Origin of the sequence: Bacillus sp. AFS017336, assembly GCF_002555445.1 — a bacterium.
Classification (GTDB): domain Bacteria; phylum Bacillota; class Bacilli; order Bacillales; family Bacillaceae_G; genus Gottfriedia.
In genome coordinates, this window is record NZ_NUCO01000011.1 from 115,344 (window position 1) to 201,550 (window position 86,207).

The 86,207-nt window shown below is 32.8% G+C and carries 69 protein-coding genes, 2 pseudogenes and 1 riboswitch; of the genes and pseudogenes, 58 read left to right on the top strand and 13 right to left on the bottom strand.

Translation table 11 applies throughout. The features are described 5' to 3' along the window. Window positions 1–33: 33 nt before the first annotated feature. From ilvC to leuD, 5 genes and pseudogenes are all read left to right on the top strand, one after another. Window positions 34–1,044: a ketol-acid reductoisomerase gene (ilvC, locus tag CN601_RS05505; RefSeq protein ID WP_098170383.1), complete on the top strand. Its 1,011-nt coding sequence runs from the start codon at window positions 34–36 to the stop codon at window positions 1,042–1,044. A gap of 3 nt (window positions 1,045–1,047) precedes the next feature. Beyond that, window positions 1,048–2,169 (top strand): annotated as a pseudogene (locus tag CN601_RS05510) (2-isopropylmalate synthase); the annotation flags it as partial. 41 nt (window positions 2,170–2,210) lie between these two features. Then, window positions 2,211–3,278, top strand: a complete 1,068-nt coding sequence (gene leuB / locus CN601_RS05515) for a 3-isopropylmalate dehydrogenase (RefSeq protein ID WP_098120819.1) — start codon at window positions 2,211–2,213, stop codon at window positions 3,276–3,278. Next, complete coding sequence (leuC, locus tag CN601_RS05520; RefSeq protein ID WP_098120818.1) at window positions 3,275–4,669, top strand: 3-isopropylmalate dehydratase large subunit; 1,395 nt, start codon at window positions 3,275–3,277, stop codon at window positions 4,667–4,669. Before leuB ends, leuC begins: the two co-directional genes overlap by 4 nt. Continuing rightward, window positions 4,647–5,222 (top strand): 3-isopropylmalate dehydratase small subunit, encoded by a 576-nt coding sequence (leuD, locus tag CN601_RS05525; RefSeq protein ID WP_098170385.1) that lies wholly within the window; start codon window positions 4,647–4,649, stop codon window positions 5,220–5,222. Before leuC ends, leuD begins: the two co-directional genes overlap by 23 nt. A 105-nt stretch (window positions 5,223–5,327) precedes the next feature. Here leuD and CN601_RS05530 read toward each other — a convergent pair whose 3' ends face one another. Continuing rightward, window positions 5,328–5,831, bottom strand: a complete 504-nt coding sequence (locus CN601_RS05530; protein WP_098170386.1) for an immunoglobulin-like domain-containing protein — start codon at window positions 5,829–5,831, stop codon at window positions 5,328–5,330. A 148-nt stretch (window positions 5,832–5,979) separates the two neighbouring features. Beyond that, a complete protein-coding gene (locus CN601_RS05535; protein ID WP_373604955.1) occupies window positions 5,980–6,741 on the bottom strand; it encodes a sulfite exporter TauE/SafE family protein in 762 nt (253 codons plus the stop codon). Between the two features lie 112 nt (window positions 6,742–6,853). Here CN601_RS05535 and CN601_RS05540 point away from each other — a divergent pair, with 112 nt between their 5' ends. Together CN601_RS05540 and CN601_RS05545 are read left to right on the top strand one after the other, a co-directional pair. Further along, window positions 6,854–7,639 (top strand): TrmB family transcriptional regulator, encoded by a 786-nt coding sequence (locus CN601_RS05540; RefSeq protein WP_098170387.1) that lies wholly within the window; start codon window positions 6,854–6,856, stop codon window positions 7,637–7,639. A gap of 249 nt (window positions 7,640–7,888) precedes the next feature. Continuing rightward, window positions 7,889–8,737: a DegV family protein gene (locus CN601_RS05545; RefSeq protein ID WP_179865448.1), complete on the top strand. Its 849-nt coding sequence runs from the start codon at window positions 7,889–7,891 to the stop codon at window positions 8,735–8,737. A 416-nt stretch (window positions 8,738–9,153) separates the two neighbouring features. On the opposite strand, the gene CN601_RS05550 is transcribed toward CN601_RS05545, so the two are convergent. Continuing rightward, entirely contained in the window at window positions 9,154–9,348 is a 195-nt protein-coding gene (locus CN601_RS05550; RefSeq protein WP_098170389.1) for a DUF6199 family natural product biosynthesis protein, read from the bottom strand. A 1,182-nt stretch (window positions 9,349–10,530) separates the two neighbouring features. Here CN601_RS05550 and CN601_RS05555 point away from each other — a divergent pair. The 12 genes from CN601_RS05555 to CN601_RS05610 all read left to right on the top strand — a co-directional run bounded on the left by CN601_RS05555 (window position 10,531) and on the right by CN601_RS05610 (window position 24,616). Next, window positions 10,531–11,535 (top strand): zinc-dependent alcohol dehydrogenase family protein, encoded by a 1,005-nt coding sequence (locus CN601_RS05555; protein WP_098170390.1) that lies wholly within the window; start codon window positions 10,531–10,533, stop codon window positions 11,533–11,535. A 185-nt stretch (window positions 11,536–11,720) separates the two neighbouring features. Further along, the gene (locus CN601_RS05560) at window positions 11,721–12,869 is read left to right on the top strand and encodes an acyl-CoA dehydrogenase family protein (protein ID WP_098170391.1); all 1,149 of its coding nucleotides are present in this window, start codon (window positions 11,721–11,723) and stop codon (window positions 12,867–12,869) included. A 29-nt stretch (window positions 12,870–12,898) separates the two neighbouring features. After that, a complete protein-coding gene (locus tag CN601_RS05565; protein ID WP_098120811.1) occupies window positions 12,899–14,050 on the top strand; it encodes a thiolase family protein in 1,152 nt (383 codons plus the stop codon). 28 nt (window positions 14,051–14,078) lie between these two features. Further along, a complete protein-coding gene (locus tag CN601_RS05570; protein ID WP_098120810.1) occupies window positions 14,079–14,849 on the top strand; it encodes a 3-hydroxyacyl-CoA dehydrogenase in 771 nt (256 codons plus the stop codon). 471 nt (window positions 14,850–15,320) lie between these two features. Next, a complete protein-coding gene (locus CN601_RS05575) occupies window positions 15,321–16,142 on the top strand; it encodes an MBL fold metallo-hydrolase (protein ID WP_098170392.1) in 822 nt (273 codons plus the stop codon). Between the two features lie 1,181 nt (window positions 16,143–17,323). After that, on the top strand, window positions 17,324–18,544 hold the full coding sequence (locus tag CN601_RS05580; RefSeq protein WP_098170393.1) for a phospholipase D-like domain-containing protein: 1,221 nt from the start codon (window positions 17,324–17,326) through the stop codon (window positions 18,542–18,544). 179 nt (window positions 18,545–18,723) lie between these two features. Continuing rightward, a complete protein-coding gene (gene argC, locus CN601_RS05585) occupies window positions 18,724–19,755 on the top strand; it encodes an N-acetyl-gamma-glutamyl-phosphate reductase (RefSeq protein WP_098170394.1) in 1,032 nt (343 codons plus the stop codon). A gap of 13 nt (window positions 19,756–19,768) precedes the next feature. Beyond that, entirely contained in the window at window positions 19,769–20,992 is a 1,224-nt protein-coding gene (gene argJ, locus CN601_RS05590; RefSeq protein ID WP_098170395.1) for a bifunctional ornithine acetyltransferase/N-acetylglutamate synthase, read from the top strand. A 15-nt stretch (window positions 20,993–21,007) separates the two neighbouring features. Then, window positions 21,008–21,778 carry an acetylglutamate kinase gene (gene argB, locus CN601_RS05595; RefSeq protein WP_098170396.1) on the top strand — a complete coding sequence of 257 codons (771 nt, stop codon included), beginning with the start codon at window positions 21,008–21,010 and terminating at the stop codon, window positions 21,776–21,778. After that, window positions 21,771–22,934, top strand: a complete 1,164-nt coding sequence (locus CN601_RS05600) for an acetylornithine transaminase (RefSeq protein ID WP_098170397.1) — start codon at window positions 21,771–21,773, stop codon at window positions 22,932–22,934. Before argB ends, CN601_RS05600 begins: the two co-directional genes overlap by 8 nt. Before the next feature lie 152 nt (window positions 22,935–23,086). Then, window positions 23,087–23,554: an NUDIX domain-containing protein gene (locus CN601_RS05605; RefSeq protein WP_098170398.1), complete on the top strand. Its 468-nt coding sequence runs from the start codon at window positions 23,087–23,089 to the stop codon at window positions 23,552–23,554. A 153-nt stretch (window positions 23,555–23,707) separates the two neighbouring features. Continuing rightward, entirely contained in the window at window positions 23,708–24,616 is a 909-nt protein-coding gene (locus CN601_RS05610; RefSeq protein WP_098170399.1) for an aminoglycoside phosphotransferase family protein, read from the top strand. 143 nt (window positions 24,617–24,759) lie between these two features. Here the strand turns inward: CN601_RS05610 and CN601_RS05615 are convergent, their stop codons facing one another. Then, the gene (locus CN601_RS05615) at window positions 24,760–25,839 is read right to left on the bottom strand and encodes a site-2 protease family protein (protein ID WP_098170400.1); all 1,080 of its coding nucleotides are present in this window, start codon (window positions 25,837–25,839) and stop codon (window positions 24,760–24,762) included. A 218-nt stretch (window positions 25,840–26,057) separates the two neighbouring features. Between CN601_RS05615 and CN601_RS05620 the strand changes: the two genes are divergently transcribed. The 4 genes from CN601_RS05620 to CN601_RS05640 all read left to right on the top strand — a co-directional run bounded on the left by CN601_RS05620 (window position 26,058) and on the right by CN601_RS05640 (window position 33,565). Further along, the gene (locus tag CN601_RS05620; protein ID WP_098170401.1) at window positions 26,058–27,527 is read left to right on the top strand and encodes a long-chain-fatty-acid--CoA ligase; all 1,470 of its coding nucleotides are present in this window, start codon (window positions 26,058–26,060) and stop codon (window positions 27,525–27,527) included. 343 nt (window positions 27,528–27,870) lie between these two features. Next, complete coding sequence (locus tag CN601_RS05630) at window positions 27,871–28,278, top strand: hypothetical protein (protein WP_098170403.1); 408 nt, start codon at window positions 27,871–27,873, stop codon at window positions 28,276–28,278. A gap of 30 nt (window positions 28,279–28,308) precedes the next feature. After that, window positions 28,309–28,653, top strand: a complete 345-nt coding sequence (locus CN601_RS05635; RefSeq protein WP_098170404.1) for a hypothetical protein — start codon at window positions 28,309–28,311, stop codon at window positions 28,651–28,653. Between the two features lie 751 nt (window positions 28,654–29,404). After that, window positions 29,405–33,565: a S8 family serine peptidase gene (locus CN601_RS05640; RefSeq protein ID WP_098170405.1), complete on the top strand. Its 4,161-nt coding sequence runs from the start codon at window positions 29,405–29,407 to the stop codon at window positions 33,563–33,565. Between the two features lie 706 nt (window positions 33,566–34,271). On the opposite strand, the gene CN601_RS05645 is transcribed toward CN601_RS05640, so the two are convergent. Next, on the bottom strand, window positions 34,272–35,180 hold the full coding sequence (locus CN601_RS05645; RefSeq protein ID WP_098170406.1) for a nuclease-related domain-containing protein: 909 nt from the start codon (window positions 35,178–35,180) through the stop codon (window positions 34,272–34,274). Between the two features lie 325 nt (window positions 35,181–35,505). Between CN601_RS05645 and CN601_RS05650 the strand changes: the two genes are divergently transcribed. Next, complete coding sequence (locus tag CN601_RS05650) at window positions 35,506–36,954, top strand: sensor histidine kinase (protein ID WP_098170407.1); 1,449 nt, start codon at window positions 35,506–35,508, stop codon at window positions 36,952–36,954. After that, window positions 36,951–37,637 (top strand): response regulator transcription factor, encoded by a 687-nt coding sequence (locus CN601_RS05655; RefSeq protein ID WP_098170408.1) that lies wholly within the window; start codon window positions 36,951–36,953, stop codon window positions 37,635–37,637. The genes CN601_RS05650 and CN601_RS05655 overlap by 4 nt, the downstream gene beginning before the upstream one ends. A gap of 151 nt (window positions 37,638–37,788) precedes the next feature. On the opposite strand, the gene CN601_RS05660 is transcribed toward CN601_RS05655, so the two are convergent. Continuing rightward, window positions 37,789–38,709, bottom strand: coding sequence for a S66 peptidase family protein (locus CN601_RS05660; protein ID WP_098170409.1), 921 nt, complete (start codon window positions 38,707–38,709; stop codon window positions 37,789–37,791). 185 nt (window positions 38,710–38,894) lie between these two features. Here CN601_RS05660 and CN601_RS05665 point away from each other — a divergent pair, with 185 nt between their 5' ends. From CN601_RS05665 to CN601_RS05685, 5 genes and pseudogenes are all read left to right on the top strand, one after another. Further along, window positions 38,895–40,058: an amidohydrolase gene (locus CN601_RS05665; protein WP_373604957.1), complete on the top strand. Its 1,164-nt coding sequence runs from the start codon at window positions 38,895–38,897 to the stop codon at window positions 40,056–40,058. A gap of 133 nt (window positions 40,059–40,191) precedes the next feature. Continuing rightward, on the top strand, window positions 40,192–41,826 hold the full coding sequence (locus CN601_RS05670; RefSeq protein ID WP_257131622.1) for a peptide ABC transporter substrate-binding protein: 1,635 nt from the start codon (window positions 40,192–40,194) through the stop codon (window positions 41,824–41,826). 303 nt (window positions 41,827–42,129) lie between these two features. Beyond that, window positions 42,130–42,804, top strand: coding sequence for an ankyrin repeat domain-containing protein (locus CN601_RS05675; RefSeq protein ID WP_098170411.1), 675 nt, complete (start codon window positions 42,130–42,132; stop codon window positions 42,802–42,804). A 55-nt stretch (window positions 42,805–42,859) separates the two neighbouring features. Further along, window positions 42,860–43,828, top strand: coding sequence for a DUF4822 domain-containing protein (locus CN601_RS05680; protein WP_098170412.1), 969 nt, complete (start codon window positions 42,860–42,862; stop codon window positions 43,826–43,828). 116 nt (window positions 43,829–43,944) lie between these two features. Beyond that, window positions 43,945–44,859: pseudogene (locus tag CN601_RS05685) on the top strand (IS1595 family transposase); the annotation flags it as partial. A 118-nt stretch (window positions 44,860–44,977) separates the two neighbouring features. Here CN601_RS05685 and CN601_RS05690 read toward each other — a convergent pair. Continuing rightward, a complete protein-coding gene (locus CN601_RS05690; protein WP_098170413.1) occupies window positions 44,978–45,805 on the bottom strand; it encodes an oxidoreductase in 828 nt (275 codons plus the stop codon). 196 nt (window positions 45,806–46,001) lie between these two features. Here CN601_RS05690 and CN601_RS05695 point away from each other — a divergent pair, with 196 nt between their 5' ends. The 5 genes from CN601_RS05695 to CN601_RS05715 all read left to right on the top strand — a co-directional run bounded on the left by CN601_RS05695 (window position 46,002) and on the right by CN601_RS05715 (window position 50,013). Beyond that, entirely contained in the window at window positions 46,002–46,568 is a 567-nt protein-coding gene (locus CN601_RS05695) for a TetR/AcrR family transcriptional regulator (RefSeq protein WP_098170414.1), read from the top strand. Between the two features lie 44 nt (window positions 46,569–46,612). Further along, window positions 46,613–47,269 carry an NAD(P)H-binding protein gene (locus tag CN601_RS05700; RefSeq protein WP_098170415.1) on the top strand — a complete coding sequence of 219 codons (657 nt, stop codon included), beginning with the start codon at window positions 46,613–46,615 and terminating at the stop codon, window positions 47,267–47,269. A gap of 812 nt (window positions 47,270–48,081) precedes the next feature. Then, window positions 48,082–48,732: an SIMPL domain-containing protein gene (locus tag CN601_RS05705; RefSeq protein ID WP_098170416.1), complete on the top strand. Its 651-nt coding sequence runs from the start codon at window positions 48,082–48,084 to the stop codon at window positions 48,730–48,732. Window positions 48,733–49,213: 481 nt separating this feature from the next. Then, on the top strand, window positions 49,214–49,558 hold the full coding sequence (locus CN601_RS05710; RefSeq protein ID WP_098120787.1) for a Na-translocating system protein MpsC family protein: 345 nt from the start codon (window positions 49,214–49,216) through the stop codon (window positions 49,556–49,558). Window positions 49,559–49,611: 53 nt separating this feature from the next. Further along, on the top strand, window positions 49,612–50,013 hold the full coding sequence (locus tag CN601_RS05715; RefSeq protein ID WP_098170417.1) for a phosphate-starvation-inducible protein PsiE: 402 nt from the start codon (window positions 49,612–49,614) through the stop codon (window positions 50,011–50,013). Window positions 50,014–50,141: 128 nt separating this feature from the next. On the opposite strand, the gene CN601_RS05720 is transcribed toward CN601_RS05715, so the two are convergent. Beyond that, window positions 50,142–51,113: a glycine-rich domain-containing protein gene (locus tag CN601_RS05720; protein WP_098170418.1), complete on the bottom strand. Its 972-nt coding sequence runs from the start codon at window positions 51,111–51,113 to the stop codon at window positions 50,142–50,144. 350 nt (window positions 51,114–51,463) lie between these two features. Here CN601_RS05720 and CN601_RS05725 point away from each other — a divergent pair, with 350 nt between their 5' ends. The 9 genes from CN601_RS05725 (at window position 51,464) to CN601_RS05765 (ending at window position 61,345) form a co-directional block, all read left to right on the top strand. Then, window positions 51,464–51,898: a VOC family protein gene (locus tag CN601_RS05725; RefSeq protein WP_098170419.1), complete on the top strand. Its 435-nt coding sequence runs from the start codon at window positions 51,464–51,466 to the stop codon at window positions 51,896–51,898. 251 nt (window positions 51,899–52,149) lie between these two features. Continuing rightward, entirely contained in the window at window positions 52,150–52,581 is a 432-nt protein-coding gene (gene hutP / locus CN601_RS05730; protein WP_098120783.1) for a histidine utilization transcription antiterminator HutP, read from the top strand. 108 nt (window positions 52,582–52,689) lie between these two features. Continuing rightward, entirely contained in the window at window positions 52,690–54,198 is a 1,509-nt protein-coding gene (gene hutH, locus CN601_RS05735; protein WP_098120782.1) for a histidine ammonia-lyase, read from the top strand. 16 nt (window positions 54,199–54,214) lie between these two features. Then, window positions 54,215–55,873, top strand: a complete 1,659-nt coding sequence (gene hutU, locus CN601_RS05740; RefSeq protein ID WP_098170420.1) for a urocanate hydratase — start codon at window positions 54,215–54,217, stop codon at window positions 55,871–55,873. Between the two features lie 54 nt (window positions 55,874–55,927). Continuing rightward, the gene (gene hutI / locus CN601_RS05745; protein WP_218923233.1) at window positions 55,928–57,151 is read left to right on the top strand and encodes an imidazolonepropionase; all 1,224 of its coding nucleotides are present in this window, start codon (window positions 55,928–55,930) and stop codon (window positions 57,149–57,151) included. Further along, the gene (gene hutG / locus CN601_RS05750) at window positions 57,132–58,091 is read left to right on the top strand and encodes a formimidoylglutamase (RefSeq protein WP_098170422.1); all 960 of its coding nucleotides are present in this window, start codon (window positions 57,132–57,134) and stop codon (window positions 58,089–58,091) included. The genes hutI and hutG overlap by 20 nt, the downstream gene beginning before the upstream one ends. 530 nt (window positions 58,092–58,621) lie before the next feature. Beyond that, window positions 58,622–59,173, top strand: coding sequence for a dihydrofolate reductase family protein (locus tag CN601_RS05755; protein WP_257131625.1), 552 nt, complete (start codon window positions 58,622–58,624; stop codon window positions 59,171–59,173). A 211-nt stretch (window positions 59,174–59,384) separates the two neighbouring features. Beyond that, a complete protein-coding gene (locus CN601_RS05760) occupies window positions 59,385–59,714 on the top strand; it encodes an ArsR/SmtB family transcription factor (protein WP_098170424.1) in 330 nt (109 codons plus the stop codon). Between the two features lie 68 nt (window positions 59,715–59,782). Further along, window positions 59,783–61,345, top strand: coding sequence for an MFS transporter (locus tag CN601_RS05765; RefSeq protein ID WP_098170425.1), 1,563 nt, complete (start codon window positions 59,783–59,785; stop codon window positions 61,343–61,345). A 200-nt stretch (window positions 61,346–61,545) separates the two neighbouring features. On the opposite strand, the gene CN601_RS05770 is transcribed toward CN601_RS05765, so the two are convergent. Continuing rightward, the gene (locus CN601_RS05770; RefSeq protein ID WP_098170426.1) at window positions 61,546–61,995 is read right to left on the bottom strand and encodes a DUF1569 domain-containing protein; all 450 of its coding nucleotides are present in this window, start codon (window positions 61,993–61,995) and stop codon (window positions 61,546–61,548) included. Window positions 61,996–62,250: 255 nt separating this feature from the next. Then, window positions 62,251–63,321, bottom strand: a complete 1,071-nt coding sequence (locus CN601_RS05775) for a GerAB/ArcD/ProY family transporter (RefSeq protein ID WP_098170427.1) — start codon at window positions 63,319–63,321, stop codon at window positions 62,251–62,253. Window positions 63,322–63,634: 313 nt separating this feature from the next. On the opposite strand from CN601_RS05775, the gene CN601_RS05780 reads away from it, so the two are divergent. Continuing rightward, entirely contained in the window at window positions 63,635–63,946 is a 312-nt protein-coding gene (locus CN601_RS05780) for a DUF3892 domain-containing protein (RefSeq protein WP_098120774.1), read from the top strand. A gap of 327 nt (window positions 63,947–64,273) precedes the next feature. Here CN601_RS05780 and CN601_RS27465 read toward each other — a convergent pair whose 3' ends face one another. Continuing rightward, a complete protein-coding gene (locus tag CN601_RS27465; protein WP_257131623.1) occupies window positions 64,274–64,738 on the bottom strand; it encodes a hypothetical protein in 465 nt (154 codons plus the stop codon). A 234-nt stretch (window positions 64,739–64,972) separates the two neighbouring features. Here CN601_RS27465 and CN601_RS05795 point away from each other — a divergent pair, with 234 nt between their 5' ends. From CN601_RS05795 to thrB, 8 genes are all read left to right on the top strand, one after another. Beyond that, a complete protein-coding gene (locus CN601_RS05795) occupies window positions 64,973–65,260 on the top strand; it encodes a hypothetical protein (protein WP_098170429.1) in 288 nt (95 codons plus the stop codon). Between the two features lie 14 nt (window positions 65,261–65,274). After that, window positions 65,275–67,140: a squalene--hopene cyclase gene (gene shc / locus CN601_RS05800; protein WP_098170430.1), complete on the top strand. Its 1,866-nt coding sequence runs from the start codon at window positions 65,275–65,277 to the stop codon at window positions 67,138–67,140. A gap of 114 nt (window positions 67,141–67,254) precedes the next feature. Further along, window positions 67,255–67,358, top strand: a riboswitch (SAM riboswitch). Between the two features lie 80 nt (window positions 67,359–67,438). Continuing rightward, the gene (locus tag CN601_RS05805; RefSeq protein WP_098170431.1) at window positions 67,439–69,265 is read left to right on the top strand and encodes a bifunctional homocysteine S-methyltransferase/methylenetetrahydrofolate reductase; all 1,827 of its coding nucleotides are present in this window, start codon (window positions 67,439–67,441) and stop codon (window positions 69,263–69,265) included. After that, on the top strand, window positions 69,262–72,639 hold the full coding sequence (metH, locus tag CN601_RS05810; protein WP_098170432.1) for a methionine synthase: 3,378 nt from the start codon (window positions 69,262–69,264) through the stop codon (window positions 72,637–72,639). The genes CN601_RS05805 and metH overlap by 4 nt, the downstream gene beginning before the upstream one ends. A gap of 132 nt (window positions 72,640–72,771) precedes the next feature. Further along, on the top strand, window positions 72,772–73,677 hold the full coding sequence (metA, locus tag CN601_RS05815; RefSeq protein ID WP_098170433.1) for a homoserine O-acetyltransferase MetA: 906 nt from the start codon (window positions 72,772–72,774) through the stop codon (window positions 73,675–73,677). A 131-nt stretch (window positions 73,678–73,808) separates the two neighbouring features. After that, window positions 73,809–75,104, top strand: coding sequence for a homoserine dehydrogenase (locus CN601_RS05820; protein ID WP_098120767.1), 1,296 nt, complete (start codon window positions 73,809–73,811; stop codon window positions 75,102–75,104). 1 nt (window position 75,105) lies between these two features. Beyond that, entirely contained in the window at window positions 75,106–76,164 is a 1,059-nt protein-coding gene (thrC, locus tag CN601_RS05825) for a threonine synthase (protein ID WP_098170434.1), read from the top strand. Beyond that, window positions 76,161–77,069 (top strand): homoserine kinase, encoded by a 909-nt coding sequence (gene thrB / locus CN601_RS05830; protein ID WP_098170435.1) that lies wholly within the window; start codon window positions 76,161–76,163, stop codon window positions 77,067–77,069. The genes thrC and thrB overlap by 4 nt, the downstream gene beginning before the upstream one ends. A gap of 609 nt (window positions 77,070–77,678) precedes the next feature. Here the strand turns inward: thrB and CN601_RS26835 are convergent. Then, entirely contained in the window at window positions 77,679–77,816 is a 138-nt protein-coding gene (locus CN601_RS26835; RefSeq protein WP_098120764.1) for a hypothetical protein, read from the bottom strand. Window positions 77,817–77,951: 135 nt separating this feature from the next. On the opposite strand from CN601_RS26835, the gene CN601_RS05840 reads away from it, so the two are divergent. Further along, complete coding sequence (locus CN601_RS05840; RefSeq protein WP_098170436.1) at window positions 77,952–78,314, top strand: hypothetical protein; 363 nt, start codon at window positions 77,952–77,954, stop codon at window positions 78,312–78,314. Between the two features lie 11 nt (window positions 78,315–78,325). On the opposite strand, the gene CN601_RS05845 is transcribed toward CN601_RS05840, so the two are convergent. Continuing rightward, complete coding sequence (locus tag CN601_RS05845) at window positions 78,326–78,880, bottom strand: 3D domain-containing protein (protein WP_098120762.1); 555 nt, start codon at window positions 78,878–78,880, stop codon at window positions 78,326–78,328. 630 nt (window positions 78,881–79,510) lie between these two features. Between CN601_RS05845 and CN601_RS05850 the strand changes: the two genes are divergently transcribed. From CN601_RS05850 to CN601_RS05865, 4 genes are all read left to right on the top strand, one after another. Further along, window positions 79,511–81,289 (top strand): M3 family oligoendopeptidase, encoded by a 1,779-nt coding sequence (locus CN601_RS05850; RefSeq protein WP_098120761.1) that lies wholly within the window; start codon window positions 79,511–79,513, stop codon window positions 81,287–81,289. A gap of 145 nt (window positions 81,290–81,434) precedes the next feature. Beyond that, window positions 81,435–83,183, top strand: a complete 1,749-nt coding sequence (locus CN601_RS05855; RefSeq protein ID WP_373604956.1) for an ABC transporter ATP-binding protein — start codon at window positions 81,435–81,437, stop codon at window positions 83,181–83,183. Further along, a complete protein-coding gene (locus CN601_RS05860; protein ID WP_098120759.1) occupies window positions 83,164–84,990 on the top strand; it encodes an ABC transporter ATP-binding protein in 1,827 nt (608 codons plus the stop codon). Before CN601_RS05855 ends, CN601_RS05860 begins: the two co-directional genes overlap by 20 nt. 11 nt (window positions 84,991–85,001) lie before the next feature. Beyond that, window positions 85,002–85,649 (top strand): nitroreductase family protein, encoded by a 648-nt coding sequence (locus tag CN601_RS05865; RefSeq protein ID WP_098120758.1) that lies wholly within the window; start codon window positions 85,002–85,004, stop codon window positions 85,647–85,649. The last annotated feature ends 558 nt before the right edge of the window (window positions 85,650–86,207 follow it).

Below are 86,207 nucleotides of genomic sequence, written 5' to 3' on the forward strand. Positions count from 1 at the left end.
TAAAACAAACAAAAAAATTGGAGGAATTTAAAAATGGCTAAAGTTTATTATGGTACAGATGTGTTGGAAAACGTATTAGTAGGGAAAACGATTGCAGTAATTGGGTATGGATCACAAGGTCACGCACACGCTTTAAATCTACATGACAATGGACATAAGGTTGTAGTTGGTTGTCGACCTGGAAAATCATGGGATGCTGCTGTGAATGATGGATTACATGTAACTACTGTTGCAGAGGCTTCAAAAGCAGCGGACGTAGTAATGATTTTATTACCAGATGAGCATCAACCAAATGTATATAAAAATGAAATCGAACCTTACTTAGAAAATGGTAATGCGCTTGCGTTTGCACACGGATTTAATGTTCATTTTGATCAAATTGTTCCTCCAGCAAATGTAGATGTATTCTTAGTAGCTCCAAAAGGACCAGGACATCTTGTAAGACGTACTTTTGTCGATGGTGCAGCAGTTCCAGCATTATTTGCTGTATACCAAGATGTAACTGGTGAAGCAAAAAACGTAGCTCTTTCTTACGCTGAAGGAATTGGTTCAACAAGAGCAGGAGTACTTGAAACAACATTTAAAGAAGAAACTGAAACAGATCTATTTGGAGAGCAAGCGGTATTATGTGGTGGTGTAACATCATTAGTAAAATCAGGATTTGAAACGTTAGTAGAAGCAGGATACCAACCAGAAGTAGCATATTTTGAATGTTTGCATGAATTAAAGCTAATCGTTGATTTAATGTACGAAGGTGGAATGAGCTACATGAGATATTCGATCTCTGATACTGCTCAGTGGGGCGATTTCGTTTCTGGTCCAAGAGTCGTTGCAAATGAATCAAAATTAGCGATGAAAGATATTTTAGCAGAAATCCAAGATGGTACATTTGCAAAAGGCTGGATTAACGAAAATAAAAATGGTCGTCCAGTATTCAATGAAATTAATGAAAGTGAAAAACAACATCAATTAGAAGAAGTAGGCGAAAAACTTCGTGCAATGATGCCATTTATCCAAAGAAAAGAAAAGGTCGAGGTGAAATAAAAAATGAGTAAAATTCAGTTTCTTGATACAACATTACGTGATGGCGAACAATCTCCAGGGGTTAATTTAAATCGATTTGAAAAACTCGAAATTGCAAGACAACTAGAGTCTTTAGGTGTTGATATCATTGAAGCTGGTTTTGCCGCTTCCTCAGAAGGTGACTTTTTAGGTGTTCAAGAGATTGCGAGACAGATTCGTTCTGTCTCCGTCTCTAGCCTTTCTCGCGCAAAAGATTCAGATATTAAAACAGCATGGGATGCGTTAAAAAATGCAGCAGAACCGAGACTTCATATTTTCTTAGCGACAAGTGATATCCATATGAAATACAAGTTAAATATGACGAGATTAGAAGTTTTGGAAACTGCTAAACATTGTGTTTCATTAGCTAAATCTTTTTTTCCAAAAGTACAAATTTCAGCTGAAGATGCATGTCGCACTGATCGGGCATTTCTTGCAGAATTTGCAGAGACTGCGATTAAAGCCGGTGCAGATGTTATCAATATACCAGATACAGTAGGGTATACTAGTCCTTCTGAATACTACGATTTATTTAAATATTTACAAGAACATGTTCCTTCTTACGATAAAGCGGTTTTTTCTTGTCATTGTCATGATGATCTAGGTATGGCAGTAGCAAACTCATTAGCAGCAATTCAGGCTGGAGCAAATCAAGTAGAGTGTACAGTTAATGGAATTGGCGAAAGAGCAGGAAATGCAGCACTAGAAGAAATTGCAGTTGCACTACATATTAGAGAAGATGTATATCGTAAAAATACGAATTTACGATTACATGAAATTACGAAAACAAGTGAACTTGTTAGTCGTCTAACCGGTATGGTTGTCCAGAAGAATAAAGCGATTGTTGGTACAAATGCATTCGCTCATGAATCAGGAATTCATCAAGATGGCGTTTTAAAAGAGCCTACAACATATGAAATTATTCCGCCATCATTAATTGGGCTTTCTACTAATTCATTAGTATTAGGTAAGCACTCAGGCCGTCATGCTTTTTCCGACAAACTAAAAGAACTTGGATTTAACTTTTCAAAAGAAATTATTAACGAGGCTTTTAGTCAATTTAAGACTTTAACAGATACAAAGAAAGACATTACAGATGCAGATTTATTAAACATTATTAGTAAGTGGAGCGAAAAGGAGGTTCTAAAATGAAATTAAATATCGCATGTCTTCCAGGAGACGGAATCGGACCAGAAATTATGAGTTCAGCTGTGCAAGTTTTAGAACAAATTGCACAATCATATCAACATAACTTTACTTTTTCTACAAATTTATTTGGTGGTCATGCTATTGATGAAACAGGTACTTCTTTACCGAAAGAAACATTAGAAAATTGTTTAAATTCGGATGCCGTGTTATTAGCGGCAGTTGGTGGACCAAAATGGGATCAAGGTGTTGAACGGCCGGAGAGTGGTTTATTACGATTAAGAAAGTCACTTAATTTATATGCTAACATTCGTCCAGTCGATGTATACGATGAGTTAGTCAATCATTCGCCTTTAAAATCAGAACAAGTTAGAAATGTAAGCTTTGTTGTTGTTCGTGAATTGACAGGCGGAATTTATTTCTCAGAACCACGTTTTCATAATGAAAATGAAGCGACAGATACACTTTCCTATACTAGAGCGGAAATTGAACGAATTGTAACTTATGGGTTTGAATTAGCAAAAACAAGAAAAGGAAAACTTACATCAGTTGATAAAGCAAATGTATTAGAATCTAGTAAACTTTGGAGAAAAATTGTCAATGAATTAAGTTCAAATTACCCAGAAGTGGAAGTTGAGCATATTCTTGTAGATGCAGCTGCAATGGAATTAATTAGAAACCCAAGAAGATTTGATGTAATCGTTACTGAAAATTTATTTGGTGATATTTTAAGTGATGAAGCTTCCATGATTACAGGTTCACTAGGTATGCTACCTTCGACAAGTAAGTCAGGAAATGGACCTTCATTGTATGAACCTATTCATGGCTCTGCTCCAGATATAGCAGGACAAAATAAAGCGAATCCTATTGCGATGTTAAGGTCTGTTGCGATGATGCTACGTGATTTTAATTTAGTCGATGAAGCAAATTCTATTGAAAATGCGATTGTTAATACAATAAATAACGGCAACTTAACAGGTGACTTAGGCGGAAAAAGTTCAACGACTGAATTTACTGATCAAGTATTAAAAGAGTTACAATTTCAAACGGTTGGAGGTACAATTCGATGAAACAAACATTGTTTGATAAGCTTTGGCAAAATCATGTCGTAACTGGTGAAGTAGGTAAACCTCAGCTTTTGTATATCGATTTACATTTAGTTCATGAAGTAACTTCACCACAAGCATTTGAAGGATTAAGATTATCTAATCGGAATGTAAGAAGACCAGAATTAACTTTTGCGACAATGGATCATAATGTCCCTACCGTAAATCAATTAGTGATTACAGATTTAATCGCAAAACAACAGATGGATACGTTAAGAAATAATTGTCATGAATTCAATATTCCTTTAGCCGATATAACTGATGAAGAACAAGGTATTGTCCATGTAATTGGTCCTGAGCTAGGTTTAACACAACCCGGAAAAACAATTGTTTGTGGAGATAGTCATACATCTACACATGGTGCATTTGGAGCATTAGCATTTGGAATAGGAACAAGTGAAGTTGAACACGTATTAGCAACACAAACATTATGGCAAGTTAAACCGAAATCAATGGGTGTAAAACTTGATGGTAAGCTGCCAAAAGGTGTATATGCAAAAGATATCATTCTGCATTTATTAGCAACTTACGGTGTTTCAATGGGAACAGGTCATGTCATTGAGTTTTACGGTGAGGCAGTTAGCAATATGACAATGGAAGAACGTATGACACTTTGCAATATGGCGATTGAAGGTGGAGCTAAAGCAGGATTGATTGCACCTGACCAAAAAACATTTGATTATTTAAAAGGTCGAAAATTTACAGTAAATTCATATGATCAAAAATTGATAGAATGGAAGAAATTATATACAGAAGAAGGCGCAGTATATGACAAGTCAATCGAAGTTGACGTGACAACACTTGCACCATATGTAACTTGGGGAACAAATCCTGGTATGGGCGTAAGAATTGACGAAGTTCTTCCAAAAGCTAAAGATGAAAACTACGAACGTGCATATGAATATATGGGATTAAAACCTGAAATTACACCTAACGAAATTCCTGTCCAACATGTATTTATCGGTTCTTGTACAAATTCTAGATTATCTGATTTAGAAGAAGCAGCAAATTACCTTAAAGGGAAGAAAGTAAAATCAGACGTGCGAGCATTAGTTGTTCCAGGCTCTAAAAAAGTCCGAAATCTAGCAATGGAAAAAGGACTACATAAAATATTTATTGAAGCAGGATTTGAATGGAGAGAAGCCGGTTGTTCGATGTGCCTAGCAATGAATCCGGATCAAGTACCAGCTGGAGAACATTGTGCATCTACATCTAATCGAAACTTTGAAGGAAGACAAGGTAAAGGAGCACGAACACATCTAGTAAGTCCAGTTATGGCTGCGGCTGCTGCAGTTCATGGTCATTTTATTGACATTCGAAAGGAGCAAGCAAATGAAACCGTTACGTACGCATAAAGGTACAACAGTATCAATCATGCTAGACAATATCGACACAGACCAAATTATTCCAAAACAATATTTAAAACGAATCGAGCGAACTGGCTTTGGAGAATTCTTATTTGATGAATGGAGATATCATGACGATCGCTCACCTAATAAAACATTCGCTTTAAATTACGAAGAGAGAAAAAACGCTTCAATCTTAATAAGTGGAAATAATTTTGGTTGCGGCTCATCCAGAGAGCACGCACCTTGGGCATTAAATGATTATGGCTTTACCATTGTTATTGCGGGTAGCTTCGCAGATATCTTTTACAATAACTGTATAAAAAATGGCATGTTGCCAATCGTCTTAAATGATGAGATTCGCGCTCAATTATCCACATTAAATGGAACGCAAGAAATTGAAGTAGACTTAGAAAAACAAGTAGTAAAAACAATATTTGGGAACTATGAATTTTCAATCGATCCAGTTTGGAAAGAGAAATTACTAAATGGCTTAGATGATATTGCCATTACGATGAAATATGAAAATGATATAGCAAAATATGAAAAGTTACATGCTTAAATAAAAAGAAGTGTCTTATAAGTAAATTTATAAGACACTTCTTTTTTTATTTCCACATCTATGTTTTGAATGAATGATTAGAATATGTAAGGTTTAAAACGCCTATTAAAGTATTTGAAAAATAGAAGATAGTTTAACGTATTTGTCTGCATTTAGTGAAAACGACTTGATCACTCGATAAAAACCTGGTTCAAGTAGTTTTGAAAGACGTGCTGAACTAATTGTAATCGTTTCATCTTTTATTTCTGATTGGTTAATAACCAGACCAATTTGCTTAAACTGGAAATCTTTTCGAAAGGGTACCTCTTTCCACGTTTCTGTTTTTTCATCAAATCGCTCGATCGAATACGGTGTTCCATAAAATAGCTGTTCTCCATTATTGGCTATAGACAGTTTAATGGTTTTAGTGCCTTTCGAGTAATACTGTCCATCAAGATTCATTGATACTTGAATTGTACCATCATGAACTGTGTCATGAATCGTATTATGCGGCGAATCAACAAAAGATAGATAAATTTGCCGACTAAAGACATGTTCATTTGAATTCGTTGAACAAGCGGTCAGTAAACATAATAATACAAAAACACTGAGAAATAAGCCTTTTTTCATTTCATTTTCACCTCATAAAAGAAAATTCAACAGAATAGAAGAAGTTCCTTTTTATAAGTTAATGCAGACGAAAGAATCACCTTTCTATTATTCTGACATCGCAGTCGTATGTATAAATAAAGTATAATATCAATTGCGGGTAGTAAGCTTATTGAAAATAATCATAAACATTCTTCGCTAATAATAAACATGTCACTGAAATAAACAGCGTACGAACGTATCCACTTCCTTTTTTTATCGCAAATTTTGAACCGCAAATCGCACCAGCAATTTGTGCAATTCCCATTATTATTCCATAAGTATAGTTTACTTGACCTAAAAACATAAACATCATTAAACCAGCGATATTACTACAGAAGTTTAAAAACTTTGCATTCCCAGCAGCCTTTAAAAAATCAAAACCAATCAGTAAAAAAGAAAAAATTAAAAATGATCCTGTTCCAGGGCCAATGAATCCATCATAGAAGCCAATCGCAAAAATGGTAACTAGAAAAATAATGAACTGATAGGTGGGCAACTTTTTTGGGGATGAAAGGCTTCCCCAATTTTTCTTGAAAATAGTAAAAATAGCTACTACTGCCAGCATAATTAGCATCAACGGCTTAAGCAATTCAGGGTTTAGCAAATGAACGGTGTATGCACCTAATAATGAACCAATAAACGTGAGGGGAAAAAATTTAATCACTGATTTTAGATCGAGCTTACCTGAACGATAAAACATAAATGTACTTGTTAAGGAGCCAATAGTCGAAGCTAATTTGTTGGTAGCTACTGCCACAGCGGGATTCAACCCAGTAAATAATAATGTTGGTAGTGTAATCAGCCCACCACCTCCTACAACAGAGTCAATAAATGAAGCTAAAAATCCAAAAACAATTAAAATTATTAATAATGATGAGTCTAAATGCATTTCTATCAACCTTTCAACTTTAGTTACTACTGAAATAGTAACTAACTAATTGCTATCTGTAAATAGTTATTGTAAATTTATTACATAAGAAAATAATTGGAAGGTGATGAAAGTGGACAATATAGTGCAACAACTCAAAAAATTAGGTTTTAACGAATATGAATCTAAATCATATCTATCTCTCGTAAAACAAGGTCCGGTTACAGCTTACCAAGTTAGCAAGGACTCAGGAATACCAAGAGCACGAATTTATGATGTGTTAAGTAATCTTGTTGAAAAAGGAATTGTCTTGAGGGAAGAAATAAATGACACGGCTCGATATTCACCACTGCCTGTTGAAATCTTTTTGCAAAAGGCTCAATCTGAGTGGCAATCAACGTATTCAGAAATAAGCGATTCCTTAAAAAGTTTAGAAAACTCTAGTGAAAAAATGGACAACCGTGTTATTTCATTAAAAGACTATAAAACAATTATTAACTATTGCGTGACATTAATTAAAAAAGCAGAAAAACGTATTGTTATTTCGATGTGGGACGAAATGTATGAGGTTTTGAAAAAGGAACTAATTGAGGCGAGTGAAACAGTAACCATTCAAGGTATTACATTACACGTGGAAGATCCAATTGAAAATCTAGAAATCCATCGCATTACACCTTTTACTGAAACAAAGTCAACAGAACATTGGTTTATTTTGTCTATAGATTCTAAAGAAATGATTTATGGACCATCAACCAATGAGCGAAGTATTGCATTTTATACAGATGACCCTGTTCATATTTACTTATTAGAGGACTATGTATGGCACGATGTATTAGTGAATAGGCTTGTCAGACGTAGTCAGGACGATTTAGAGAAATGGATTACTGCTGAGCGAAAAACCTTCTTTATGGAAAAATAATCAGCTTATTCATAGAACAAAAAAATAAAGCATAAGGCACTTAATGCGCTTATGTTTTATTTTGATTGATGGAGTTTACTCAAATTACCGTGTAACAAAATGAACTATTCTTTCTCAACTAAATTCAAATTCATTTAACTTAAATTTGTCGATAAAAATAAATTTAAATGAAAAATAATTAATTGAATATTTAGAATACTATTTAATAAGATTAAAAACACATGATTAATTTAGGAAGAGGTGATTAAATTGAAACTTAAATTAATTGTAGATAGCTCTGCTGATCTTCCAACTGAAATATTGAAGAAATACGATATTTCAGTAATCCCTTTAAGAATTTATGACCAATTTGAAAAGGAATATTTGGATGGTGTAAATTTAAAAGCCCATGAGTTAATGGAAAGAATGAAAAATGGAGAGAATTTCACTTCATCTTTACCTTCTTACGATGCAATTTATCAGACTTTAGTCGCAAGTAGCACAGAGCAAAGCTGTGTATATCTAACATGCTCAGGGGATTTATCAGGAACTTATAATTTCGCGCAATTAGTTAAACTAGATATAATGGAAAACAATCCAAATGCTTCAATTCAGATAATCGATACTAGATCAGTATCACTTGGAATTGGAGTATTAGTAATGGAATTAATCGAAAGCATAAATAATGAAGAACCATTTGAAAATCTACTCAATGAATTAAACAACAATATAAATAAGATACAACATATTTTTACAATAGAAGATCTCCAATATTTAATACGGGGAGGGCGGGTCGGTAAATTTGCTGGATTCCTCGGAGGAATGTTAAATATAAATCCGATTATGGAAGTAAGTGAAGGGAAGTTTAAACCACTTGAAAAAGTACGGGGTCGAAAAAAGGCAATAAATCGCATGCTTGAATTAATGAAAATTAGAAAAGATGAACTTAAACGAACTGTTGGAGTTGTGTATGGAGTAAAAGACGATTCTACTGAACAATTTATAAAAAAGCTACAGGAGATTCTAGGCAGTGAAAACATCATTGAAAATTCAGTTGGAGCAGCAGTCGGTGTCCATACTGGCCCTAGCGCACTTGGCATCTTTTTCTTATCAAAATAAGAAAACTGATTTCGACTCTCAAAGTGGTGAGAGTTTTTTTATTTATATTAAATTAATAGATTTAGAAAGTATATCGTAATAACAATAAATAGTTTATGAGGAAATAAAGGAAATAACAAACATCTATTTCACTACTACTAAAAGACATGTTTAGTAATAATCAAACAGATTTTGACAAAATGAGATATTAAATTAGTAGGAAAATAGCAGTGATTTAATAAAGTTAGGGTACTAATTCAAATTAAGTAGATTATTCCTGTGGAAATTAATTTTAGTAGGATAGAAGTTTAAGTAACTATTCTTTCAATAGGAAAGAACTTGTGAAAAACTAGAGTGAAAAGTTTATTGAATTGGGTGAATTGACGGATTGAAAAAATGATTTGTTTTACTTATATTGTTCTATCTAATGCCCCTAATCACCATGTTGAAACATAGATTGTAAATATTGCGAATAGTGCTAACAATATTCCTCCGATACGTGTAGTAACAGTATAGAAACTAGATGGATCAGTTGAATTTTCCGTTTTCCAACTTTCTGTATTAAACCATATTAATTTAGGATTTGCTATTAGTAATCCGCCAAACAAAAGAAGAATAATCCCCATAATCATATTTGAATACCTCCTTAATAATTTTAATTAATTTGAGATGGGATTTAAGGGCTAATGTACCATTTTACAGCATTTTTACTAGGTGGGAGTTGAAATATTCAGAATCACAACATTAGGATTTCGAGTATTAGAATCACTAAACAATTTACTTACACTCATTTAACTCAGAAACACCTAAATTTGATAGTTGTGATGCTAGTGACTTTTTAATAGACCTTCACATTAGTCTATTACCAGTTCATCTCCTAACTCCTTCGATTTTGTTACTCTATACTCTCCAATTGATCAATTAAGATATCAATCTCAGAACAAAATAACGTTAAGATCCTCTTTGACTAGAGAAGACTCTTAGTGATTAGAAAGTTCTAATAATTAATTACAAATAGATTATATCAACGATTGGAAAAATTTTACAGAATTTTAATTCTTAATAGTGAAAATATATCTAAGAGAGAGTTTCATACATATGGTTTGTTAATATATTAGGATAGAGATGGGTAATAACAGCTATTTATTTTAGAGATTAACTTGCTGTATTTTGAGGAGTTTAAAATTAACATAGTAGGAGCAATAAAATTGGTGCAAATAAAAACGTCAAAAGTGCAAATAAAAATCGTGAAACTGCAATTAAATTTGTTGAAAGTGCAATTAAATTTCGTGACCTGCAAATAAAATCGTTAAAAGTGCAAACAAAAATCATGAAACTGCAAATAAAACTAGCTAATCTGCAATTTAAAAATATAAAACTGCAAATAAGCCTTTCCCATCAATGGAAAATTAGTTAAATAAGCATAAAAACAAGCTAATCTCCAAAAAAATTCAAATCTAGCAAAAATATAAGCTGTTAGCAAAACTTTTAGCCAGTTTTTATTAAATATATTGATCAAGGTACACATTATGGCCGAGACTTGAAAAATCCATCATTATAATTTATGGGAATTTCACGTACCGAAGTTAGCTGAATCTACATAATTCAAAAAAAATAAGCAAAACGATTAAATTTTCCAAGCAAAGAGCCGATTATGTCTATATCAATCCATTTTCATATTGCCACTATTCATACTCAATTCATTATATAAACCAATTTTAACTTTTTTTGGTAAAATAAAAATTGAATAAGATTTAATTTACATAAAAAGGGTATTACGACTTATTTAAAATTATTAAAAGGAGTGATTTGATTTGAAAGCTTATATTTTAAGAGACACAAAAGGACCTGAGTCGCTAAAATTGGAAAATGTCGAGATTGGTACATTAGACCGAAATGAAGTAGTAGTCAAAATAAAAGCAGCATCATTAAACAGACGTGACTATTTTATTACTCATGGTATGTATCCAGGGATGAAATTAGATGCAATTTTAGGTTCAGATGGGGCTGGAGTTATAGAGGCAGTTGGAGAAGCGGTAAAGGATTTTTCTGTTGGTGATGAAGTGATTATGAACCCGAGCTTAAACTGGGGAGATCGTGACGATATCAATTCAGAGGAATTTACTGTACTTGGTATGCCTTCAAATGGCACATTTGCTGAATATCTTAAACTACCAGTTGAAAATGTTTATAAAAAACCAGCATATCTGTCATGGGAAGAAGCGGCAGCAATTCCATTAGCGGCACTTACTGCTTACAGATCATTAATTACCCGTGGTCAATTACAGAAAAATGACGTGGTATTAATTCCTGGAATTGGAAGCGGAGTCGCGTTATACGCATTACAAATTGCTGTTGCATTTGGAGCAAAAGTAATCGTGACTTCAAGTAGTGAGGAAAAAATTGCAAAAGCAATCGAGTTAGGTGCAAATGCTGGTTTTAATTACCGAGAAAATGATTGGTATAAGAAACTTCGTAAGGAATTCGGTTTAGTTAATCTGACAATCGATGGAGTTGGTGGTGAGTCATTTAATCGTTTAATTGATTTAACTGCGCAAGGCGGAAGAATTGTATCATATGGTGCAACGAATGGTCCTGTTCCTCAAACAGTTTTACCTAAAGTATTCTTTAAAAATATGGATATTAGAGGGACGACGATGGGAAGTCCAAGAGAGTTTGAACAAATGGTAGCTTTCTTTGAACAACATAAAATTAAACCAATTTTAGATCAATCATTTGAATTTGTGGATGTAATTAGTGCGCTACAAAAAATGGGTGAAGGTAATAATTTTGGAAAAATTACGATTAAAATTGGGTAATTCGATTTATTTTTAAGAGTTTGTCTCCTATCAAAAGAACTGGTTAGCCAGTTCTTTTTTATTTTGCTCCTTGATAAATTATATTTAACATCATATGATTATTACAAATGTAATATTTATAAAATTTAGTATTTTGAATTTTGTAAGCGTTTTAATGGTGTGATATTTTTTTAGGGGGGCTTATTATGAAACATTCTTACTTAACGAGAGAACATGAAATTTTCCGCACGGCTCTTAGAAAATTTTTACAAAAAGAAGCTGTACCATTCTATGAAGAGTGGGAACAAAATAAAATGATTCCGAGAGAATTTTGGGATAAATTAGGCAACGAAGGATTTTTATGTCCATATGTTGATGAGAAATATGGCGGATTAGGTGTTGATTTCGGTTATTCTGTCATTATTATAGAGGAGCTTGAAAAGGTTGGATCAAGTTTTGTAGGTGTAGCATTACACAATGATATTGTTGTACCTTATTTGACTGCATATGGAAATGAAGAGCAAAAAATGGAATGGCTACCAAAATGTATCTCTGGTGAGTATATTACAGCAGTTGCTATGACTGAACCAGGCGCAGGATCAGACTTAGCTAATATTAAGACGACTGCAGTAAAACAAGGAGATTACTATATTGTAAATGGTGAAAAAACGTTTATTACAAATGGAATCCATTCAGACCTAATTATTATTGCAGTGAAAACAGATTCGACAATTCGACCTGCACATAAAGGAATTAGCTTATTAGTTGTCGAAAAAGATACAGTTGGGTTTTCTAGAGGGAAGAAATTAAATAAAGTAGGACTTCACAGTCAAGATACGGCTGAATTAATTTTCCAAGATGCGAAAGTGCCTGTAAAGAATTTGCTAGGTGAAGAAGGAAAAGGCTTCTACTACTTAATGGAAAAATTACAACAAGAACGATTAGTCGTTTCTTTAGAAGCATTAGTTTCAGCTGAAGCAATGCTAAAAGTGACAACTGAATATGTGAAAAGTAGAAAAGCATTTGGAAAATCAATTGCAGGTTTCCAAAATACTCAATTTAAACTTGTGGAATTAGCAACTGAAATTGAAATTGGTCGCACTTTCATTGAAGATTTAATTTATAAGCATATGGAAGGCATAAATGTTGTTAAACAAGTTTCGATGGCAAAATGGTGGATTACTGATTTAGGTAAAAAAGTGGCTTCTGAGTGTCTTCAATTACATGGTGGATATGGATATATGGAAGAATACGAGATTGCTAGACGTTTCAGAGATATTCAAATCATGTCAATTTATGCAGGTACAAATGAAATCATGAAGACAATTATTGCGAAACAATTAGATTTGAATTAATCCTAACTTAAATTTGGAGGATCATATTTATGAGAGAAGTAGTTATTGTGGATGCTTTAAGAACACCGATTGGTAAAAGAGGTGGCAGCTTTAGCGAAACAAGACCTGATGACTTAGCTGCGATTGTACTAAAGGAATTAGTAAGTCGAAATGAATTTGATCCGAAAGAAATAGATGATGTGATTATGGGCTGTGTTACGCAAGTTGGTGAACAGGCAGGTGATGTTGGTAGAATTGCAGCTTTATTAGCGGGTCTACCAATTGAAGTGCCCGGTGTAACCATTGACCGTCAATGTGGTTCAAGTCAACAATCTGTTCATTTTGCATCGCAAGCAATTTTAAGTGGAGATATGGACATTGTCATTGCAGCAGGAGTGGAAAGCATGACAAGAGTACCAATGTTTTCAAATTTAAAAGGATCAAAGTGGAATGAGAAGTTAACAAGTATGTTTGGTGACTTTAATCAAGGAATCTCTGCAGAACGAATTAATGAAAAGTGGAACATCTCTCGACAAGAGCAAGATGAATTTGCTTATAATAGCCATCAAAAAGCATTAAAAGCGATGAAGCAAGGCTACTTTGAAGACGAAATTGTTGCGGTTTCTGTTCATAATCAAGATGGTGAACTTGTTAAAGTGACAAAGGATGAAGGACCGAGAGAAAACTCATCAATTGAAAAATTAACTACTTTAAAACCAGTATTTATCGAAACTGGTTCGGTTACTGCTGGAAATGCAAGTCAAATTAGTGACGGTGCAGCAGGACTACTTTTAATGAGTAAAGAAAAAGCTCATCAATTAGGATTTAAGCCAAAGTTTAGAATTATAGGGAGAACTGTGATCGGATCAGACCCTAAATTAATGCTTACAGGGCCAATTCAAGCTACACAAAAAGTTCTGCAAAAATGTGGTTTAACAATTGATCAAATCGATTTGTTTGAAATAAATGAGGCATTTGCAACTGTACCTTTAGCATGGCAAAAAGAACTAGGGGTACCTTTTGAAAAATTAAATATTTTTGGTGGAGCGATCGCATTAGGTCACCCACTTGGTGCTAGTGGTGCAAGAGTTATGGTTACATTGTGTAACGCCTTAGAAAAAACAGGCGGTCGCTATGGATTACAAGCGATATGTGAGGGTCATGGTATGGCAAATGCAACAATTATCGAGAGATTAAATTAATTTTAACAAAACATTGGGGGATTTTATAATGAACATTCGTGAAAGTATCGCAATCGTTACAGGTGGAGCATCAGGTTTAGGTGCAGGAACAGTTAGAATGATCGTAGAAAATGGTGGGAAAGCTGCTATTTTCGATTTAAATGAAGAGCGAGCTACTAGCTTAATAGCTGAATTAGGTGAAGAGAATGTTTGTTTTGAAAAAACGGATGTATCATCAGAGGAAAGCGTAAAAAACTCACTTAAGAATGTTTTAACTAAATATGGTTCAATCAATACAGTAGTAAACTGCGCAGGTATTGTTTTAGCTGAAAAAGTAATTAAAAGAGAAGGAATTCATTCATTAGAATCATTCCAAAAAATCATAAATGTAAACCTAGTTGGTACATTTAACGTTATTCGTTTAGCAGCTGAACAAATGATTAACAACGAACCAAATGAATTTGGTGAAAGAGGTGTTATTATTAACACTGCTTCAGTTGCAGCATTTGATGGCCAAATGGGGCAAGCAGCTTACGGTGCATCAAAGAGCGCTGTAGCTGGTATGACATTACCAATTGCTAGGGACTTATCAAGATATGGCATCAGAGTAATGAGCATCGCTCCTGGTATATTTGAAACACCAATGTTTGATGTATTACCAGAAAAAGCTAGAGAATCATTAGGAAACATGGTTCCATTCCCATCACGTCTAGGTAAGCCATCAGAATACGCACATTTAGCGAAAAGCATCGTTGAAAATCCAATGTTAAACGGTGAAGTAATCCGCTTAGATGGTGCAATTCGTATGCAACCAAAGTGATTTAATACTTAACTTTAAAAGCTGGAGAAGCAGGGATTGAACTTGCTTTCCTGCTTTTTTTGTTTAGATTCTGAATTAGCTGTTAAATGAGATTGTTGATTTTACTAATTTAGAAGGTTAATTGAATAAGAAATACACGAAATTGTTACCACATTTTATAGCACTATGCCCTGATTTGGTTTCATTCAATTAATAAATTAAAAATGTACTTATGCCACTAACCTGGAGTGTTAGTTCAATGAGATGACAAGTCGTTTATACGGCTTTTTTTTATTTGAGAATTTGGCAGTTTCAAATAAAAAAATGAGTGGTTATTCATTCATTTTTATGATAAAGTAAAAATGCAGAATATTTTAAAAAATAAAATAAGATGAGATAACTGTGGTCGGAATTTTATACGTATTGTAATTCGTTACTATAGATAACTAGTTGAAAATGATTTTTGATTTAATAGTTAGGAGATGAAAGCTGATGTATTTAAAGAAAAAATCATACTTAGGAGAGAAAAATGGCGTCTCATACTTGAATGGAGAAGTTAAATTTCTAAGTATTTCATTAAATGTTTACAGTTATTTAGTGGATGGGGTATTAATTGATACGGGATCGCAGTCCTTACATAGATATTTCGAATCTTTTATTGATGAAGCAGATTTTGATCAAGTAATGATAACTCATTCTCATGAAGATCATTCAGGTTGTGCAGCTTATATTGAAAAAACAAAGAAACTGCCAATTTATTTAAATGAAAAAACAATTGATTATTGCTCACGACGGGCAGATTATCCTTTATATAGACAACTCTTTTGGGGGAGAAGAAAGCCGTTTCGTGCTAAGGCTATGCCTGAAACGTTTACATCCAGAAATGCAACATGGAAAGTAATTGATACACCTGGTCATGCTTTAGATCATAAAGCTTTATTAAATCAGGAAACAGGTCAATTATTTACAGGAGATTTATTTGTAAGTGACAGGACAAAAGTCGTATTAGCAGAAGAAAGTATTCCTACAATTATTCACTCATTAGAGAGAGTATTATCGTATGATTTTCAAGTTGTATTTTGTAATCATGCAGGGTTTGTAGAAGATGGTCGCGTAGCGCTTGAACGAAAACTAGACTATTTATTATCTATTAAACACAAAGTATTAACTTTACAAAAAGAAGGGAATTCAGCTGAAGTTATCCGAAATAAACTATTTCCAAAAAAATACCCAATTATAAAATTTTCAAGCGGAGAATGGGATTCACTTCATATTATCACATCGATCATAAATGAAAATAAACTCGATTTATAAGTCGGTTTGATTTATGATGATTTTCTTTAACAACTAACGATTGCCAAAAGTGAAACACGTTAATTCTTTGAAAATTTTAAATTACAGTTACACCACACTTAATATTTAATTCAATAAATGATTTCATATATTCTTAATCGGTAATAGGACTGAAATAGCAATTCTTTTTCCATGTTTATTTAGGAAAAACGACTCAGTATTCAGAGTTTTGAAATATAAAATAGTCAATAATTAAAATGTTATTAGACGAACTATTTGAGGTAGATTTGTAATTTTTTGATGATATTATTTATTTGTTTTAATAGATAATTTGTATGTGCAATACCAATAAACTTAGTCATGAATCTTTTTCAGAATAAAAAATATTGAAATGTTAATTGTTTGAAGAAGAAATTCAATTACTAGTTTATAAGTAGACGATTTACCGATATTAGCAGTATAATCGAGAATTTAATTTCTATTTTTCTCTAAGTAAAGATAATCAATAAGATTTTTGCTTTTTTATTTTGAAGAAGTTGATTGGAACGGAGGGGTTCTCGACTCCTATGGGAGATGCGGGAAGGCTGAGACCCCGCAGGCAAGCCAAGCCGAGGAGGCTCAGGTCTCGCCCCATGGAAAGCGAGAATCCTGTAGTGGAAATCAACATCATTCAGCTTTCTTTACATTGATACAAATTACTCCTTGATTGACAAACTCATTTTTCAACAACATGAAAACGACTCATAAGAGTCGTTTTAAATTATTTTTTATTATAAAAAAGGTCTGGTTTTCCACAATTTGGGCACTCATACTCATAATGATCTTGAATTACCTTGCTAGTATTTGAATATTCGCCATCATTCATTGAATTACAGTTTGGACAATTACTGCTCGTTTTTTGGGAATTGTCTTTTGAATTTTCCATCCTATCCGTCCTTTCTTATCATTTTTCTAACAATCCTTTATATTTTACCCATTAAAATTATTTATCTTATTAAAATTAAAACTCTGTCTGTTAGTTGTCACATTTTGTAGCAATAAGTGCAGAATTGGTTACATTCAATTAACTAATTAAAAATACCCTGATTGAACTTATGAAGTGTATGAGTTTAATAAAAGTTTATCCACAATAAAAATAAATATGGATATTTAAGGCATTTTTTTCAAAAAATACTCTTATGCCAAATTCGTAAGAGGAAACTATGAAAAAAATAATAAAATTCATATTTAAAGCTTTAGTACTGATCTTTTCATTATTGGTTATATTATTTGCTTTAAATGAGATTGAAATGGAACATGCTCAAAAAAGAAATATTTTTGCTTATAAACCGATTACGTATCCAATCGGGAAAAGTGATTTATCGATTTATACGAATGGGAAAAAGCTTGACGAACAGTTATTTAAAGATATAAGTAATGCCAAAAAAGAAGTACATATCTACTTTTTTTCAGTTTCTAATGACCAAATATCTCATGAATTTTTAGATGTTTTAAAAAAGAAAAGTGATGAAGGAATACCAGTTTATTATGCAGTAGATCGACTTGGTGGAATATTATTAGAACGAAAAGAACGAAAATCTTTAATTGATCATGGAGTACATTTTACGTATTTTAATAAACCTCAATTATCTTACTTTTTTGCTTCAATAAATCATAGAAATCATCGACGAATGACGATTATTGATGGTGAAATTGGCTATATTGGTGGATTCAATATTGGAAAAAAATATATTGATGAAAAAAAAGAATTAAAGCCGTGGAAAGATGTTCAACTTAGATTAGAAGGAAGCGGTGTGGAAGGATTAGAAAAACAATTTGTACATGATTGGAGAAAAAATTCCGATCAAAAAATTACTCCGATGGTAATTAGTAAAAAAATTGGGAAAAGCCAACATCAATTTGTTTCTTATACTAAAATAGGAATCGAACAAGAGTATAGCAAATTATTTAAACAAGCAAAGCATTCCATTACAATCTACTCTCCATACTTTATCCCGAATAATAAAGTAATATGGAATACTTTAATAGATGCTGCTAACAGTGGCATTGATGTGAAAATATTATATTCACATAAGTCTGATGCGCTATTAGTAGAACAAGCAGCCATACCATATATAAAACAGGCTTGGAAAAACAATATTAAAGTATATGGATTTAAAAAAGGTATTTTTCATGGGAAAGTACTGAAAATAGATGATCGGGTACTAATGATTGGGACAACGAATTTTGACTCACGCTCATTTCATTTAACAGATGAATTGAATTGTTATATATATGATCAAAAATTTATAAAACAAGTTGAGCCAGAATTAGCTGATGTATTTAACGAGGCATTTGAAATTACGCCTAGTTATATAAAGAAATTACCTTTTAAAGATCGAGTAAAAGAAAAAATAGCAAAAGTATTTGAGTTTTATTTATAAACAAAGTATCTAGTTGTACTGTTTTTATATCGGAAGAATACAATAACAAAATAATCAAAGATTAATCATGGAAAATGGTTAATCTTTTTTTATTTTCAAATATTTATAAAAATACAATTGATTTTATAATTATTCATATTTATAATGAGTAATATAATTTTGTTAAAGGGGATATTAAAATGAAAGTCGGTATTATGGGAGCAACCGGTTATGGTGGTCTTGAACTAATTAGGCTGCTATCAATGCATCCGGAAATTAGTGGTATGAATTTTTATTCAACATCAGATTATACTGATGATTTGTCTGCGTATTATCCACATTTGGCTACGAATACTAGTGGGCCAATAAAAAAGTGGGATAAAAATAGATCTGTTTCAGAAAATGATATTTTATTTTTTGCAACACCCCATGGAGTAAGTAGTGAATTAATAGGAGATCTCGATTATTCGAAAACGAAATTAATTGACCTTTCAGGGGATTTTCGATTAAAGAAAGAAGAACAATACAAAAAATGGTATAAACATACACATCCTTGTTTTCCAAAAACAAATGAATTTACATACGGTCTATCTGAACTAAATCGAGAAGCAATAAAAAAATCAACGAACATAGCAAACCCTGGATGTTATCCAACGGCAACACTTTTAGGAGTTGCACCATTATTAAAAGCTGGAATTGTAAAAAAAAATACAATCATAGTAGATGCTAAATCGGGTATTTCTGGAGCTGGTAAAAATGCTAATCAAATTACTCAATTTATGAATCGAAACGAGAATTTAACTGCTTATAAAATAACTGAGCATCAACATATACCTGAAATCGAACAATTTATTGGAACGCTCGATTCAACACAAAATTTTATTTCGTTTACACCACACCTTGTTCCAATGACAAGAGGCATATTGTCTACAATTTATGTTGAATCAACTCGTGAAATTAGTAACGAAGAATTAAAAGATTTATATAACCAAAACTATGAAGATTCCTATTTTGTAAGAGTAAGAGACGGGATACCTTGTACAAAAGATGTTTATGGTTCAAATTTTTGCGATATTTATGCGACTTATGATGAGCGTACAAATCGAATTACAACCGTTTCAGTCATTGATAACTTAGTAAAAGGTGCGGCAGGTCAAGCGATTCAAAATATGAATATTATGCTAGATTTGCCAGATGAAACCGGCTTACAATTTACACCACTATTTCCTTGAGGAGAGATAAAAATTGATTACTAAAGAAAAAAATATAAAAAAAATTAATGGAACAATTACTTCACCAAACGGTTTTTATGCGAGCGGAGTTCACGCAGGCTTACGTTATAAACGTAAAGATTTAGGTTTAATTTATTCAGAGAAACCAGCATCAGTTGCTGCAGTATATACATTGAATTTATTTCCAGCTGCACCAATAAGTGTTACGAAAAAAAGCATTACAAATAGTAATAAGCTTCAAGCTGTTTTAGTAAATAGTGGTTGTGCAAATGCGTGTACAGGTAAAAAAGGAGAGGACGATGCCTATTTAATGAGAGCTTGGTGTGCAGAGCATCTTAATTTACCAGAGCACTTAGTCGCAATCGCATCGACTGGAGTAATTGGTGAATATTTAAAAATGGATCGATTAAAAAGTGGCATTGATCAATTAACGCTTGGTAGCACGTTAGGAGATGGTGAAGATTTCGGTCATGCCATTTTAACAACAGATACGGTCATTAAAACTACTTGTTATGAAGTTATGATTGACGGAAAGGTTGTTACGATTGCGGGAGCTGCTAAGGGCTCTGGTATGATTCACCCGAATATGGCAACAATGCTTGGTTTTGTAACAACTGACGCTACGATTAATTCAGTGCAATTACAGGATTTACTAAAAGAAGTGACCGATAAAACATTTAATCAAATTACAGTTGATGGGGATACTTCAACAAATGATATGGTTTTAGTAATGGCAAATGGGGCAGTGGAGCATGAAGAATTAACTAAAAGTCATCCAGATTGGGCAAATTTTGCAATAGCATTTCAACTAGTTTGTGAGGATTTAGCTAAAAAGATTGCAAGAGATGGTGAAGGGGCAACTAAGCTAATCGAAGTAAATGTAAACGGAGCAACAAATAAAAAAGACGCTAATAAAATCGCTAAAACGATTGTCGGATCAAATTTAGTGAAAACTGCGGTTTATGGCGAAGATGCTAACTGGGGAAGAATAATCGGTGCTATTGGATATAGTGGGATTGAAGGAGAATTTAATCAAATTGACATTTCGATTAATGGTGTAACTGTATTATTTGGTAGCAAACCAGTTGAATTTGATGAAGAAGAAGCAAAAGCAGCTTTAAAAAATGAAATTGTATATATTGATGTTCATTTACACAGTGGAGATGCGGTTGGTACAGCATGGGGATGCGACTTAACTTATGATTATGTGAAAATTAACGCAAGCTATCGCTCATAAAGGGGAGGATGATCAATGGAAACTGTAGTCATAAAACTTGGTGGTAGTTTAATCCATAACTTATCGAATACATTCTTTGAAAATATAAATCAATTAAAAATGAGTGGAAAAAAGGTTATTTTAGTTCACGGTGGTGGACCACTCATCAATAATTTATTATTAAAGTTTTCAATCCCAGTTGAAATGGTAAACGGGATTCGCAAGACTTCAACAGAAGTTTTAGAAATCGTAGAGTATGTTCTGAATGGCAAAATAAATAAGGATTTAACAATTATTTGCAATCAATTTAATCTTAAATCAATTGGTCTCTCCGGATGTGACAATCTATTATTAGAAGCCTCATTATTTAAGAAAGGAAAACTAGGTTGGGTTGGAGAAATCGAAAGTGTTAATACGAATCTGCTAGATTTATTACTTACTAATGATTATATACCAGTTATTTCACCTGTTGGCGTCGATAAAATTGGTCAAAAATACAATATTAATGCAGACGAAGCAGCAAAAAGCATCGCTAAAGCAATGAATGCGGAAGTACTTTGTTTTATCACAAATACAAAAGGAGTATTAGATCAAGAAAATAAATTGATTGAGCAAATTACGGCAAGTGAAGTTGAAAAGTTAATTGAGGATAAAACAATTTATGGGGGTATGATTCCGAAAGTTACGAGTGCTATAAATGCATTAAATGATGTAAATTCAGTTGCTATTGTTGGTGAAAATTTCTTAAATGAATATGGAATGATTAACGGTACAGTTTTTACAAAAGGAGTTGTGTTAAGTGAGTAAATTATTTCCTACTTATAATAAAAAACCAATAAATTTTCTTAATGGAAAAGGTACTTATCTGTTTGATGACGAAAATAACAAGTACTTAGATTTTTTAAGTGGAATTGCTGTTTGTAATTTAGGTCACTGTCATTCGAAAGTGTCAAATGCATTAAAAGAACAAGTTGATTCGATTTGGCATATTTCGAACTTATTCACAATAAAAAAACAAGAGGAACTTGCAGAACTTTTAGTAAAAAGCTTCAAAGACGGATTAGCTTTCTTTTGTAATAGCGGGACAGAAGCAAACGAAGCAGCAATAAAATTAGCAAAAAAACATACTAGTAAATCTCATATCATTAGTTTTAAACAAAGCTTTCATGGTCGTACATTTGGATCAATGGCTGCAACAGGTCAGCCAAAAATTCATGAAGGATACGGTGAAATGTTAAATGGTTTTACATATGTACCATACAATGATTTAAATGCTTTACAAAATGAAATTAATGAAAATACTGGAGCAATCATTTTGGAGGTAATTCAAGGCGAAGGTGGTGTAATCGTTGGTAATAATGATTTTTTTGAAGGGGTTCAAGCTCTTTGTAAAAAACATGAATTATTACTCATTGTTGATGAAGTACAAACCGGAGTGGGCCGAACAGGAACAATGTTTGCCTATGAACAAACTCCATTAAATCCAGATATTATTACGCTAGCAAAAGGGTTAGGGAATGGTTTTCCTGTAGGGGCAATGCTTGGTAAAAATAAATTAGCGAGTACATTCTCAGCAGGTGCTCATGGTTCCACATTTGGCGGAAATTATTTAGCAATGGCGGCAGCTTTTGAAACAATCAACATTATAAACGATGGTGTGTTTTTAAATGAAGTAAAAGAAAAAGGAAGCTATTTATTTGATAAATTAACCGACATAAAAAAGGAGTTTCCACAAATTTTAGAAATACGCGGTAAAGGCCTAATGGTCGGTATTGAGTTAACTGGGCCAGTTGATCAACTTGTGGAACAATTTTTAAAGAATGGTTTAATCGTGGGTACAGCGGGAGCTAATGTTTTAAGGTTATTACCACCAATTAATTTATCTTACGAAGAAATAGATGAAGCAATTCAAATTATGAAGCAAGTACTTTCTTCCTATTTTCTAAATAGCCATGTTAAATAATAAGAAGTAAGTAATAACTAGGAGGCATCAATGGACTTATTCCATGATGCCTCTTTATCGCGTAGGTCTATTTAAGTGATTCGCAAAAATAGATTGAAAGTTTAATTAAATTTCAACATAATGGAATAATCACTATGATTGGAGGAAGGCTTATGTACCATATTCGAGTAAGAGCTTGTGCATTAATCGTTGAAAATGATTCAGTTTTATTAATTCAATTTACGGATGAGGACGGGATTCATTACAATTTACCTGCCGGTGGTACTGAACCTGGTGAGACAATTATAGAAGCAGTAAAAAGAGAGGCTTTTGAAGAAGCAGGCGTAGAAGTAGAAGTTGGAGATTTAGTATTTGTATCTGAAAATGCTCCGCATATGACTGGGCATAGAGTTCACGGATTAAGTTTAATGTTCCGCTGTCATATTAAAGAAGGTTCAGTTCCAACTTTACCAATTAACCCAGATCCAAATCAAACAGATGTATTGTGGATTCCAATTAATGAATTAGAAAATATTGTTTTATTTCCAAATATTAAAGAAGAAATTATTCAATATGTTAAAGGTGAGTATCAAAATAATCGTTTAATTGAAGAGCACAAACTAAAAGAACAACTTATTTAATGTTATTTTTTATATAATAAAAGTTGAGGTCCCTCAAGTAAAACTAGAAAAGAGAAGAGGACTCAACTTTTTTTGCTTTTCTAGATCCAAATTGTACTCTGTTCACACAACTATAATTATTAAAAACTATAATTTTTAGAAAAGAGTGATTAGTTGATAACGTTACCAGAGCAGTTTATCAAAACGATTAAAGATATTCATAAGGAAAAAGGGGAAATATGGTTAGAGAATTTCGAAGACTTATGTCATAAATGTGAAAATCGATGGAATATGAAAATTTTATCTCCCTTTGCATTATCTTATAATTTTGTCGCTCCTATTATCATCGAAGGGAATAAAAATGCAGTAATCAAGTTAGCGGTCCCAAATGAAGAATTTAACGATGAAATCGAAGCGTTATATGAATTAAAAGACGCTGATTTTGTAAAAGTCATTGATTACGATCTTAAAGAAGGAATCTTAATTTTAGAAAGACTACTGCCTGGCAATACACTTGCTTCGATCGAAAATGAAGAATTAGAAATGCAAATAGCAGTTAAGGTTATGAAAAATCTTTGGAAAAAACCATCTACATCTAGTAAACTACCTACGATCTTCAACAGAGAAAAAAGCTTTAGCCGAATTGTTGAGAAATTCCCTAATGGCTTAGGTCCTATTTCAAAAGAATTACTATTAGACGCATTTTCGACTTTTAAAGAAATGAATAGTTCTCAATCAACGCAATACTTACTTCACGGAGACTTACACCACTACAATCTATTAAATGCTGGAGAAGATTCATGGAAAGTAATCGACCCAAAAGGTTTAATTGGTGAAAGAGAATATGACCTCATCCAGTTTTTATTGAACAACTTAGAAGGGAAAGGTATTTCAACAACTCTAGAAAAACGTATTGATCTACTTGTAAACGAATTGAATCTAAATAAAGAAAGATTGCTACTTTGGGGCTATTCACATGCGGTATTATCAACATGCTGGAGTTTAGAAGATGAGGGAACTTATAATGAAAACTTTTTTAATGCTATAAATATTTTTAAGCAATTACATAGGGAATTTTTTTAACATAAACGTAACTAAATTAAACACTTCCTCTGGAACTCTGGTATTTTCTTCAAAGTTATGTCACAAAAAGTTTATAAGAAAGAAAACATTTTCCTATAGAAAAAGAAGAACCTATCTTGAAAAATTCAAAATAGGTTCTTCTTCTATTTTCCTAAAACATGCTCAATTAGTCCGAAACTCCAAAATCCAAGTAAAGCTAAACTGCCTGCTAAAACGATATAAGCAATGAAAATTTGCCATTTTTTACGATTGCTAGAAACATAGTAAGTTTCTAATGTTTCTTGTTGCTTCAATAAAGGCGCAATTTTTCTTTGTCTAATTTCTTGTATTTTTTCTTCGATATAGCTTCGAACGTCTAAGTCTTGTTCAAATAAACGTGCTCGAACTGTACGAACGATGTAATTAATTTCCAAACGTTCTTTATGAATTTCTAACTCTAGTTTCTTTTGATCCTCAAAAAATGGGATAAAGAATCGTTTTGTATATGTACGATCAGTGTAATCATTTAAAATGCGAAATTGAAACTGTTTAATCGTATGTTCATATAATTTTATTTTTTCTTTTATGACCTTTAACTGATAAGCTTCTCTAATTCTTTTGATAAAGGTACTAATACCTAAAATGATAATGTAAAAAGCGATAAAATTAGGCTGATAAAATATATACACTAACATCATCATAATACCGATAAACCAAAAGATTGGAGGTAATACGCTTAATATTCTGCCACCATCTAAAGGAGAAATCGGAATTAAGTTAAATAAATTTAATAGACAGCCTAAGGCAATGACTAAACCAAAAAACTCATTATGTGTGTAATGATATAGTGGAATTGCTGGAAGTACTGAAATTAACCCTAAAAACGGCCCACCGAATGCTACGTAAGATTCTGTAACAGCATCTTTTGGCATCTCTTTTAGTGAGATGACAGCTCCAACAAATGGAATAAAAAATGCTGGTGAAGTTGGAAGCCCCTTTTGTTTTGCAGCAATTAAATGCCCACCCTCGTGACAAATTAATAAATAAAGAAGGGCGAATGCAAAATACCATCCAAATGTAAATCCATAAACAAATAGATACAAAATCATGCTTAAAAATGATAAAAATTTTGCAGCTTTTAATAGTGGTAAAATTAGCTTTAATTTAGTTCCAATTAATGCGATTACAACTCCAACTCTTGTTAACGACTTTTTCGTTTTACTATTGATAATAGGTTGTGCCATTCATTATCACCTTCTCGCAAATTATGATATTATGATGTAGTATTAAAATTATATCATTAAGATTAATTTGTTTGATAGACTAATAGTGAAATCGGGACTAAAGTCGGTACTTTCATTTCAATTAAATGAAAAAATTTACGAAAGGTTAGAAAGTTTTCTTTCTACCTTTTGTATTTTATAAGAATAATTACACCAAATTAACTGAGGATTGATAAAGAATGAATATATATGGGCTAATTAAAGAAGTAGCGAACAATAAAAGCAAAAACTCAGCTTATAGCTACAATGGAAATAAAACGAATTACGAAGATCTCATTTCAACTTGTGAAAATCTAGCTCAAATTTTAATTGAGAATAAGATTGAAAAGGGAGATAAAATTGCAATATTACTAGGAAATTCTCCTGAGTTTATTCAAACGTATTTAGCGATATTAAAGCTAGGTGCGATTGTTATTCCATTAAATCCAGCCTTTACGGAAAGTGAAATTAAATATATATTAAACGATTCTTCGACTAAACTAGTGATCGCTACTAGCGAACAGAAAGAAAAACTAAAAAATCTTATAATTGATTGTACTTCATTATTAAATATTTTATTAATAGATGAAATACAACCCCTTCAGAAAATAAGAAATAACATTGAAGAAATTGAAATTCAACAAGACGATACGGCTGTTATTTTATATACGTCAGGAACAACCGGAAATCCAAAAGGCGCAATGTTGTCACACGTTAACTTAATTGAAAATGCTAATGATTTTTCTAAGTTAATTGAATTAAGAGAAAATGATCAAATGGTTGCCGTCCTTCCTATGTTTCATTCATTTTGCTTAACTTTGTGTGTCAATATGATTTTATTAAATGGCGCATCAACAATCATTATTCCAAAATTTAATCCAACTGAATTAGTTGAAGTAATAAAAAAAGAAAAAGCTACCTTAATTGCTGCAGTACCAACGATTTATAATTATTTACATCAATTAAAAACGGCTACTTCAAATGACTTTAATAGTTTGAGAGCTTGTATATCTGGTGGGGCATCGATACCAATCGAGTTATTACAATCTATTCAAGAAAAATACAATCTATTAATAGTAGAAGGCTATGGGCTTTCTGAAACTGCACCAGTACTAACATTCAATCCGTATCGTGGAATTTGTAAACCTGGTTCCGTAGGACTTGATTTACCAAGTGTTCAGACAAAAATATTTAATGAAAATGGTGAAGAAGTTCCAACCGGTGAAGTTGGAGAAGTTGTTGCCACCGGTCCAAATGTAATGAGCGGTTATTTAAATAATATAGAAGCAACTGAAAAAGCATTTATTAACGGATGGTTTAAAACAGGTGATCTTGGTAAAAAAGATGAGGACGGCTATCTATTCTTATTGGACCGAAAAAAAGATGTCATTATTACGAATGGATATAATGTTTACCCTAGAGAAATCGAAGAACGTCTATATGAACATCCTTGTATCATCGAAGCAGCGGTAGTCGGAAAACCTGATCAGCTAATTGGTGAAAGTGTATGCGCTTATTTAGTCGTGTCAAATGATTCGGTATCAGAAGCTGAGATAATTGATTTTTGTAGAAAATCATTAGTATATTACAAAGTACCTAAGCAGATTTGTTTTATAAAAGAACTGCCTAAAAATAGTACTGGGAAAATTTTAAAAAGATTACTTAAGTAATTTTGGAGACCAATTTGTTTGGTCTCTTTTTTTGTCGATTTTACAAAAAAACTATTAAATAAGCCAACCGACTTAAACCCAACTTTCTTCATTCTTCCAGATCGTTTAGGAATTTTTGATATCCCAGTAAGAATCCAGATGCATTTTTCTCTTAATATGTTTCGTATATCAAAAGTAAACAAGATTAAAATATGCAAATAGTTCTATAAATCAATGAAGGAGATGTAGACTAAATTTCGTATTTTTGACACATTACTTCAATCCAAAAAATAATAATTTTTAGTAATATTTAGTAGAATTCATTTTCATTCTAACAATTATCTTTAAAAAAAGGAGAAAAATAATGTTTAACAAAATAAAATCATTGTTAGTAATTTTGATACCGTTTTACTTTTTAACAGCAGGTAATATTAAGGTTGATCAAAGTCAAAGTAAGGATAATGAACCTCTTACTGCAGCAGCAAAGGACATTAAGGCGGATACTTCCACTGAGAATGATCATAATTTTACGGACAATGTAAAAATTGTAAATTCTGACCTAACTTTTGCTGTAACGTACAATGATGTTAACCAGCTAATGAAAGATTCGGAATTGGCTGTTGAAGGAGTTGTTTTGTCAACTGAGAATTATGTATACATGGATAAAGATTCTGGTATTGGTAATCCATTAACAAAATTATCGTTAAAAATTAATAATGTATTAAAAGGAGATTCTTCATTAGTAGGAAAAAAAATAACCATATTAGAGTAAGGTGGCTATATTTCTGAGAAACAAAGCGGAATGGAAAATAAATTTCCAAATTTAACAAAAGAGGATTTAGATGAAATCTTTTTCATCATTCCAGACGGACATAGACCATCAGTAAAAGGTGATGAGTTTGTTGCATTTTTAACAAGCGAGACTTATTTTAATACAGGCTTTGATTTTTACGAATTTATTGCAGTTTATCAATCAAAATTTGAATATGATAAAAACAGTGAATCATATATAAGACCATCTGATAATTTTGAAGAAATGTTAGAGGAAGCAGATACAATTGAAGAAGAAAAAGCAATTAAGGAAGAGATAAAAATTGAAAAAGCAATTAATAATGATGTAACTGAATTAGTGGAAGAAACGAACTAATTAGATTCAGTTAAAGACCTCAAGTAAAATTATTGATCATTACTGTTGATATTAATTATGATGGTAAAGTTGATTCAAATGATATTTGAGTATGTAAAGGATAACTATTTATTACTAAACACAGACATTACGATTCAAAAAAACAGTAACAAAATATAAAGGACTAAAATTGGACGATATTTTAAAAGTGTTGGACCTTAACTAATGTTTGAAATTTTTTACCACCAGATTTATTTCTGGTGGCTTTTTTATTTTTATTAAATCTTGTTGTCTATTAATTTAAATACTCTGACGACTTCGGAGATAAATGATTGGCAGAATCCAACGAAATTCTAAAAATAGTAAATTAATTTTTATCAAAAATCTTAAATTTTGAATTGAATCTCTAAAATCAGACATTTTTTAACTAGAAAAAAACTTGCAAAAACCAACAAAAATCATCTTTTTTTGATATTATTTAAGCTTTTTGTTTTCATAAAAATGTCAAATTGAAAATGATTAAAACTTAGTTGAAAACTTAAACTAGTTGCTAAATAGATTAGTATAAAAGGTTAATTTTCGACTTTTGAAATATGTTTAATTTGGGAGATTTACTTTTAGTTATAACAAAAACAGTTGGTAACAATTGTAATTTTTGTTGAAAAATGAAGATTATTTTTTCCTGAAATTCCCCCAATACACTTAAGGAATTTGTCAGATTATAATAATAATTGTAAGATTTTTCAGAATTATAAGAAAAAGGGGAAAGCTGATGAAGAAGAGTAGTAATATAAAAATTGTCAAAGTAATGACTGCTGGGGTAATTACCTCAAGTTTATTTTCCGCTAGTATTCCTGGACACAAAATATTCGCTGTGTCAAACGGAACAAGTTCAAACACTAGCATAAAAGATATTGATAGTTACATTAAGAATATTTCAAACTCTGATCGGGAAATGATTCACAGCATGCAAGAGAATAATAATTCAGAAGGTCTAAAAATCTCACCTGATGTAGATTTAAATGCGGATACTCCTTTAAAAGTAATTGTTCAGTTTAAACAAGCTCCATCGGAAATTGATTTTAAAATCAATCAAAATAGCGGACTTAAAGCTTCTATTAATGAATCAAGGGATAAAGTAGAGGAATCACATTTAAAATTCAAACAACAGTTAAAAGATAATAAAAAATTAAAAAATATTGGTGTTAATAGAGAATACAAAAATATTTTTAATGGTGTTGCAATGACGTTACCAGCTAATGAAGTAAAAGAGCTATTAACATTAGATACGGTAAATGCAGTTTATGAAGATAAGAATGTTACAGTTGAACCATTTGTAGAACAAAATGGTGAACCAACTAATAATTCATCGATAAAATTAAATAATATCGAACAAATTGGTGCGGAGAAGCTTCACAAAGAAGGAATTACTGGAAAAGGTATTAAAATAGGGGTCATTGATACAGGTATCGATTATACTCACCCTGACCTAAAAGATGTTTATAAGGGTGGTTATGATTTTGTAAACAACGATTCAGACCCGATGGAATCTACATATGATGACTGGAAAAAATCAGGCCAACCTGAATTAAATCCAACTTCAGGTGAACCTTGGTATACAGCCCATGGTACTCACGTATCTGGAATTATCGCTGGAACGGGTAAAAATAAATCAGATTACGCTATTACTGGTGTAGCTCCAGAAGTTGAACTTTATGGTTATAAAGTTCTTGGACCATATGGTAGTGGATCAACAGATACAATTCTGGCCGGAATCGAAAAAGCTGTAGAAGATAAGATGGATGTCATTAATCTTTCATTAGGTGCCCCTGTTGCCAACCCGCTGGATCCTTTAGCCGTTGCAATCAATAATGCAACTTTAGCTGGAACAGTTTGTGTACTTGCTGCAGGAAATGCTGGACCTAATCAATATACGATTGGTAGCCCTGCTTCATCAGCACTTGGTATTACAGTTGGCGCAAACAGTTCTCCAATAACAGTCCAAACTAGTAATGCAGTCGCAACTTCAACAACTGAAACAACTAAATTAGATAATATGAGATTGATGGGTACAGATTATTCTAATTTAAATACTTTGAAAGGGACTAGCCTTCCTGTTGTTTTTGTTGGTAAGGGTCAAGTTGCAGATTATACTGGTAAAAATGTGAAGGACAAGATTGTTTTAATGGAGCGTGGCGATTTAACGTTAAATGTAAAAATTCAAAATGCAAAAGCAAAAGGTGCAAAGGCTGTGATCATGTTCAATAATATTAATGGTGAAACTTATATTCCTTATTACTTCGGAAATAATTTTGACTTTATCCCAACTTTTAGTATTCCAAATGATCAAGGTACAAAACTTGTTAGTATGTTATCAAAAGGTGAAGTAAATCTAACAATGAATGATTTTGGATCTTATGATACTGAAGGGGATAAATTGGCTGACTTTAGTTCAAGAGGACCAGCGAGAAGATACTATGATATAAAACCTGAAGTGACCGCACCGGGTGTGGCAGTATTTTCTTCAATCCCTGCTTATTATAATGGAGTAGCACATAAAGATGACTATGAACATGCATATGCACGTTTTGATGGAACCTCAATGGCTGCACCACATGTTACAGGATCTGCTGCTTTAATATTACAAGCACATCCTGACTATACTCCTGAACAAGTTAAGCTTGCTTTAATGAATACGGCAGATCCTTTAAATGGATCATATAGTGTATTTGAAGAAGGATCAGGAAGAATTGATGCAGATGAGGCAGTACATTCCTCAATTCAAATTGATGTGAAAGATAAGGCTCCAACGCTTGATGAAAATGGTAAAAAAATGATGATCCAAGAAAACGCTGGTGATTTAAGCTATGGAGCGATTATTTCAACGGACGAAGATTATACAGATAAAAAGACGATTGAAATTACAAATCATTCAAACAAAGATAAAGTATTTGATGTAAACGTTCAATTTAATAATATTGATAGTTATGATAAGGATGCAACAAAGAACGGAATCTCACTAGATTTGCCAACCAAAGTAAAAGCAAAAGCGAATGATATTTCAAAAATTAAACCTATTCTTACTGTTCCACAAACAGCTGAATTAGGAATTTATGAAGGGTATATTACTTTTACAAATAAAGAAGATAGCAGTGAAGTATACCAAATTCCTTTTGGATTAAATAAAATGAAGCAAGGAATTAATGAAGTTTTACTTACAACAAAAGCCTTTAATACAAGAAGAGATTTACCATTTCCAATCTCTGGCTCTACTGGAATTGCATTTAATTTAAACAGTCGTATGGAAACAGTAGACGTAGTATTAAAGAATGCAGATACTGGTGAAGAATTAGGACTGATCGATGCATTTGATGGTGGATTTAATGAAGGTATGACATATGGTTTAGATGGCGGATTTAATGGACTTTACTTCCCGTTTACAGGAAATGCAAAGCAACCTGTTCATATTACGAGAGCACTTGCATCACCAGGAAGATATGAAATAGAAATTGTAGGAATCAACGAAAAAGGAATCGTATTCAAAAAGTCGGAGCAAATTATTATTGATAATACACTACCAACAATGAAAATGAATATACCTGGTGGAGTTTACGAAGTTGATGATAGTGGTCTAAAAATTAGTGGAAATATTTCAGATGCAAGCATTGATCAAGTTAACAAAAACGGTGGTAACATTGACCAATCACAAAATACAGTAAAAGTAACTGGTGCTCAAAATCCTATTGGTAATGTACCATTAGTTGTTGATAGTAAAGGGAACTTTCAATACACAAGAACAATTCAAGCAGAGAAAAATTTCTCAACTATGACTCTACTTGGACAAGATATAGCTACAAACGGTATACAAAATCATCCAAACCAAACATACACATTGGTTAAAAAAGGACAACCTTACATTAAGTTAGTAACTGACAAGTTTGACGCAAAATACGGTGATACTGTAAAGGTAACATTAAGTGAACATAACATTAAAAACTTAATGGGTGGAGAATTTACACTTACTTATCCTAAAGATGTATTTGAATACCAAGGAACTGAATTAAGTAGCGATTACGTAAATGCTGCAAAGTCTATGGGGCTAACTGCTAATCTAACAGCTCAAGATCAAAAAACTGATACGTCAAACAATTGGCTTAAATTAACTACAACCTTAGATGGATCTACACCTGCAGCTGGAATCAACTCGAATATGCCAGTAGTTACCATTACGTTAAAAGTAAAAGATAAACCAAGCGTATACACAAAATGGGTTCAACAATTAGGCTTCCAAACGGCAAAAGCTAATATATTAGGTCAACCACAAATGACAATTAACAATAAATTTGGACAAGGCGTTAACATTATTCCATCATATTCAATTCTTGAAGGCGGCTTCCTACCAGACGGTTTTGTTCCTAGCAATTCAATTTGGTTAGATACAAATAAAGATTATTCAAAAGTCGGTGCAGAAGTGTATCTCATCGGAGGCAAAGACGGAAAACGTTATGATGCAACCATCAACAGCGCGGCTAGATTCTCAGTACCAAATCTTCCATTAATTGATCAATCATATGAAATCTATATCAAAATACCTGGACATTTCGTAAGACATATAAAAGTTGACGAATTAGTAGATTCATATGATTTAATGGATGCCGGAAAATTAAAATATTTCTACTATGCTACAATGAGAGCTGGAGATGTAAATCAAGATAATGTAATTGACCTGATGGATGTGATTTATATTGAAACATACTTAGGAACAAACAAACGAAGTGCAGACATCAATTTCGATGGCATTGTAGACTACAAAGATCTTGATTATGTAAAAAGAAACTATCTAATTGTAAACCCTGATTCAACAGAAATTATCAAACCCGTTACAAAATACAAAGGGAAAACGATTGACGATTATATTAAACCATTAGGGTGAATTTTGTTTAGATGATTTGAATTGGCCGTCGGCTTTATGCTGGTGGTTTTTTTGTGTTGTTTTAGGGGGGGAGTGGATTTTGAGGGTGAGTGGGTGACTTAAGAAAAAGAGTAGAATAAGAGAGTTTTAACTATGGAGGAGTTAAGCAGTAGGGGAAAAACGAGGGTTCTTAACTCATGAGGGGGTTATGAGTTAAAAAAGAAGCTGGAGTAAGAGGATTCTTAATTCATGAGGGGGTTATGAGTTAAAAAAGAAGCTAGAATAAGAGAGTTCTTATCTCATGAAGGGGCAATGAGTTAAAAAAGTGATAAGAAACCGATGATTCTTAACTCATGAAGGGGTCATGGGTTAAAAAAGTGATAAGAATAAGAGAAATTTTAACTCATGAAGGGGTCATGAGTTAAAAAAGATGGAAGAAAAAGAGAATTCTTAACTCATGAAGGGGGTATGAGTTAAAAAAGTGATAAGAAAACGATGATTCTTAACTCATGAAGGGGGTATGAGTTAAAAAAGAGTGCAGAAAAAGAGAATTCTTAACTCATGAAGGGGTCATGAGTTAAAAAGGTGAGAAGAAACCGAGAAATCTTAACTTATAAAGGAGGTATGAGTAAATAAACAAAAAAAACCTACTCATGGTTAGTCCATGAGTAGATACAATAGTGAGAAAATGAAATTCACATATCCATAATGTATTTCATTAAATCATTTAATCAAAATAGCTAAATCTCCCATGACCATTTATTTTTAAATTATCATGAAGGATTTTCCAAATACCTTTTTTTGCTTTGTAAATTTTACACCACTCATAAACCTCATTAGTGGTAATTTTTCGATCAGGAAAGAGCAATTTAAGTTCTTCAACACTTCTTAAAATGCCTAGTTGCAAATCTTCCACATGGCTACAGGTTTGACAAATTAGTTTCCTTTTTTTTATCACCGTGATAAACGTACTACAGTTAGCACAAATAATCCCCTTCACCAGCCGATCATAATAATAATCCGGATAGTGCGTGTACTTCGACTCCGTTTTATGTAGTGATAATAATAATTCGGCCAATCTAAAATGGTTCGCATTTAAGTTGAAATGTTGCATGTTTAATTGGTTTATGAAGCGGTTTAATTGTGATGGGAAAATAATAGGTAGATTCATAGGGGCATGATATAAAAAGAATTCGGGGTTAACAAAAACTAGATATGGTTTAATTTTGAAATGAATCTTGTGGTCAGATAGTAATTTTTGAAACATGGATTCGGTTCTTTTAAGTTGGTCGTAGGGGTTTTTTATTTCGGACTTTGGGTTTGTATACCATCTATCTTCTTCCATAAAATAATCTCCAGTGTAATTCTTTATTTCAAATAAATAGATCGATTCTCCAGTTATTCCAATCGAATCAATTTGGAATTCTGATTTGTTACATTCGAATGATAAATCATTTAAAAAAAGCCAATTATCTGACAATTCCGACGTCCATGCATCAAATTTCTTTTCACCTTCGTACCCTTTTTCTAAAAAGGATAAGTATGTGATATCCTCATCTGATATCCCATTCCTAACATGCAAACTCCTGTAAATCCTCAAATGATTTGATTCAATTCGTTCTTTTAAATTTTTCATATTTCACGTCCTTTCAATCTATTATTACATATTAATAATCCTAATAATTTGAAGGTTTGATGACTTTTTCTGTCCAAGGTTAGAAAAGGGCTATTTTAAATAAGGTAATCTCTTTTCGATTTAACTAAACTTTACTTAAAGGATTTGTTTAGACTTATTTCATAAAAATGTTACACTTTTTTAAGATTTATATGATATAGTTCACTTAATTTCTAAAGAAATTGATCATTTATTCTAAATTGAGGAGTTTACGAAGCTAAATGTTATGCTAAGAATAAACAATGATCGCTATAAAATTTTAATACCAAGTGAGTGAGTGAAAGAAATGTCAATTAAAATGAGGTTTCTGTTGTCATATGTTGGGGTGATCCTTTTTTCGTTCACATTATTATTGGCAGCAGGTTTTTTAATTATTTTTGCGATAACAGGGGATGTAAAGTCAGTAGAAGGACTTTATAAAAAGACTTATGTTCAAAAACCTTTGACTACAGTTGAAGAAAGTGTGTTTCTTGATTTGAAGCTTCTTGCTAAGCATAATCCAAATCAATTATTAAATAAGCAAGAGATTAAGAGGATTGAGCATAAAAATATAGGTATTGTTGTTCGAAAAGGAAAAAATATTGAGTATGCTTCACAATCGCTTGATGAAAAAAGGTTGGTACAAGCTCTGCCTGGGTTTGAGGAGACGAATATTAATACTCGCGATACGATAAAAATAAATGATGTATTTTTTACTTATGTCAAATTTGATTTTTATTTCCCAGATCAAAGTCAAGGGAGCATTTTCGTCTTAAAGAAGGCAAGTTCATATACAGAGGTTATACGAAATTTGTTTCCAATATTAATAGGGTTATTGCTTTTATTATTTATCATCATTATAGGTATGTTAAATTATTTAGTTTCCCGAAGCATCATTAAACCAATCTCTAAACTTAAAAAAGGTGCGGAAAAAATTAAAATTGGTGATTTGAATTTTGAAATTGTTACGAATTCTACTGATGAAATTGGTGAATTAAATAAGGCGTTTGAGGAAATGAGGATAAAATTAAAAGAGTCAATCAATCTCCAAATTCAATATGAGGAAAATCGTAAGGAGCTTTTGTCGAATATTTCACATGATTTAAAAACACCGATAACTTCAATTATTGGATATGTGGAAGGGATTAAGGATGGTGTTGCAAATACACCTGAGAAAATGGATAAGTATTTATCGACTGTCTATTCGAAAGCGAAGGATATGGATTCATTGATTGATGAATTATTCTTATTTTCTAAACTGGATCTAAAAAAAGAACCGTTTCATTTTGAAACTGTCGAGATTAATAAATATGTAGGAAACTACGTAGATGAAATTTATTTGGATTTATTTCATCAAGGTATCAATATAGAATTCATTCTTTTGAATAAATCAATTAATGTGACAGCAGACCGAGAGAAATTAAAAAGAGTATTGTCAAACTTAATCAGTAATTGTGTGAAATATATGAACAAAGAAGAAAAGAAAATTTCAATTTTACTTGAGGAAGAATTGAATGAAGTGATTGTAAAAGTTACAGATAATGGCCAAGGAATCGATTCGGATGCATTACCATTTATTTTTGAACGTTTTTACCGTGCAGAACAATCAAGAAATTCTCAAACTGGCGGTAGCGGTTTAGGACTTGCAATCGCAAAACAGATTATTGAAGAGCATGGAGGGAAAATCTGGGCTTCAAGTGAGTTTGGTAAAGGGACAAGTATATTCTTCTCCTTAAAGAAAGGTGAGAAAAAGTGAAAGACATATTACTAATTGAAGATGATGTAAGTATTGCAGAATTGCAAAGAGATTATTTAGAAATAAATGATTTTCGTGTAGATATTCAGCATAATGGAGATGAAGGTCTCCAGCATGCTCTAAACGGAAATTATGATTTAATCATCTTGGATATTATGCTTCCAGGAAAAAATGGTTTTGAAATTTGCAAAGAACTACGTGCAGTAAAAAATATTCCTATACTATTTGTCTCTGCTAAGAAAGAGGATATTGATAAAATTAGAGGGCTTGGTTTAGGAGCGGACGATTATATATCAAAGCCGTTTAGTCCAAGTGAATTAGTTGCAAGAGTAAAAGCGCATTTATCACGATATGATCGACTTGCAGGAAATAATAATGTTTCAAAAATAATTTTTGTTCATGGTATATCAATTGACCGCTCAGCTCGTAAAATTTTTATTAACGAAAAAGAAGTACCATTTACGACAAAGGAATTTGATTTGATGGTGTTTTTTGTGATGAACCCTAATCAAGTATTAAGTAAAGAACAGCTTTATGAAAAGGTTTGGGGACTCGAGTCAGCAGCAGACGTTTCAACTGTGACGGTTCATATTAGTAGATTACGTGAAAAAATAGAAAGAGACCCTGCAAACCCAAAATTCTTAGAGACAGTTTGGGGAGCGGGATATCGATTTAATGTATAACGAACAGTTTAAAACCGCCACTAAGTGACGGTTTTTTATTTAGAAGATTATTGATTTTGAAAATTTCTTTCTATCAGCAGCTCTTGATCTAGAAATCAGTTCTATAAGAATAGGACAATAATTGATTAGTAAATATTGTTACATACCATCTCTATTTGTGTATTCCAGGATCAAATGATAAAGTTTGGTCTGCTCCGTTCATTGTAACAGGGACTCCAAATGGTACTCCATAATTTGGAGAACAGTGACCAATCGGGAATCCGCTAAGAATTGGCAATCCAAACGGGACAATATGATCATACACTATTTCCGGTATTGTCAGGGATGCTTGGCGTTTTTGCGGTCCACAATCATTAAAGTCTCCAAAGATAACTCCAACACAATCATCAAACTTCTTTGCCAAACGCAATTGATTAATCATGCGATCAATTCGGTAAGGTTCTTCTTGTATGTCTTCAATAAATAAAATCTTTCCTTGTGTGTCCACCTCATACGGTGTACCGATCGTGCTTGTTAATACCGTTAGATTGCCTCCAGTCATCGGGGCAGTGACAGAATGTGAAAAAGCAGGGTATGTATTTTTTTCAGAAGCTGTGAAGTTGAAACAAAGAGGTTCTAATAATTGCTTGAAAGAAGCGATTGTCTCTGGTGGAACTTGATCTGCGCCGCATTCTTGTATCATAGGTCCGTGGAAAGTCACTAAATTAGCTTTTTGTTGAAAAGCAATATGAAGGGCTGTAATGTCACTGTATCCCCAAAAGATTTTAGGGTTGTTTTTAATGAGTTCAAAATCTATGTCTTGTAGCAATCTGCCGCTTCCATATCCTCCGGTTGCGCAAAGTACTGCTTTTACTTCAGGGTTAGAAAAGGCAACATGTAAGTCCGATACTTTGTTTTCATCACTTCCTGCTAGATAGCCACGCTTTTCTGTCACTCCTTTACCAATCAAAACATGCAGGCCTGCTTTTTCTATTTTTGACTTCATCTTCATCACATTGTCAATATTCGGCGGGCTTGATGGAGCAATAATCATCACTGTATCACCTAAATTCAATCCATTCGGTTTTCGCATTTTTTTCCCTCCAATTTGAATGCCACCTTATATATATTCTATCTTTAGTAGCAATTTCCTCATCTAAGTTAGTTTTTATTAAGAAATATAATATATATATTAGGAGGGGATTATCTGTACGAAAGAGAATTTAACAATTGAAAATAAGCAAGGGAGATGTTGAAGTGAAATCCTTAGAAAATGTAATATTTAAAACTGAGATTTCAAAAGATAAGCTAGTGCAATGGAGAAGACACCTGCATAAATATCCAGAGCTTTCGTTTCAAGAAGAAAAAACCTCACAATTTGTATTTGATATGTTGAGTTCATTCGGAAATTTAGAGATCTCGCGTCCGACCGAATTTAGCGTGTTGGCTAGACTAGTCGGTGGAAAGCCTGGAAAAACACTGGCAATCCGTGCCGATATGGATGCTCTTCCGATTGTTGAAGAAAACAGCTTTGATTTTGCTTCTACTGTACCTGGCGTAATGCACGCCTGTGGTCATGATGGTCACACGGCGATTTTACTTGGAGCGGCTGAAATTTTAGCAAAACATAAAAATGAAATTAATGGAGAAATTCGTTTCCTGTTCCAACATGCTGAAGAACAATTTCCAGGTGGAGGCGAGGAAATGGTGCAAGCTGGAGTAATGAATGGTGTTGATTTCGTAATTGGCTTGCATCTCATGTCTGGCTTGGAAGTCGGGAAAATCGGGATCGTATACGGTCCGATGATGGCAGCCCCTGATGCGTTTCATATCATAATCAAAGGCAAAGGTGGACATGCCGCGCATCCTGAAGATACTGTGGACAGCATCGCAATTGGTGCGCAAATTATAACAAATTTGCAGCATATTGTTTCGCGGACAACAGATGCATTTTCACAAAGGGTCCTGTCTGTTACTCAATTTCATGCAGGAACAGCTGATAATATCATACCTGATACTGCTGAAATTGTTGGTACAGTGCGTTGCTTTGACGAAAAATTGCGACACGATGCCAAAGAACGAATTGAGCAAATTGTAAAAGGGATTTGCGAAGCCCATGGAGCAAATTATTCCTGTCATTACCGATATGGGTACAGACCGGTTATCAATCACGATGCAGTCACAAAAGTACTGGAACAAACAGCAATTGAGGTATACGGAAGTGAGTCTGTTGAATATATCAAACCATCTATGGGTGGAGAAGACTTTTCTGCATTTTTACAAAAAGCAGATGGGTGTTTCTTTAAAATTGGTTCAGGAGCAGAGGAAAGTGAAAGTACGTATCCACATCATCATCCAAGATTTACTATTGATGAAGAATCTCTTGTTATTGGCGTTAACATGTTCCTGCAAGCAGCTTGTAATCTTTTGAGTAATAACTAGTTGCAGAATCTTGAGTAGGCACTTCGTTCGATTTGTTCGATAAATTGAATATTTAAAGAGGTAATACGTTCAATATACAGAATATTATAATAATTATACAGAATATTATATGGATGTAAGGAGGAAGTTTTCAGTGAATCAACAAACCAAACAGTTAACAGCTATACTACTTAGCATGGGTATTGTACTTTCTGGATGTGCAACTCAAAAAGATAAGGCAACAACGGTCGAGAGCTTAAGTAAATCACATGATAAACAAGCGCTTCGTTTAGTTGAAACATCTGAGCTTTCATCAATGGATTCCTCCCTTGTGGAAGACTCTACTACTCTTAGTGTGCTAAACAATGTGATGGAGGGCTTATTCAGACAAGGAAAAGACAGCCAACCAGTACAAGGAATTGCAAAATCCTATACGGTAAGTAAAGACAAAAAGACATATGTATTTAAACTGCGAGATGCATTATGGTCGAACGGGGATCTAGTGACAGCGCATGACTTTGAATATGGATGGAAACGCACATTAGATCCAGCAACTGCTTCACAATATGCCTACATCATGTATGATGTAAAGAACGCAAAGAAGATAAATGAAAAGCAACTTCCTGTAGACCAATTGGGCGTAAAGGCGATCGATGATCATACGCTAGAAGTACAACTTGATAATCCAGTTCCGTATTTTCTGAGTTTGACAACACTTGCCCCATTCATGCCTCAGGATAAAAAAGTTGTAGAGCAGCAGGGCAAGAATTACGGAATGGAAGCAAACTCAGTCGTTTATGACGGCCCATTCAAAATGAGTGAATGGAAGCATGAACAAAGCTTTAAACTTGTGAAAAACCCAGAATATTGGGATAAAAATACAGTAAAACTAGATGAAATCAATTTTAATATTGCGAAAGATAGTGCCACAGCTATCAATCTATATCAGACAGGAGCAATTGATCGGGTAAGTCTAACTGCTGAATTTGTAGACAAGTATAAAAGCGATAAAGAATTTAAAACAGCGCAAGAAGGAAGACTTATTTATTTAAAGCTAAATAACAAAAATTCCATTTTAAAAAATGTGAATGCGCGTAAAGCAATTGATATGGGCTACAACAAAAAAGAGATTACAGACGTACTCTTAAATAACGGTTCAACACCAGCTTACTACTTTGTCGCTAAAAATTTGGCATATGGTCCAGATGGGCAAGATTTCGATGATACAACAGGAGATTTCAATAAAACGAATATTGAAAAAGCAAAGGTATATTGGGAAAAGGCAAAACAGGAGCTTGGTAAACAAACTGTTGCTATAGAGCTTTTGATCGCAGAAGACGATAGTAATAAGAAAATTTCTCAATATTTGAAGTTTGAACTTGAAAAGAATCTTCCTGGTTTAACAGTGAACATCAAGATGCAACCTGCACAACCTAAATTTGCACTCGAAGATAATCTTCAGTACGATATGTCTCTTGCAGGATGGGGACCTGATTATCCAGATCCGATGACATTTTTGGATAAATGGATAACAAACAATAACATAGCGTATTCAAATCCTAAGTATGACGAATTGATCACAAAAGCAAAAACGACGCTTCTTCAAGATCCAAAATCACGATGGAAAGCTTTAGCAGAGGCTGAAAAGCAATTGCTAGAAAAGGATGCAGCTATTTCACCTATGTATCAGAATGGTGTAGCTTATTTGGAAAAATCTTATGTGAAAAATGTATACAATCACCCATATGGGGTGAAAAATTCCTATAAGTGGGCTTACATAAAAAAATAAATGATTTAATTGAAGGAAAGAATGTTTTAGTTGTCTTTGAGTTCATCTCGGCTGTCTAATTAGACAGTCGATTTTTTTGTTCATAAACAAAAATATAAGCAAAACCTAACTATAAATAAATATTATTAAAAAATTTATACTTTGTTAAGAATTTGTTTAGTAGGAGTTTTTATTTGAGGTTTAATATAGGTTTTAGACGAACGAAGGTCTAAAAAATGAAAATTGAATGGAGTGAAATTTCCCAGGAATAAATGATAATTTTACATGATGGTATGTAATTGCAAAAGGAGGACACTGTACTTTATGTGGAAGTTAATCGCAGTTGTAATAGGCTGTACACTTTTGCTACAAGGTTGTGCCTTATTTGAAAAGGGGGAAAAAACATTGAATGAGCAACTATTTCAAGCAGCAAAGTTAGGAGAAGCGGATACTGTTAGAAAACTTATTGAGAATGGTGCGAACATTAATGCACAGGATTCAAATGGACGAACTGCTACAATGATTGCAACTTACAACAATGACGTTAAAACTGCAAAAGTACTAATTGAGGCAGGTGCAGATGTCAATATTCAAGACCATATGAAAAACAATCCCTTTTTATATGCTGGTGCAGAAGGATTAATCGATATTCTAAAGCTTACAATTAAAGCAGGTGCAGATCCAACAATTACAAACCGCTATGGTGGAACTGCATTGATTCCCGCTTCAGAACATGGGTATGTAAATGTCGTAAAAGAACTTCTTACAAATACTAAGATTAATATTAATCACGTTAATAATCTTGGCTGGACGGCCCTGTTAGAAGCGATAATTTTAAACAATGGAAATCAAACACAACAGCAAATAGTACAAACCTTAATAGATTACGGAGCAGATGTAAATATATCTGATCATGAAAATGTCACGCCATTACAACATGCACGTGAAAAAGGATTTAAAGAGATCGAAGCGATTTTAATAAAAGCTGGAGCAAAATAAACAAAGTTCAATAGCCCCATTAAATAGGAGAACTTATAAAAAGGAGAAAAATAATATGAACAAAAAAACAAAAACAATTTCATCAGTACTACTTGGAGTCACATTAGTTTTAACAGGTTGCAATACAGCAGCAAATGCACAAGTTGAACAGAACAAACAGAAGCACGAAAAGTCATATAAAATACCTAAAAAAGTAAACAAATTAACTAAAGGACAAGAAATGGCTGCTATTTTAAGCAGCACAGATTGGCAAGGTACAAGGGTTTATGATAAGAATCATCACGATTTAACGAAAGAGAACGCAAATTTTATAGGACTAGCTAAATACGATGCGAAATCTGGTAGATATGAATTTTTTGATGCTAAAACGGGACAAAGTCGTGGGGATAAAGGAACATTTTTTATTACGAATGATGGTAAAAAGAGAATTCTTATTTCAGAATCTATGAATTACCAAGCTGTAGTTGATATGGAGAAAATAAATAAAAATGTTTTTACTTATAAAAGAATGGGTAAAGATGCTAAAGGTAACGATGTAGAAGTATTCGTAGAACATGTTCCATTTAAAGGAAAGAAGCTTGCCTTTACCGATCCAGATAAGCAGTTAAATTCAACAACAGGCGATATTGTAAAAAAAGTTGATGGAGATAAAATTTTAGGCAGAACACTATGGAATGGTACAAAAGTAGTTGATGAACAAGGTAATGATGTGACTAAATTTAATACGAATTTCATTAGTTTAGCAAAATTTGATGAAAAAACGAATAAATATGAGTTTTTCAATCTTGATACAGGCGTAAGCCGAGGTGACTATGGTTACTTCGATATTGCCCACGAAAATAAAATTAGAGCACATGTTTCGATTGGAACAAATAAATATGGTGCTGTACTTGAGCTAACTGAACTTAATAATAATAAATTTACTTATAAAAGAACAGGTAAGGACAAAGATGGTAAGGATATAACAGTATTCGTAGAACATGAACCTTATAAAGGTGATTTTAAACCAATGTTTAGCTTCTAATAACGATTCATAAAAAAGAATGGAGAAATCCATTCTTTTTTTTATGACTCTGTTAAAAAAGATTGTTGATACTTTTTTGGACATTGAAAAACACACTATTTCTTGTTGTTCAACCAGGCACACTTGTGAAGGAGATTCGTGAAACTCGATTTGCAGAGGGATTCATCTGTCCGCATTGCACATGTGAGCATATCGTCCGTTTTGGTAAATATAAAGGTCGTCAAAGGTATCGTTGCAAGGCTTGTCGGAAAACATTTAACGATCTGACAAATACGCCAATGCATGGTACTCGGTTTCCTCGTTATTGGTGTGAATTTATTAAACTTATGTTTCAAGGGATTTCTCTGCGTAAATGTGAACAAATTCTTGGAGTTTCATGGGTTAGTTTATTCTATTGGAGACATAAGATTCTCAATGCATTAAAGGATATGAAAATTGATGGATTCGACGGGATTGTTGAAATGGATGAAACGTATTTCCTTTACTCTGAAAAAGGAAAAAATGGAATTACTGGTCGTAAAGCTCGTAAGCGTAGCGGAGTGTCTATTTATCGTGGGATTAGCAAGGAGCAAGTCTGCGTATTAGTAGCTCGTGATCGAACTAAACAAACCGTAGCTAAGGTTGCATGTTTAGGCAGAATCGTGAAACCGAAAGTCGAAGAAACGATTGGACATTTGTTACAACCTGATAGCATCCTTTGTACTGATGCATGGCGTGCTTACATGACTTATGCAAAAGAAAAAAACATAGAACATTATCGAATCAACTCAAAAACGACTGGGCATGTCATTAAAGGTATTTATCATATTCAAAATGTCAATGGCTATCACGCTCGTTTAAGCCAATGGATGGATCGTTTTAAAGGAGTCGCGACCAAATATCTCGATCATTATTTGGCATGGTTTCAGTTCCTTGAAATGAAAGGATTCGATGCTACCACATCAAATATTAAAGAGGTATTTGTACGAACAAGTCATTGTGACCATCATTTAACAAATGAAGGTATTCGTCAATCGAAGTTAATCATTTAATTAAGAATCTTCACTTCCTTATTCAACATATAGGCAGTTTAGTTTAAGTATATTTCTTCGCAAAGTTAAAAACACGTTTTCCTTTTCAAAAGGTCACGTGTTTTTTTGAAATTAAACTTTATTTCATTTTAAACATTTTATAGAGAATACGATCGTACATTCGATCAGAGACTAATTTTCTTAATAGCATCATTGGTTTTGCAAATTGTCCAGCTACATATCGAGTTTTTGGTTTCTTAGATTCAATCGCCTTTAAAACGATTTCTGCTATGACTTTAGGAGAAGTTGGTTTTGGTGCTTTTTTTGACATCTCTACAAAGGCTTTTGTCATATTAGCATATACTGTATGTGCAGATGTTTTCTGAAGGTTATTTAAAGTAATATCGTTCCATTCACTCTCAATTGATCCTGGTTCAATAACGATTACATCTATATTAAATTGAGCAACTTCAAATCGGAGACAATCAGAATATCCTTCAAGTGCGTGTTTTGTAGCATGATACCATGCACCTAATGGTGTATACACTTTTCCACCCATCGATGAATTATTTATAATTTTCCCTGATATTTGTTTTCTCATATGTGGTATAACTAATTGCGTTAAACGACTTAGACCAAAAAGATTTACTTCAAACTGTCTTCTTGCTTCTTCTAAAGGAACATCTTCAACAGAACCATAAGAGCCATATCCTGCATTATTAAATAATATATCGATTTTTCCTTGTTCTTGAATAATACGGTTTACACCATAAACCATGGATTGTTCATCTGTTACATCCATGGTTAAAATTTTAGCACCCTTTAATTCTAGGTCTTTCATATTTTCTATGCGTCTTGCAGCTGCATAAACCACATAACCTTTTTCTAGTAGAAGTTCTGCTGTGGCTTTACCCATTCCCGCAGATGCTCCAGTTATTAGTACGACTCCTTTACCCAACCCATTCATATTCTTCACTCCTTATTTATAATCTATATTTTGATAGTACCATTTGTATCTAATTATACAATTGTGTCTCAATACACACTTGTGTCACTTGTTCTACTGAATTATAATGATAAATAGAAATTGAAGTCAAGATGATGAGCGTAAGTGATACAGATATGAGAAAAAGGGACATTTGTTAAAAAAGGAGTTACATGTTATGCAAAATGAAAAAAGCAATAATCCGATATCAATCCGTTCGAGACAATGGATCATACAATCACTGCTAAAACTAATGGACGAAAAGCCATTTCAAAAGATAGCAATTAAGGAAATTACAGACGATGCAGGATTGGTACGAAAAACATTTTATCGTAATTTCCAATCTAAAGAAGAAGTTCTATATGAACATATTAGTGAATTAATGCAGGAGGCTGAAAAAAAATTTGAATCTTTAGAATCGCTTTTACCATACACAATGACATTAATATATTTCGAATTTTGGAAAGAACATGTTCCGTTTTTGAATCTTCTTCATAAAAATGACTTATTTATAATCTTGCTTAAACAACTGCAAGAATACGCACCGACCATTTTTGTGAAATTCAAAACTGATACTATGAGAAATTTCGATGAAACATTTTTAAAGTATTATACAGAATTTCATTCTGCTGGAATTTGGCACATGCTTGGAAAATGGGTTGAAAGTGGCACAAAAGAAACACCCGAACAATTAGCCAGAATTTATGCCGATATTTCTTTAAATAAACCACATTTAAAGAAATAAATTAAGATTTAATGGAGACTAAAAGAGAATGTGAGGGGAAGGAAATGAAAGCATTAGTAATTGGAGCAACGGGAGCGACAGGTAAAGACTTACTGGAATTATTATTAAATGATGATTCTTTTCATAATGTAGATATTTTTGTTAGACGTGCTCTTAATATCAAACATAATAAATTAAAGGTCCATGTAATTGACTTTGATAAACAAGAGCTATGGAAACATTTAGTGAAGGGAGATGTTTTGTTTTCATGTTTAGGTACTACACTTAAAGTGGCAGGGAGTAAAGAAGCTCAATGGAAAGTTGATTACGAATATCAATACCAGTTTGCTAAATTTGCTAGAGAAAATGGTGTTGATAATTATGTATTAGTATCTTCTGGTTATTCTTCATCAAATTCTCGATTCTTTTATACAAGGATGAAGGGACAGTTAGAAGAAGCTATAGAAGCATTAAGATTTCCAAAGTTGACAATCTTTAACCCACCTTTATTAATACGACAAAATACCGATCGACCAATGGAAGCTGTAAGTTTTAAAGTAATACAGTTTGTAAATAAAATAGGAATTTTTCGTTCTCAAAAACCCCTTGCGACAGATATATTGGCTCAAGCCATGATAAATTCTGCTAAAACTAAAGAAGGTGGAGTTTTTAAACTTGAGGGTAAAGCAATTTGGGAATGTGCTAAAGTTAATTATGAATAAATTTTTAAATTAGAAATCTTAGGTGGAATTATTATAACTATATACAACTAACTCAAGCATTAGTTGAATAAGATCGTAGAAGGACTGTCTAAATTGACAGTCCTTTTTGAAATATTAAATATCAACATTTTAGTTTAACAGAGCCTTTTTTATAAAGGCAATTTCATTTACCGAATTTTCCTTTTGCGATAAAAAGATATTGGCCCCTAATTATTATTAAATTCCCCCAATATATTCAGCGTATATTTTCTTGATTTGAAAGGAAATTTTGACTAAAAAGAACCAAAGATTTTTAAAAGTAGCATGCTTTTCAAGGTGAAATTAGTGAAATTCCCCCAATAGTAAATAGATACATTATCTAGTTTAATTATAGTAATTAATAACTGACAAACTATTGTTTAAAAGGAGAATTATATGCAAAACAATTGGAGTGCACCAGAATACGAAGTACCTTTAGAAATTGGGAAGCAAGCTGACCAAATTGACGAAAACTTTGATGAAGAAGAACTTAAATGATTGACGAGAAAAAACATTTTTGAATAAATTTAGTTTGTTAAAGCTTGTAGACTAGTGGGAGTTCCTAGTTTACAGGCTTTTTTTGACAGGAAAAATGTGATTACTTAAAACGAACTCTCAAATACGAGCTAACTTAGATTTTTTCACGATAAGAGGGCTCAATACATACAATAAATGGGCATTAATATAAAATTTTTTCATCTTAAAAGGATGTGATTGAGATTTATCCAGTATATAGTAATAACTTAACGGGTATTCGATCTGATTATATAGCTCCACAATATCAAAGTGGCTTCATGTCAAGAAATAGTAATCGTAATTATACGATTAAAGCAACTGGAAAAGGAGAGGTATCTGTAAAGCCAGACCAATCGTCTGTCTTACTAGGTGCTGTAGTTGAAGATTTGAGAGTACAAAACGCTCAGTCACAGAACGCGATTATTTCGAATAAAATGATCGATGCATTAAAAAGCATAGGCATTAAACAAGACGAAATTGAAACGAATTCATATACAATAGACCGAATTGTTGAATATCAAGATTCTCAGCAAATTTTTAAAGGATATCGTGTAAGTCATATTTTTAAAGTAATTGTAAAAGATCTTGCAAACGTTGGTAAAGTTATTGATGTTGCAGTTGAAAATGGAGCAAATGAAGTAAGAAATCTAAGTTTTGAACTGTCAAACCCTGATCCATATTATCAAGAGGCATTACAAAAGGCTACTTTGAATGCGAAAACTAATGCAGAAAATATAGCAAAATCACTAGGCTTATCAATCAATAGCATTCCGATTTGGATTGCTGAAGAAGGGATTCAAATTGTCCGTCCACTATCCTCACTAACAATGACTGCTGCGGCATTCAGCGGACCAACTACGCCAATCCAAGAGGGGCAAATAAAAATTACTGCATCTGTACAGGCGATGTTTAATTATATAGGTTATTAATTGAATAAACTTTTAGTTTGAAGAAATAGATTAAAGGATGATATTAATTTAGATGAAGCTGCCACCTGAGTTGTGGTTAGGATTGTTAATTAGTCTGATCTTTAAATGCATCAATATTTAGAAATATTTAATATTAACATTATGATTGTTTAATTAAAAAGTTAGAGATATAATGAATTCGAAAGATATGGAAGCATAATAATGTAATTGTTATGTGTCTATTATTTTCATTTAAATTAAATTGGATTGGTATTTTAGTAAATTTTTGCTAATTAACTATTCCACTAAGATGACAAAAAGCCACCAGTTTGGCTAATTGTCACCTTGGTGGAATTTTTTTTTTCAAAAAATGGAAAGAGGGTAGTAATTTAATTAATGGAATAGTACTTATATTTTATTCACAGAAATGTAAATAGGTTGTTGAGATCGGTGCAAGGATAAAGGTATAGCATTTTTACTATTGAAAATGAGGGAATAAGAAATGACGAAAAAAGTACATGAATTTAATGATTTAATGAGGAAACTTCGAAAGGATTTGTTTGGTAAGGGTCCAGAACGAATTCATACGGTTTTTGTTGAAAATATGGCCGTTTCAACATTATATGGTAATTTGACTCCTACTGAAAAGTTTATTTCCGGTACAATGAACGGTGCTGAAATGGTTCATACTGCACGAACAAAAATGATTCAGGATCTATACTTAAATCAACCACCCGAAGGTTTAGAAGAACTTGTCGGAGCGAAATTAGTTCATTTATTTTCAGATATGAAAGTTGAAGAGAATATAGCCATTTCGGTTTTTGTATTTGACAGAGATATTATATAGAAATAGTGTTGTTAGATGTTATTAGGGAGAAAAAAGAGGAGTGAAATGATTGAATGAGTTGGTTAAAAAATAGACAAATGCTAATCAGGCTTCATCAAACTTTGTTAAATATATCATTACTTCTACTTAGTTTGATTCTTGCATTTTTTCTTTTTCGAGAGCTTTATTATATTTTTAATGATGTTTTATTAAGTAATAAAAATGTTCATCAAATTTTTGGGAAGGTTTTGATCTTTTTCTTATATTTTGGATTCATTTCAATTATTGTTCAATATTTCAAAGAAAACTATCATTTTCCAATACGATATCTTCTTTATATTGGGATAACAGCTACTATTCGTTTTATTATTGTAAATAATGGAGAATCGGCCCATAATTTTTGGTTAGCAATTATTATTTTAGTACTGACAATTAGTTATATCATTTTACCTTTCGGGGAAACGAGAAATGGTTGAAATTATCTTATATACGAGCAGAAAAATCTTTTTTTAATTAAAGCAGTGGATTATAAACTAGATATTAACCCAACCTTAAGGTTGAGTTAATGTAATTATACTTGGATGTCAGTATTAATAGTAATAGATCAACTAGAACTTGAGCAACTTGAACTAGAACACGAAGAGTGAGAACTACTTGAACATGAAGTATGTGATGAACTAGAGCATGAAGAGTGCGAGTTTTGATGATGACTATCACTCTTGCTTGAACAATCATTTGAACTTTCATTTAATCCAAACAAAGAACTTGCAGTTAAAATTGATGAATTAATATGCCCTTCATCTGATTTTTTGCTAGAGGTTGAACGAGTAGCTGAACTTGGGCTAGATTTTTGTGAGTGGTGTTTAGTGATTTCTTCTGTTTTTCTAAGTGCTTTAGTTCTGGCTTCTTCCTTTTCTTTATCAACTAAAATTTTTTGAATTCTAGCAAACTCATTTAAAAAATTATATTTAGCTTCTGAGCTAATATGAGAAACGAAACTTAAGGTTTGAACTGTTTTGCTCGATAAATATTCTATAACACTAGCATTTTTATAATTAACAACTAAATTTCCTAAAATATAGGTATTTACAGATATAGGTTCGAACAAAGTATTATACAACAAATTGTAAACAGCTCTTACATCAGTGCCATCAGTCTTAGCTACTTGATCTTTAATAATATTTGGTTCATGGTGTATCATTTCACCACAAAAAGACTTGCAGAAGCTTTGATAACTTTTCGTAAATAAAATCATTTCATGCCAGATTTTATCAACATCCTGACTATACATTGGAACGTTTTCAAAGATTGCTGCCATTAAGAAAAAGCGTTTTAATTCTGTCTCAACAAAGGTATACTTTGCATTGCTCCAATCTTCTTTTTCCATAACTCTTTCTTTAACATTAGCTAGGAATTCCATTTTCCATGCGTTTTCTAGTCTAGAAACTAACGATAAATTAGCAAAGCTCGAATTTACCATTAAGTTGCTTGGATAAAACTTTTCATAAAGATTATTATAAAATGCATTATCATTTTTTAAATTCTTTTTAAAAAATCTTCCGAAAACTTTTTTCATATAAACCTCCTTTAATCTATTTTTAATACAATTATATAATAATAAATAAACAAAAGAAGAAAATTGTTAAGATAGGGAAATACTGTGGATATTAAAAAAGGTTGCATAAGATCAGTTTATAGGTTGGGAAAGGGATTCATTAGGCAGAAAAATACTTCATTAATCGTATGATCAGCCTATTTTAGCTTCGTTTTTATTTCAATTAACTCCGAAGTTTTTTGATATGTTAAAATATGGTACAATCTATATATTAAAAGGCTTTTCTCCAGCGGAAATAGATGATTTCGAACTGGTTTGTTTTAGTAGTTCTAAAATGAGTTAATTACAAATTGTTTGGAGGTTTTAGAGAGATGACACAGGAACAAGTAATACCCGCTGTATCAGGGCAAAGGATTATTCCATTTCTTACGTTTAGTGGTAATGCGGAGGAAGCGATGAATTATTATATTCGTACTTTTCCGGATTCAAAACTCGTTTCTCTTCGAAGATTTACAAAAGAAGACCGTGGTGTAGTGGGGAAAATCATGAATGGCATCATTGAAATTCTAGGGCAGACTTTTATGGTCTTGGATATGGATAAAGAATCTTGCCCAGATTTTACTTGGGCTGTTTCCTTTTATTTAGAATGTAAAAACGATGCAGAGTTCGATTTAATTTTTGACGGCTTGAAGAGTGATGGGAAAGTACTTATGGGACCAGTAGAAATGAATGACTTTAGTAAGGTTACCTGGGTTACTGATTGTTTTTGTGTTACTTGGCAGCTAGTGTTAAGAAAAAAATCTTAAACAAACGGCGATCAGTTATTTAAGTACCTATTTTGGTTAATCACCAAATAATTTTATTGATAATAGAAGAAAAATGGACAAGGCTTCTTAAATAATAATTTCCCAAAGAATATTTTGAATGTTCTAACAAGAATTAATAAAAAAATATTTTTTAAAAATAATAATCTGAAAATATTGAAGTTTACTAATTGTTGGCATATAATGTAATCAGATACTAGTTTATTAGAGAATTAACTAAGAGGTATTAGCGTATGGCAGAGCAAAATCAACGAATTGGTCGAACAGCAATGATGCTTGCGTTGACTGAACATGAAGAAGAATTAATGAAAAATGAAAACGTAGTTTGGTGTGTAGGTAAAGTCGGTACAATGGATTCACAAAAAGTTGTTGCTGCGATTGAAACCGCTGCCAAACAGAATGGTGTAATTAATGGAGCTCTTTATAGAGAAGTTCATTCTTTATATCATGCAACTCTTGAAGCAATTCAAGGCGTAACAAGAGGTCACGTTCAATTAGGTGACGTTCTTAGAACAGTAGGACTTAGATTTGCTGTTGTTAGAGGTAAACCGTATAAAAACGTGAACGAGGGTGACTGGATTGCAGTTGCACTATACGGTACGATTGGTGCTCCTATTAAAGGATCAGAGCATGAATCGGCAGGACTAGGTATTAATCACATATAATTGCCCATAGTTTATTAGATGATAGGGGGCTATGATTCGTAAGATTAAATTTTTACGTCTCATAGCCTCCTTCTGTGTTTTTTTACAAAATTCGGAGGTGTTTTATTAATGGTAACTTTAACTGGTAATAGCTTAACAATGGAACAAATGAAAAGTATTTTATTCGAAATGGCATATGTAAAAGCAAGTGAAGATAGCTTAGTTGCAGTAAAAGCATGTAGAGAAAAGGTAGAAGAAATCGTAAATAATGGCAAAGTTGTTTATGGTATTACTACAGGATTCGGAAAATTTAGTGATGTATTAATTGAAAAAGAAAATGTTTCAACACTTCAATATAACTTAATTGCTTCTCATGCATGCGGCGTTGGTGAACCATTCCCTGAATTAGTTTCAAGAGCAATGTTAGTACTTCGCGCAAATACGATGTTAAAAGGTCACTCTGGTGTTCGTTTAGTAGTCGTTGAAAAATTACTTTCATTAATTAATGCTCAAATTCACCCAGTGATCCCATCTCAAGGTTCATTAGGTGCAAGTGGAGACTTAGCTCCTTTATCTCACTTAGCTTTAGTTTTACTTGGTGAAGGTGAAGTTTTCTATAAAGGAAAACGTATGGAAACTGCTGAAGCTTTAGCAAAAGAAGGTATTTTACCAATCACTCTAGAAGCAAAAGAAGGCTTAGCTTTAATTAATGGTACTCAAGCAATGACAGCAATGGGTATTCTTACTTATCTTGAAGGTGAAGAGCTAGCTTATCAAAGTGAATTAATTTCTTCTATTACATTTGAAGCATTAAATGGTATTACAGATGTATTTGATGAAAGAATTCATATTGCTCGTGGATATAAAGAACAAATTGAAGTAGCTGAGCGTTACCGCAATATTTTAGCAACAAGTCAATTAACAACTAGACAAGGTGAAATCAGAGTTCAAGATGCTTATACATTAAGATGTATTCCTCAAGTTCACGGTGCTAGCTGGCAAGTTCTGAACTACGCAAAAGAGAAATTAGAAATCGAAATGAACGCAGCAACTGATAATCCATTATTATTTGGTGATGATGTATTCTCTGGTGGTAACTTCCATGGTCAACCAATCGCATTTGCGATGGACTTCTTTAAATTAGGAGTTGCTGAGCTAGCAAATATTTCAGAAAGACGTATCGAGCGTTTAGTAAACCCACAATTAAATGATTTACCACCATTTTTAAGTCCAGAACCAGGATTACAATCTGGGGCAATGATTATGCAATATGTGGCAGCGGCTTTAGTTTCTGAAAACAAAACATTAGCACATCCAGCGAGCGTTGACTCAATTCCGTCTTCTGCAAACCAAGAAGACCATGTAAGTATGGGAACAATCGGTGCACGTCACGCATACCAAATTCTACAAAATGCTAGACGAGTGTTAGCAATTGAATGTATTTGTGCAATGCAAGGTGTTGAATATAAAGGAATCGAAAAAATGTCTGAAACAACTAGAAAATTTATGGAAGATGCTCGTAAAACAGTTCCATCAATTACTAGAGATCGCGTGTTCTCTAAAGACATTGAAAAATTAACTACTTATTTAAAAGAAAATTTCATTGCTAGAAACTATACAAAACAAACACAAATTTAAGTGGGGTGGAATAAAAATGGAAATCACAAAAGGATCTTTAAAAGCACCTATAGGTACTGAGTTAAACACTAAAGGTTGGGTTCAAGAAGCAGCACTTCGTATGTTATTAAACAACTTAGATGAAGAAGTAGCAGAAAGACCAGAAGACTTAGTCGTTTATGGTGGAATCGGTAAAGCTGCAAGAAACTGGGAAAGCTTTGATGCAATTATTGAATCATTAAAGAAATTAGAGAGCGATGAAACATTATTAGTTCAATCAGGTAAGCCAGTAGCAGTATTTAAGTCTCATGAAGATGCACCACGTGTTTTATTAGCTAACTCTAACTTAGTTCCAAAATGGGCAACTTGGGAGCACTTCCGTGAATTAGATGAAAAAGGCTTAATGATGTACGGCCAAATGACTGCTGGTAGCTGGATTTACATTGGTACACAAGGTATTTTACAAGGTACTTATGAAACATTTGGAGAAGCAGCTAAGCAACATTTCGGCGGAAGCTTAAAAGGTACAATCACAATCACTGCAGGACTTGGCGGTATGGGTGGAGCTCAACCATTAGCTGTAACAATGAATGGTGGAGTTGTAATCGGAATTGATGTAGATGAAACAAGAATTCAACGTCGTATTGACACTAGATATTGTGACGTGTTAACTCACGATTTAGAAGAAGCATTAAAACTTGCTACTGAAGCTAAAAACGAAGGTAAAGCTTTAGCAATCGGATTAGTAGGTAATGCTGCTGAAATCTTACCTCAATTAGTAGAACGCAATTTTGTACCAGACTTAATTACTGACCAAACTTCAGCTCATGATCCATTAAATGGTTATTTACCAATCGGAATGACAATGGAAGAAGGAAAGAAACTTCGTGTAGAAAATCCAGATGAAGTAATTAAACGTGCAAAACATAGTATGGCTGTACATGTTGAAGCAATTTTAGCGATGCAACAACGTGGAGCACTTGCATTTGACTACGGTAATAACATTCGTCAAGTGGCATTAGATGAAGGTGTTAAAAATGCATTTGATTTCCCTGGTTTCGTACCAGCATTTATTCGCCCATTATTCTGTGAAGGTAAAGGTCCTTTCCGTTGGGTAGCACTTTCTGGTGATCCAGAGGATATCTACAAAACAGACGAAGTAATTTTACGTGAATTTGCAGATAACGAACATTTATGTAACTGGATCCGTATGGCTCGTGAAAAGGTTGCATTCCAAGGGTTACCATCACGTATTTGTTGGTTAGGTTATGGTGAGCGTGCTAAATTCGGTAAAATCATTAACGAAATGGTTAAAAATGGCGAATTAAAAGCTCCAATCGTAATTGGTCGTGACCACTTAGACTGCGGTTCTGTAGCATCTCCAAACCGTGAAACAGAAAGCATGAAAGACGGAAGTGATGCAGTAGCTGACTGGCCAATTCTAAATGCATTAATTAACGGTGTAAATGGCGCAAGTTGGGTAAGTGTACACCACGGTGGTGGAGTTGGAATGGGTTACTCTTTACATGCTGGTATGGTTATCGTTGCTGACGGTACAGATGCAGCTGCAAAACGTATTGAAAGAGTATTAACTTCAGATCCAGGTATGGGTGTTGTTCGTCACGTTGATGCAGGTTATGATTTAGCTGTTGAAACTGCGAAAGCAAAAGGCGTTAACATCCCAATGATGAAGTAGGTGTTAGAATTGAAAGCAGATATTCTTTTAACAAATATAGGTCAATTATTAACGATGGATCATGGTGATGGTCCAATTCATGGAAAAGATATGAGCAATCTACCAGTTCTTGAAAATGCAGAAATCGCATGGAAAGATGGGGAAATTATTTATATCGGACAAATGAACGTAGAAAAAATTGATGCAAAAGAAGTAATTGATTGTAAAGGTAAGCTAGTCACTCCAGGATTAGTTGATCCTCATACTCACGTGGTCTTTGGAGGATCACGTGAGCATGAAGTTAGTTTGAAATTACAAGGTGCTTCTTATTTAGAAATACTAGAAATGGGTGGCGGAATCCATTCTACAGTAAGTCAAACGAAATTAGCTTCATTTGAAGACTTAAAAAAGAAAACTGTTCAGCACTTAAATAGAATGCTTTCATTTGGTGTAACAACAGTTGAAGCAAAAAGTGGTTATGGACTTGATGAAGAAACGGAATTAAAACAACTTCGAATTGCTAAGGAATTACAAGCTGAGCATGAGATTGATTTAGTTTCAACATTCTTAGGTGCACATGCTGTACCGAAAGAGTATAAAGGAAACGAAGAAGCTTTCTTAGAAAAGATGCTTTCTTTACTAGATGTAATTAAAGAAGAAGAACTAGCAGAATTCGTAGACGTATTCGCTGAAACAGGTGTATTCTCAGTTGAACAATCAAGAGAATTTTTATTAAAAGCTCAAGAACAAGGCTTTAAAGTTAAAATTCATGCTGATGAAATTGATCCTCTTGGTGGCACTGAAATGGCAGCTGAAATTGGTGCTATTTCCGCTGATCATTTATGTGGAGCATCTGAAAAAGGTGTAGAAATGCTTGGTAAGAGCAATACAATTGGGGTAATTTTACCTGGCACTACTTTCTATTTAAATAAACCAGAATTTGCACCTGCAAGAGCAATGATTGAAAATAATGTTGCAGTTTCACTTGCTACTGACTTCAACCCAGGAAGCTGTCCAACAGAAAACTTACAATTAATTATGACAATCGCAATGCTTAAACTAAAAATGACTCCTGAAGAAATATGGAATGCCGTTACGATTAACTCATCACACGCGATTAATCGTGGAGACCAAGCAGGTAAACTACTAGTTGGTCGTAGGGCAGATGTAGTAATTTGGAATGTACCAAACTATACTTATGTACCTTACCATTTTGGTGTAAATCATGTAGAATCAGTATTTAAGAATGGTAAATTAGTAGTAAGTAGGGGTGAACACGATGTCGCTATCACATCTTAAAAAAGCAGGAGATGCAATTTTCATAGATTCACAAGTTACAAAAGCAAATGAAATCATCTCTACATGGAATGGAACAGAAGCATCAAATTTCTCAATTATCGGTGTACCATTATCTAAAACATCAATTAGTCACTCAGGTGCAAGCTTTGCGCCTGCTTCAATTCGAAAAATGCTAAGTAGCTATAGTACTTATCATATTGAAGACCATATTGATTTAAAAGATTTCAAAGTAACTGATTTTGGTGATATTACGATGCATGTGACAGATCTTGAAGAGTCTAGAAATCGTATTAGATCAACAATATCTGAATTGCTAGGCCAATATAAAGAAACGATGCCAATCATTTTAGGTGGGGATCATGGCATTAGTTTTCCAAGCATTTCAGCATTTGCAAAAGAACGCGGAACAGTAGGAGTTATCCAATTTGATGCTCATCACGACTTAAGAAATATTGAAGACGGTGGACGCTCAAATGGTACACCTTTCCGCAGTTTAATTGATGCAGGGATTCTAAAAGGTGAACATTTAGTTCAAATCGGAATCAGAAACTTCTCAAATAGTGCTCCATACACAGAATTCGGAGTAAATAACGGAGTAACGATCCACACAATGCGTGATGTTCGCGAACTAGGAATCTCAAAAATTATTAATGACAGTATCAATCATTTAGCAGACAAAGTAGATGCAATATACATTAGCCTTGATATGGACGTACTAGACCAAGCCTTCGCACCAGGTTGCCCAGCAATTGGCCCAGGTGGAATGGACAGTCAAACACTATTAGACGGCATCTGTTATCTTGCAGCACATCCAAAAGTTTGTGGAATGGATATAGTTGAGCTTGACCCAACAATTGACTTCCGTGACATGACAAGCCGAATCGCAGCACATGTTATTTTAAACTTCCTTGTTGAGAAAGTTAAATTGTTAAATAAGTAATTTGGAAAACTCGTAAACTTAGTTGTTTGCGAGTTTTTTGTTTTCGAAGAGCGGCATATGATTAGGTGAAAATAATAAATGCAGATTTAAGAAAATTTGGGGATATCTTAAAAGGAATTGACCATTAAACAACGAAATTCAGTGGTATATTTCCAGAAACGACGATTTATTTACTAGAGTAGCATGTTAATCAACGAAATTGAGGAAAATATAACGAGGATTGATGATATATCAACGAGATTAGACTGCTAATCAACGAAATTGAGGGATAAATTACGATGATCGACGATATATCAACGAGAACTGGCTGTTTATCAACAAAAATAGTAAATATATCAACAAAAACAGGCAATATATCAACGAAGTTCACAACTTTATCAATAAAGTTCACATACTGTTCGTATAGTTCTAGATACGGCCAATATGTATTTGATAACGGCAAGAGAGCTTGTTATAATAAAAATAAGAACAAACATTCGATTCGAGATGATTTCTATAAAAAAGGAGGAAGTGTTTTGACCAAAGTCGATTTGAAGAGAAAAGTAATCTTGGATTTAGCAGTTACTTTAGATGGCTTTATTGAAGGAAAGAACGGAGAAATTGATTGGTGCATTATGGATCCGGAAATGGATTTCACTAATTTCCTTGATCAAATAGATACTATTTTATATGGTCGAAAAAGCTACGATTTATGGGGAAATTATACGCCAGGAATAGATGAATCTGAAGCCGATAAGGAAATGTGGAAATTAGCACATAGTAAAGAAAAATATGTATTTTCCAGAACTCAAACTAATGAAGAGCATAAAGCAATTTATATAAATGAAAATATATCAGAAGTAGTAAATAAATTAAAAGAGCAGTCGGGTAAAGATATCTGGTTATACGGTGGTGCAAGTCTTATTACATCATTTATCAATTTGGGGTTAGTTGATGAATTTAGATTATCTATTCATCCTGTCATTTTAGGTGAAGGTAAACCTTTGTTTATTGATCTAAAACAGAGAATGAATTTAAATTTGGTTAACACGAAAACGTTTACTTCTGGAGTTGTACAAGTTATCTATCAAAGGGGATCGTAAGTAAATTTGATTATTTTTTGCTCGAAAGTAGTATATAGTTTCATTTCAATTAGTAGAAACTAATCGAGTTATTAAGAATTTTTTTACATAGTTAAATTACTTATATTGCAGAATGGCTTACTAGTATAATTAGAAAAGTCTTTAAATGAAGAAAATTAATTCGTTGACATGTGCGCACGGATGCATATAACAGAAATTAGGCGGTGAGATGATGGGAATTAATCATGATCCAAATAAATGTAAACAAATGATTGAAGATAATATAAATATTGAATTTTTTAGAGCGATTTTAGACCCAGTTCGAACTGAACTGTTGATCTTCCTTGCTATTAATGGGGAAATGGCTATTGGAGAGATAGCAGAGAATTTTCCTCAAAATCGTTCAGTTATTTCTCGTCATCTGGATTTTATGAATCGATTTAATATAGTACAAAGAAGAAAAGAAGGTCGGGGAATTTACTACAAAGCAAATAAAAAATTTATTGTCGATATCTTTGAAGAGACAGCCAATAATATGAAAGCACTCATGAGTTTGGAATAGAAGGGTGCTTTTCATTTTATATAATATGTGCATTTGTGTGCACTCAAACATGAGAGGGGGGTATTACTTTGGAAAATACAAATAGAAAATGGTGGGTTTTAATCACAGTTAGTTTAGCTGTATTTATGGCAATGCTTGATATTACGATTGTGAATGTAGCACTACCTAAGATTCAAAAAGATTTTTCATCTAATTTTTCAAATTTACAATGGGTATTAAATGCTTATACTTTAGTTTATGCTGCTATGTTATTGCCAGTTTCTAAATTAGGAGATATCATCGGGCGTAAAAAGGTGTTTCTATTTGGGTTAGGATTTTTTGTCATTGGCTCCTTAACAAGTGGTATATCAAGTAGTGATCTTTGGCTGAACATTTTTAGAGGTTTCCAAGGAATTGGCGGAGCAGCAATGATGTCTTTATCATTAACGATTGTTAGAGCTTCATTTCCTGAAAAACAAAGAGGGCTAGCATTAGGAATTTGGAGTAGTGTAGTTGGGCTTGCAATTTCCGCTGGTCCGCTTATTGGCGGTGCCTTAGTTGATAGTTTTGGATGGCGATCAATCTTTTTGGTTAATATACCTATTGGCATAGTGGCAATACTATTAGGAATTTTCTTCATACAGGAAAGCGAAAGAAAAAGTGATGAAAAAATCGATTTTTTAGGGTTTGTTTTAAGTACAGCATTCATTTTTACGATGGTATTAGCTTTAATTCAAAAAGAAATACATGAAAATTATTTGTGGACCGATTGGCATATTTTGAGTCTATTAGTTTTATCGATCATATTATTAGTTGCGTTTATTATAACTGAAAGAATTGTAAAAGAACCTATGATCGAATTATCAATTTTTAGAAATTGGTCATTTAATGGTGCTAATATTTCGGCGTTTGTTTTAGGTGCAGGTTTATATGGTGGATTCACATATTTAACTATCCTTATGCAAAATTATATGGGATATACAGCTTTTGAAACTGGCGTTAAAATGCTACTTATAAGTGGGTTTACGATAATTTTGGGCCCATTAGCGGGGATTATTTCTGGGAAAATAGGTAATCGTTGGTTGATTAGTGGTGCATTATTTATTGGAGCAATTGGCATCATGCTTATTCGCCATATGATCAAAGTTCCTTTTGAATGGAGCTATCTAATGCCTGGTTTTGTACTTTTAGGAATTAGTAATGCTTTGGTAAATCCACCAATCGCTAATGCAGCTATGAGTTCTGTTGATAAAAAACAGGTTGGTATGGCTTCAGGAATTTTAAACGTATTTCGTCAAGTTGGTATTTCATTTGGTGTGGTAATGCTAGGGATTAAATTGACAGAAGGTTATAACAGTTCATTGAATAAACATTTTATGAAAATGCAATCTATTAATACTGAATTTAAAAGTCAAATGCTCAATGTTTTTCATCATGCAGGAGCTTTTGCTGGCTCGCTAATTTTTGATAGCAAACAGGCTGAAGTATTCAAACAAATGCCAGCCTTTGAAAACATTAAACATATTGTTTATAGTGCTTTCAACGCTGGAATAAAAGATGTAAATTTGTCCATTGCGATCCTTTTACTTATTGGGTCACTAGCAGCAGCTTTACTAATAAAAGAGAAAAGAACAATTAAGGATAATAAGTAAAAGCTCTAATCAAAATAAGGTATTGTATTGATGAAGGCCATGAGTTATAAAATAAGAAAAATTTAACATATCTAGTTGAACAAAAAAGGAGTCGATGATTGACTCCTTTTTGTTTTTATCAGATTAGTGCGTTAATAAAAGGTTGTACGTTATTTCGAGTTTCCTAGTTATATGGAATTATAAAACTAAGATATAGACGACTAAACCCCAAACTGTCTTAAATGATGATCAAGATGTTTATAAATTCCAATTCCCCATTCCTTTGAGCTAAATTTACCGAAAAAAGGATGTGGATGAATTGTACATTTCTCTGGACCATCTTTTTGAAATGTAATAATTTTTTGCTTTAGTTTCTCTTTTTCTAATTCGAATTCTTTTTGATCAGTAATCAAAATGGTTGGAATAGTGGACATATTACGAGGTACTTGTTTGTCATTTGAAAAAATTGGTTTCGCAAATCTACCTACTAGCCGACCTAACAAACTTCTTGGGGGAAAAGAATTTCCCATTGCTATATCTTGGAATGCTGAGCAATGAGCTAGCATTTGGGCAACATCCATTTTTCCCCATCGCGGTTGTGAACTTGGGGTTAAGTTGTCTATACGGTTTAAAATTTCCTCTGTATTCAATTGATTAAAAATATTTTTCATCGTTAATTCCCCTTTATATGTTAACTATCATTATATTCATTTTAAAATACACTTAATCCTTCTTCAACTTGGTGGAATAACAATTCTAGCAAGTAAAATGATATTTTTTTTTAGATTAAAAAATTGCATATTGATATAAATTTTTAAATATGGGAGGGTAAAAACACTGTTTTGTTCTTTGTAAAATTAAATAAAAAAGAAGCACAAGTGTGATTTACTTGTGCCTTTTTGTGAATGAACGTATTTCTTGAAAGTTTATTTAATTAAAGCCCTAACTTTATGTATTAGCAATAGCAGAAATGGAATCATGATAATAAAAACAGGATCCAAATAATTTCCAAAATGTACGATATCTTCTCTTTTTATCACACGTAATGATATGAGTGGGTAAAATGCAAATACAATTAAAATAATGGTGAATAAAATACTATTTCTGCTTTTTACAATTACAAATAAACGCTTATGAACACTCTCACTAATGATATAAAGATAAGTAACTATTGTAGCGCAAATTTGTATTGTACACAGGCTTAAATAAATTGTATCTAAACTTTCAACCATTTTTGAGTGGTATGTTTTAAAGATATATAGAATCGGATCGATGATATAACTATTTTCTTTATTGCTTAACCTTATGTAAGAAGTAAAAATAGTAAAAGTGCAAAGTAAAGTGTTGAAAATATTTGCGAAAGTCAAAGTCATAATTTTTTTATTAGAGTTCTGAAAGCTTGGTGTTATAAATAAAAAGATTTCAAAACCTAACATTTCTATAAAAGACCAATAAGACCCAGAACCAATCTTTGAAATGGAAGATTGACCAATCGGTAAAACACTGCCAAAATGAATGTCTTTGTATGCATATATAAGAAGTAGAATATAAAAGATTAAGATAAAAGAGCATAGTATATATGTTCTAGCAATCGTTTGGAGATCTTTATTCGCTATTTGGTACGCTGTTAGTAAAAATAGGATCAGAATTAACCAAGAAGGACTTTTTGGAAAAATCCAAATTGTGATAATATCTGAAAACCTCAATGATACGACAATCACGACATATACAAAATAAAGATAATAGCAAATGTTGATACATGTCCCAATGAATGGATTTGTAATAATTTTTGTATAGTCAGTAAAGCTTTTTGTAGGGAATTTTTTATATAAACGATAATAAAGAAATAAAAGGATTTGAACAAACACGCCTCCAATTAGGCATGAAATCCATCCATCGTGACCAGCTATATTATAAATATTATTAGGCATACCGATCATACCTGAACCAAATTGTGTAAAAATCATTAAATAGAAGAGGTGTTTATTATTAATCATTTGGATTGAGTTTTTTGCATTTCTTTCCAGCTTAAAACCAACTCCTTAAAGAATCCCTCAAGCTTAATATAGTATCTCCTGAACTGAATTGGATATGTATGGAAATTCTTTGGCATCTAGAATTTGTTATAGTTTATAGGAAGTGGAAACTAAAAAAAACTGAAAAATTTTAGTGATTTAACTAGTGCAAAAATCTTACTTTAAAAACAGAAAAGACTTATTTATGATAGATTAACGTTTTCATACATTTCAGTCCAAATAGTTATACATAATCCATCAATGGCAAAACTAAATAAAAAAGGAGGAGATTAAAATGACACAAGATCGATTTGAGGAAGCCTATGATCAGTATAGAAATCAAAGTGAAATTCAACGAGGTAGGGAAGATGATACTGTAAATCAAGATAAGGAACATATTGTTGCCGTTCGTAAAAATGATGATGGCGATTTAATTGGCTTCAGAACAAGTCTTAACCGAGAATTAGATTATATTCAAGCATTAAGCGAAGCAAAAAATGGAAATTTAGCACATGTAGATGTAATCCATAAATATGGCAGAGACATTCTTAGAAGTGAACCGGACGGCATTGCAGAAAACAATTTAAGTAATCTGCCGGAATTTTAAACTAAAAAAAGTATTATAATGAAGAAAATCCACTCGGAAATTAATATTCCTTGTGGATTTTTTCTATGAGTACGTTCAATTATTAATATATCAACGGAGAATAGTGATATATCAACGAAGAATAGCGATATATCAACGAGAATTGGTAATTTATCAACGAATAATAGCCATATATCAATGAAGTTCACAACTTTATCAATATAGTTCACTTTTTGTTCGCATTTTTTAATAATAGAATGAGTCATCCACTTTATAAAACTTTCAATAACTTGTCCACATTTTAAAAAGATTCATGACTCATAGACTAGAACGTGAATCGTTATTTGATTATTCAGTTATATCCTCTATATCTGTTCTATTAAGTCTATTTAATCTTGGTAATTGGAATTGTTCAGCGTTTTCTTCGTCAACTTGTGCGCCTTCGTTGTGTTCAGAATCTGTTCTGATTTTACTTTCTTTTATTTTACTATCTCTGATTTTAATTCCTTGTTGTCCACCTAATTCATCGTTATCTTTTCCTGCAATACCACTTCTGCCATTTCCATCTGCAAATTGTGATTTTGTATTTGCAGTATGGCTGTTGTTTCTAGCATTTTGACCGCCTTGGTTTGCGTTCATACCAACATTTCTATTAATCTGACCGCCACCTTCTGCTCTTTGTTCAACTTGGATGCGGTTCTCTTTAATTTCAATATTGATAAAATTGAAGTTGATTGAGTCATTTGCACTACTTGCTATTAACTCTTGTATTTCATCTTTTAAAGCTTTGAAATCTTCAAAATCTGCTGCCATATTGTAAAACCCCTTTTTTATTTGTACTTTCACTATATTCATATTTAGTAGTTTCTGATTAGACTTTTAATAGTTTTAAAGAAATTTTACAGAAAAATGGTAAAAATACGCATTTAAACTAATGGGAGTAATCTTCATAATTGTGGAATTCTTTTTTTATGAAACATAACTAATCACATCGAATATTCATTATTTCATATTTAAATCATAGATTAGTAATGGAGTGTGATATTGTTGAAACATTTTTTAATTAAAATTTTAAAATCATTTATTGGCACGATTGTCCTTGACTTGTTTTTACTAACATTTTGTTTAGTAATGGGTAGTATTTTTCAAGTTTTGCATTCGTTTACTTGGTTTGGATTTCAAATTATTGTTTTACCATTTAGCATCCTGGCTTTTGTAATTTCGATTGTTTATTTTAGTAAAAAAGAGGAAGAAGATGTACCGGAACTTGTAGAAGAAATAAATAGTGAGCATTCATCAAGAATGGAAAAATATCATCAGCCAGAAAATAATTGAACTGAGGTGGTTTAATGGACCTCGATAATATTGTTATTCAAAATATTGAAGAGCGGATCAAACGTTTGAGAAATAGACAAGAAGAAAATGGTTCATGGGAATTTGTGTTTGAAGGAGCTTTATTAACAGATAGCTTTATGATTTTACTTATGAAGGATCTAGGTTACGAAAACAATCAGTTAATTGATGGAATTATTGATCGTATTATCAATCTTCAACATCCGAATGGGGCGTGGAAATTATATGAGGATGAAAAAAATGGTAACTTAAACGCAACCGTACAAGCTTACATAGCTTTATTAGTCTCAAAAAAGTATACAAAAGATCATTCGAGTATGAAGAAAGCAGAAAAATTCATTCGAGAAAATGGTGGAATAAAAAAAACACATTTTATGCTTAAAATGATTCTTGCCATTCACGGTTTAATTGCCTATCCAAAGTTGTTTTACTTTCCAATGAGCTATTTTTTATTGCCTGATAAAATGCCATTAAGTTTATTTGATTTAAGTAATTATGCTAGGGTTCATTTAGTACCTATGATTCTATGTATTAATAAACGTTTTAAAGTGAAATTAGAAGATGATCTAAATATTGATAATCTTTTAGAAGACAGTGAAATGGAATGGTTTAACGAAGAGCGGGGGACATTTTATCAATTTATTCTTGAAGAAGGGAAGAAGCTTGCTTCCTATCCTTTATATTTTCATCAAAAAGGCTATGAAAAGGCTGAACGATTTATTTTAGATCGGATTGAAACAAATGGAACCTTTTATAGCTATGCTAGTTCTACATTTTATATGGTTTATGCTTTGATGGCTTTAGGATATAAAGTTTCATCTTCCGTCATTCAAGATGCACTACAAGGACTCCTTTCATATGCGACGAATACAGATGCTGGACTTCATATTCAAAATTCACCATCAAAAGTTTGGGATACAGCTTTATTGTCATATGCAATTCAAGAAGCGGGTTATTCAAATAATGATCCGATTATTTCAAAATCTATTCATTACTTACTTTCTAAACAACAAGATTTGATTGGTGACTGGTCTGTACATGCTAAAAATTTAAGCCCTGGTGGCTGGGGATTTTCTGATGTGAATTCATTTATACCAGATAATGATGATACCGGTGCCGTGTTGAGGGCACTATCAAGAAGTGCAATGGATCAACCAAACTTTCAAGAAAGTTGGTTAAAAGGCGTTCATTTTTTACTTGGATTGCAAAATGACGATGGTGGTTGGGGAGCATTCGAAAAAAACGTAACGAATAAGTGGCTTACTCATTTACCGATTGAAAATGCAAAAGATGCGATTATTGATCCTTCTACTCCTGATTTAACAGGGCGTATATTGGAGTTTATTGGCAACTATACATCAATTTCTAATGATGACCGAATTGTTAAAAAAGCAGTTGATTGGTTGTTTAAAAACCAGAAATCAAATGGTAGTTGGTATGGTAGATGGGGAATTTGTTATTTATATGGTACGTGGGCAACAATTACTGGTTTAAGAGCTGTGGGGGTTTCTAAAAATCATGAAGCAATTAAAAAAGCTGAGAAATGGTTAGTTTCGATTCAAAATGAGGACGGAGGTTGGGGAGAATCAGGATTTTCAACGGTTAAAGGTTCTTATATTCCATTAAAGTATAGTACACCTAGTCAAACTGGTTGGGCAATTGATGCCTTACTGACAATTCGAAATAAAGATGATGAAGTGATTAGAAGAGGGATTAACTATTTAGTCTCTCAAAATGAAATTTCTAATAAGGCGCTATCATATCCTACAGGACTTGGACTACCAGGTCAGTTTTATATTAATTATCATAGCTATAATGAAATCTACCCTTTAGTTGCATTAGCACACTTTAAAAATAATTAAATAATAACATTATGTAAAGTGAATAAATTTATTTTTGGAAATTTTTCAATAAATGGCTTTCTTTTATCATATAAATATAGTAAACTATCTTCATTGAATAAAAAAACTAAATAATCCTTATCGAGAGTGGTGGAGGGACTGGCCCTTTGAAACCCGGCAACTTTAGCTTATGCTAAAAAGTGCTAAATCCAGCATGTTTAAAACATGAGAGATAAGGCGTAAAATTAAACTTTAACGTCATTCTTTCATTTTTTGAGAGAATGGCGTTTTTTATTTTATATAAACAGGAAGTGATGAAATGGGCTTGTTGGAAAAGTTAAGTAATGGAATTGTTTTAGGTGATGGTGCAATGGGTACACTTTTGTATTCAGGAGGGCTACACAGTTGCTTTGAAGAACTCAATATTACTGAACGGGATCGAATCATTCATATTCATGAACAATATATAGATGCTGGTGCAGAAGTAATTCAAACAAATTCGTACGGTGCAAATGCTGGAAAGCTAAGACAATATGGGTTAGAGAAGTTAGTAAAACAAATCAACCAAATGGCTGTAAGAAATGCTAGAGCTGCTTCGAAGGGAAGAGCCTTAGTTATTGGTGGTATTGGTGGAATGAAATATGTTGGATCTACGTTTACAACTCCTTTAGAACGGGAAATGATGTTGCTTGAGCAAGCTTCAGCACTTCTAGAAGAAGGCGTAGATGGAATCATGCTTGAAACATTTTATGATGAAAATGAATTATACGATGCTGTAAATTTACTAAGAGGAAGAACGGATTTACCGATTATTTCTCAAGTAACGCTACAAGAAATTGGGATTATGCAAAGTGGCCAATATATTGAGAAAATACTTCCTAGATTAGTTGATTTGGGGGCGGATGTAGTCGGTATCAATTGTCATTTAGGACCACTACATATGCTAGAATCGCTAAATACAGTATCATTACCAACAAATGGTTACTTATCAGCATTTCCAAATTCAGGCTTACCATTGTATGCAGAAGGGAAATACGAATACAAATCGAATCCAGAATATTTTGAAGATATGGCTAAACCGTTTGTTGAACAAGGAGTAAGACTAATCGGTGGGTGCTGTGGTACTACACCGGCACATATTGCGGCTTTACGAAAAAAGATTGATACTTTACAACCCGTTACAAAAAAAGAAGTGAAGAGCCGAACGATTAAAATTACAATCCCAAAGCAAGTAGAACAAAAGGATGAGACTTTGCCAGAAAAAGCAAAACAGAAAACGACGATTATCGCTGAACTTGATCCTCCGAAAACTTTACAAACGAGAAAGTTTTTTGAAGGAGCAAAGGCGTTACATTCTGCAGGAGCTGATGCGATTACGTTAGCAGATAATCCACTAGCTTCACCGAGAATATCGAATGTGGCAATGGCTTCTCTGTTACAAAGATTAGACGTTCCAGTCTTAACTCATTTGACTTGTCGTGATCGCAATATGATTGGACTTCAATCTCATTTAATGGGGTTATCGACTTTAGGTTTAAACGAAATTCTTGCGATTACAGGAGACCCAGCTAGAGTCGGAGATTTTCCTGGCGCAACTTCAGTTTATGATGTAGCATCACTTGATCTTATTCGAATGATTAAAGAAATGAATGAAGGCAGACTTTATTCAGGTAAAAGCTTAGGAAATGGAACGAGATTTTCAGTTGCCGCTGCTTTTAACCCAAATATTCGAAAATTTGATGCCGCGATCAAAAGACTTGAGAAAAAGGTTGAAGCAGGAGCGGATTATTTCTTAACTCAGCCTATATATGATTTTGAAACAATTGATAAGTTATACGAAGCGACACGTCATATTAAGCAACCAATTTTTATCGGCATTATGCCATTAGTTAGTAAAAGAAATGCCGACTTTATTCATTATGAAGTTCCTGGAATAACTTTATCAGATGAAGTAAGGAACCGAATTTCATCAGTTGAACCAGAAAAGGCAATCGATGAAGGGAAAAAAATTGCAAAAGAACTTATTAATTATGCAAAAGATAAATTTAATGGCATTTATTTAATTACACCATTTTTGAAGTATGAAATAACAGAAGACTTAATTCATTTTACTAAAAGCAGCAATAAAGAGGGGATACAACTATGAAACAATTAGATATAGCTTTAAAAGAGAAAATATTACTTCTTGATGGTGCAATGGGAACGATGATTCAGCAACGTGATTTAACTGCAGATGATTTTGGTGGGGAAGATTATGAAGGCTGTAATGAATATTTAGTTGTAACTAGACCAGATGTTATTCAAGAGATTCATGAGGAGTATATAAACGCAGGATCTGACATTATCGAAACGAATACTTTTGGGGCCACAAATATTGTTTTATCTGATTATAATTTACAGCATTTAGATATTGAATTGAATGAAATAGCAGCAAAAATTGCAAAGCAAGCAGTTGAAGCATCTGGTAAAGATGTTTTTGTAGCAGGTGCGATGGGGCCTACAACAAAAGCAATTAGTGTTACAGGAGGCGTAACATTTGATGAATTGATTACCTCATACAATCGTCAAGCAACTGGATTAATCAATGGTGGCGTAGATGTTTTACTAGTTGAAACTTGTCAAGATATGCGAAATGTTAAAGCTGCTTGCATTGGAATTAGTAATGCCTTTACAGAATTAAATATAAAATTACCAGTTATGATTTCAGGAACAATCGAACCGATGGGGACGACTTTAGCAGGTCAAACGATTGATGCTTTTTATTTAGCAATTGAGCATATTTCTCCGATTTCAGTTGGATTAAACTGTGCAACAGGGCCTGAGTTTATGAGGGATCATGTACGCTCATTGTCGGATCTTTCTGAGACATTTGTTTCTTGTTATCCTAATGCTGGCTTACCAGATGAAGATGGACATTATCATGAATCTCCTGAATCATTAGCGAAAAAAGTACGTGATTTTGCTGAGCAAGGTTGGATTAATATTATTGGAGGTTGTTGTGGTACGACTCCTGAGCATATTAGAGCAATGAAAGAGGCGGTATCTGGAATTAGTCCTCGTCAGCCTAAAAAAAGATTGGACCACGCAGTTAGTGGATTAGAGTCACTTCAATATGACGATAGTATGAGACCACTATTTGTAGGTGAAAGAACAAACGTAATCGGATCACGTAAATTTAAAAAATTAATAGCCGACGGAAAATTTGAGGAAGCTTCAGAAATCGCTAGAGCTCAAGTGAAAAAAGGAGCACATGTCATCGACGTATGTATGGCAGATCCAGACCGTGATGAAGTTGAAGACATGGAGAATTTTGTAAAGCAATTGGTTAATAAAGTGAAAGTACCAATCATGATTGATTCGACTGATGAAAATGTAATTGAATTAGCACTTACTTATATTCAAGGGAAAGCGATCATTAATTCGATCAATCTTGAAGATGGAGAAGAGCGATTTGAGAAAATCTTACCTTTCATCCATAAATATGGTGCTGCTGTCGTAGTCGGTACGATTGATGAAGATGGAATGGCTGTATCGGCTGAACGAAAATTAGAAATTGCAAAAAGAAGTTATCAATTATTAACAGAAAAATATAAAATTCGTGCTACTGACATTATCTTTGATCCACTAGTTTTTCCTGTTGGAACAGGTGATACACAATATATTGGATCTGCAAAAGCAACAATTGATGGCATTAAATTAATAAAAGATGAATTTCCAGAGTGTTTAACGATTTTAGGCTTAAGTAATATTTCGTTTGGTTTACCAAATACTGGTCGCGAAGTGTTAAATGCAGTTTTCTTATACCATTCAACAAAGGCGGGACTAGATTACGCAATCGTGAATACTGAGAAACTAGAACGATTTGCTTCTATCCCAGCAAAAGAACGTGAGCTTGCTGAGGAATTATTATTCCATACTTCACAAGAAACATTAGATAAGTTTGTAGAGCATTTTAGAAATTCAGTAAAAAAAGAAGAAAAACCAAAAGAACAGCTTCCAATTGAAGAAAGATTAGCAGCATGTGTGATTGAAGGCTCGAAGCAAGGACTAATAGAAGACTTACAAACTTGTATCGAACGCGGAGACATACCTTTAAATATTATAAATGGTCCTCTTATGACAGGTATGGATGAAGTTGGAAGACTTTTCAATAATAATGAACTAATTGTTGCTGAAGTATTACAAAGCGCAGAAGTTATGAAAGCATCAGTAACCTTTTTAGAACAATTTATGGAGAAAACTGAGAGCTCTCGAAAAGGAAAAGTCATATTGGCGACTGTAAAAGGTGATGTTCATGATATTGGTAAGAACTTAGTTGATATTATTTTAACGAATAATGGATTTGATGTTGTAAATTTAGGCATTAATATTCGACCAGACGATTTAATTACAAAAATTCGTGAAAATAAACCAGACATTATCGGATTATCAGGCTTACTAGTAAAATCAGCACAACAAATGGTAATTACTGCTGGCGATTTAAAAAATGCCGGGATCGATACACCAATTTTAGTAGGTGGAGCAGCATTAACTAGAAAGTTTACAGAAAATCGCATTCAGCCAATATATGACGGGCTAGTTGCTTATTCAAATGATGCGATGACGGGTTTAGATTTAGCGAATAAAATTGTTAATCCAAATGAATTACAAGTGCTACAAGAAAAGAAAAAAGCAATAAAAAAAGTTGATAACGTCATCGAATTGCCCGTTCCTGAAATTAGTACTACTAGATCAGCAATTCAAAAGTCAGATTGTCTAGTACCTTCTTCATTAACTAAAACTGTCTTAAAGAATATACCAGTAGCTCAAGTGGCACCTTTTATTAATTATCAAATGTTAATCGGACATCATTTGGGTGTAAAGGGTAAATGGGAAAACCAAGAGCGAGGTCAAGAATTATACGAGTTAGTTCAAGAATTCTTAAGAGACGGAAATGAATATTTTGATTGCCAAGTTATCTATCATTTTTTCCCAGCTCAAAGTGATGGAAATGATGTTATTATCTATGACCATGAAACTCTTAAACCGATTGAACGCTTTCAATTTCCTAGACAAAGAAAGGAACCTAATCTATGTATTAGCGACTTCTTAAATCCAGTTGGCGAAGAAATGGATTATGTCGGATTCTTTTCAGTAACTTCAGGACCACGAGTTAGAAATATTGCTGAAAGATTGAAAGAAGAAGGGGAGTATTTAAAGAGTCATGTACTATTCTCCCTAGCGTTAGAATTAGCAGAAGGTTTAGCTGAAAAAACTCACATGTTAATGAGAGAAAAATGGGGATTCCCAGATCAACCAGATTTTACAATGTCTGAACGATTTAAAGCTAAATACCAAGGCGTCAGGGTATCATTTGGTTATCCAGCGTGTCCAAATCTCGAGGACCAAGAAAAACTATTTAAGTTAATTAACCCAAACGATATTGGAATTAAATTGACAGAAGGGTTCATGATGCTTCCTGAAGCATCTGTAACTGCAATGGTATTCTCGCATAAAGATGGAAGATATTTTTCAGTTTAAAAAGAAAGAATAATTATTCATTGTTATCAATAAATCTAAATTTTAGTTTTTAAAAATTAATAAGGTAGTAGTAATTAATTAACTTATCATTCTACTGCCTTTTTTCTAAGAAAAAAGAGGAGTGGAAGTAAAATGCCAGTAATTATCAACAAAGATCTACCTGCTACGGAAATATTAACGAATGAAAACGTTTTTTATATGACGAAAGAACGAGCGGAGACTCAAGATATTCGACCGCTACAAATAGGTATATTAAACTTAATGCCTACTAAAATTGAAACTGAAACGCAAATATTACGTTTAATTGCAAACTCTCCATTACAAGTGGATATTGATTTAATTGGTACTGAATCATACAAGCCTAAAAATGTGTCTGAAGAACATGTTTCCAGCTTTTATAAAACAATTTCACAAATTCAAGATACAAAATATGATGGCTTTATTATAACGGGTGCTCCAGTAGAAACATTAGAGTTTGAGGAAGTTGAATATTGGTCAGAGTTAAAAGAGATTATGGAATTCACAAAAGAAAATGTAACGTCTACACTTCATATTTGTTGGGGAGCACAAGCCGGACTTTTCCATCATTACGGTGTGCCTAAATATCCATTAACTAAAAAAATGTTCGGTGTATTTCCGCATACAGTGGAGGATCGATTTATAAACCTAGTTCGTGGTTTTGATGATGAGTACTATGTACCACATTCGAGACATACTGAAGTTCGAAAAGCAGATATTGAAAGTGTAGGAGAATTAAAGATTTTAAGTTTATCTGAAGATGCAGGCGTCCATCTTGTTATGAGTGAGGACGGAAAACAGATTTTTGCGACAGGTCATCATGAATATTGTATTGATACGTTAAAATCTGAATACGAAAGAGATGTACAAAGAGGCGTGGAAATTGATATACCAAAAAACTATTTCAAAAATGATAACCCAGAAAAACCACCAATTGTACGCTGGAGAAGTCATGGAAACCTATTGTTTTCGAATTGGCTAAATTACTATGTTTACCAAGAAACCCCTTACAATTTATGATTTTATCATTTAAGGTTCATAATTTTGTAATATTTTAAAAAATAATAATTGGAAAATTTAAAAAATGTTTGCTATTTCCATAAACTATTCCCATAATGGAAATAATATCAAATTTTAACGGAGGAGATCATATGAAGGACTGTATTTCAATTGGCCTATTAGGACTTGGAACTGTTGGAAGTGGTGTTGTAAAAATTGTTGAAGATCATCAAGACAGACTAGCTCATCAAATCGGTTGTTCTGTAAAAGTAAAAAAGGTTTTAGTAAAAGACCTTGAAAAGGAGCGTTCTGTTTCGATTCAGAAGGATTTACTAACAACAGAAGCATACGAAATATTAGATGATGCTGAAATAGATGTTGTAGTAGAGGTAATGGGTGGAATTGAAGATGCAAGACATTATATACTACATGCTCTTCGAAATAAAAAACATGTCGTAACAGCAAATAAAGATTTAATGGCATTATATGGTACAGAACTACTCCGTGTAGCAAATGAAAATAAATGCGATTTATTCTACGAAGCTAGCGTTGCAGGTGGAATACCGATTATTCGTAGTTTAGTAGATGGTTTAGCATCTGATCGTGTAAACAAGCTGATGGGAATTGTCAATGGAACGACAAATTTCATCCTTACAAAGATGAGCAATGAAGGAAAAGCTTATGAAGATGTCTTAAAAGAAGCACAAGAGTTAGGATTTGCTGAAGCAGACCCAACATCTGATGTTGAAGGATTGGATGCTGCTAGAAAAATGACGATTTTAGCAAAATTAGGATTTTCAATGGATGTTGAACTTGAAGATGTTCAAGTACGTGGGATCAGCTCAGTTTCTTCAGAGGACATAGATTACGCTAAATACTTTGGATATACAATGAAATTAATCGGCTATGCAAAGAGAAATGATAATCGTATTGAAGTTAGTGTTGGACCGACTTTAATTGCGCACAATCATCCATTAGCATCTGTAAGCAATGAATTTAATGCAGTGTATGTATATGGTGAAGCTGTAGGTGAAACGATGTTTTATGGACCAGGTGCAGGCAGTTTGCCAACAGCAACTGCAATCGTGTCTGACTTAGTTGCAGTGATGAAAAATATGCGTTTAGGTGTAAACGGAACAAGTGCTATCTTACCTCAGTATCCAAAAGAATTAAAAGAAGATGATGAAATTTATTTCAAGTCATTCTTCCGATTTACTGTAAAAGATCAATTAGGATCGTTTGCTAAAATTACTTCTCTATTTACAGAGTCAGATATTAGTTTTGAGAAAATTATTCAAGTTCCTTTAAAGCATAAAGGGCTAGCTGAAATTATCTTAGTAACTCACAATGCCTCATACTCGTCTTATAAAAAAGTAATTGAAAGTTTAGAAACATCTGATGTAGTCGATGAAGTTCGTAGCTATTATCGAATTGCAGGTGAAGAATGAGATGTATAAGGGTTTAATTGAAAAATACTCAACGTACTTACCTATTAATGAAGAAACGCCACAATTAACATTAAATGAAGGGAATACTCCATTACTTTATTTATCACGTTTGTCACAGGATTGGGGTATCGAATTATATGTAAAACTAGAAGGTTTAAATCCAACTGGTTCATTTAAAGATCGTGGTATGGTTATGGCAGTTGCTAAAGCTAAAGAAGAGGGCAGTACAGCAATTATTTGTGCATCGACAGGAAATACTTCTGCTGCGGCTGCCGCTTATGCAGCTAGAGCTGGTATGAAATGTTTCGTGATTATTCCAAATGGAAAAATTGCATACGGCAAACTCGCGCAGGCTGTAATGTATGGCGCACATATCATAAGTATCGATGGGAATTTTGATCACGCGCTTCAAATGGTAAGAAAAATTAGTGAATCTGAACCAATTACGTTAGTAAATTCAGTTAATCCATATCGAATTGAAGGCCAGAAAACAGCTGCTTTTGAAATATGTGAACAATTGGAGGAAGCACCTGAAATACTAGCAATCCCGGTTGGTAATGCTGGAAATATTACAGCTTATTGGAAAGGGTTTAACGAATATCAATTAAAACATGGTATTAAATTACCTAAAATGCATGGTTTCCAAGCAGCGGGTGCTGCACCGATTGTAAATAATAAAAAGATTGAAAATCCAGAAACAATTGCAACGGCTATTCGAATCGGAAACCCTGCAAGCTGGGAATATGCAGTAAATGCCATTCAGGAATCAAATGGTGCAATCGATAGTGTAACAGATGACGAAATTTTACAAGCTTATAAATGGATCGCATCAAAAGAGGGAGTATTTGCAGAACCAGGTTCATGTGCAAGTATTGCCGGGGTCTATAAACAAGTTCAGTCTGGTGTAATTAAAAAAGGCACTAAAGTAGTAGCTATTTTAACAGGTAATGGACTAAAAGATCCTGATATCGCAATTGAGTCAAGTAAAATCGAACCCATTTTATTACCAAATGAAGAAAAGATTGTATTAGAACATTTACAAGGTGTGGTTTCTATATGAAAAAGCTTTTCCAAATAACCGTTCCTGCAAGCACTGCAAATGTAGGGCCAGGATTTGATTCAATTGGTATTGCATTTAATCGGTATTTAACAATTGAAGTATTCGAAAATGATAAATACAGTTGCGAGGGATTTAGTGATTATTTAAAAAATATACCGCTAGATCAAACAAATTTAATCTTTCAAACAGCTATTGAAGTTGCCAAAGCAAATAACATAACATTGCCAACTTGTCATCTAAAGCTTGAAAGCGATATCCCGCTTACAAGAGGTTTAGGAAGTAGTGCTTCTGCAATAGTCGGAGGCATTATATTAGCAAATGAACTTTGCCATTTAAATTTATCAATAGAAGAACAACTACAAATAGCAACCACATTAGAAGGTCATATGGACAATGTTGGTGCCTCACTTTATGGTGGGCTAGTTATAGGTACTTATATCGACGGAAAAGCTTATATTCAACAATCAACTATAAATAAAGTATCAGTAGTAGCAATAATCCCTACATACGAATTAGAAACGATTCATGCAAGAAATATATTACCCGCAACAATTCCGTATAAGAATGCTATTCTATCTAGTAGTTTTAGCAATCTATTGATTACAGCACTACTAAAGGAAGACTGGAAATTAGCAGGCGATATGATGAAAAGAGACTTATTTCATGAACCATATCGCAGCAAAATCGTAAACGAATTAGATACTCTTAAGAAACTGAAATTACCTGAATTTGTACACGGTTTTGTGCTTAGCGGTGCTGGTCCTACTGTACTAGCTTTTGTTTCCATAGAAAGTTGCTCAGTAGCCACTACATATTTCAAAAACTTATTTCCAAATTGTGAAGTAAGTGAGATTAAAATTGAAAATGAGGGTGCAAAAGTTAAACACTCAATTCATTCTAATTAGAAGAAAACCACTCAACTCTTTTTGTAGTTTGAGTGGTTTCTTTAATGTACAGAAAGAAAGTTAAAATGCGTGTAAATAATAGGGCTATAACTGCAATTAACCTAGTGTAGAGTGCAAATAAAAGCTGAAAAGGGCTATTAAAACTGAAAGTCCAGGAAAGAAGTAAAATGCAATTAAAGCGGTGGATACTGCAAATAAATCAGTGCGAGTGCAAATAAAAAATATAAAACTGCAAATAAATCAGTGTAAGTGCAAATAAAAAGACTAAAACTACAAATAAAAATAGCAAAACTGCAATTAAAATTTTCCAAACTGCAATTAAATTCAGTAAAACTGCAAATAAGTATTTTATCATGAATAAATTAAGCGGAAATCGTAAGAAATAACAAAAAAATGAGTAGTGTCAGACAGTTCAAAGCAAAAAATTACTTTTTTTCGGAGTGTTGAAATATAAAATAGTCAATTATTAACATGCTACTAAGCGAGAGTCCTCTAGTGAAAATCAGCAACATACAGCTTCCTTTACTTTGAAAAAAATCTTGAAAATACCATCTCAATTATAGTTGAGACTAAAATTGATCAAGCTTCGTCGTAAAAATAACTTTTAGTTTATCTATTTCTTTTTTCCTTCATATATTTCTCAGCAAGCAATTGCTTAACTTGATTATAAGTTAACCCAGAATCTGCATTTTTTCTCTTTACTTCAGTAATATCAGTTCCTGTTATAGTAAATCGTTTATCTTTCATTTGTTTTCATCTCCAAAATAAAATCTTTAATAATATTGTTTATTAGTTAAATGGAAAATATGCTCTTAAAGAACTACAAATTAATATCCAAAAAATGTTAAAATAAATGGTAATAAAAAGGTAGGAGATAAAACAATGCATGAAATCTTATTTGGACTATTAGGTTTTGTTTTTCGGATATTGTCATGGCTTGTTACTCAAGTAATCGTTTCCTTTTTTATCGAATATTTGCCACAAAAGTTTTTTGGCTATTCGTTTTATGAGAAAGAAACTGAATTAATTCAAGAGCGAATGGAATTATTGAAGAAAGAAAAGTGGTTTAAACCATACGAAGTATATTTTCTTGAAATATCACAAAGAAAAAGTATTCAAAAGTTAATTTTGAAAGTAAATATGCATGAAATATTATCAAGTGAAGAAAAGAGAATTGAATTTTTAAATGAACTAGATCGTCGATTATTTGATTTAAATTCAAATCGAAAAACGAGCCTCAATTAAGGCTCGCTTTTTTATTTCTTATAAACTTTTACAGTTACTGTTTTAACTCCCCATTTTAGGGCATTTTTCTGACTTGGGATAAATACATCAATTTTATTACCTTTTAGCGATCCGCCAGTATCACCAGCAATAGCATAACCATAGCCTTCTACGTATACTTTAGATCCTAAAGGAATAACTTTTGGGTCAACCGAGATAACTTTTACTTTAGGATTCTTTTTTAAATCTATTCCAGTAGCTGTTTTTCCACTACATCCTTTACAACTACCAGTGTAAGCAGTAGCTTTCATTTTAATTACTTTGTATGGAGTAGCAGATTTAGCTGTTGTTTTTTTAGTTGTTTTTTTCTTAGTTGTAGGTTTAATTTGTAATACTTGATTTACTTTTATAAGATCAGATTTTAAATGATTCCAAACTTTAATTTGAGAAACTGTTACCTTTTGCTTTTTTGCAATTGCAGATAAAGTATCACCAGATTTTACTTTGTAAGTTGCAGCATATGTATTTGTCGTAATTCCCATTGTTAGAACAACAGTAGTAACAAAACATGTTATTAGTTTTTTCATATTTCTCTCTCCTGTCGATTTCTATGTGTCTACTTTACCATGGAAATATGACAGTAAGATTTCAGTAACTTTATTTTATGTTACAAATATATTACCTTTTTTTTATAATATTCTATCAATTCTATCTATTTACTACAGTTAAATTCGACAGAAAATGCTCATAAAACCAGTAATAGTAAGGGGTGCAGGCTAAAGGACTTCGCTCCGTTTTGTGTAATTTTGTCATATTAAGCGGCGGATAATTCCTTAAATTAATGGGATTAATAGTGTTTTTTATTAATAAAATCGTTATTTTTACCGATTAACTATTGTTAAGGAAGCAAAAAAGAGCCCTTTTATTAACGTTCAATTAAAACAAATGTAACAATTAGTAGAGTTTTGTAATATTTGACGATCATTTTCGTGTAAAGTTTACTAAATTTCATTACTAATTTTTTCTATTTAGATGGACAGAAAAAATTAATATTAAAACGGAAGTTTATTAAAAAAAATGCATAAAATGTTTGATTGAACATTATTTCATCAAGCTTGTGTCCCAGTTCATTTTGGTAAAAAGTAGTATGATTAGACTAAATATTTTGAATAATGTATAATAACTAATGTACTTAACAAACCAAAAGGTGGGGTCGTATGTCAACGAATACATATTCACTTACGTGGGATATAGATGTTTTCTTTAAAGGAGGAAGTGAGTCTCCTGAATTTGCAGCATACATAATAGAAGTAACTAGTTTAGTAGAAAGATTAGAGAGACAAGTTTCAATGTTTACTGCTCCAAAAAGCAGTGATGATACTGAGGAATTAAATGATATCATTAGTAATATTGAAGTAATAGGAAAGAAACTATCTCAAGCTAGTGCATTTGTAAGTTGCCTGCAAGCTCAAGACATGGCTGATCAAAAGGCTAATTTATTAAGAGGGACATTAACTCAGCTACATGCAAAATTCTCTACCTCTTTAACAAAATTCCATAGTGAATTAACTAAAATAGAAGATTCTGTTTGGAATACTATTTTAGAAAGTGATGAGTTTAAAGAAATTTCGTTTGTATTAAATGAGCGACGTCAAAAATCAAGCGAATTATTATCTGTTGATCAAGAATCATTAATTACAGCACTTTCTGTGGATGGCTATCACGGATGGGGTCAAATGTATGACACTGTTGTTGGAAAAATGCAAATTGAATACGATGATAAAATTCTATCAGTTGGTCAAGCATCAAATCTATTTTCTTCTAAAGACCGAAATGTTCGAAAAGAGATTTTTGAGAAATGGGAAGAAACATGGGGAAATGAGTCAGATTACTTCGCAAAAATATTAAATCATCTTGCTGGTTTCCGTTTGAGCGTATATGGACAACGTGGATGGAATAATGTATTAAAAGAACCGTTATCAATTAATCGTATGAGCCAAGAGACACTTGATTCAATGTGGGGAGCAATAATTGACAATAAAGCTCCGTTTGTTGAATATCTACAAAGAAAAGCTAAATTACTAGGCGTTGAGAAATTAAGCTGGTATGATTTAGATGCACCTGTTGCAGATACTGACTCTGCTATTTCATATTCTGAAGGTGCAGAATTTATCTTAGATCAGTTCAAGCAATTTGGAGACGAATTAACAGATTTTACTAAGATGGCATTCGAAGATTCTTGGATTGAAGCAGAGGATCGCCCTGGTAAACGTCCTGGTGGATTCTGCACAGGATTTTCTGAGAGTGGTCAATCTCGAATTTTTATGACATATTCAGGAACACCATCGAATGTTTCAACATTAGCTCATGAATTAGGGCATGCTTTCCATTCTTTTGCGATGAAGGATGTTCATACACTTAATAAACATTACGCGATGAATGTTGCTGAAACAGCTTCAACTTTTGCAGAAATGATTGTTGCTGATGCAGCAGTTAAAAATGCAAATTCAGATGAGGAACGTCTTGCTCTTTTAGAAGACAAAATCCAACGAAGTGTTGCATTTTACATGAATATCCATGCTCGCTTCTTATTTGAAACTCGTTTTTATGAAGAGCGTAAAAATGGTGTTGTAAGCAAAAATCGAATAAATGAACTAATGGAAGAAGCTCAAAAAGAGGCATATTGTGGCGCATTGGATGAGTATCATCCACATTTCTGGTCATCAAAATTACATTTCTATATTACGGGTGTACCGTTCTATAACTTCCCATACACATTTGGATACTTATTCTCTTTAGGAATATATGCAAAAGCGTTGGAAGAAGGAAAATCTTATGAACAGAAATACATTGCACTATTAAAAGATACTGCTTCAATGACAGTAGAAGAATTAGCTCAAAAACATTTAGGTGTTGATTTAACGAAACGTGATTTCTGGGAGAAAGCTGTAAAACTATCTCTTAAAGACGTAGAAGAATTTTTATCGATCACTTAAATGATAGCTTTTTATGAAGAGGACTCGTTTAAATACGAGTTCTTTTCCTGTTTTATGTACTTTTATTAAGATTTTTGAAGATTTATTAAAAAGAGATAAGAAAATATGGAGGGGTTTTTTAATCATTACCTCTTTAGTCAGGGGAGTGACTAAATTGAATAGTTTTAAGTTTTTAAAACCATACAAAATTACAATTTTTGCAGCAATCGTTTTTTTATTTTTGGAGTTAGTTGTTGAATTATTTCAACCTTATATTTTATCGAATATCATCAACAACGGGATTGTCCAAAAAGACATGTCTTATGTTACTAAATGGGGATTAGTCATGATTGTGTTATCAATCGTAGCCTTCATTGGAGGTGTATTAAATACTTTCTATGCTACTCATATAGCACAGAGCTACTCATTTAAATTACGAAAGACGCTTTTTGAGAAAGTACAATCATTTTCATTTACGACTTTCAGTTATTTACCTACTTCGTCAATTATTACTCGTCTTACAAATGACGTTTCACAATTACAAAGTGCAGTATTTATGAGTTTAAGGATCATTTTAAGAGCACCACTAATCGTAGTTGGTAGTGTTGTTATGGCATTAATTTTGGATTGGAAACTATCATTGGTAATTTCATTAATTTTGCCGTTCTTATTTATCTTTCTAAACTGGATGGTAAAAAAAGGTAGAAGACTATTTAAAAATGTTCAAGATAATGTAGATGTTGTAAATAGCGTCCTTAGAGAAAATTTAGTTGGAATGAAATTAATTAAAGCATTCGTAAGAAATAACTATGAAAATAAACGTTTTCAACATATAAATCAAAATTTAAAACAAAAAACATCAGTTGCATTAAGAACAATGGAAATTACAATGCCGGTTATGCTTCTGTTTATGAATGCATGTATTTTAATCGTATTATGGTTTGGTAATAGTAAAGTACATTCACATGAAACAAATATTGGAAATATCGTTGCAATCGTGAATTATATTTCTCGTATCACTTCATCTTTTTCGGTTTTCTCTTTTATTATTAGTGCGTTTTCAAGAATGAGAGCCTCTTCAGAGCGAATCGATGAAATTTTAACGATTGAAGAAGACTTTGTAGAAAAGAACGAAGGAAACAAAATCGAAAATCGTTTAGAAGGTAAAATTCAATTTCATCAAGTTTCTTTCAGTTATCCAAATGATGAAACTAGTGTTTTAAAAAATATCTCATTTGTTGCGTATCCAGAGCAAACAATTGCTATATTAGGTTCAACAGGATCTGGGAAAACATCATTATTTCAATTAATCCCTCGTTTATATGATGTTAACTCTGGAACTATTTTAATTGATGATCAAGATAGTAGAAAAATAAATAGTAAACAGTTAAGAGGACAAATAGGGTATGTACCTCAAGAAGCATTGTTATTTACTGGGACGATTAAAGAGAATTTATTAATGGGGAGAGAGACTGCAACAGATGAAGAAATTTATTCAGCTGCAAAGCATGCTCAAATTCATGATACAATTTTGTCTTTCCCAAATGGATATGAGAGTTTAATCGGTCAAAAAGGTGTTAATCTTTCAGGTGGTCAAAAACAAAGACTTGCAATCGCAAGAGCAATTATTAGAAGGCCAAGTATTTTATTACTCGACGATAGCACAAGCGCATTAGATTTAAAAACTGAAGCTAGTTTACTCGAAGCTTTAAAAGAATACCAATGTACAACTTTAATTATTACTCAAAAAATTAGCACGGCTAAAAAGGCAGATAAAATTTTAATTATTGACGAAGGTGAACTAGTAGAAGAAGGAACGCATGAAACTTTATTAAGAAGTTCCAAACTTTATAAAGCAATCTACTATTCACAATACGGAAAGGAGGAAATTCAAAATGTTAAAGGAGCTAACTAAACCTTTCCAATATAAACAATTAGCGCTCACCAAAAATAAGAAACAAAAGGAACGTGCAAATAACGTTTCATCAACAGTCAAAAGAATTTGGAATTATTTAGCGCTAATGAAGGGAAAACTAGTTGTCGTACTTTTTTTAGTTTTAGCAAGTGCTGGTCTTGGATTATTAGGACCTGTATTAGTTGGATATTCAATCGACCATTATATTTTAAAAAATAATTTAAGTGGTCTATCTTGGCTAATACTCGCTTTAGTGTTCATCTATGTAGGTTATTCTGCATCATTATTTTTACAAAATTTTTGGATGATCGATATTGCTCAAAATACAGTAACTAAAATGAGAACAGAATTATTTAATATGTTTCACAAGTTGCCAATGTCATTTTTTGAAAAAAGACAACACGGTGAATTAATGAGTCGTGTTACGAATGATTTAGAAAATGTAAGCTCAACATTAAATACATCTGTAATCCAAGTATTTTCAAGTGTGTTAACTTTAGTCGGGACTGTTTCAGTTATGCTTTGGTATAGTCCAATCTTAACTTTACTGACACTTTCGATAGTACCAGTTTTAATTGTCGGGATTAGATGGATTACAAATCGTACAGGTCAGCTTTATAAAATCCAACAGCGAAATTTAGGGGAATTAAATGGTTTTATAGAAGAAACTGTATCTGGGCAAAGAATTATTAAAACTTTTTCACAAGAAGATAAAATGATTCGAGATTTTTTAAATAAAAATGAAAAACTGAAAAACTCTGGATTTTGGGCATTTATTTTCGCTGGATTGATTCCAAAGTTCATGAACGTTTTAAACAATGTAAGTTTTGCGATTATTGCAGGGATTGGCGGATACTTTGCGTATAAAGGTCATATTTCAATCGGTACAATTGTTGTATTTACGGAGTATTCAAGACAATTTACACGCCCGCTAAATGATTTATCCAATCAATTTAATACATTACTTTCCGCTATAGCTGGAGCAGAACGAGTATTTTCAATTATTGATGAAGATATTGAAGCAAGCGACGAATCTCACATCGTAAATGATCAAAAAGTAATTTTAGGTGAAGTTGAATATAAAAACGTTGGCTTCTCATACGGTAAAGATACAAATACTTTATCAAATGTTTCATTCAAAGCGTCACCAGGTGAGACTGTAGCTTTAATTGGACCTACAGGAGCGGGTAAAACGACAGTAGTAAATTTACTTTCACGCTTTTATCAAATCAATAGTGGTGATATACTCATAGATGGTGTAAGTATTGATCAATATTCTAGAAAAAACTTAAGACAACAAATGGCATTTGTTTTACAAGATTCATTTTTATTTAAAGGAACTATTCGAGAAAATATAAGATATGGTCGTTTAGATGCAACAGATGAGGAAGTAGAAGAAGCGGCTAAACTAGCTAATGCACATAGTTTTATTATGAAATCTTCGACAGGATATGATACAATTTTACAACAAGATGATCAGCAAATTAGTCAAGGTCAAAAGCAACTTCTCTCAATTGCTAGAGCAATTCTAGCAAATCCAGCAATTTTAATTTTAGATGAAGCAACAAGTAGCATCGATACAATCACAGAAATTAAAATTCAAGAAGCTTTACAAAGACTAATGCAAGGCCGAACTAGCTTTGTTATTGCGCATCGACTAAATACAATTAAAAATGCTAATCAGATACTTGTTTTGAAAAATGGAATGTGTATTGAGAGAGGTTCACATGAAGAATTAATCGATAAACAAGGCTTTTACTATGAATTAGTAAAACATCAGGGGATGAATGAAGAGCATATACAATAAAGGGTGGAAGCATGGATTACAATTCGTTTAAAGAAATTATTCACGGAAGAAGAAGTATTCGAAAATATACTGATCAAGCAGTTTCAAATGAAGTGATTGAAGAAATCATCGACTGCGCACGTTATGCTCCAAGTGATACTAACTCACAAACTTGGGAATTTATCATTATTAAAAACACAGATAAAATTAAAAAAATTGAAGAAATGACATGGGATTCATTACATGAAGTTGCTGAAAAAGCTAAAGAAAAAGGCCTAGAAAAAGAAGGGAAATTACTAGTTCGTTCTTTTGGACCATACGCAACTGCATTTAGAGAAGCACCAGTCTTAATCATTTGTTTAGCAACACCTTACGAATCAAAATTCAGAACAAAAATCTTTGATCCAATCGGATTTGTCGAAAATGAAGTTTGGAAAGAAGAAGGAATTAAAAGTAGCTGTCTAGCATCACAAAACTTAATGTTAGCAGCACATGCACTAGGATTAGGAACTTGCCCAATGACAGGTCCAGTCCTACTAGCACAAGATAAACTAAGAACGTACCTAGATATACAAGAAAACCGTGAAATCAACATGGTAATCTCACTTGGCTATCCATCTGAGCCAGCAAAAAAACTTGCACGTAAAGATGTAGCAGAAATTATCCGCTACGTTGATTAATTAATGATCGACCCACAAGGGAAATACAATTCCTTGTGGGTTTTTTGTTGTTTTTTCGTGAATTTGAAGAAGAAGTGGGTGGGGAATAACGAAAACAATCTGAAATTATGGAAAATTGTTGAGAAATCGTGATATACAATGTGAAATTACGGAAAATCAACGGGAAATCATGGGGAACAATCTGAAATTATGGAAAATCGAAGAGAAATCGTGATATACAATGTAAAATCACGGAAGATTAACAAGAATTAGTGTGGAACAACCTGAAATTATGAAAAATCAAAGAGAAAACGTGATGAATAATGTGAAATTACGAATATATCAACGGGAACTAGTGATATATCAACCTGTTTTAATACTTTATCAACGACTTTCAGTAATATATCAACGAAGTTCACAACTTTATCAATATAGTTCACTTAGTGTTCGTGGTTTTTAATAGCGTCTCTTTGTCAGGTAACTGCATTAAATACGGTCGAGCGTCTTATGAACTAAAAGTGAGGAAATATGAACAAAAACAAGCAATTTATGCACAAACTTTAAGTTAGTCTAAAAAGT

Bases quoted from the DNA above. Each gene is read 5' to 3' on its own strand.
- CN601_RS05640 (WP_098170405.1), top strand. From the start codon at position 29,405: ATGAAGAAGAGTAGTAATATAAAAATTGTCAAAGTAATGACTGCTGGG.
- hutI (WP_218923233.1), top strand. From the start codon at position 55,928: ATGGATCATGGTGATGGTCCAATTCATGGAAAAGATATGAGCAATCTA.
- CN601_RS05570 (WP_098120810.1), top strand. From the start codon at position 14,079: ATGAACATTCGTGAAAGTATCGCAATCGTTACAGGTGGAGCATCAGGT.
- CN601_RS05760 (WP_098170424.1), top strand. From the start codon at position 59,385: ATGGGAATTAATCATGATCCAAATAAATGTAAACAAATGATTGAAGAT.
- CN601_RS05565 (WP_098120811.1), top strand. From the start codon at position 12,899: ATGAGAGAAGTAGTTATTGTGGATGCTTTAAGAACACCGATTGGTAAA.
- CN601_RS05535 (WP_373604955.1), bottom strand. From the start codon at position 6,741: ATGCATTTAGACTCATCATTATTAATAATTTTAATTGTTTTTGGATTT.
- CN601_RS05660 (WP_098170409.1), bottom strand. From the start codon at position 38,709: ATGCGAAAACCGAATGGATTGAATTTAGGTGATACAGTGATGATTATT.
- CN601_RS05725 (WP_098170419.1), top strand. From the start codon at position 51,464: ATGACACAGGAACAAGTAATACCCGCTGTATCAGGGCAAAGGATTATT.
- CN601_RS05710 (WP_098120787.1), top strand. From the start codon at position 49,214: ATGACGAAAAAAGTACATGAATTTAATGATTTAATGAGGAAACTTCGA.
- CN601_RS05865 (WP_098120758.1), top strand. From the start codon at position 85,002: ATGGATTACAATTCGTTTAAAGAAATTATTCACGGAAGAAGAAGTATT.
- CN601_RS05775 (WP_098170427.1), bottom strand. From the start codon at position 63,321: ATGATTAATAATAAACACCTCTTCTATTTAATGATTTTTACACAATTT.
- CN601_RS05645 (WP_098170406.1), bottom strand. From the start codon at position 35,180: ATGAAAAATTTAAAAGAACGAATTGAATCAAATCATTTGAGGATTTAC.
- CN601_RS05715 (WP_098170417.1), top strand. From the start codon at position 49,612: ATGAGTTGGTTAAAAAATAGACAAATGCTAATCAGGCTTCATCAAACT.
- metA (WP_098170433.1), top strand. From the start codon at position 72,772: ATGCCAGTAATTATCAACAAAGATCTACCTGCTACGGAAATATTAACG.
- CN601_RS05780 (WP_098120774.1), top strand. From the start codon at position 63,635: ATGACACAAGATCGATTTGAGGAAGCCTATGATCAGTATAGAAATCAA.
- leuB (WP_098120819.1), top strand. From the start codon at position 2,211: ATGAAATTAAATATCGCATGTCTTCCAGGAGACGGAATCGGACCAGAA.
- hutU (WP_098170420.1), top strand. From the start codon at position 54,215: ATGGAAATCACAAAAGGATCTTTAAAAGCACCTATAGGTACTGAGTTA.
- CN601_RS05705 (WP_098170416.1), top strand. From the start codon at position 48,082: ATGTCAAGAAATAGTAATCGTAATTATACGATTAAAGCAACTGGAAAA.
- CN601_RS05840 (WP_098170436.1), top strand. From the start codon at position 77,952: ATGCATGAAATCTTATTTGGACTATTAGGTTTTGTTTTTCGGATATTG.
- leuC (WP_098120818.1), top strand. From the start codon at position 3,275: ATGAAACAAACATTGTTTGATAAGCTTTGGCAAAATCATGTCGTAACT.
- CN601_RS05575 (WP_098170392.1), top strand. From the start codon at position 15,321: ATGTATTTAAAGAAAAAATCATACTTAGGAGAGAAAAATGGCGTCTCA.
- CN601_RS05850 (WP_098120761.1), top strand. From the start codon at position 79,511: ATGTCAACGAATACATATTCACTTACGTGGGATATAGATGTTTTCTTT.
- CN601_RS05530 (WP_098170386.1), bottom strand. From the start codon at position 5,831: ATGAAAAAAGGCTTATTTCTCAGTGTTTTTGTATTATTATGTTTACTG.
- CN601_RS05620 (WP_098170401.1), top strand. From the start codon at position 26,058: ATGAATATATATGGGCTAATTAAAGAAGTAGCGAACAATAAAAGCAAA.
- CN601_RS05630 (WP_098170403.1), top strand. From the start codon at position 27,871: ATGTTTAACAAAATAAAATCATTGTTAGTAATTTTGATACCGTTTTAC.
- CN601_RS05550 (WP_098170389.1), bottom strand. From the start codon at position 9,348: ATGATTATGGGGATTATTCTTCTTTTGTTTGGCGGATTACTAATAGCA.
- CN601_RS05675 (WP_098170411.1), top strand. From the start codon at position 42,130: ATGTGGAAGTTAATCGCAGTTGTAATAGGCTGTACACTTTTGCTACAA.
- CN601_RS05580 (WP_098170393.1), top strand. From the start codon at position 17,324: ATGAAAAAAATAATAAAATTCATATTTAAAGCTTTAGTACTGATCTTT.
- CN601_RS05820 (WP_098120767.1), top strand. From the start codon at position 73,809: ATGAAGGACTGTATTTCAATTGGCCTATTAGGACTTGGAACTGTTGGA.
- thrC (WP_098170434.1), top strand. From the start codon at position 75,106: ATGTATAAGGGTTTAATTGAAAAATACTCAACGTACTTACCTATTAAT.
- hutH (WP_098120782.1), top strand. From the start codon at position 52,690: ATGGTAACTTTAACTGGTAATAGCTTAACAATGGAACAAATGAAAAGT.
- CN601_RS05860 (WP_098120759.1), top strand. From the start codon at position 83,164: ATGTTAAAGGAGCTAACTAAACCTTTCCAATATAAACAATTAGCGCTC.
- metH (WP_098170432.1), top strand. From the start codon at position 69,262: ATGAAACAATTAGATATAGCTTTAAAAGAGAAAATATTACTTCTTGAT.
- CN601_RS05615 (WP_098170400.1), bottom strand. From the start codon at position 25,839: ATGGCACAACCTATTATCAATAGTAAAACGAAAAAGTCGTTAACAAGA.
- shc (WP_098170430.1), top strand. From the start codon at position 65,275: ATGGACCTCGATAATATTGTTATTCAAAATATTGAAGAGCGGATCAAA.
- CN601_RS05695 (WP_098170414.1), top strand. From the start codon at position 46,002: ATGCAAAATGAAAAAAGCAATAATCCGATATCAATCCGTTCGAGACAA.
- argB (WP_098170396.1), top strand. From the start codon at position 21,008: ATGGAAACTGTAGTCATAAAACTTGGTGGTAGTTTAATCCATAACTTA.
- CN601_RS05680 (WP_098170412.1), top strand. From the start codon at position 42,860: ATGAACAAAAAAACAAAAACAATTTCATCAGTACTACTTGGAGTCACA.
- ilvC (WP_098170383.1), top strand. From the start codon at position 34: ATGGCTAAAGTTTATTATGGTACAGATGTGTTGGAAAACGTATTAGTA.
- CN601_RS05805 (WP_098170431.1), top strand. From the start codon at position 67,439: ATGGGCTTGTTGGAAAAGTTAAGTAATGGAATTGTTTTAGGTGATGGT.
- CN601_RS05635 (WP_098170404.1), top strand. From the start codon at position 28,309: ATGGAAAATAAATTTCCAAATTTAACAAAAGAGGATTTAGATGAAATC.
- CN601_RS05650 (WP_098170407.1), top strand. From the start codon at position 35,506: ATGTCAATTAAAATGAGGTTTCTGTTGTCATATGTTGGGGTGATCCTT.
- CN601_RS05605 (WP_098170398.1), top strand. From the start codon at position 23,087: ATGTACCATATTCGAGTAAGAGCTTGTGCATTAATCGTTGAAAATGAT.
- thrB (WP_098170435.1), top strand. From the start codon at position 76,161: ATGAAAAAGCTTTTCCAAATAACCGTTCCTGCAAGCACTGCAAATGTA.
- CN601_RS05720 (WP_098170418.1), bottom strand. From the start codon at position 51,113: ATGAAAAAAGTTTTCGGAAGATTTTTTAAAAAGAATTTAAAAAATGAT.
- CN601_RS05845 (WP_098120762.1), bottom strand. From the start codon at position 78,880: ATGAAAAAACTAATAACATGTTTTGTTACTACTGTTGTTCTAACAATG.
- leuD (WP_098170385.1), top strand. From the start codon at position 4,647: ATGAAACCGTTACGTACGCATAAAGGTACAACAGTATCAATCATGCTA.
- argC (WP_098170394.1), top strand. From the start codon at position 18,724: ATGAAAGTCGGTATTATGGGAGCAACCGGTTATGGTGGTCTTGAACTA.
- CN601_RS27465 (WP_257131623.1), bottom strand. From the start codon at position 64,738: ATGGCAGCAGATTTTGAAGATTTCAAAGCTTTAAAAGATGAAATACAA.
- CN601_RS05690 (WP_098170413.1), bottom strand. From the start codon at position 45,805: ATGAATGGGTTGGGTAAAGGAGTCGTACTAATAACTGGAGCATCTGCG.
- CN601_RS05700 (WP_098170415.1), top strand. From the start codon at position 46,613: ATGAAAGCATTAGTAATTGGAGCAACGGGAGCGACAGGTAAAGACTTA.
- hutG (WP_098170422.1), top strand. From the start codon at position 57,132: ATGTCGCTATCACATCTTAAAAAAGCAGGAGATGCAATTTTCATAGAT.
- CN601_RS26835 (WP_098120764.1), bottom strand. From the start codon at position 77,816: ATGAAAGATAAACGATTTACTATAACAGGAACTGATATTACTGAAGTA.
- CN601_RS05770 (WP_098170426.1), bottom strand. From the start codon at position 61,995: ATGAAAAATATTTTTAATCAATTGAATACAGAGGAAATTTTAAACCGT.
- hutP (WP_098120783.1), top strand. From the start codon at position 52,150: ATGGCAGAGCAAAATCAACGAATTGGTCGAACAGCAATGATGCTTGCG.
- CN601_RS05560 (WP_098170391.1), top strand. From the start codon at position 11,721: ATGAAACATTCTTACTTAACGAGAGAACATGAAATTTTCCGCACGGCT.